Source organism: Amycolatopsis sp. lyj-112 (assembly GCF_046549055.1).
In the GTDB taxonomy this organism is placed as follows: domain Bacteria; phylum Actinomycetota; class Actinomycetes; order Mycobacteriales; family Pseudonocardiaceae; genus Amycolatopsis.
On record NZ_JAJPWS010000007.1, the window covers coordinates 1 to 111,373 of the forward strand.

Below are 111,373 nucleotides of genomic sequence, written 5' to 3' on the forward strand. Positions count from 1 at the left end.
TCGGCAACCGCCACCTCGAAGGCATGGCGTGGGACGCACTCGGGAGCGCACTGAAAGAATTGCGGAACTTCGACGAAGCCATCGCCGCCCACCAAACCGCCCGCAACATCTACCAACAACTCGGCGATCACCACGGCGAAGGCATGACATGGCACAATATCGGGACCTCCCTGCGGGACTTAGGACAAATCGAGGAAGCAAAGGCCTCAGGAGCAGAAGCACTCCGCGCGTATCGCATAGCGGGAGATCTACACGCCGAGGAATACGTAAAAGAGTGGTTGGATAAGCTGTCCTAGCTTTCAACCGGTGGTTGACCTACCAGACATAGGATGCACCACCGCAATGGCGCTACGTCAGGGTAATTATGGTCGAAGTCGACTCGGCTTTGCGTCAGCTACGATGGATCACCACCACCTCTTCGTCCATCTCGACTCTGCGGGCACGACTCCTTGTCCCAGCTGATGCGTGCACGGGTGTGGTGCCGCTGGCCCGGGTGCGCCGGTCCGGGCCCAGAACGCGATCGAGGTGGGGTCACGGTCGATCGGCAGGGTCGTCCACTGGTAGCGCGGACCTCGAGCGGCTGCCGCGGCGACGAGGACCGAACCCGCGCCCCGGCGGCGGTGTTTTTCCTCGATTTCGATGTGGACAAGGATCGCGCGTCGGTCGATCGGGCAGAGCGAGAGCTGGACTTCACCGAAGATCGTGTGCCCCAGCCGCAGCTGGATAGCACCAATCCCGGCGGGCGTCGGCGGGCGGAGCAGGACGAGGCGGAGCCCGTATTCGTCGACTTGGTCCTCGGTGACGTGCCGTGCGGGCGTGGGGTCGATCTGCGCCCATAGTCCACCACGGGCGGGGAGAGCGTGGCAGGCTTCGCACAGCCATTCGGGTGCGTGGTAGTCCTGTGACCAGCTCTGCCTGACGCCGCCGACCTCGAGGTTGTGTCCCCAAGGGCAATGGGTCGGTGTCCCGATGCCAGGACGGATGGGGATCTCGAGGGTGCGCCAGCCGTGGTTGGCGCCGGTCATCGGAAGTCCCGCGAAGGGCCGGTGGTCATGGACAGGTCGAGGCGTTCGAGTTTGTCGGCGACGAGGGTGACAACACCGTCGGTGGCTTGAACCTGACCGCGGACGAGCAACGCGACGCTCGCGCGTGCGATGACTTTGTGGCGGGCCCATAGCCCTGGGGAGACGAGGATGTTGGCCATGCCGGTTTCGTCTTCGAGGTTGAAGAAGGTGATGCCGCCGGCGGTGGCCGGGCGTTGCCGGTGGGTGACCGCTCCCCCGATCCACACCCGTGCGCCGTCCTCGGTCTGGAGGAGCTCGGCGACGGTGATCGCGCCTTGCCGGGTGAGCAGGTCGCGTAGGTACTCGACGGGGTGGGAGCCGGGTGAGATGCCTGTGGCCCACAGGTCCGCGGCGGTGACCTCGAACCTGGTCATCCCCGGTAGGGCGGGGGCGTCGAGGCCGGGCGCGAGCCCGGGGAGATGTTCCGGGCGTGTGGTTGCTGCGGCGCCCGCGGCCCACAGTGCCTGGCGTCGATCGGGTCCGAGGGTGGTGAACGCGCCCGCAGTAGCGAGGGCCTCGATCGCTGGCTTCTTCAACCGGACGCGTTCGGTCAGCTCACCGATACTGCCGAAAGGCCCGTGGCGTCGGCGTTCGGCGACGATCTCTTCGGCGGGGGTGTCGCCGACGTGTTTGATCGCGGCGAGCCCGAGGCGGATGGCGTGGCCGCCGGTGCTTTCGGGCTCGGATTCGAGGGTGGCGTGGGCGAGGCTGGCGTTGATGTCAGGTTCGCGAACGATGACGCCGTGGCGGCGGGCGTCGGCGACCAGCGATTGCGGGGAGTAGAACCCCATCGGCTGCGCCCGCAACAACCCCGCGCAGAACGCCGCCGGATAGTAGAGCTTCAGATACGCGGAGGCATACACGAGCAGGGCGAAGCTCATGGAGTGGGCTTCGGGGAAGCCGTAGCCGGAGAAGGCGTGGATCTGCTCGAACACCGACACGGCGGTATCCCGGTCGACGCCGTTCGCCGCCGCGCCCTCGAAGAACCGTTTCGCGAGCTTCCGCATTTTGGCACTGGAGCGTTTCGCACCCATCGCCCGCCGCAACAAGTCGGCTTCGGCCGGGGTGAAGGATGCGACGTCGACGGCCATCTGCATCACCTGCTCCTGGAACAACGGCACCCCAAGTGTCCTATCGAGACTCCGGGCCAGCAGAGGATGTTTGTGTTTCCAGGTTTCCTCGCCGCGGCGGCGCGCGATGTAGGGGTGGACGGAGCCGCCCTGGATCGGTCCGGGCCGGATAAGGGCGACTTCGACGACGAGGTCGTAGAACTTCCGCGGCCGCAACCGCGGCAGCGTCGCCAGCTGCGCCCGGGACTCGACCTGGAACACCCCGATCGCGTCCGCGGCGCACAGCATGTCGTACACGGCTGGGTCGGCGAGGTCGAGCTTGCCGATGTCGACCGTTTCGCCGTGGTGTTCGGCGATGAGGTCGATCATGTAGTGCAGGGCGGAGAGCATGCCGAGGCCGAGCAGGTCGAACTTCACCAGACCGACGGCGGCGCAGTCGTCCTTGTCCCACTGCAACACCGACCGTCCGGGCATGCGGGCCCACTCGACCGGCACCACCTCCGACACCGGCTCCTTCGAGATCACCATTCCGCCCGAGTGGATCCCGAGGTGCCGTGGGAAGTCTTCGAGGGCGTCGGCGAGTTCGAGGATCTCGGGCGGGATCTCGCCGACGGCCTCTTCGCCGGTCTTCTTCACGCCGGCCCACCGGTTGACGATCTTGCCGTAGGCGTCCTGCTGGCCTTGGCTGTAGCCGAGAGCTTTGGCGGCGTCCCGGATCGCCGACGGCGCCCGGTAGGTGATCACGTTGGCCACCTGTGCGGCATGGAAGCGGCCGTGTGTGTCGTAGACGTACTGGATCGCCTCTTCGCGGCGGTCGGACTCGATGTCGATGTCGATGTCCGGCGGCCCGTCCCGCTCCGGCGCCAGAAAGCGCTCAAACAACAAGCCCCAGCGAACGGGGTCGGCGTGGCAGATCTCCAGCGCGTAACAAACCGCGGAGTTCGCTGCGGATCCCCGGCCCTGGCACAGAATGTTGGCTTCGCGGCAGAACCGGACGATGTCCCACACCACCAGGAAATACCCCGGAAACCCCAGCTTCTCGATCACGTTCAGCTCGTGTTCGAGCTGGGCGTAGGCCTTCGGGTAGTCGCCGCGGTTGCCGTAGCGTTTCGCCGCGCCCGTCCAGGTCAGCTCCCGCAGGAACGACATCTCATCGTGTCCGGGTGGAACGGGGAAGGGAGGCAAGTCCGGGGCGACCAAGGAGAGGTCGAAGGCGCACTCCACGCCCAGCAAGGCGGCGCGGGTGACCGCACCGGGATAGCGGGCGAAAAGCTCAGCTTGCTCGGCACCGGAGCGGATGAACGCCATGTGAGCCGGCGGTAGCCAACCCTCCATGTCATCCAGCGACCGGCGTGCGCGAACGGCGGCGACCGCGTCTCCGAGTGGCCCTCGTCCGGGGTGTGCGTAATGGACGTTGTTCGTCGCCACCGTCACCACCCCCACCGCATCCGCCATTGACGCCAGCACGTCGTTGTAGGTCGAATCGAGGGGCTGGCTGTGATCGGTCAGCTCCACCGCCACGTGATCCCGCCCGAACCGGTCCACCAGCGACACCAGCTCCGACATCGCCCCGACCTTGTCCCCCACGGCCAGCGCACGGCGGACCCTGCCCTTGCGACAACCCGTCAGCACCAGCACATGCTCAGCCAGGTCGTCGACCAGTGCGGTCTCGTCGTAGACCGGGCGGCCTTTCTCACCGCCGGCGAGTTGAGCGCGGGAGATGACCCGGCACAGACGGCGGTAGCCTTCCAGGCCGCGGGCCAGCACCAGAAGATGCGCACCGCCCGGATCCGCGACCCCGTTCTGCGGCGCGGGCAGATCCAGCGACAGCTCGGCACCGAACCCGACCCGCACACCGAGCTCGCGGGCGGCCTCGTTGAACCTCACCGCCCCATACATGCCGTCGTGATCGGTAAGGAAGATCGCGTCCAGCCCCTGCCGGGCAGCCTCCTCGACCAGCTCCTCCGGGTGGCTGGCGCCGTCGAGGAAGCTGAAGTTCGAATGCGCGTGCAACTCCGCGTACGGCACCCGCGGCACCGCCCCGCCATCGTCGTCGCCCTCGCGGGCCCGCAGGTCCACCGGCGCCCCGGCGTAGCCCTCTCGCTTGCGCGACCAGGCGGGCGAATCATTCCCGTCACCCCGAACACGCGGCTGGCCGGAGGCCACACGGGCGACCTCCGACCACGGGACAGCAGGATTGTTGAACGCCACACCAGCTCCACACCACACACGCTCTGCCGTGGGGGGAAGCCAGCGACAAACACTCGAACATACGCACGAACTCTGTCGAAGATCCTGGGTCTGCCGAAGCCGCTTGTCAAGCCGAGTGGCTGACATAACACCAGGTAGCGACGTCGGTACACCCATACCAGCGACGAGAACCAGAAGGTACCTGTGCTTGACTCAAGCCGGTAACGAGCTAGGCCACAGGAGTGAATGGAGCATGCCGTGGATGAGCCCGACCTGACCGACGCCAAGGTGTACGAGGTCAGCGACAAGCCCACCCTCGGCGGCGGCCGGTGGTACGTCCTGCCGGACGACACCACCTTTTTCCGGCCTTTCGACGGGGATGTCCGCGCCGCTCTGGTTACAGCGTCGACACTCCGCAGCATGCTGACCTGGAGAGAGGTGGCTAGCTAGGCGGGACCTGGCTTAGCGCTACGCCGAGTACGCCCGACGCCCCGGGCACGTCGGATGCGCCGAACTGAGCTTGGGAAGCCAAGCTGATCGGGCAAGAGCATGGTCGCCCTCGCTAGCCTTCGAACGTTACTTCGAACGAGTGAAGCGAGGCGCACGGTAACGATTTTCGGCTTCGTGCTGATGTCAAGCTGGTAGTTCGGCATCATGATGGCATGGATGGGAGGTCGAGATGCGCGACGATCAGAGCCCGATCAAGGATGACGAGATCCAGGTCAAGCTCGAGGGTCCTCATGGCGCAATCGACCCACGTGCCGTCGCTGACGCGATCCTCGCCTTGGACAAGATCCTGCGAAACGTCGGTGTAGGCCAGCAACCAGTACTCGCCATAACGGACTTAGCGGTCGGCAGTGCGCAGGCATCGATCCGCAGCAATGAAGATCACGTGGCCACTGTTCGGACAGGGATCGAGTCACTGACCCAGGGGGCTGGTATCCCAACCGGCTGGGGACCCGAAAGTGTGACGGGGCTGGTCGAGCTCGAACACGTGTCGGCCCGCCGCGGCGTGCGCGAAGTCATCCTGAAGACATCGCGGACTGTGGCCAAGATCGACGCGGAGCTGGCCCGTAACGCCGAGGCCAGTATCGCGCCAAGTCAACCTGCGCTTGGGTCAGTGCGAGGTCGGCTGTATCGCTACAACAACAACGGGGGAAAGAGATCCGCCGGAATCCGGGATTACCGGGACGGCCACACGATCGACGTGACATTCGGCCCCAGCTTGACCTCTGCGGTGCGTTCGGCGCTTGATCTTGAAGTCGAAGCGTGGGGAGAGATACGTCGCGACATCCTCGACCAAGTCAAGTCCATCACGATCACAGGTCTCGAGGTCATCGAGTCATCACGTGCTCGCGTGATGCTGGACGACGTCGCCGGGATCTTCGGTACAGAGTGGCCGGAGGGCCTCGACCCCGTTCAGTGGGTGAGACAGCAGCGTGACTAAGCAGCTTCCACGGATCGCGGTCGACACCTGCATAGTTCTCGATCTCATTACAGGCGTAGACGAGAAGCGCCAGGCGGACGCGCGCTGGTTGTTCGCGCATCACGGAGACAAGCACACCATCGTCATGCCCGCCATCGTTCTGGCAGAAGTCGGCGGAGCCGGCTGCATCCGCGGTGACCACGGCGGCAAAGACGCTCGACAAGCACGTGTCGACAAAGCGATGGCATGGGTCCGAGACAGCGGCTACCAGGTCGCTGAGTTGTCTGAGCGGCTTGCCCGTCACGCTGCCCAGCTGGCCGTCGATCACAATCTCAAAGGCGCGGACGCCACCATTCTGGCGACAGCGCTCGCCTGGGATTGCCACAGCGTGTGCACACGAGACCACGACCTGCTCAAACTAGACGACGTGGTCGCTGGATTGAAAATTGCGCCACCTCAGCCTGATCTCGACGCCGAGCACCTGTTCAGCGTAGACAATCTGGACGTCACGCCGAACCTCTAGCAGCTCCGGCGAATCCGTTCGCATAGACGACACAACGCCATTGAATACGTTGCGTCTTGGTACGTCGATGACCAGGGACCTGCATGCCCCGTCGGTCGCCGAGCCAGGCGACGGACGGAGGTGCCATGCCAACCCTCGATTCAAGCAGGCTTTGATCTCATTCTTACGGGAGATCTCTCATCGCTTCCCTTTCGCGCACTGGGTCGCCAAGGCGAATTAGATCCTTTGCGCCAGTGCCCTCTCACCGTCCTCGCCGAAGTCCTCGGGCTGCACATCAACACTTCGGTCCACTGGACCGTCGTGGCCACCAAATTACCGATTGGAGCCCCTGGCTGACGCATTCTCCACACCCTCGGACTTTAAGGCTCAGGCTCTAGCAGATCAGGCCAAAGCGAGCAATTTGCTCGGCATCGCGTTTGCGACCAGGTTGCGCACCCAACCACTCGCCAAACTGTCTGAGCGCATCCCAGCAGCCAGCGGTAACTGCGTCGCGGTAAGCACTTTCAGTCTCCGCTTCGCGGCCGGGCTGCGTAGCCAGCCAGCCAGCAAACGAGAGCATCTGGGCGGAGCGACCGGCGTTGATGGCGTCCCGGTAGATCTGTTCGATCTCGGCCTCGCGGCCAGGCTGCGTCTCCAGCCAGTAAACGAACAAGCCCAACGCGTTGAAGCGACCGGCGTTGATGGCGTCCCGAAAGATCTGTTCGATCTCGACCTCGCGGCCAGGCTGCGTCCCCAGCCAGCCAGCGAACGCGCGCAGCACCATGAGGTCACCGGTGGCGTTGGCGTCCCGGTATACCTGCTCAGTGTCGGCCTCGCGGCCGGGCTGCGTCGCCAGCCAGCCAGCGAACGCGCGGGGCACTATGGGGTCACCGGTGGCGTTGGCGTCCCGGTATACCTGCTCAGTCTCGGCCTCGCGGCCGGGCTGCGTCGCCAACCAGTTCGCGAACGAGAGCTGGGCGTCGGCAGCGAGGTGGTCGTCGGCAGCGACGACAGCCCGATAGACCTGTTCAACCTCGACCTCGCGGCCACGCTGCGTCGCCAACCAGCCAGCGAACGAGAGCCGAGCGGCAGGTTGACCGGCAGCGATGGCACCTCGATAGACCTGTTCGATCTCGGCCTCGCGACCACGCTGCGTCGCCAACCACTCAGCAAACGAGAGCATCTCGGCGGAGCGACCGGCGTTGATTGCGTCCCGATAGATCTGTTCGATCTCGGCCTCGCGGCCAGGCTGCGTCCCCAGCCAGGTCACAAACATGGGCAACGCGGCGGGGTCACCGGCAGCGATGGCACCTCGATAGACCTGTTCAACCTCGGCCTCGCGGCCGGCCAGCATCGCCAGCTGGCCAGGAACTCCCAGCAGCCCGAGAGTGAGTTGGGCAGCAACGGCATCCAGGTGAGCCTGCAGAGCTTCGGCCTCCAGACCGGGTTGCCGCGCCGTCCAGTTACTGAACGAAAGCAACGCGGCACGGTCACCGGCGGCGATAGCGTCTCGGTACGCCTTTTCGGCCTCGGCGTCGCGGCCGGGCAGGCTCCCGAGCAATTGGGCCCACAAACCTAGTGCTTTAGGGGTGCTCACGGTCCGATAGAGAGCCTCACCGTGCTCGGAGCGGCCGCGATCTATCGCTGCTCTCGCGATGTTCAGAGCGTCGTGGGTCGATGTGTAGTGCTTGCGTAGCGCGACCCAGACAGCATCCGTGACGGGGTGGATTCGACGGGTGCGGCTGAGGTGCTGTTCAAGGTAGTCGGCCAGTTCGTAGGTGGCCTCAGTTCTAGCGTCGTGGGGTTCGGTGTCGTCGAGCGGGATGAGAGCTTGGACGCCTTGGGTGGAGCGCAGTGGCTGGGTGGCATGGACGATCGCGCTGTCGAACCAGCCTGGCCGGAGGCTGGCCTGGCCGCGTTCCTCCCGCCAGTGGGCTGCGGCGATTGCGTGTAACAGCGAGGCGGTCATGGGACTGGTGTGGCCAAGCCTGCGCGCGTCCCCCGCCGCATCGATTAACAGCTGATCCATAGGGTTCGGCGCGGTGAGGTAGTGCTGAAGAAGTTCGTGGCCCCCGGCAAGAGTCTGGGCAAAGCCGACCCGGTCAGGATTTTCGAGTGCGACGCCGAGACGGTCATCCGAGGTGCTGGCGGCGACGGCGCGGGCCCTGTCACGTTCACGCGCGGAGAAGTCCCGGGGAATGTCATGCCGGTACACCCACCGGTTAGAGCGGACGAGCAGGTCCCGGTTGTCGCTGAATTGGTCATCGGGTTCGGTGGCGTCGCGGAGCTTCTCCGGCCACAACGTCGCCACTATTACGAGAGGGCGCGAGCTTCGATTCTTCCCGTCGATGTGGTTGCCAGCGAACGCGAATAGGTCGCGCAGTACGTCCAGCGACAGCCCGGTCCCATTGGGACCGAGAAAGATTTGCAGCTCATTCAGCCATAGAACGCATCGTCGTCGGCGCAGCAGCCCGGACGTGACCAGGCCACGCAGCGCCGCCGCTGATCGAGGACGAACCACCGCCCACCCGGACCCGAGAGCGTGAACGGCCTCGAACAGCGACCGGGTCTTCCCAGTCGACGGCCCGCCACACAGCACAACCAGAGCACGCAGCTCGCCGCGGGCTGCGGCAGCTATGTCTGCATGGAGCGGCGTGTCGTGATCCCGCGGCACATATGCGGGCGGTGCCATGATCATGTTCTGGCCGCCGATGGGAATCGGACCACGGCGAATTGCGGGGTGGACAGTCGCTTCGGCCGGGGTGAACTCGTCCAGCTCCCACACCGTGCAGTCGGCCTCCGCCGCGGCGGCCCTCCAGCCAACGGTCGCCGGGGCAGGAGTCTCGGGTCTGCTGAGCCGGTGCAGGCGCAGCGCCTCAGCACGTTCATCATCGGTGACACCGAGTGCGGTCAACAACGAGTGGAGGATCTCCTCGCCGCGGGTGTGGGCAGGCTTGGTGATGTAGTTCTCGGCAGTACCCCGGCTGCACGAGGCCAGCTCTCCAAGTTTCTCGTAAGACAGACCGCGACGGTCCTTGAACCCTGCCAGGAGCGCGCAGAGCTGCTGAGCGGCGGCGAGGTCCAGCTGCACCATCACCACAGTTTCCCACCCGCCGTCATGGCCGAACTCCGCGCCTGGCAAACGAGGCGCGTCGACAGCTGCCGCTCAGTCCGACGGGCACATCCATCACCCACCTCGGCACCGTGTCCGATGGATGTGCTGACCAGCCCGGTGGACGGCGTCATCGTGGAACCACACCAGCCGATCGGCGGTGGCGATGACCTGAAAGGTGGTGACGATGGGCTCCAAACCGATCGCGCTGCTCACCTCCGCCGTCGGCGGCGCAGCTCTACTGACGACCCTGCCCGCGTGGTGCCTGGTCACCGTGGCGCTGGTCGCCCTGGCTCTCACCGCTGCCCGGGTGATCGTCACCCAAATCATCCGCCTCCGCGCCAGCAACAAGATCACCACCAGCGCACACGCCCTCCGGGTCCTCGAACTCGAAAACGGCACCCGACGCCACGCCAAGTAGCCAGGCGTGAACCAGTTCCCTCGGATATCTGCGAGCAGCTGCGGTCCCGTTCAAAATGCGCTGGCTGTCGAGGCCCTGCGAGCTCCATCCCGCTGTCTCGTCGTTGGCAGCAGGCCCGGCGCCTTCGTTTGAGCGCTAGCTGGTCCCCTTGGTTCTTCCGAATGTAGACGGCCAGTGCGATGAGCTCCTTGAGTAGCCAGGCCCCGATCGTCAGGTCGTCGGAGTACTCGTTCCGTATATGGCAGGTGTCGGCATAGCGGTGGGCAGGTGCGGGGCTTGGGTTCAGAGGGCCGGGTGGGAAGCTGTGGTGATGGTGCAGCCGGACCTCGCCGCCTCTCGGCAGCTACGCACGCTTCTCAAAGGGTTCAAGGACCGCTCCGGCCTGACCTATGAGCAGCTCGGAGAGGTCGCCTCGTGCAGCAAAGGAACGGCCGAGAACTACATCGCCAAGCACAGCCATCGGCGTGGCGAGGGTATCCTCATTTCGCTGCTGACCGCGCTCGGCGTCACCGACGCCGAGCGTGACGAGGCCCAGCGCCTGCATCGACTCACCAGGTCCTTCGCCTCCGATCCGGCGACGGCGGGGTGGGAGACCTCTGCCGCAGAGGCTAACTGCACGGTGTGGGAAATGGAGCAGTTCACCCCTGCCGAAGCAACTGTTCACCCCGCGATCCGCCGCGACCGTGTTCTCGCTGACATCCAGAGCACCATCACGTCGCCGCCCGCGTACGCGTCGCGAGATCATGATGCGCTGCTGGACGCGGATGTCGCGGACGCAGCTCGTGGCGACCTGTCGGCAATGATCATTCTGCGTGGTGGGCCATCGACCGGAAAGACTCGGTCACTGTTCGAGGCCGTCCAAGCGCTCGGGCCTGGGTGGGTGGTGATCCGTCCTCGATCGGCGGCCGCAGTTCGCGGTCTAGCGACATCCGGCTTACTGCACCGGCGGCGATGTGTGCTCTGGCTCAACGAACTGCAAACCTTCCTCGGTCCCAACGGGACCGGACTTTCTTTAGACGTACTGCGTGACCTGTTCGTGGCCCCAGGCAATCCCAGGACGAACCGAAACTCACAACCTCTCGTGATCGTGGCGACGTTGTGGCCGGAGAAGCTGCGCGACGCCACCACGTCCACCGATCACGTCAGCGACAACCGGGATCTGCTCGTCTCCGCGAACCAGTGGGTGCGATGGCACGACATTCCCCGTGACTTCTCCCCGAGCGAGCGCGACAGAGCCCGTGAGCTAGCTGTACGCACGGGCGATGAGCGCCTCAGGACGGCACTCGATAATCCCGATCGGATCGGATTTACCCAAACCCTCGCCGGCAGCCACGAACTCCTCCAGCACTATCTCACCGCGCCGAATCACATGGACCAGCTGCTGCTCGACGCCGCCGGCGAGGCACGCCGTCTCGGCCACACCAGCCCTCTGTCCGCGTCCTTGCTTCGCGCCATCGCCACGGCCCTATGGCGGGAAGAACGCGGCCCAGCCAGCCCGCCACCAGGCTGGTTCGACACCGCGGTCGCCCACGCCACAAAGCCCCTGCGCTCAACTCAAGGCGTCCAAGCTCTCATACCGCTCGACTGCGCCGACCACCACGACACCAGAACTGAGCAAGCGGCTTACGAACTGGCCGATTACATCGAGCAGTACCTCTGCCATGCCCGCCGGGCTCAGCCTGTCATCGACGCTGTCTGGAGTGCGCTCCGGCAGCACTGCACGTCCGCCGGCGATCTCCGCAGCCTCGCCAGCGCCGCGATGAACCGCGGACGTTTCCAACACGGCGAGGTTCTTTCCCGAGCCGCAGGGACCTCAGGTGCGCTCTACGAGCTCGCCCGAGTATTCGCTGAGCGGCCAGGATACGAACAGGAAGCGGAACAGGCCTACCGGGAGGCCGTTGCCGCCGGGGACTTCTACGCACTGTTCGAGGGCATTCGCTGGCTGAACAGTCAGTCCGGTCGCGAAGGGGACGCCGAGCAGCTTTGTCGGGACGCGATTGCTGGCGGCCACCCCCAGGGGCTGTTCGCGCTCGCTCGTTGGCTGGAGAGCCAACCGGGTCGCGAAGTCGAGACCGAACAGACCTTCCGGGACGCCATCGCCGACGGTGACCCCCACGGGCCCCGCGCGTTCGCTAGTTGGCTCGCGACACAACCCGGTCGCGGAGAACAGGCCGAGCAGGCCTTCCGGGACGCGATCGTCGCCGGTTCCCCTAACTCGTCCCGCACGTTCGCTGAATGGCTGGACGACCAGCCCGGTCGCAGAAGCGACACCGAGCAGGTCTATCGAGACAGCATTGCCCGCGGCAACCGTGACACGCTGTTCGAGTTCGCTCGCTGGCTCGCAGGACAGCCCGGTCGCGAAGTAGAGACCGAACAGGCTTACCGGGAGGCCATCACCGCCGGTTCTCCGTTTGCGCTCCGCGCATTCGCCACTTGGATAGCAGGACAGCCCGGTCGCGAAGAAGAGACCGAGCAGATCTACCGAGACGCGATCACCGTCGGCCACGGTCCGGCGCGAGCCGACTTTGCGGCCTGGCTGGTTGCCCAACCAGGCCGCAATCGCGATTCCGAGCAGATCTACCGGGACATGATCGCCGAAGGCGACCCGGAGGGGTTGTTCGCGCTCGCTCGTTGGTTACAGCGCCAGCCCGGCCGCGAAGAAGAGACTGAACAGGCCTATCGGGGGGCCATCACCACCGGCCCTATCTACGCGCTCCGCGAGTTCGCTCACTGGCTCGCGAGGCAGCCCGGTCGAGAAGACGACATCGAGCAGGTTTGCCGGACTGCCATCATCGCCGGTCACCCCGATGCGCACTGCGCGTTCGCTGGTTGGCTGGCAACACAACCCGGCCGTGAAAAAGAAACCGAACAAGTCTATCGGGCCGCGATCACAACTGGCCATCCCGCTGCGCTCGACGCGTTCACTGCTTGGCTGGCGGGACGACCCGGTCGCGAACGCGAAGCCGAGCAGATTACTCGCTTTGGACTAACCTGCTAAAGCACCTATGGATAACAGCCAAGGTCTGCGGAGAAGGCTGCCCCAGCCCTTTAGCTTCGGCTGGCTACTTGTCACGTGATCTTCAACAGGGGATCGTTCGCTGCGAGTTGACACAGCGCGACATGCTGCGCCACTACCGCGAATATCGGTCGTCTATAGTGCTCAACGAGGACTTTGTCTACCCTCAGGGGCCTGCCCGGGCGCAAACCCGGACAGGCCCCAAATTGTTCCCGCGCAACCTACGTTCCGAAGCGGCATGAGTTGCTTCTAGGCGGCAGGGGAAGCTTGCGCCGTGTCTGCCGGGGCACGAGTGATGCGGCAGCCTCTGCGGATTCGCGGGCGAGTTCTGGGAGTACATGGGTGTAGGTGTCGGCGGTTATGGCGATGCTGGAGTGTCCGAGGAGTTCTTGAACTTCCTTGAGGTCGGCGCCGCCGGCGAGCATGAGGGTGGCCGCTCCGTGGCGGAGGTCGTGCAGGCGTACGGGCGGCAGACCCGCCGCCTCGGCGATCGCTTGGAAGCTGTCGGTGAGTTTGGCTGGGTGTATCGGACTGCCGTCTGGTTCGGTGCAGACCAGGCCGTGTTCGACCCAGCGGATGCCTGCCGCGTCTCGCAGGTCGACCTGGTGTCGTTTCTGCGTGCGAAGAACGTCGACAGTGGCGTTATCCAGGGCGATGACGCGGCCGCTGGCTTCGCTCTTCGGTTCGCCGAACTCGATCTCCCAGCCGATTTGGACTAGGGCCGAGGTGATCGTGGCGCTCTGGTTCGCGAGGTCGATGTCCCACCAAGGCAGGCCGCACGCCTCGCCGCGGCGGAGGCCCCGGTAGGCGATGAGGTGCAGTAGTACGTAGTGGGGGTGGCCTTCGGCGTGGTCGAGGAAAGCGCCTGTCTGCTCGGGTGTCCACACCATCACCCGGGACGGTCTCTCTCCTGTGCGTTGCCATCGTTCGACCCGTTCCGGAGTCCACAGGAGCGCTTTGGGTCGGCGGCCTGACGGTAGTTCGATGTGGGAGGCAGGGTTGAACTGAAGTGGAATCTTGGGGTCGCGGATCGCGGCGTTGAGCGCGGCGCGCAGGGTCGCGCGGTAGCGCTGCATGGTGGCGGCGCTGATGATCCGCAGGCCGTGAACGGTTTTGCGGATGTCTGGGTCATCGCTGGCTTTCGCGGCAGTGATGAAGTCGTTGCGCTCGGCCATGGCGTCGAACATCGCGGCGACGTGTTCGACGGTGAGCGCGTCGATGCGGTAGAGCCCGAGGTGCGGAATAAGCCACAGTCTCATGTGTTGGCTGTAGGAGAGCCTGGTGCTTTTCCGTAGTTTCTTGCGGCTGGCCAGCCAAGTCTGCAGCCACTCTTCGACGGTCGGTACGCGGTTCGGCGTGTCACCTGACTCTAGTTGTTGGGTGATGCTTTCCGCTGCGGGGAAGGGTTTTCCGCTCATGAGGCAGGTGTCGATGAGGTCGCCGATGGCGACGACGGCGGCGTCGCCATGTGGTTGCGCTGCCTCGACCAGGGCGGCCATCTTGTCGAGCACGTCCTGTGCGTCGGTCTGTGTTGCGTATCCCCCGCGTCGCCGGGTCCGGCGGGTTCTGTCGCTACGGCGGGGAAGTTCGGCCTGGAAGTACCAGGTTCCGTGATCCGAGCTCCAGGACCCTTTGCGGCGTTTGAGTTTCTGGCATTTCGCCCCGAGCTGTTGCCCGGTTTCGGGGTGTTTGCAAGTGCAGCGTTTGAAGGTGTTGGCGGAGAATTCGTGCATCGGATTCGTTCCTCCCGAAATCCGCAGGCGTGGTTCGGATCACGGCTATGGACGCTCCAATGGGGACAGAGAGGAAGGACTAGCTACGAGGCTCTTCGTCCAGCCCGAGAAGCTCGACCAAGCGCGCGACGGGGACGCGGTAGTTGCGTCCGGCCCGTATGGCGGGCACGGGAAAGTCGCCTTGCCGTGCGAGGCGGTACGCCGTCGTCCGTCCGATGCCGAGGAGGCTGGCGGCGGTCATGAGAGTGGTGGTGACACCGAGGCCGCGGAGGCGTTCGCGTGACCAGGCAGGGCGATCCTCATCGAGGAATGCGGAGTTCTCGGTGTGGGTGTCGATGACGAGCTGTGGTTTGCGGTGCACGGTGGCCTCCTGAAACGAGGGCAGGGTGGAATAGTCGCTTCTCGTCGATGGCCTAGCTGGGCACTTCGACGGCTCTGGCCTGGTTGGGGCCGGGGCGGCCCGGTAGGCGCCGTCAGCGGGCTGTCGGGCCCGGTACGGCGATCTGAGTGGCCGCGCGGGCTTCAGGCGTGGTGGCGGGAGGACCGCTACGGCAGGAGAACGGGCTGCAGCCGTCCGGGTCGTCTTCCTCGGCGTTGGCGGTGCCACGTGTGACGTCGAGGTCGACTTGGTCGAGCGGCAGGAGCGAGCGGTGGATGAAGAACTGGCCACGCAGCGGTTTGCCGTTGGCGTTGGCGCGGGGGCTGCCGTGACGGATCGCCTTATCGAACTCGACCAGATCGGTCCACGCGTGAGGATCGGTGTCCCGGATGAACCGCAGCCGCGAGTTTCCCGAGTAAGGGCAACCGATGCACGAGCTTTTCACGACCGCGCCCATGCCACGTTCGCGCAGGAGCGTCAGGCAGTCCGTACGTGATAGTCCGAGGTCGAGGAGAGGGAAGATGTTGCGGGTGTAGTTGACGTCGGAGTCCTTCGCGCGGTGGAACTCGTCGGTGGAGATACCGATGGCCTGGTCTACGAATACCCCGCGGGGCACTCGCGTGGGATGCGGGTAGCCGAGGATCTGGCGGATGGCTTTCTTGAGCGGCTTGATCTTGTACTCGCCGGTGCATTGCCGGCGGGCCATCCCTCTCGTGCCGTCACGGTTCTTCACGAACAGCGGCATGGTGACGAACCGGGACTCTGGTTTGAGGGCGTCGTGGCGGATGTTGCCGTTCGACACGGTCAGGACGGGGATCCCTGCCCGCGCGCCGATGCGGCGCGCGGTGTCGAGCTGTGCGTAGACCTGTTTCGGTTCCCAGCCGGTGTCGGCGAAAAGGGCTGCGTCGAAGGGCGGAATCTCACCTTCGCAGGCAAGCAGAAACACGCACAGGCTTTGCACTCCGGCGCCGAGGCTCAGGTAACGGCCGCGTGGCTGGCCCGGGTACCGCTCGCGGCGGGACCCGCTCGTGCGTCGAGCACTGGGGCGGGGAGGGCGAGTCGCTGGGTGGGGCCGGGTGGCGCTGCGGGCGGATGTCGACGCGCGGGGTGCTCGGGTCTGGCCGGGGCGTTCTGGGTCAGGTCGGGTGGTGGTCATGGTGAGTGCTCCCAAGGGTGGTCAGGTGGAGAGGTCGTGCGGCTGGGCGAGCAGGCGGTGCCGCAGCGCGCGCCGGGTGTCGGTGGTGGGGTTCTGCGCGGCCCAGAACAGGGCTGTGGTGATCAGGGCGCGGTGAGCCGGCTGGTCGGAGAGCACCCACTGCTCGGCGGGACGGAGGCGGTTGCTCTCGTCGCGGGTGCGCAAAGCCTGATAGCCGGTGTATTTGAGGTTCGTCAGGATTCTGGTGACGGCCTTGTCGTGCCAGGTGCCGGTGGTGCCCGGTGGTGGGTAGCGGTCGGGATTGTTGTTCAGCCGCTGGGTGATCTGGTCGACGTCGAGGCCGGTGACCGCTCGCCAGTAGAAGATGTGCTGCACGACCGGGGCGCTCAGCGGGTCGGGGGTGAGCCGGGTCCGGGGCCTGCCGCTGCCCGAGCGGGTCCCGGCGACGTCCATGGTGCGGTAGCCGTAGGGGGCGCGGTGCACGTTCCAGCCTTGGCGGACCAGCGCGGCGGTCGCCTCGCTCGCCCGGTGCAGCACAGGATGCTCGGCAGTGACGTCCACCTCGGACGGGGCTTCCGGCAGCGGGCGCTCGGGTGGCGCGGGCAGGGCGCGTGGGACGTTCTGCCCGTGCCGGGTGCGCAGCCAGCGTCGAAGATGCTGGAGAAGCCTGTTGGGACGGTTGGTGGGCATGGCGGTACCTGCTTTCGATGTGCTGGAAGGGGCGAGGCACCCCGGACCTCCGGGGCCGCTGGAGCCGGGGTGCCTCACAGACCTGCTCAGCGGGCCGTGGTGCGTGCTCGTGCCGGGCACGCGCGGCCCGAGGAATGGGTGGTGGCGGGCAGGGCCTTACTCGTGCCCTGCCCGCACCGAGCCGAATTGGTGGCGCGGCGCTCGCGCGGATGGTGTGGCGGCGCGGTTAAGTGGCACCTGGCAGGGATGTGGGCGAGTGCGGCCAGGTCGTCCAACAGGTGGCGTAGAGCGCGTGCGGCTTGCTGGGGCATGACCCCGTTACCCAGGGCACGAAGTTGCGCGGTGCGGGGCAGGTCGAGGTGTGTGGTGGTGACCCAGCCTGGGGGCAGGCCCATGAGCCACTCGACGAACGGCGGCGCGAGGACGGGACGTCCGTGGCGACCCGGCTGAGTCGGGTACGGCGCTGCGCGGCCGGTGATGAGTTCCCAGCGGTGCACGGCGGCGGCGTACTCGCCCCAGTTGACCGGCCCGGGTTCACCGCGTGCTGTGCGGCGGGCGCGCGGTGCGCGGGCGGTTGTCACGGTCTTTCACCTCCTTCCGCGCTCGGGACTTCGGTGCGGGTGTGGTGACGGCGATGACGACCGAGGGCAGCATCAGGTCGCCCTTCGAGCCGCGCTGCGCGGGACAGCCTTTGGTGCCGTCGGTCGCGCGCGGGGTCGGCAGAAGTCGTGGAGTGTCCATGAGGACTGGGTCTCCTTGTCATGGGCGTGGCGGAGATGTCGGTGGACGAACCGTCGTGCGCGGTCGGGTACCGGAGGTAGCGCCCCACGCACCGGGGGAAAGGCAGCTATCGATCCCTTCGCTGTGGGCCGCGGCGCACCACGTTCCGTCAGTCGGTGTGGTCAGGCTCGGGCGCGGTCGGGAAGGGACGGTCCGCCGTCGTGCGTGTGGTGGGTGCAGTTCTTCGCGTCCGAGGCGGTCGGGGTCGGCAGCAGCCGTACCGAGTCGGTCAGCGTCACGCACCCGGCCGGGATCGGGCGGCCCGGTTTCCGCACGGTCTGGATCGCCGACGACCGCGAGTCCGCCGCCGTCGGTGTCGGCAGGAGTTGCGCCGGCTTGACGACCGAGTCGACCGCGTCGTTGAGGTTGACCTGGTGCCCGCCCGCGCGCCGCCGTGCCGGGTCGACCGGGCCGCGGGGTTCGCCGTCGCGGGCCTGCGGGGTCGGCATCATCCGCATCCCGTCCCGGGGCGGGGACGGCACACAGGAACACGCGTTCGCGGCGGTGGGCTGCGCCGACGTCGGCGGCTCGTACGCAACGCCAGACCGCGTCATACCCCGCTTCGGCCAGCCCCGCGAGTACACGGTCGAGGCCGCCGTTTTTCCAGCGGAGGGCGGCGACGTTCTCCACGACGACGAGGCTCGGTCGTAGTACGCGAATGGCGTCCAGGATGGTGTGCCACAGTCCACTGCGAGCGCCTTTCTCGATGCCCGCGCGCCGGCCGGCCGCGGAGATGTCCTGACAGGGGAAACCCGCCGTGAGCACCTCGACCGGTGTCACGGAGGCGAAGTCGACCGCGCACAGATCGCCCAGGTTCGGCACACCGGGCAGGCGCACGCCGAGGATCGCGGCCGCGTGCGAGTCGTTCTCGGCGTACCAGGCGATCCGGCCGCCGAGCACGGCGGCGACGCCGAGGTCGAGACCGGCCACGCCGGTGCACAGCGACCCGATCACCGGGCCCTCGGTCGCGACGAACCGCAGCGGATCCACAGCGTCGTTGTGGCGCTCAGGCATGGTGTGCCTCCCGCGTGACGGGTCGCCGGTCCGAGTCGTCACCCGGCGGCGGGCAGCGGTGCCGGGTGGCGGCCCGCCGGGCTGTGGCGGGATGCCGGAACTGCTCGTCCCAGCCGCAGTCCCGGCACTGCACCCGCGTGCTCACGACGCCCACCGCCCACGACTCGCGTCCCCGTCGCCTGACGAGACCGCAGCAGGTGTGAGGGGTTTGGCCAGGACGATGACGTCTTCGTGCGCGATCAGGTGTAAGGGCAGGCCTTGCTCGCGCTGTTTGCGGATGAAGTCGCGCTGGAAGAACGAGCCGCGGGCGATCAGCTCGCGGTCGGCGACGCGGGCCAGCAGGGCGACGCAGCGTTCGACCGGGACGAGCCCTGCGGCGTGGCCGCAGGCGATGATCTGCGACGGGAGGTCGATCAGTTCCGAGTGCTCGCGCCAGGGCCGGACGGTGATCGCGATGTGCCCGCCGGGGCGCAGCACGGCCGCGCAGCCGGTGAGGATGCGGGTGAAGCCGGCCAGCAGCCGGTGGTGGCCGACGTTAGCGAGGTTTCCCCGGTCCAGGGCGGAGCCGTAGCGGTGGTGGTACTTGTGCACCTTCCCGTCCTGCGAGCCCGTGCCGCTGGTGACGACCTGCCCGTGCGTGGACGGCCCGTAGGGCGGGGAGGTGATGATCAGCGCGACCTGTCCCCGGTATTTCTTGGGCAGCAGGAACGGCAGTTGCCGCGCGTCGCCGTGCACGATCTCGGCGTCGTGGTCGTGACCGCGTTCCCGGGCGAGCTCGAGGTTCGCCTGGGCGACGGTGGCCCAGTGCGGTTCGTATTCGACGCCGACCGCGCGGCGCCCGGCGTCGATCGCCTCCACGAGCGTGGTGCCGGATCCGGCCATCGGGTCGAAGACGAGGTCGCCGGGGCGGGTGTAGGCGCGGATGGCGTGCGCCGCGACGGCTGGGAGCATCTTCGCCGGGTGCGCGGTCGACTCGGGCACGTAGCGGCCTTTGCGCTGGGTGGCCGGGGAGGTCTGCGCGGTCGCCCACACCGACAGCGGCAACGCGCCGATGTCAGTCATGCCGGTCGCGATGGTCGGCCCGGCTGGGTCGTGTCCGGTCGTGGTGCCGGTAGGTGCGGGCCTGGTGTCGCTGGCGGTGTCGAGGGCGTCGATGAGCGTGCGGGAGATCGGCACGGTCGGGTCGTCGCTGCCGTGGGTGGTCGATGTCGCGGGGTGCTGGTGGGACATGAGGGCGCTGCCTTTCGCAGGTACGGGGGTGGCCGGGGAAGGCCCGGTGGGGCGTAGCGGGGGCGGGGTCACTGGCCACCTCCGGCACCGGGCGCGGCGGGCGCCGGACCGGCCGCCGAGGGCGGTGCGCCAGGATCGGCCGGTTGCGCAAACGCGAGGACATCACCGTGTACGCACAGGTGCGGTGCGGGCAGTCCCCGGACCGTCGCGCGGTGCCGGGCGCGGTCGTACTCGGCGGCCACCGCCGCGCTCGGCGCGGCCCGCAGGCGCCCGTTCTCCACGGGGGTGTGCAGCGTGACGATGTGCTGCAGGTAGAGCAGATCGGCGTGCTGGGCCGCGGCCACGATCACGCCAGTCGGATCGACAAGCCGACCCCGCGCCCAGTCACTGTGCGTGTACACCGCGAAGACGCCGCCATGGCGCAGACGGTTCGCCGCCAGTAGCGCGAGCCGGTCCAGCGACACCGCCTCGGCGGCGTGGGCGGGCAGGGACACGATCACGAGATCCGCCCGCGCGCCGCGCTCGGGCACCGGTCCCTCCGCGCCGTTGCGAGCACTGGTGCGCGCCGGGGCCAACGGTGCTCCGGCCGGCGCTGCGGACGGGTCGTTCGCGTCGGTGACGAGGTCGGCCCAGAACGGTCGCGACGACGCGACGGAGCCGCCGTCGCCGCTGTGGAAGGTGACGGTGTCGGCGGTGCGGTCGAGCGCGAACACCGCTTCTCGCGCGGCCGCCACCGAGGTCTCGCCGGTCGTCGCCGAACCGTCCACACCGGAGCGCGGGACGGTGGTCGGTGCGGGGCCGAGGTCGACCAGGACGACGTGCGCACCGGGGTCGGTGAACGCCGCCGTGATGGACTCCACGATCGGTACCGGCCACGCCGCGTGGGCGTCGACCGGGTCCGGCCCGCACGTCCACACCGTCGCCGGAGTCGGTGCCGCCGACGAAGACGCCGGACGCCGGCGCGACGGGGCCGACGTGCCCTCGGGACGCGAGGTGCTGCCGGTCCCGCCCGCGCCTGCCGTGGTGCTGTGAACGCGGGCGCCGGGGTAGGGAGCGCGGTCGCCACCGCGCCCGGTGCGCGGCGGGCGGTCCAAGTGTGTCCGGCGACCGGCGCTGTTGTCCGGCGACTGTGCGCGCTGGGTCATGAGAAGCCTCCTGAAGCGAGTGCCGCCGGTCCGAGGCCGGCGACGGGATGCCGTCACCGGCTAACTCCGGAAAAAAGGCAGTTTGGAGACACTCGATCCCGAAAAAACTCAAAAAAATTTCCGACCCCAGAACGACCAACGCATCCACGCGCGACCAGAGCGACAAAAAGCGCCGCGCGGCGGCCTCAATGCCGTTTCCCGTTGCCACCCGGGCACCCGATTCGGCAGTGGAATATTTCTGGAAGCTTCTTTTCGCGCACGCCGCAGGGCCTGGGCTCTCACGATCAGCTCTTGAGGCGCCACGATCGCTTACCGACAGCTTCGAGGCGTGTCAGCGCAGCTCAAGGCAACAATATGAGGCGCCTCAAGCGTTGCGCTCATGCCTCGCGGCCATGCTCGCCAGACCGCGCGCAACGTGCCCGTCGCTGCCCTTGAGACGCCCTTTGAGGCGCTTCTGAAGCGGTTGCGAGGCGCATTTGAGGCGCTTTTGAGGCGCCACTCCTGGCTTTCTGGTGGCCGCACTGATTCCGCCTTTATCAGGAGTTGCCGCCATGGATTTTCCGCTATCGAAAACCGGCCCCGAGCCAGACTTTTTCGCTCTTCGCCGCAACGATGAATACGCCCACGACGGCGGGGTGTTCGACGCCGCCATCGCGACCTTCGGCTGGCTGGTGACCGGCCCGCATCCCGTGTGCGTGGACGGTGCGGCGATCCACGGGCTGCCCGCACGCCCGGTACCGCTGGACGAGCTCGGCACGCTGCTGCTGCGCCAGGACTGCGCCCAGGCGACCCGGGACGCGGCGTGGACCTATCTGATCGCCCGGGCGCGCGCGGAGGGCGGCACCTGGACGATGGCGTGCGTCGGGCTGGCGATGCCGGTGCTGCTGCCGGTCGCCGCGCAGCTGACCAACCGGTTCCGCGGGGACAAGCACGACATCCATTCCGCCGTCCTGACCGGATTCCTCGCCGGGCTCGGCGAGGTCGCGCTGGACCGGCCGGCGATCCTCGTGCGGCTGCGGTGGGCGGCCTACCGCGCCGGTTACGCCGCGCTGCGCGAGACGCTCGACGCTCCGCCCCCAGTGGACGAGGAAGAAGGCGACGCGCCCCCCACAGTCGAGGACGCCGGCTTCCGTTCCGCACCGCCACCCAGCGCAAGCGGACACCACGACCTCGTGCTCGTGGCCGCTGTCCGAGCGGGCGTCATCACCACCGACGAGGCCGCGCTGATCTCGGCCACCCACTTCGGAGAACTGGCACTGACGGAGGCGGCGCAGGCGCGCGGGGAGCTGTACAAGACGACCCAGAAAGCCCGTCATCGCGCCGAGCAACGCCTGGCCCGCTTCCTCACCGAACCAGCCGACGGCACCTCCGGCGCCGCACCGACCGCCGGCCGGCGCGACCGCCCCAGCACGCCCCGCCACCTTGCCCTGCGCCTATCACAAACCCACCGTTTGCGGCTACGCAGCGTGACACGTCTGAGTCCGGAACTGGCGAGGAAATTCGTGCACCCGGCGCCTTCACGCGACCCGGAATCCGGAGTCAACGCACGCGGGACCCGATCGACGGCGCACCCGCGCCTCCACCACTCGCCCGGCCCCGGCCGCCGCACGGCGCTCACTCAGGAGGCCCCCTCATGCGACTGACACCATCGCACCGCCGCCGTCCGCACCCGACTCCCGCGCGACGGGGACACCATCGCCCTGTCGTGCTGATCGGGTGCCTGGTCGCCACCGTGATGCTGCTGACGTCCTCGGCCGCGCGGGCGGACACGACCCACTACGTCGCGCTCGCGGCGACCGTCGATCAGGTCCTCAACAACATCCGCAACTGGATCATGGGGATCCTGGCCGGGGTCGCGGTCGTGTTCATCACCATCGGCGGCCTGCGCTACCTGATGGCCTCGGGCGATCCCGGCGAGATCGAGAAAGCCAAGGGCGCGTTCAAAGCCGCCGGCATCGGCTTCGGGCTCGCCGCACTCGCCCCTCTCGTGGTCGAGATCCTCAAGGGCATCGTGGGCGGGGTGTGAGCGATGACCACCCCACGCCACACACCTGCCTCCCACCTACGCGACCCAGCCCGGCGCCGCCCGACGACGCCGACGGTGCGCGCCGCCCGAAGGTCCGAGTCCACTCCCCTCCATCACCGCACGGACGCCGAGCCAGGACGCGGCGACAGGCTCATGGTCAGCCCGCCGACAGGCCCGGCTCCGCGCTGTCGCCGACGCGACCGCTGGCTGCCCCAGCGGCGGTGGGTTCGCCTCCTCGCGGTGCTGGTGCCGCTGCTGGTGACTGTCACCGGAATCGCGCTGAACGCATCGGCAGCACCCGTCGCTACGCCCGCCCCCGTGGCTGCGGCAGCGCCTATGGCGCCCGCGCAACCACCGGCACTACCACTACCTCCCAACCCCAGCTGCACACCGGGTTCGACCGAACCCGGCTGCCTGCTACCGACGCCGTCGACCCAGCGTCCCGCGCCTCCGACAGGCCCGCCGAGCACGCCGCTGGTGCCCGGCCCGTCAGCGCCGCCGGTGTCGTGTTTCCCCGGTTCGGTGCTGCCCGAGTGCGGCAATCTCCCCACCCAGCCGCCGACGAGCCAGCCGTGCGACGGCCCCAACTGCATCCCCCAACCGGCACCCCGCGATCCGGACGAGGACAGCGACAGCGAGTGCGGGTTCACCGACCCGGTCGCGTGTGTCACCGAGGCCATCGACACCTTCTTCCGTGGCCTGGTTATCGGTGCGCTGAACCCGCTGCTGGAGTTGCTGGGCAAGACGGTGCTGTCCACACCGCACCCTGACCTGCTGCCCGGCATCGGACAGGCGTGGACCGACTCCTGGCATCTGATGCTCGCCTTCTACGGCAGCATCGTCATGATCGCGGGCCTGATCCTGATGGGCTACGAAACCCTGCAAACCCGCTACACGATCAAAGAGATCGCGCCCCGCCTCGTGGCCGGGTTTCTCGCCGGGACGCTGTCGCTGTTTCTCGCGACCCAGGGCATCGAGATCTCCAACGCCATCAGCGCGGCGCTGATGACCGACGCGGTCAACCCGAACACCGCCGCCAAGGCGATGACCGACATGATCCTCGGCTCGCTCAACGGCGGCGCGGGCTGGCTGCTGTTCATCGGGCTCGCGCTCGCAGTGATGCTCGTCGTCCTGCTGCTCACCTTCATCGTGCGGGTCATCGCGACGGTCCTGCTGATCGCGGCCGCGCCGATCGTGCTGATGTGGCACGCCCTCCCCCACACCGAGGGCGTCGCGCACACCTGGTGGAAGGCCTACGGTCTACTGCTCGTCATCCCGATCGGGCAAGCCGTGGCGCTGAGCATGGCCTTGCGGGTGTTCTTCACCCCGGGCGGGTTCACCGTCTTCGGACCGACACTGAACGGGCTGACCAACCTCCTGTTCTGCGTCGCGCTGATGTGGATCTTGGTCAAGATCCCGTTCTGGTGCCTGCAACCCCTGCGCGGCAGCGGCCGCCGCTCCATGCTCGGGTCGCTGGTGCGCGGCGCGATCGCCTACAAGACGATGGGCCTGCTCGGCGGCGCCACCTCGCTTTTCGGCGGCAAGGGCCGCAAGCGCGGCCGGGGACCTCGTGATCAGGTTCCGGCGGATCCGCCGTCCACGCGCTCGGGCCAGTACCTGCTGCCGTTGCGGGTGCGGCGCGTGGCGAAGCCGTTCCGCACACAGCGCCGGGGCTTCGACGAAAACCCCCGGCCCAGCCTGCCCACCGACCGCACCCCGGGACCCGGCCAGACGTCGCTGTTCACCGTGCGCCGCACCGGCGACGCCGTGACCGCCAGCCCGAATCCGCGAGCGATGCCGCTCAAAGATCTGCCCAACGCGCTCCCGTCCGACCAGCTCGGGTTGCCGATCACCGTGCGCCACAACCCCTCCCGGGTACCGCGCCGCACCCTGGCCGACGACCTCGCCGCCGGCCACCCCGCGCCACCACCGGTATCGCAGCCCGGCCTGTTGCTCCCGGACGGACAGGTCAACCGCCGGGCCCGGCCACCTGTACAACTGCGCGGCGCGCTGATCGCCCCGAGCACCGGGATGCTGCCGATCCACCTGCCACCGCAGACCCCGCGCCGGCCGCGACGCACACTCGCCGACGACCTGGCCGATCCCGCCCGCACCAACCGGGCACCGCAGACCGGGCACGCGCTGATCTCCAAATCCGGAGAGATCACCAAGACCGCCCGCGCGCACCGCCGCCCCGTCCGCGACGCCTACACCGGCAACCGGCCACTCAACTCAGGCCAGTACCCGCTCCCCCTCGGAGTCCACCGCCAGCCCAAGCCGACACCTCCCTCTGCCAGCAGCGCAAGCAATTCCCCGCCGCCGAAGCGGCGCGCCGGTACGCAACTGCGCCTGCCCCTGGACCTGCCCGCCCGGCGGGCACCGAAGACGAAGTGAGGACCGACTCGCCATGACTTCTCCCGTGCGTGTGCCCGCCGACGTCGACCGCCCGGACCGGGTGCTCGGCCCCTTAACGGCCCGGCAACTCGCGATTCTCGGCGGCGCCGGACTCGGGCTTTACGGCCTGTACTCGGTGACCCGTGCGTTCGTGCCGCTGCCCGTGTTCCTCATCGTCGCCATCCCGATCGGGATCACGGTCACCGCGCTGGCTCTCGGGCAGCGCGATGGCCTGCCCCTGGACAAACTCGCGCTCGCCGCGATCCGCCAGCACCTGTCCCCGCGGCACCGGGTCGCCGCCCCCGACGGCGTCCGCGCGGCCCCGACCTGGCTGACCGCGCAGCGTGCCGACAGCCGCACGGGAGGTCGCCGGGGACGGCGCCCGGTGACCTCGGCGGGTGCCGAGGCGGTGTCCCCGTCACCGCTAGAGCTGCCCGCTCATGGCGTGGCCGACACCGGCGCGCACGCCGGGGTCGTCGACCTCGGCGCCGACGGGCTCGCGGTCATCGCGGTGTGCGGCACGGTCAACTTCTCGCTGCGGACACCCGGGGAGCAGGAGGCGCTCGTCGCGTCTTTCGCCCGCTATCTGCACAGCCTGACCGCGCCGGTACAGATCCTCATCCGCGCCGAACGCCTCGACCTCGCCCCGCAGATCGCCGAACTCCGAGCACACGCCGGCGGGCTTCCGCACCCCGCCCTTGAGGCCGCCGCACGCGACCACGCGGACTACCTCGCCGAGCTCACCGCGCACGCGGACCTGCTCCGCCGCCAAGTGCTGCTCGTCCTGCGCGAACCGCTGCGCACCGGCCCAGGCCCCGTCGCCGCGTCGAGCGTGCTGCCATGGCGACACCACAGCCGCGACAACGAACGGCCGATGGATGACGGGGCGAGGCAGGCAGCCGAGCAACGTCTCGTGCGACGTCTCGGCGAGGCCATCGAACTGCTCACCCCGGCCGGGATCGTGGCCACCCCGCTCGACGCCGCCGCCGCGACCGGCGTGCTGGCTGCGGCCTGCAATCCCGACACCTTCCTCCCACCATCCGCTGGCCTGGCCGGCGCGGACGAGGTCATCACCGCCACCACCACTTTCACCGACCTCTACGGCTCCGATGTCGCCGACAACGATGCCGAATTCGCAACGGCCTCTCAGTCCGCCCGGCCAGCGGGTGCATCCGCCGCTGCAGCGACATCGCCCGCCCCCACCCGTCACGAGCCGGAACGACCCGGGCCGTCGCGTTCCAGCCGCTCGCAGGCGTCGGGCCCGTGGCTGTCCGAGGACGAGGACTGGGACTACGACGACGACGAGATCGAAAGCAGGTAAAGACCCCATGGCACGCAACAGAAATCCCAGCACGGCCGCCCGGTCCGGGTCGGCGGGAGCATTCACCCCGGACGCGTTGTCGGTGTCCGCCCGGCACCTCGAGATCGGCAACGAGTTCGTCGCGAGCTTCGGGGTCACGGGCTATCCGCAGGAGGTCTACCCTGGCTGGCTCGCGCCCCTGCTGACCTACCCCGCCCGGCTGGACGTGTCGGTCCATGTTCAGCCGGTCGACCCCGCCACGGCTGCCAGCGGCCTGCGCAAGCAACGAGCCAAACTGGAATCGAGCAGGCGGCACAACGCGCGGCATGACCGGCTCGACGACCCGGATCTCGACGCCGCCGCCGAGGACGCCGCCGACCTGTCGCGGAGCATCGCCCGCGGCGACGGGAAACTCTTCAAATTCGGGCTCTACCTGACCGTGCACGCCCCGGACGAAGCCTCCCTCGCCGAGGAGGTGTCGGCGCTGCGATCGCTGTGCGCGTCGTTGCTGCTGGACGCGAAACCGGCCACGTACCGGGCGTTGCAGGGCTGGGTGAGCACCCTGCCCCTCGGGCTGGACCCGCTCGGGCTGACGAGGACGTTCGACACCGCCGCGGTCAGCGCCGCGTATCCGTTCACCTCGCCGGACCTGCCCCCGACCGACCCGACCACCTCCGTCCCGTCCGGCGTGCTCTACGGCTACAACGTCGGTAGTTCGGGGCTGGTGCACTGGGACCGGTTCGCCTGCGACAACTACAACATGGTCGTGCTGGGCCGCTCCGGCTCGGGCAAGTCCTATCTCGTCAAACTCGAGACCCTGCGCAGCCTCTACCGCGTTCTCGGCGACACCGAGAACGGGTGGGCCGCGGACGGGGTACAGGCGTTCGTCGTCGACCCCGAGGACGAGTACGCCCGGCTGGCCTCCCAGGTCGGCGGCACCTACGTCCACCTCGGCGCGGGTGGGGTCCGGCTGAATCCGTTCGACCTGCCCGTGCACGTCGGCGCGAACGGACGCCGCACCGCGCCGCAGGACGCCCTCAAACGCCGCAGCCTGTTCCTGCACACCGTCCTGGCCGTGCTCTTCGGCACGGAGATCACCGCCGCCGAACGCGCCGTCCTCGACACCGCGATCACCACCACCTACGCCAGCGTGGGCATCACCGGCGACACCCGCACCTGGACCCGCCCGGCGCCGCTGCTACGCGACCTGCGCGACACCCTCGCCGACTCGGGCGGCCGCGGCGACACGGTGGCCGCAGACCTCGCCGCCCGGCTACACCCGTTCGTCGACGGCTCGTTCGCCGACCTCTTCGACGGGCCCACCACCGCCACCCCGGACGGGCACCTCGTCGTGTTCTCCCTGCGGGATCTGCCCGACGAACTGCGCGCGATCGGCACCCTGCTCGTGCTCGACGCGGTCTGGCGGCGGGTCTCCAACCCCGCCCACCGGCGGCCACGGCTGGTCGTGGTCGACGAGGCATGGCTGCTCATGCAACAGCCCGAAGGCGCACGTTTTCTGTTCCGCATGGCCAAAGCCGCCCGTAAACACTGGTGCGGGCTCACCGTGGCAACCCAGGACACCGCCGACGTGCTCAGCAGCGATCTGGGCAAAGCCATCGTGACCAACGCGGCCACCCAAGTGCTGCTGCGCCAGGCACCCCAGGCCATCGACGAGATCGCCGACGCCTTCGACCTCTCCGCCGGCGAGCGGCAGTTCCTGCTATCCGCCGACCGCGGCCAGGGCCTGTTGTCCTCGGGCACGCAGCGGGTGGCGTTCCAATCGCTGGCCTCGCCTACGGAGAACTTCCTGGTCACCACCGACCCCGCCGAACTCGCCACATTCGCCGACCAGGACCCCGATGCCACCGACAACGGCCTCGCCGACGCCTACATCGACCTCGGCCCCGTCGACGCGGCCGTCGACGCCGACGACGCGGGACCGGTCGACGTCGGCCCCGAGTAGTTCCGGCCTCGGGCCGCACTCGACTTTCCCTTATCTCACAAGAGTTTCCCGGAAGGAAGTTCCGTCATGCCCGTGCACACCGCTGCACCCCCGGTGACGCAGACCTGGGTGAGTGACTACCTGCGTGACCCCGGCGGCACCACCGGTCGCCTGCTCGCCGCCGCAGGCGACTGGGCACTGGCCTGGGGACCGGTCGCCGCCCCGGTCCTCATCCTCGCGGTTGTGGCCGTCGCCGTGACGCGGCGCTGGTGGCGCACTCGCCGCCACACCGCGCTGCTGGCCGATGCTCGCCGGATCACCGTGCTCGCCCCGCCGACCGTCGATCCCGCCGGTGGGGCCGCGGTCTGGTCCAACCTCGTCGGCCTGCTCCGCCCGGCCTGGCGGCGGCTCTGGGCCGGGCAGCCACACCTGGCGATGGAGTACGTGTTCGGCGAGCACGGCGTCACCATCCAGTTCTGGGTCCCCGGCGTCATCCCGCCGTCGCTGGTGGAACGGGCGGTCGAGGCTGCCTGGCCCGGCGCCCACACCCGCACCACACCGGCCACCTCGCCGTTCCCCGCGCTGGAGACAGGGCGCCGGCGGATCACCGTCGGCGGCCAGCTGCGCCTCGCCCGCACCGAGGCCCTCCCGATCCGCACGGCGTTCGACGCCGACCCGATCCGCGGGCTGCTCGGCGCGCCGGTCGGGCTCGGCCGGGACGAGCGGGCTTGCGTGCAGATCCTCGCCCGTCCGGTCACCGGCCGCCGCGTCGCCCAAGCCCGCCGCGCCGCCCGCCGGGTCCACCACGGCTCCTCAGGGCGCCTCGGGGCACGGATCCTCGACGCGATCACCCCAGGCGCGAACGCCACCCGCACTCGCCGGACCTCGGACTCGCGCAGGATCAGCCAGGACCCGCAGCTATCGCTCGAATATTCGACACAGAACAAGGCGATCGTGGGTAAACAGCGCGGTTCGCAATACGAGACGGTGATCCGGTACGCCGTGGCCACCGACCTTCCCGCCGACGCGGCCGACGACCTGGTCCGCCAGGCCCGCGACACCGCACGCGGGCGGGCGCACGCGCTGGCCGCCGCGTTCGCCGCCTACACCGACCACAACCACTACACCCGCACCCGCCTGCGCCACCCCGCCCGCGCGCTCGCCGACCGGCGCCTCGGCAGCGGCGACCTGCTCTCGGTGCCCGAACTCGCGGCGCTGGCGCACCTGCCGACCGACGCCGAGATCCCCGGCGTCGAACGCGCCGGAGCCAAAGCCGTCGCCCCACCACCCGGCATACCCGCCCCAGGCCCTGGTGTGATGCCGCTGGGACACTCCGACACCGGCCACGACCGGCCCGTCGGGCTACGGCTCGCCGACGCCCGCTACCACATGCACCTGATCGGACCGACCGGCTCCGGGAAGTCCACCCTGCTCGGCCAGATCATCCTCGACGACGTCGACAACCAGCGCGGTGTCGTCTTGATCGACCCGAAAGGCGACCTGGTCACCGACATCCTCAACCGGCTCCCGCGCAGCGCGGCGGACCGGGTGGTGCTGTTCGACGCCGACTCCCGACACCGCCCACCCATCCTGAACCCTCTGGAGGGCGGGGAAACCGACCGCGAGGTCGACAACCTCGTCTCCGTCTTCCGCCGCGTGTACTCGGCGTTCTGGGGACCGCGCACCGACGACCTCATGCGCGCCGCCTGCCTCACCCTGCGCGCCCAAGAGGCCGTGCCGACCCTCGCCGACCTGCCGAAACTCCTCACCAGTGAAGCGTTCCGGTCCCGCATCACTTCCGGGCTGACCGATCCGGTGCTGCGCGGGTTCTGGGAGTGGTACGACGAACTCACCGATAGCTCTCGTTCTCAGGTGATCTCGCCGCTGATGAACAAACTGCGCGCGTTCTTGCTGCGGCCCTTCGTGAAGGAAGCCATCGCCGGAGGTCGGTCCACTGTGGACATGTCGCAGGTGCTCGACGAGGGCGGGATCTGCCTCGTGCGCATCCCGAAAGGATCGCTGGGGGAAGAGACCACGCGGCTGGTCGGATCGCTGGTGGTGGCCCGCACCTGGCAGGCCACCACTGCCCGCGCCCGTGTCCCGCAGCGCCTGCGCCCCGACGCGCACACCGTGATCGACGAATGCCACAACTTCCTGCATCTCCCCTACCCCATGGAAGACATGCTCGCCGAAGCCCGCGCGTTCCGGAACGGATTCATCCTGGCCCACCAGCACCTCGGCCAGCTATCGAGAGAACTCAAGGAAGGCCTCTCCACCAACGCCCGCAACAAAATCATCTACTCCTCCTCCCCCGAGGACGCCCGCGAACTCGCCCGCCACACCACACCCCGGCTCTCCGAACACGACCTCTCCCACCTCGGCGTCTACCACGCCGCCGCACGCCTGGTCGTACACGGCGAGGAAACCGAACCCTTCACCATGACCACCGCGCCCCTGCCCGACCCGATCCCCGGACGCGCCCGGGAGATCCGGGCCGTGCTCCGCGCCCAGCGCCGCGCGCACAGCACCACCAGTAGCACCGCACCCCGCACCGGAAACCCAGCGGCCACCACCGCGACACAGGCCGGACACCGGCTTCCGCCGCCCCGGCCACCCAGGACCGACCCACGCCGCACCCGGCCCTAGACACCCGAACAATGCGCATTTTCCTTCGCATCACAAGGAAACAGCCACTCGCCCCCAGGCCCCGGCCGGGGCCTGCACCGGTCTGTCCACAGCACTTGTCCACAGCCTGTTGGCAACCACAGGAGTGCCCGTTGATCACGACCACTACCCGCCAGCACGCCTTGCGGGATCACCTGCCCGGACGTCACACCGCCCGAGCCGCCAGTTCCGTTGCGCACCAGGCCATGCTCGCCTCCCGCCTCACCACCCGCGACAAGTGGCTCCTGGCCTTGCTTCACGAACACCGGGTTCTGACCAGTTTTCAGATCCAGGACGCCGCCTTCCCGTCGGGCCGGTCGGCACGCCAGCGGGTCCGGGATCTCTATCTCTGGCGTGCGATGTCGCGGTTCCAGCCATTCCAGCAACTCGGGTCCGCCCCCATGCACTACGTCCTCGGCCCCGCCGGTGCCGCCGTGCTCGCCGCTGAACACGGCCTCGAGGTCAAGGAACTCGGCTACCGGCACGACCGCGCCATGGCCATCGCCCACAACCAGCGCCTCGCGCACACCGTCGGCGTGAACGACTTCTTCACCTCCCTGATCGCCCGCACCCGCCACACCAAGGCCGACGAGGCGGTGACGGCCTGGTGGTCGGAATCCCGCTGCGCCCGTCACTTCGGCGACCTCGTCATCCCCGACGGCTACGGCCGCTGGCGCACCCACCACCACGGCACCACGAAGGAGGTGGAGTGGTTCCTCGAATTCGACACCGGAACCGAGTCCCTCACCAAGGTCGGCCGCAAGCTGGCCGGCTACGCGCGGCTGGCCGAGTCGACCGGGATCGCGACGCCGGTGCTGATGTGGCTACCGACCACCCGCCGTGAAGCCGGTGCCCGCACCGCCCTGGCCCGCGTCCACGCCGGACTCGACGCCCCTCGCACGGTGCCGGTGGCCACTGCCGCGGCCGACCTGCTCGACCCCGCCTCGCCGCATCCGAGCCCGGCAGAGGCGGTCTGGCTACCACTGACCTCGGCCCGCACTGATCGCGCCGGCCCGCGCTACAGCCTCGCCGACCTTGCCGACGCCTGGCCCGGTCTGAAACCACCGGCCGGTCCCGGCACCGAGGACGGTGACGGCGAGGCCGCGGCGGCGGCCTCGCCGTACCGACTGCCACCACCGAGTCCGATCCCACCGCGGGCAACGCCGAACCGGATCGCGCGCGGCGAGAACTGACCTGGCAGCACCAGCTCGTCCGCAACGCGTCCCGTTGCCACCTGTCGCCGTGAAAGGAGCGCGATCCAGCCATGGGAAGCAAACTCGGGGCCGCCGTCGGCGCCGTGGTCCTCGCCATTCCGTTGCTCATCGGCGCCGGTGTCGCCGGCATCGTCAGCTCGTTGTCCGGCGGCAACGTCGCGAGTTCGCTGATCTGCACACCCGACGGGGCGATGACCGGCACGGTGGCGGGCCTGACCGCCGAGCAGATGGGCAACGCCGCCACCATCGTCGCGGTCGGCAGACAGATGGCGATACCCGAGCCGGGCTGGGTGGTCGCGATCGCCGCCGCGATGCAGGAGTCCAAGCTTCGTAACCTGCACTACGGCGATCGCGACTCCCTCGGACTCTTCCAGCAACGCCCCTCGATGGGCTGGGGCACCCCGCAACAGATCACCACCCCGACCTACGCGGCAACCAAGTTCTTCGAGCGCCTCAATGCCACACCGAACTGGCAGAGCATGAGCGTCAACGACGCCGCACAGACCGTGCAGGGCTCAGGGTTCCCCAATGCTTACGCACAGCACGAGGACAAGGCGCGTGCGGTCGTCGCGGCTGTGTCCGGGGTGCGCTGCCAGCCCGCGCCCACTACGGCCGGAACTGGTGACTGCAAAGACATCCAGGCGCCGAACGCTGCCGCGATGATCGCCATCAACTATGCGTGCGGGCAACGAGGGTTGCCGTATGTGTGGGGCGGCAACGGTCCGTTGAACGGCGACAGCGGATTCGACTGCTCAGGCTTGACCAAGGCCGCCTACAACGCGGCCGGAATCTCGCTTCCCCGCACCGCACACACTCAATACCACGCCGGGCCAGGAGTACCCGACGGGCAGCTCCTGCCGGGCGACCTCGTCTTCTACGGCACACCCTCGAAAATCCGGCACGTCGGACTCTATATCGGGGCAGGGAAGATGGTGAACGCCCCGGACTTCGGTCAAGTCGTGCGAATCGACGACTACCGCCATCCCGGCGACGACTACGCGGGCGCCACACGGCCCGCACAGTGATCTCGCTGCAAGCGAGCTCTGCTGCCCGCGCGGATCTTGTGTCTCAAGTCGCAGTACAAAGCAGCCTTCGAGGTCGGCGGATCGTACGCGTGGCTTTGCTTTCGACTGGTTTCATAACGCCATCCACGCTTGACCTGTCGCGAATGTCAAATGCCCGCCGTCGTTACCGTCGAGGCTATCGCCGAATTCCCGATCCCGTGATATTACACGGATGCGTCGAGTCAAAACCTATACCTGGCTTGACATCCCGACGTGTATGGAGCGTCCCTGGACATGTCATAGCGCGGATCGCGCACCGCATTGCCACAGGGATGTGTCTCTTATGGACGGACTACACGCTACCGTTCCCGGCCGTGCCGCGGCGCTACCGGCGTTGCCGGAAGGCGAGGTGTGGGTGGCGATGCCGTACAAACCGGCATTCCCCGGCATCATCCCCGCCGACGAGACACCACCGGGCGTCATCGAGGACCAGACCCGCTTCCCTGCCCTGCACAACCTAAACAACGACGCCGAGGTCGGACTGCGGTGCCGCCCCACCGTCGCGCGCTGGATCGGGACTCATCTGGAATCGTTTTACAGCAACGCCGACTACCGTTTCACCTGGTATGGGGACGCCCTGGAAATCCACGACGGCGGCCCCTGGGACGACGCCGACGGTTCGCCGCCGCGCGTGATCCGGCCTGGGGACGACGGCCGTTACGAGATCCGTGACCTGTGGTATCCCGTCGCCCCGGCGGCGGTCGGCGAGCTGTATCAGCGGCATCCTGACGCGCTGGTCACGCTGGCACGCGACGACGCCCCGTCCCCCGTCCCGCACATGGTGGCGTACCTGACCGATCATCCCGGTGCGCCGTCGTCGTTACGGCGCGGCATCGAGACCGCGCTGGCGAAACTCGCCACTGACCTGGACCGGTGACCACCGATGACAGCGGTGGTCACGGCCTACGACGTCCCCGAGATCCGGGCCCGCATGACCGAATGGACCCGGGACCCCGGCCTGGACGGCGCGGGCAACTGGTACCGGTTCTTCGTCGGCCCCCGGCCCGAGGACTCGGCGGGAGAGCCCGCGTTCCCGCCACTGGACGACGTCGGCGCCACGATCGCGGACACACTCCGCGCCCAGATCCCGGCCGCCGAGCTGTTCTACGTCTCCGCCAACCTGACCGACCTCGCCAGCCACGCCGCGACCACGCTGGCCGACTACCGCCTCCACCCCGAAGACCTGCCCGCCCCCGTGGGACTCATGGTCTACGAACACCCACCCGTCACCCAGACCGCCAACGCACTGCACAACGACGTCTCTCTCGTGTCGTGGGGTCCAGGGCGTGGCGGCCTGTGGGTGCAGACCTGGGGCGCTATCCCCGATCCCCTGCCAACAGCGGTCGATGTGGGCCGCAAGCTCGCCCGGCTACCCCGCGACTTCGCCCTGTCCCAGATGCGGAAAGCCGCCGCGCTGAACCTGCCGCTACCCGCCCTGGACAACAAACCCTCCAGCCACGACGACGCCGTCGACCAAGCCGCCAAACACCTCCTAGCCACATTCATGAGCAATACCGAACGCGCACCGATCCCGCCGAGCTTCTCCCCGCCACACGGCTACCAATGGTGCGGCATCACCCCCATGACGTTCACCGACATGAAGGGCTGGCCCAGCGCACTGACCGAAGGCACCTCCGCCGCCACGATCGACGCGCAGCTCGCCCTGCAGCGCACCATCCTCACCACCTGGCTCCTGATGGGTCAGACCCTCGTACGTTCCGAACGGACAGCCGCGCCCCGCGCCGCCCGCCGCCGCATCGAACGCTACGACCCCGCCCTCAATCAGGGCGTCCGGCTCGTCGACCTCCGGCGCGCCCGCACCACACCCGCCGACCGCCACAGCGACGCCTTCGGCCAAGGCACACGCGAATACCACCACAGCTGGATCGTTCGCGGCCACTGGCGCAACCAGTACTACCTCAGCCGAGACGACCACCGCCCCATCTGGATCGCCGACCACCTCGCCGGACCAGAAGACAAACCACTCATCGGCGGCGAACGCGTCAACGTCCTGCGCCGCTAACGCCCGGACACAGCCACCTGCCGTGACGCGAGCGGGCCGCGACTGTCCACAACAGACGACCTGCACCCGCAGGCGATTGAACAACAATGGGAAAGGAAACCCGCATCATGACCACCACAGAAAGCATCGACACCCCGGCGACCCCACCAGCTCCCGCCCCCGTGGCGATCGTGGGCGATTTCTACGACAACACCGCCGAACTGCCGCTTCGGGACATCGCCGCCCGCATCCGCGAAGACCTCGTCGCCATCCAGGACGACGACATGATCCACGCCGACGCCGAGTTCGCCGTCGCGGCGGATGAATCGGTTCCGCAGAACCAGATCCGCATCACGATCGCCGGGTTGCCCCACAGCGATCACGGCACCGCTGACGCACCGACCATGGACGTGACGCGAGAACTCTTCCGGTCGGCGTTCGCACTCGCCAGCCACTACAACCGGTTCGTCAGCAGCCCCTACCAGCTGCGGTACCTCGTGGTCATCCAAGCCGTCCACAACAGCGGCACCGTCTACGCCGAAGGCGTCGGCGGCATCGGTCTCTGGGGCACGCTGCCCCAGACCTGACCCGCCCCGAAACGACAACATGCCCATTACGGGGCGCGGCCATCACGAGCCGCGCCCCGTAATGGGTCGACAGCTACGGCACCGTCACCTACTCAGGGTGCCGCCCCGGTTGCGTAACACCCGGAGCGAACCGCGAAACGCCGAAACACCCGACGGCGGCCACCCATACGTGGGCCCGTTCGTATTGGACAACACGGAAAACACAACGTGTCCACATGAGACACGTGTCTTGTTTGACGGATCGCTTGACAATGGCGCGGTGACGAAGCGTCCATAGACGTGTAGCCCGAACAACCGGATGCGCACCGGCGGGCCAACGCCCCGGCCGGGGCATGACCATCCCCATTCCATACCTAACGCATGGAGTCCGTCATGTCCCGCAAGAACCACACCACCCCGATCCCTGACGCCACCGACAGCGACCGCCACCTGCATGCCGTGTCCGATGCGCCCGGCACGCAGAACGCGCCCACCACGGAAGACAAAGTGCGGGCGGCGCTGACCGCCAATCCCGCCTCCACGACCGCCGCACTGGCGATGACCGCCGGAGTCGGCCGTTCGACCGCCGCGAAGATCCTGGCCTGCTGGGGGCGCGACGGCACCGCGATCCGGACCGCCGGAGACGGCCCGCGCAATCCCGACACGTGGGCGCTCGCCCCGTCGGACCGTGATGCCACACCCGGCACCGAGGACACGCGACCGGACACCACAGCGAGCGACACCACCGACGGCGCCGAGGCGGCAGCGGAGACCACCTCCGACACCGACGGCGCGACCATCACGGACACGACGGCAGCGCAGGACACCACCACCGGTTCGGACGCCGATGACGACGCGGAGTCCCCCGCCACGGACACCACCAACGACGAGGTCGGTCCGGTAACTGCCGCCGACGTCGAGAACGACACCAGCCCGTTGCCCGACACCGCACCGGGGGATCCGGCCGACAGCACGACCGGGACCGAGCCGTCTGCGGCGGAACCGCCTGCGGTCGCCGACACCACCGACACCGCCCGCCCGGACAAGGACCGACTGCCCAAGGGCGGACTGCGAGCCATGGTGGAGGAATACCTGACCGAACACCCGGGCGAGGACTTCGGGCCCGCCAAAATCGGCAAGGACCTCGGCCGTTCGGGCGGCGCGGTCAACAACGCCCTGGAGAAGCTGGTCGCCGACGGGTACGCGATCAAAACATGCGAGGCACCGAAGCGGTTCGCCATCAACCCGGACAAGACCGACATCCCGAACACGAGCAACGACGCCGCCGAGCCCGCGCTGTAAGCCTGACGCCCGCCCGCCTGATCCGCGCGCGGGACCGCCACCCCTCCCCCAGGGGTAACCGGTCCTGCGCGCTGATCTTTCATGCCACTCCCGCCGCCGTAGGCCGCTTCGTGCCCGGCCCCGACGTAGGAAAGGGCGGTTGTTCCTTTTGTTGCCCTACAACGTCTCCTTGCCCTACAACGTCGATGGGCCATATCCCATAGACTGGTGACAGCGGCGGGGACTGTCGGCTACGCGTCGATCAGGTCGTGCAGCAGGGCGCGGGTTTCGGCGTCGGTGGAGTAGAGCACGGTGCCCGCCGTGGCGCGGGTGAGCAGCACGCGGTAGGTGCGGCGCACCCACAGGTCGACGTCGGCGGCTGCCGCGCCGTCGAGGGCGTCGTCGCGGGTGGCGGCGGGATCAGTGACCCACCGGTCCTCGCGCCACATAAGGTCGGGGCCGAGGATGACGCCGCCGTAGTCGTACTCGAAGCCTTGCGCGCTGTAGACGTTGCCGATCTGGCCGGCGCCCGCGGAATCGATCGCCCACAACGGCGAGGGCGGCATCCCGTTGACCGCGCGCTGGCCCTTCACACTCCACGGGCGACGCCAGTCACCGATCACGATGTCCTCGACCAACGGACTTCCCGGCCTGGCCTCGCTCCACGGCCAGCACAACCCGGCCGTGATCCGGGCGCTCGCCCCGACCTCCGTCTTCGCACGCAGCAGCCGCTCCAGCTCACCGGGACTGTCGGCCACCCGCAGCTCGAACCGTGGCGCGGGTTCTTCTTCCGCGGTCCATGAGGTCGGCGGGCCCGGTGCGCCGTCGAGGCCGAGCAGGCGGCGGGCCCAGCTGTCGTAGCGGACGCTGCGGTGGCGGTGCTGGCTCGTCAGCTCGGTGACGTGCATGGTCGCGCCGCAGACTCGGGCGGCGGTCACGAGGTAGTCGCGGGTGCCGATCTGGCCGGGGCGGACCGCCTGGTCCTCGTCGAGGAGGAACACCACGACGCGGGCGGACTCGATCAGCTGTGCGGCCTGGGTGCGGTCGCTGCGGCGCGAGGCGGGTGTGTAGCGGGTGTTCGAGGTTGCCCGCAGCTGGTGCGCGTCGTCGCACACCAGCAGATCCAGCTGATCGGGCTCGGTGTCGGCGGCGGTGCCGAAGTACTGGAAGAGCTTCTGGGTAGCGCGGGAGCCGTGGCCTGCGGTCTTGCGCAGCGCGGTGGTGAACGCCTGCGAGCCGGTGGCGTGCCGTGCCCGGTGGCCGGCGCGCATTGCCTCGCCGAGCAGAGTCAGCGCGAGGGCGCTCTTGCCCGTACCCGCAGCGCCGGCGACCACCACCACAGTCTTCGGGCCGTCCTCGTCGGCGAGGCACCGTCGCACGTGGCCGAGGACGGCCTGCTGATCGTCGGACAGGGCGAACACGTCGGCGTGGGTGAGCGAGCGTGCCGCGAGGTCGAACAGGATGGGCGCCGCGGAGCGCGAGGGTGATCCGGCGGTCGGCATGACGAGTAGGTCCTCCTCGTTGCGGCGTTGAACGTGTGCCAGGGTCTCAGGACTCGGCCTGGCCTGCCTGGAGGTGCGGCCTCGGGCGAGCGGCGCCGGGGCGGGAGGTGGTCGGCGGCTCGCCGGGCACGATGTCCGGTCGGTGCTCGCGCAACGTCGCTTCCAGCACGATGCCGCGACGCATCCGAGAACACGAACTGTGGTGCTCAAGGATTGCAGCCGGAGATGGCGTCCGACCAGTCCCGCGCGGGCCAGTGGCGCTCGCCGTTGGTGGCCGCCCGGTTCGCTGGATGAAACGTCACGCCGGGCTCCCCCACCAGGTCGGGCGCACCTCACCCTCGGATTTCTCCGAGACGGCTTGCAAGGTCCGCTCCTGGCCGCCGACCCCGTTCGTTGCCGTCCTGGTCAGGGTCGAATCCGATGGTGAGTGCGGTCAACGCGGCTCTCCTTCGACAGTCGTGGCCCGGTCGGTCGAGGCCTGGCGGCCGAGACGGATCCAGCGGTGCGCGACCGGATCCCAGGTGGCGTTCGTCATCAGGCGATTGAGGTCGGGCAGGCCAGGTCCGTACAGCCAGCCGAACTCGAGGCATTCGGCTTCCCCAGGCCATAGCCCGGACCACGTGTCCGGCGGGCACTGGCAGGTCTCGAAGTCGTGACCGAGACGCTGCAGCCCAGTGGCCAGACAGCGAGCTACATCGCACAGCTCGTGGTGGACGTGGCCGATCTCGGCATGACAGTCCGGGCATAGCGGCTCCAGCGGCCGGGTGCTCGAAGACGGCCTGGGCGGGGTGGTCATGCCGACCTCCCGGCCGTGTTGTTCTGGGCATCGATGAACTCGTTCCAGCGCTCGGTCTCGGCGCTGATGTAGGTGTTGTGCAGGCGCACGTCGGGGTTCGCGAGCACTTGGCGGTGCGCGAGGACCAGGCTGGCCCCGGCGGTGATGGCCTCGGCGAGGCGCAGGTGCATGCGCGCCCAGTCGAAACAGCGCCGGTACTCGTCCTGGTCGTACGCGCGGCTGCTGATCGTCGGGTAGATCTCTCGTGCGTGGGTGAACAGGGCCTCGGCGGCGGCGCAGTGCTCAGCGGCGCTGCGCGGATCACCCGCCTTTGTGGCGGCGGCCGGGTCGGCGGGTGCGGTGTTCGGCGACATAGTGTCTTCTCCTTCGGGTTAGTAGGCGCACGCCGAGGACCGCCGGAGGGGTCGGTCCAGCCGTAAAGGGCGGGCAGCATCGATAGGGCGCGGGGCGCGGGTTGGGCTTCGCCGGCCTCGTGGGTCTCAGCGGTGCGCATGAAGAGGGCGACGAGGCTGATGAACTCGTCCGCGGACCGGGCTCGCGTGATCTCGTCGAACCAGTGGCCATCCGGGATGCCGAGGCGGACCGATTCGAGCCAGTCGGCGTCCGGGCCGCGCCCGAGGTAGAAGTCATGTGTCGTCGCGCCACTCATGAGACGTCACCGCCGATGATGGGCATATCGGCGGGCTTCTCCCGCATCAAGGGCATCGGCACCGACGGTGGCGCGGCCGGATCGCGCAGCCACGCATACAGGTCCGGCGGGCCGAGCGGGTCGTCTCCCTCGGGAAACCACGGGTTGTGCGGGTCGATGCGGTGCCAGCGGACCCCGCCCCCGACAGTGGCGAACACCGCCACAGCCCCGGGGTCGAAGGTGATAATCCAGGTGCTGTTGTGGCTGGAGTACCACGGCCACGGCCAGCCGAGCTCGCGCCGGTAAGCGTGACCGAGACGTTCCTCCTCCCAGATATCGAAGCTGTCGGCCAGGGCCGCGCGGAACGTCGCCTCGTCGGTCGCGGTCATCGCCAGCCGCAAGGGTGGGACGGCGAGGAAGTTCTCGGGATAGCACTCCCCGTGCAGGGAGCCGATCCACTCGGCGTCCTCGCCGCGTCCGAGGTAGAAGTCGGTGGTGCTCGATATCGCCAGGCTCTCCTTAACGTGGCGGCGCATAGCGATTCCGGTCGACGGGTGCCGGGACACAGGCGTACGGGTCGGGCGGCGGGTACGGCGGGGCCTCGTCGTGGCGCGGGGCGTCCCGGTCGCGGTCGGCGGCGCGGTCGAGGACGTAGGCGAGCACGACCACCGGGGTCCACGGTCCCGGCAGGACCACGGCCAGCACGGTCCACACGAGACGCTTCTTCCTGTCTTGCATCAGTTCTCCTCGATTCGTTTGCGGTAACGGAAATGAGCTGTCTGCACGGGTGGCACTCAGGGCTGCTGCCAGTTAGGCAGAGGGTCGGGTACGCCGTGAGTGCGGTAGGTCGGGAGCTGGAGTGCGGGCGGCGCGGCCGGGTCGCGCAGCCATCTCGCGAAGTCCGGCGGGCCGCACCGCAACGGTGGGCGCGGGTCGTCGGGGTCCAGGCGATGCCAGCGTTCACCGCCGCCCCCGGTCATGTGCGCGGCGCTGTCGAGGTGGGTGATGATCCAGTCGTTGCTGTGGCTGGATTCCCAGTCCCACGGCCATCCGTTGTGGGGCTCGTGCGCGGCGCCGAGTCCCCTGTAGGCCCACGTCACCAGCAGGGCCCGCACAGCGTGCCGGTAGGCAATGGGTTCTAACGCCGTCAGCACGCAGCGGCCGTGGGGATACTTGAGGAGGTTGTCGGGGTGGCAGGCGAACTGCAGGGAACCGAGCCAGTGCGCCGTCAGCCCGGTGCCGAGGTAGATGTCGGTGCGTGTAGCCATCACGAGGTCCTCTCTTTAGGGCGGCGGGTGGTCTGGGTCAGAGGTCCTCGCGGACGGGGCAGGAGAGTGTGTGTCCGACGCCTGAGGTCAGTCCGGGCGGGCACGGCGCCGGGGTGCCCGTGGCCCGTGCGTCGAGGTAGCGGCCCAGCGCGGCAGGGTCGTTGGCCGTGAACAGCGGTACCTCGCCGCCGCACTCCGGGCACGGATCGAGGACGCGCAGGTCGTCCACCAATCCGTCGAAGGAGGTGAACCGATAGTCGGTGCCGTCGTCGGTGATGGTCACCCGAAACCAGCGCCAGCCGCCGTGCTCACGGTCAGGATCGTCGGTGACCGTCACCACCGTTCTCGCGACACCGAACACCTCGGTCACGTCGCGAACCAGGGCGCGGCGAAGGGCGGCGCGCTTGAGGTAGGCGGGATGGAGGACGGACTCCGGGTCGGGATTCTGCCGCCGGGCCCTCTCGAAGGCCTCGCGGGCACGTCCGGCGAGCGTGATGGCATCGTGCGCCGGGGGCTGTCCGGTGGCGAGAGTGACGCTGTGCCAATCGTTCTCGGCGTTGTCGATGCTGGGGCGGCCGTCGGGCAGGTACAAGACTCGCCCGTCGTCGAAGGTGTATGACCTTCCCGCATAGAGGTCCGTGCGCCACCGCTTATGCAGCGTCGCGAGTTCGTCGTGGTAGCCGGATTCCGCTTGCCCGAACCCGCATAGCGGCCACGCCTCGGCCAGATTGTCCAGCGCGGTCAGGAAGTCGGCCTTGGTGGTGGCGGTCAGGAATTCGCGTCCGACGGGAAGCGCCGCGACGGTCGCGGGGTCGGCAATCCTGTCCGGCCATGCGGATCCGAGGTAGCCGCAGAACTCGGCGGCCGGGCCCGTGCCGATGAAGACCTCGGCGCGGGAGGAGTCATAGGAGTCGCTGGGACACAAGCGCGGGACGGCGGTGGTCGTCGAGGTCATTTCTTCTCCCGGGTTTCCGTCGGTGTGGACGGTGCGGTGGTGGCGTCATCGGCACGGAGTGCCTGTGCGAGCGCGGGAACGCGGGCGAGCGCGGCGTCGATCGGCATTGTCAGGCTGATGTGCACGCTGTCGGCGTTCACGTAGATGTGGACGGGCTCGCACACCGATGGGAACGTGCTTTCCAGTTGTTCGGCGATCTGGCGGTAGGCTTCGTGCTGGCGTGCGTGGGCCTCGGCGCGTTCACGTTGGGCTTTCCGGGCGCGGTCGACCCACTGGTGGAATGCTGGGATGAGCTGCTGGTGGATGTGGGTCGCGACCTCGGTGGCCGGGGTGCCGACAGCGAACGTGGCGACAGGCACCTCGTCACGGCGGTACCACAGGAAGACGTCCCGGAGCTCTGGTGGCAGGTCCCCGGGAACGAGCCTGTAACGCCACGCGCCCGGTTCTTGCACCGGTAGAAAGCGGATGACGGTTCCGGTGGCCAAGCACAGAACATCGGCGGCTTCGTCGCGGTTGCGGCCACGGCCGACCGTCCACTTCCCTGGTAGCGCGTTCGCGACGTCGATCGCGGCGAGAGCGATCCGATCGTCTTTGGTGATGCGTGCGGGTGTCTCAGTCGGCGAGGTCGGGGGCGTTGTCATGGCCTGGGCTTCCTTTCGTTGTCCCGTCCGGAGTGCGGCGTGGGTGGCGGTGTAAGGGTCAATGCGGGTAGCGACCGGGGCCGCCGTGGAATTCAGCTCGCCCACGGTGGCGATGGTGGTGTCGGTCATCGGGAGTCATCTCCACGTTCTCGGTGTGGGCCCGGGCGGGGCGGAGGTGAGGGAGGAGGGTGTCCGCCCCGCCCGGGGTCTGGGGGTGGTTAGCGTGTGGCGCGTAGCGCGGCGGTAGCGGCTTGCCCGATAGCGCGGGCGGTGGTGGCGGGGTCGGTGAGGGTGTGCAGAGTGACGCCGTCCATCGGCCTATTGGAGGGATGGTCGTCGGGTAACAGCCATAGGACCGCGCAACCGGTGGCGCGCAACCGGTCGAGAAGCTTCTGCCCTGGCTGTCGGGTGGCGGGTTCGAAGATCCCGTCTGAGATGATCACTAGGAGGCGGGCGGCGTTCGGGCGTGAGAGGTCGAGGGCGCCGTCGAGGCTTTCGATGGCGTCGTCGATGGCGTGACCGCTTGCACCCGTCCTCAGGGTGCTGACCTGTGCGGGGATGGTTCCGGGGTGGGTGACCGGGGTGATGCGGGCACGTCCGAAGGTCACGGTGGCGGTGGTGGCTGGCACGTCGGTGTGGTGTGCGGCGTTGGCGAGAATCCATGCGGCCGAGGCGACGGGTTCCGTGTAGGCAGCCATGGATCCGGTGACGTCGCAGGCGATGCCGAGCCGCAATGGCGGTGCGGGCACGGTTTTGCGGGTGGTGCGGGTAAACGGTTCAGCGGTGGGGATAGCGCCCGCCGCGCGTTGTGCGGCGGCGGTCATGGCACCGCGCACCCGTAGCCGCCCGGGCGGGATGGGCGAGGTGATCGTGGTGGCGGTGCGGTCGCGGACTCCGGCGGTGGTCAGCGCACGGGCCAGTTGCCGCGCGGCGGTACGTTCGGCCGTGGTCGGTGGGCGGGTGCCCGCGACATGCGGGACGTTCGAACGGCCTCCGGTGCCGAAGGTTTTGTCCGCCGCTGTGACCGCGCGGGCGCGTGCGGCGTCGTCGGCGGCGCGGGCCTCCATGGCCTGGGTGACGGGGTCGGTGGGTGCGGGGTCGGCGGCGGCCGCGCCGTTGATGGCGGTGGCGGCGTCCGCGATCGCTTGCGCCAACGGCGATGGCGCACCGTTCCCGGTCCCGGGCAGGGCGTTGGGATCAGCGGTGCCACGCTCGGGCGGCGGCTGGTCGGGGTCGGTGCCGAGGACCGCGCACCAGCGGCGGCCCAGCTCGATCATGGCGGCGGTGTCGTCGTCAGCCACACGGTGCGCGGCACACCAAATCGCGCGCAGGTCGGCGAGGGTGTCATCGCCGAGAATGCCGCGCACCACACGATCAACCCGAGCGACTTCGCGTTGGTTCAGGATGCCGCCGTCCACGCGGGCCAGCAGTAGCGCGGCGGACTGCGCGGCGTCCTGTGTGGACATGGTCGGCGCGGCGGCGGGGTCATTGGCCTGGGTGTCGGCGAGGATGAGATGGGTGGCGCTCCCGCGCAGCCAGTACCGGTCCTGCGGGCGGCGGCGTAGGTGCGCCGCTTCGATACGGGACTCTTCCAGCAGGATCGCGGCGGCCACCGCCCCCGGTGGCGCGCCCGGAGGCTCCCGCCACACCGAGTGTTTCGCGTGGGCGCATTCGTGGGTGAGCAGCCCCCACGCGGTGCGGTAGCGCTTGCGGTCCCCGACCCGGTGCGGCTCGACGGTGGCGGGGTCGACACCGCTGGCGAGGTGGATTCCGTCGACTTCGATGGCGGCGAGGTCGGGGAAGAAACACGCGGGCGCGTCGTGTCCCGCCCCGGGGGCGACGGTGACCACGAGGTCGTCACGGTCGGCGATGGCGGGAACCTCGTCCCCGAACCGGGCCGACAGCGTCAGCCACCCCGGGGCGGCGGGAAACACGGCGGTAGGTGCGGCGGCGGGTGCGGCGATGTGCGCGGTCATCGTGTGTCCTTTCCGGACGGTCGCGGCTAGAACTGTTCGCCGACGGCGAGCGGGGTGATATGGGCGCCGAAGGTGTTGCGGACCACGTCGGCGACGATCTCCCGGTCTTCTTCCGGGGCGACCCCGATCAGGTTCCCGGCGGCGGTCATGGTGTCCAGCGCGGCGGCGGTGTCTTTGAACGCCAGCAGTTCGCGCATTTGTGGCGCCCACCCGATCTCGCCCTTCTTCTGCCGGGTGGCGAGGTTTTTCGCCACCCGAACCACTTTCGGGTCGACCCCGATCCGGGCGGCGAGGTCATAGTCGGTGGTCACCTGGATCTGGACCCGGAACCGGGACGACAGGGCGGGACTCAGTACCGCGCCGTGCACCCCGGGGTTGTGCCCACCCACCACATAGAAGCCCGGTGCGGCGTCGACACGTTCTCCGTTGTTGGCCTTGATGATGATGTGCCCGCGCCCGTCCATGACCGGGTACACCACCGCGAGCACAGGCGCGGGAATCAGAGTGAAGTCATCGATGAAGAACGCGCGCCCCTCACGCATCGCGGTCACCAGCGGCCCGTGCGCGAACGCGTAACTCCCGCCCGGGGCCGGGACGTAGCCACCCACGATGTCGTCCACCGTGGTGTCACTGTCGCCCGGCAACGTCACCGCGTCGGCGAACGCGGCCTCGACCAGCGACGTCTTGCCCGTCCCCGGGGGCCCGTACAGCAGCGAGGGCACCTTGCTTTGCCGCAACTGCCGCAACACCGTCACATCCGAACTTCCCGCCAGTTTGCGCGGGTAATACAACTGGCCATTCGGGCGCCGTACCGGGGTAGTCACCAGCGCGGGCGCAGTCACCTTTTTCGGCCCGGGGGCCCGTTTCGGCGTCGCGGGCGCGGGCGGCGTGGCGGCGGTGGCGGGTTCGGTGGCGCGTGCGCTGATCACGGCGGTCGCGGCGGCGGCGGAGGTGTTGGCGTTTGCGCGGTAGGCACGGGAAGGCTGCCCCAGGTAGTCCGCTTCCCCGCGCGTTACCAGGGTTTCCAGGGCGTTGCCCACCGCACCGGATGACCGGTTCAGGGCGCGGGCGGCGGCGCCCGCCGTCAGTCCTGCGTTGGCGGGTTGCTGGGTGAGCAGGTCGGCCACCATGCGGCGGAGTTCGCCGTTGCGCAACCGGTGTGCCGCGCCCGGGGCGGCGGGCGCGGTGCCCGTGGCCGGAGTCGTGGCGTTCGTGGTCATCGTGCTGGTTTCCCTTCACAGCAATGAGTTTCGGTGGTCATGGCGCGGCGGGGCCGGGGCGGGTGGCGCGGATGACTACGCGCGGCGCAACGTGGTGGTGAGTGCGAGCACGGCGTGGCCTTCGCTGGGGGCGGGGTATTCCGAGCCGTCGGCGGTCACCACCCGCCATTCCGACTGCCGCACGATGTCGGCGGGAAAGTAGCTACCGACAAACGCGCCGTCGGGTCCGGTTACGGTGCCGTACAAAAGTTGTTGCCGGTCGGCGGGGTCGATCACCACACCCGTGACGGTGCAACCGTTTTCGGCGTTGGTGCGGGTCACCACTTCGGGTTGCACGTCGTGGCTCATGGTCGGGTCGACCACGTACACCACGCGTTCCGGCTGGTTGTCGTCGTGGTTCATGGTGTTGCCCCTTTCGTTGCGGTGTCGCGGTTTCGCGGTCGGGTGATCAGTGGGCGCGGTGGGGAAGTCTGCCGACGACGGCGACGGTGTGGGTGGTGTCGTCGTAGGTCGCGGCGTCGATCACGTGCCCGCATCCGTCGCACTTGTACAAGGGTTCGACCCACCGTTTGGGGGCGTGGGCGGTGTCGTCGCCGTTGCTGTCGATCATGCAAAAGCCGCTACTGTGTGGCGTGTTCCCGCACACGCACACCCAGCGTTCGCAGTCGTGGGCGGTGATCGTGGCGACGGTGGCCGCGCGCATGGTCGGCACGTCCGGGTGCGGCGTGGCGGTGTTGTGGTTCATGGTGTTCGGCCCCTTTCGCGGTGGCACGGTGGGCGTGGTCAGTGGGTGGCGGCGAATTCGGCTTCCGCCGCTTCGGCGTCCCGGGTGTGGGATTCGGCGGCCACGTCGGCGGTGTCGTGGTCGGGGTAGGTGTTGGACCAACCGCAATAGCAGTGCGCGGCGGCGGTGCCGTCGGGGTTGTCGGTGGTGTCGGCGTAGCACATAGCAATCCCCAATCACGTGTTTGCCGGGTTTCCGCTTTCCGGGGGATATTCGCGCCCGGTGCGATGGTTGTCGTTGTTTCCGGTTTTCCCGGTGACACAACAAACGTAACTCGACCCCGGGCGCCGCGCAATAGTTTTCCGGGGTCAATTTCGGGGAATTTCGCCTATCTTTTCGCGTGAATGCACGCGATTTAGTGGAAATGTTTGTGCAGGTCAGGCGGTTGCGGCTTAACTGAGAAGAGAGCAGCCGGCCGCAGGTGAAACCGCGGATAAATGTAGCTTTTTTCAGTAAATAGAAAGAGAAGGGAGGAAAGAGAGAAGGTGAGTGAGATACGAGGGTGAGCACTGATGAAACGATGACGGAGCCGCGTGACAACGCCGCCGGGCCTGATGTGTTCACCTGCTTGGTGTCAAGCGAGTCTGGGATACCGGTGGATCCCCCTGGAGGGGGTGTGACCTGCGAGAACGGCTGACATGGGGGGATCCACCTTAGGCGGATACCGGAAGGCGAGGCTGATAGGCCGGGTCGGCGGCCCTGCGGTTGGCAGTCACGCTCCGCGTCGCCGGAGGCGACGGGGGCGGCACTGAGTGACCGCGCCGACGGTTCGGGCCCGGTATGCAAGGCGGTGTCCGCGCGCCGGATATGCGGGTCGCCACGGCGGCGCCAGGGTGTCTTTGCGGCGCGCAAGAGTCGCCGGTAAAACTCGGCGAGAGCCGATGTCAGACGTGCCAGGGAATGCGATTGTGCGCCCACGAAGTTCTTTTTCTTTGGCCTCGATGGTTGTGCTGCCGCGGTCGACGCTAGCATCGGCGCGGACGGAATCGCGGCGGGAAATCGAGGCATTTCGCTGTTCCGCACAAATACCTTTACCGCGCGGGAAACGTGCCTCGATCCCGAATGGGTGGGACGTGTTCGCGAACCGGCGGTGTGTTCATTCATGGCGCCGTGGATCGGGAGAAGTCCTCGACCAGTATCCCGGTGTCGCGGGCGCGTAGCCGCTGGGCGAGGTCGACGGTGTCCGCGCCGGGCGTGGTGTCGATTTCACCGAGCCGGATTCGCAGGAGGTCCAGGGTGCGGGAGATGGCGTCGTGCCGGCCGAGTGTGTGCTGCAGGCGCATGATGTCGCGGTAGATCAGTTCGTTGTGCGGATCGAATGCCCGCGCGGTTTCCAGCAGATCCAGGGTGTAGTCGGGATCGGCCTCGACGCGGGAGCGGGCGAGCGCGGCCACGGCGTCGAGCGCGTCGCGCCGGGTCGCTTCCCGCGCCGCGGTGAGCCAATCGGAATCCAGGCCGCCGGCCAGGGCTCCGCCGTAGTGGGCCACGATCGCCTCGTAGGCGTCAGCGCGGCGCTCGGCCGTGCCGGCGGTGCGGCGGCGGGTCACCGCGTCGGCGAAGGTCCAGTAGTCCACCTCCACCACGGCCGGGTCGAGCCGGTACTGGCCGTGCTCGGCTAGGACCAGCTCGCCGACGGTGCCGCGGGTGGCGATGTCGAGGGCGCGGCGGATGCGGGACAGGACGGTGCGCAGCACGCTGGCGGGATTGCGGGGCGGTTCGTTCGGCCACAGGGCGTCGACGATCGCGTCCCGGGACACTCCGCCGGGATGGACCGCGAGGAAGACCAGCAGTTCGAGCGGGCGGCTGCTCAGCTCCCCGGACAGGTCGCGCAGCTCCCCCTCGGCCTGGCGGGGGTCGGGGCGCCAATGCAGGGCCGGGGCACCAAATACCGTCAGTGCCAGCGGTGCGGGTGTCCTCGGCTCCGTGCCGGCCGCGTGCGGGCGGGGTTCCTCGCCGGGGTCGCTGGCCGGGGACGGTTCCGGCGCGGGTGGTCCCGCGGTGATCTCCAGTCGTCGCGGGTCGCCTGCGGCGTTCTGCGGCGGGGCCAGGGACGTCGTGTCCGGCGTTGTCGCTGTCTGCCGGGGCTCGGGGGCGTCGCGGGGCGGGTCGGCGTCGGCGGTGCCGCTGTCGGTGCTGTCGCGGGGTGCGGCGGTGCGGAGGAAGCCCAGGAGGTCTCGGGTCGCGGTCTCGGGCAGGGTGAAGGCACGGCTCCCGCGCAAAGGTTCGCCTAGGCCGGGATCGGTGGCCGAGATGATCCCGCCGGCGGTGACGTAGGCGGTTACCCCGGCGCGCCACTGGCCCAGCACCAGCGCGGTGAGCCCGTGCTGGCCGTGGTTGTCGAGCAGGTGCTGCAGCCGCGCCTGCTGGCCAGGGTCACCGGGTGGGGATGCGATCAGGACGACGGGCCGCGGCGGCACCGGGGCCTCGAGGGAGGCCAGGGCGGTGTCCAGGTCGGCCACCACGGTGATCGACGTCGGCAGGTCGGTGGTAGCTCCCGGCACACCGAGCAGGCGGGCCACGTCGGCGCTGGGCACGTAGACCCTGCACGTTGGCGCGTTCTCGAAGGAGTCGGCCAGGAGGGTGAGCAGCAGGGCGCGGGCCGCGGCGTAGCCGCCCGGCCCGACCAGGCCGAGCCCGTGGACACGGGCCAGGTCGAGGGCGACCTGGGTCCCCTCGCCTGCTGTGGCGGCCCCTCCACCCGCGTGAGAAGGCGTGGTGTCGAGCGCGATGTCGACCACTGATGGCAACGTCGCCGGTCCGGTGGCCCTGCCGGCGGGTGTAGCGGGGCCGATCACGCGGCGGAAACGAGGTACGAGCACCGTCAGCCGGGTCTCGTTGCCCGTCCCTTCCGGTGCGGTGCCCGAGCGCGGCGCCGGGTCTTCGCCGCCGGGTTCACGACGCTCGCGCCTGCCCGGATCGCCGGTCGCGATGTCGGTCTCGGCGTCCAGTTCGAGGTCTTCGTCATGATGCTGGGCGCGCAGATGAGCCAGGCGCAGCTGGTACACGACCGGGGCTACGGGCGGGTCGTCGTCGCGCCGGCCGCTGCCGGGCCGGTACCGAGCGTGGCGCCACCGTCGCGTGAGCACGAGCAGGGCGCTGACCGCGGCGGCCAGGCCCAGGCTGACAAACACCTCACCACTCCCCCAGCTCGCCGCGCCTCCAGCGGGCCTGGCTACGTCCGGGTCGGCGGCGGGTGTGGCGCTGGGCGTCGGGGCCGGAGCAGGCTCGGAAGGAGCTGGCGTGACCGTGCTCGGCGTCGGGGGCGCTGATTCGGTGTCGGGCGCAGAAGGCACAAATTCAGGCGGAGGCGGGGCGGGCGTCGGGCTGGTGGTGGGGAGGTGGAGGGTGTCGCCGGGGTGGATCAGGTTCGGGTTGGTCAGGGTCCGTCCGCCGGGCTGGGCGCTGCCGTGGTTGAGGGCCCAGATTTCCGGCCAGCGATCACCTTCCCCCAGGCAGCGGTGCGCGATCCGCCACAGCGAGTCGTGCACCCCGTTCTCCGGCGGGCGGACCCGTTCGATCCCGGGCTCGGCCGGAAGCCGGGGCTGTACATCGGTGACCGGTGCCGTGGACGTGGGAGCGGTGACGGCCACCTGGGCATTGCCGGCGGGGTGCGCGGCATCGGCGAGGGTGAGGGGTGCGGCGGTGGCGGTACGGCCCAGCACGGCCACGAGAAGGGCGCCGACGAGCACCGCCGCGACGCGCCGTACCGGGCCTGTCTGCCGTTTCAGGTCTGATACTCGGGCGCCGCGGGCGACGTCGGCCGCGCACGCGGCGAGGTCGAGGACGAACACCAGCCACAGCAGCCAGGCCAGGCAGGCGAGGGTGTTGAGCAGGAACCGTGGAGACATCTGCGTCATCAGCATCGTGCCGATCTCGTCCATGCCCGGCAGGTGATCCGGCAGCGGCCAGCCCACGCCGTAGATCAGCGCCCACGGCAAGCCGGCCACCAGCGCGGCCAGCACGACGGCGGCGAACAGCCCACGCATCACCCGGCCCAGCAGCCGCGCGGTGCGCGTGAGCGGCGCACGGGAGGGCATCAGCTACTCGCCGCGGCGAGGGCCACCCCGCCGTTGCTGCCGGCGGCCGGTGCGGCCGGTGCGGGCGCGGTGGGCCGGGTGGCGCGCGGTGCGGTGGCCTCAGGGGTGTCCTTGCCGGGGGTGCCGTTGTTCTTCGCGGTGCTGGGGCGTTTGCGTTTGCCGCCGCGGGCGGCCTTGGTCATCTGGTCGCGCCAGTGGGTGAGGTCAGTGGCGGGGACGTCGGTGACTGCGGCGAGCTCGGGCACGTCGATGACGTCGCCGGCCGCGGTGAGGACCTCGCCGAGCTCGCGTTCGAGGTCGGCGAGCTGCCCGGCCAGTTCGGTGTGCCGGCGGGCCAGCTCCCCGACGGTGGCCGCCGCTCGCTGGCGGCGGGCACTGCGCGCGGAGTCGGTTTCCTCCAGGCGGCGGGCGATCTCTTCGTCCGTGGTGACCATCCCGGTGTTCTCCCTTCCGTTGGCAGGCCGGTGATCAAGGCTCGATGCCGGTGACCCCGCGCTGCGGATGTGCTGCGCCCCGCCCGTGGGTGTGGATGTCGTCGATCCCGGCCAGCGACAGCAGCTGGGTCCGGTAAGTGGCGGTGACCTCGACGGTCACCGTGTCCCCGGCCACCGCCACGGTGCCGGTCGCGCCGACGCTGGACAGGTACCGCTGCGCGAGGTCACGCGCTCGCGCCGGATCGATCCGAATGGTGCCGTCGTCGCGATATGCGGCGAGGTCGAGCGCTTGGGCGCCGGCACGGGCGGCGGACTCGGCCTGCCCGCCGGCACGGACCTTGCTCGCCAGGGCGAGGCCGCCGTCCAGGCTCAGCCCGGTCAGAGCGAGCAGCCCGATCAGGAGAGCGAGCACGAACGCCGTGACCCGGCCCTCCTCCGCCCGCCACCACCGCAGATGTGCAGGCGTGCTGGACACGCGGGTGCGCAGCGAGCCCACGGGGTGAGCAGAATGTGCGGCGTGACCGCATCCGAGACCCTCGACTCTCCCGTCGCGGCCGAGGATCGTGTGACCGCATGGCACGAGGCCGCGCACGCGGTCGTCTACCTGTTGCAGGGCCGGTCGCTGCGCTACGTCACGCTGCGCCCCAGTGGCGCCGGGCGTGCTGGTTTCACCGCGGTCCGGCCCCGCCGGGCCGATCTGTCCTCGGTGGCGGTCGTCGCGCACGCCGGGCCGCTCGCTCAGGCTCGCTATGTCCTCGAGGCGATCAGCGCTGACGAATGGCTCGACGAGGGTGTGACCGTGGAAGACATCCGTCTCGGCGCCTACCTGCACGGCGGGCACGACGACCTCGCCCTGATCGCCCAAGCCCGCCAGGCCTACGGGTTCTCCGACCGCCAGCCCGATCTGTGGGCGGGGATCGCGCAGGACCTGGTCGACCGGCACTGGACCGACATCGGCCGTATCGCCGAAGCGTTGGTCGAGCGCCGGACGCTGACCGGCGCCCAGCTCCGCGCCTGCGTTCCCGGGCTCCCGCTCGCGCGCTGACAACGTCATCAGGCACCACCCGGCCGGGCCTGGGACCGGTAGGTGTCGACGACTTCGCTGGCGGACGAGACCAGGGTCTTCCCGCCGGGAACACCGAGCAGGACGGCCTGTCCGAAGTCCACGGTGCAGCGCACCTGCACGGTCACCGCACTGGCAGGAGCCAAGGTGCCGGACATCGTGGTCGTCACGTCGCGGCACACCACGCCCGCTTGGGCCAGCGCGGCGCCGGCGGTGTCGCGGGCGGCGGCGGCAGCGGCGGGTGTGGTGCGGTGCAGGGTGGCGGCGCGGGCGGCCTGGTGGGCAGCGCCGTCGAGCCGCAGCCGCGCGTCGACACCGCGGTGCACCACCACAGCGGTGAAGACCAACAGCATGACCAGCACCGGCGCCAGCAGGACAGCTTCGGCTGTCACCGAGCCGCGCTCGGCACTCCACCAGGCCCGTGCCCCTGCGACCTGTCGGTTTTCTTGCCGCGTCACGACTGCCCCTCCCCTGCCGGGCCGTCGGCACCGGGCGGACTGGTCGTCGCACGGTGAGGTGGCAGCAGCGTGAGCCGGGGCCACTCCACAGGTGGACGCTCCCAGGGGAATTCCCCTGCCTGGGCGAGGTCGCGGGCCGCGGTGACGTGAGCGAACACGTTCTGCGGCAACGCTTCCGCGGCGCCGGCCAGGCGGCGCAGCTCGTCGCGGCCGGGCAAAGCGGCCAGGACACGATCGGTGCGGCGGGTCAGGTCGGTGCGCCGTAGTTTCGCTTCCCACGCGCGGGTCAGCAGCAGGCAGCCGCGCAGATGCCGGGCGACCTCGGCCAGGTCGTGGTCGATCGTGCAGGCCACTTGGCGTACCGCGGCCACCAGGTCCTCGCCGGCGTCGGGATCGGTGGCGAGTTCCTCGGCGAGGACACGCGCGTCACGGCCGCGGTCCAGACAGCACAATGCCTCCCACACCACCCGGTGCGCCTCACCGGGCAGAGCGGGGTTGATCCAGGCGCGGGCCGGTGTGCGGTGCAGCTCGTCGACTCCGGCCAGCAACTCCCGCACCAGCCTCGCGGTATCGGCCCCGAGGTCGGCGAAATCCCTGCTGCGCCAACCCTCGCCGCGGCGCAACCGGGTACGGGAAGTATCACCGTGCGGCCCCCGTCCCTCGCGGGCCGCGCACGTAGCGCGCCATCCGGCGAGCACGACGATCAGGACCACGGCGGTGAAAATGAACTTCCCGGCGAATCCGTTTCCCGCCACCAGCGCGAATCCCACGACAGTCGCCCCGGCCAGTCCTTTCAGGACAGTGCCCGGTCGGACCGCGGCGAGGACCTGCCGGCGCTGCCAGTGGCGCGCGGTGACGGTGGGATGAAGCAGCACGGTGTCCGGCCCGTCCGGGAATACGCCGTCGAGCACCGGCGAATGGCTGAGGTTACCCATCAGGAGACTCCTGTCGATCTCGCACCAGAAGCTGGCTCTGGATAAGGAAAAGTCAGGGTGCTGTGTCCGTATCAGGCACGAAGCGCTCGACCTCGCCGGCGGTTTCGGCGTGCACGTGCAGCTGCACACCGGGCAGGACCGCGGCGGCCTCGCCACGGACACTCACCGCAACCGAGGTCGCGTCACGGACGACGGTGAGCCGTGGGTCGCGCAGCGGGCTGGCGGCGAGGTCGTCGAGCAGCCGCTGCCCCGCGGCGTGTCCGGCGCCGGCGGTGCCGTGCTGGACGCGGGCCGCGGCCAGGGCTTGCGAGGCGGCGGCCTGGGCGACATGAGTGGCGTGGGACCACACGGCGAACTGGATGATCGCCAGCAACGCCAGCAGCAGCAACGGTGTCGCGATGACCAGCTCGACCGTGACCTCGCCCCGGTCCCCGGACAACGCTCGCCGGACACGGCGAGCCAGCCGGCTGCGAGGCTGTCTCGGTGAGGGGTTTCGGGCCGGCATGGTCAGCCAATCCCGAGGTTGATCGACGTGGCCTTCGCGGTCAGTTTCGCCACGATGATCGCGATGATGGCGATCGCGGCGATGGCCATCAGGGCGGTGATGATGACGGTGGTGGTGATTTCACCGCGCTCGGGTTCGGCTCGCAGCACGGCGATCCTCGCCGAGACCACTGTCCATATCGTACGGACGTATTGCTTCATGGTTCCTTCTTTCGTTTCTGTGCAAGGCTTTTTCGCCGCGACTCCACGCGGACCTAAAGCCCGTTGAGGACCTGAATGACAGCGGGATAGGCGATGAATCCCAGGAAACCGAGGAACAGCAGCGTCACCGGCAGGGCCATGCGTTCGGTGGCGGCCTGGGCGTCGGTTTCGGCGTCGGTGACCTGATGGGTCCGCAGCGCTTGGGCTTTCGCCGCCAGGGACGCACGGACGCGAGCGCCTTCGGTCCCGGCCAGGGAGATCGACGCGGCGAGCTCGGCGAGCTCAGTGATGTCGAGTTCCTCGCCGAGCTGGCGCAGCGTGGCCCAGGGGGTGGTGCGGGTCAGCTGGGCGGCGTGCAGTGCGCGGCGGATCTTGTCGAACGCCGGCCCTGTCCCGACGGCCGCGGCGTCTCCGAGGGCCGCCTCGACCCCGGCTCCCCCGGCGAGGGTGATCCATACGAGGTCGAGGAAAGCGGACAGGGCGTCGCGGAACTCGCGCCGCAGTCGGGTGCCTTTGGTGCGGACGTCGAGATCCGGGGTCACGAACCCGAGTGCGGCGAGCCCGAGCCCGGCCAGCAGCGGCACCTCGATCCCCAGCGATAGCCCGCCCAGAGCCAACAGGGCTTGCAGCAGCCACGGGGCCAGCAGCCCGGCCACGGCGAGCACGGCTTTCGACGCCAGATGGGTATCGACACCGCGGCCGGTGACCCGCAGATCGGCTGTGGTCTTCGCGCTGGGCGGGCCGAGCATCCGAAGCCCGGGGGCGAAGACCCGGCCCCAGGTACGCACCCAGCCGGCATCTGCGGCCATCACGATCGGCGTGGGCGGCGGGCCCGAGCTGACCTGGGCGAGCTGGTCGCTCAGCGCGGGGTGCGGTGGCACAGCCCAGGTCAGCAGCAGCCACAGCCCGGTACCAGCACCGGCGCCGAACACCAGAGCGGGAATCATCAGCGCTCACCTCCGCCGACAGTCGCGTCACTGCGGTCTCGCGCTCCGGTGGGCTGCGGGGTGTCCAGGGCGAGCACCCTGCTCTGCCGGCCGCCGGTCGCGATCCGGGCGAGCCAGGCGAACCCGGCGGCGAACAAGCCCCCGATGAGCAGCAGGACGATTTGGCCGGTGGCGGTGTTGTAGACGTCGAGGTAGGCGCGGTTGAACACCACGACCCCGACAGCGAACGCGAGGGTGGTGGCGACGATGCCCCGCACTGAAGTGCGGGTCCGCGCGCGGCCGGTCTCGACGCGCATCCGCATCGCGGCCTGCTCGCGGGCGGTGACGGCCAGGGAGCCGAGCAGGTCCCCGAGCTGGCGTGCCTGGTGCTCGGCCGCGAGCACGAGGGCGGCGAGGACGAGGTCCGCGGTCGGGTCGTCCAGCTCGCGCGCCAGCGTGCGCAGGGCCGGCGCCAGGCGCTGCCCGCTTTCCAGCCTCGCGGTGAGAGCCGCGACCTCGCCGCGGATAGCCGCGGGCGCGAGCGGGGCGGTGGCGAGGATGGCTTGCTCAAGCCCCGCCGCGGCGGACAGGACGTCGCGCAGCATCTCCGTCCACGACGCGATCGCCTCGATCCGCGCGACCCGGCGGGCGTGGGCACGGTCCGGGCCCACCAGCCGGGGCAGGAACCACACCGCCGCCGCGGCCACCACCGCGCCCACCACCCACCCAGTCACAGCCCCGGTCAGCACGCCCGCGCCGACCGCCACGACCAGGCGCGGCAACGCCTGGCCGTGGCCTGCCCGGCCACGGACGGCACGACACAGCCCGCGAGTCCGCGAGAGTGCCGATGTCGCGGGGGTCCGGCGGCAGGCGGCGGCGATCAGCAGCACGCCGAGGGCAGCACCCAGCCCTAAGACGGCGGCGACGATCGTGGTGGTGTCGATGCTCATGGTGTCCACCACCCCTCCGGCCGGGCCAGCAGGTCCGGGTCGAATCCGGCGGCGATCAGGTCGTCGAGGGTGTCGGTGCGCAGTGCCCCGGCCACCGGCATGGCACGGCGGTCCGGGCCGCGGCGGTAGACCTCGTTGGAGATCACCGCACCGTCCTCGGCATCGACGACCTCGCGGACCGAGGCGATCACCCGCGTCGTCCGGTCGGCGGCACGGTCGAGGTGCACAACAAAATGCACCGCTGAGGCGACGAGCAGCGCGGTGGCCTCGAGTGGTAGCCGTTCCGGGCCTTGGGCGGCGTAGGAGGCGAGGCGGGTGAAGGCGATCTTCGAGCTGGAGGCGTGCAAGGTGGCCATGGAGCCGTCGTTGCCCTGGGACATGGCGTTGCACATCGGGATGACCTCGGCGCCGCGGATCTCGCCGACGATGACGCGGTCCGGGGACATGCGCAGACCCCAGCGGACGAGTTCGGCTTGGTCGATCGCGCCCTCGCCCTCGACGTTGGGTTCGCGCGATTGCAGGGCGGTGACGTCGGCGTGCAGCTCTGGATCCCGGTCGAGGCCGAGTTCGAAGGCGTCCTCGACGGTGACGATCCGCTCGAGCGGGTCCATTTCCGAGGCCAGGCCCCGCAGGAGGGTGGTTTTCCCGGCGCCGGTGCCGCCGGTGATCAGCACGTTCTTCCGCGCCCGGACCATCGCGCGTAGGAACCGCTCCAGACCGACATCGAGGGTGCCGCGGCGGCGCAACTGCGGGAGGGTGGCGGTGAGGTAGCCGTGCCGGCGGATCGTGCACGCCGTCACCCCGCCCGCCGTCAAGCCGAGGACGGCGAAGAGCCGTTCGCCGCCGGGTAGTTGCAGGTTGAGTGCGGGGCTGCCGCGGTCGAACCGGCGCTCCTCCGACGACGCACGGGCGGCGAGGGTGCGGATCAGGTCGGTGAGTTCCACGTTGGAGGAGGCCACGGGGGCGACCTGGGCGCGGCGACCGTCGGTGTACTGGACGAACACCCGGTCGTAGCGGTTGACCGCGATCGTCTCCACCGACGGATCCGCCAGCAGAGGCTGCAGCCCGCCCAGACCGAACACCTCGTCCAGCACCTGCTCGACGACGCGCTGCTCGGCCGCCGAGTCCACCAGGGCGCGTCCAGCGAGAAGTTCGGCCTCGCTGTGTGCGGCGACCGCGGTATCGAGGACCTCGCGGCCGATCTCGCGGCGCCGGGCCACGCTCAACCCACCGCCGCTGGTAAGGGACATGGTCTCGACCCGGCCGGGCAGGTCCGTGGTCAGCGCCTGCCGGAGCTGGGCGCGCAACCGTTGCTCGGCATCCTCCGGGCCGGTCTCGGCGAAAGGCGCTGCGGGGTGATCGGTCTGAGTCATGCGAGTGGTTCCTTCCCGGCAGTGCTGGGCTGATGACCGTTGCTCCGCAGATCACTGACCTGCGGCGGCGTGGACGCCGGCCGGAGCGTGGGCGGCCTGTGTCCGGGCGGGGCGATGAGCACGCCAGCGGGCTGGCGCACCTGCTGGGCAGGCACACCCGGCACGCCGGCGGGCATGGTCGCCGGTGGCGCGGCGGTGGGTCTGGCGGGTTCGGCCAGGGTGCGGGCGAGAGCGGCGGCGTGGCGGGCAAGGCCACCGCGATTGCCGCGACGGCGGACCGGTGGCGGCCGGTGCCCGGTCAGGGTGGCGGCAGCGACCGGGTCGTGCGGGAGACGCCCGATCGCGGGCACCCCCAGCTCGCGCTCCACATCCACGGTCGGATAGCCCTCGCCGGTCAGCAGCAAGCCGGGACGTGGCGTCCAGCGGGCCAGCTCGCCCAACCGGGCCGCGGCGTGGGCGAGGTCATCGCCCTGGGTTCTGGTCACCAAAATCAGCGCATCGGCGCAGCGTGCGATCGCCTCGGCCGGTGATCCGGGATCCACCCGGCCGCAATCGGCGAACACCACCACACCCGATTCGCTGGCCACGGCGGGCAGCAGCGGCCCGTCCGGGGCAGTGGCCAGGGTCGACAGCGCGGCGCGGGCGTGCGCGCTACCTGGCGGGGCCACCAGCGCGCGGGCGCCGCCGGGCAAGGCCTGGGTGTGGTTCCACACCACCGCGGGATCGCGGGTGCGACGCGCGGCGGCGGCGAGGCTGACCAGCCCCGGCGTGGCCGGCAGGCCGAACCGCATCGCCAGATCACCCCCTGCCGGGTCGACCTCCGCGACCAGACGGCGGGTGCTCTCGGCGTGCGGCCACGTCACGGCCAGCGCGACAGCCAGGGTGGTCACTCCCGGCGAACCTTTCACCGAGCACAAGGCGATCAGCATCACCGCTCACCGCCCGCGGGTTGCATCACCAGCGCGAGCTGCCCGGCCGGGACCTGCGCCAGCTGCGACGCCCCGCTCGTGTCGAGATCCAGCGACACCACCGAGGTCTGATCCGTTCCCGCGGGCGCGACGCCGACGACCGTGGCCCGCCAGGAGGTTCCCGGCGCCTGACCTCGTCCGGTGGTCGAGGTTCCGGTCGCGGCGGCGGTGACAACGACAGCTACCGGGGCACCGGCAGCGAGTTCCGGCGGGAACTGGCCGGGTTTGACCCCGACCGCGACCACCGCCCGGCCTGCCGCCGGGATCGCGGCAGCGCCCACCGCCTCCGGGATCAGCAGTGCTCCGGCGCCGAGGCTGGTCGCCATCGGCCGCCCCAGCACGCTCGCCGCCTGATCCGCCCGGATCAGGGCTACGCCCGGCGCGGCGGAAACATCGATGCCGCGCAAGTCCGCAGGCGTCAGCACATGGCCAAGCGGGACCGGCTGCGCCAGCGCCAGCACCGGGACTCGGTCCTGGGTGCTGGTGGTCCACCACACCGCGCCCCCGACGCACAGCACGACCAGCAGCACCCCTGCCACCAGGTGCGGCAACCGGCGCCGGCGACCTCGGTGCGGAGCCGACCTCGACGGCGAACCCGAGGAATCCAGCCACGACACCGGTCGTGCTTCACCGGTCGCGTTATGGCCACGTGCGGGACTATCGGTACTGGTCACGAGAAACCCCTCCAGGCATAGCTCAACCGCACCACGCATTCACCTGGCGAGAAACGCCGCCACGAATACACGGTCAGGAACGAAAGGAAACGAAATCGACTGATTCAGTGAGGAAAAGCCATTCCGGCTTAGCCAGTGCCCAACGCTTGGGCTTCGACGACCCGGAAAGACGCTGATCCGCTGGTGGTCATGTCCGGGAACGTGCCCGACGCCCCGGCACCAGACCACGTGATCCGCCACGACACGGTCGCCAGGGCGGGAAACCGCTCACCCGGCGCGCCAGCCGACGATCGCTGGTAGGTGTGGCCGCAGTCGGGCGACGCCGTCTGCGGATCCCTGTACGCGGGGAACGGCGTGCCCGGTCCGGTGCAGGTCACGGTGTTCCCGTCGCCCATCGCCCAGGACACCGAGATCGGGGTCGCGGTCGCGGTGACCGACACAGCAGGTACTGATGCCGTCGCGGATTTCGGCTGCCACATCGCGCGGTCCAGCCACAGCCACGTCGGCAGCTGCACCAGCTGCGTCCCAGCCGGGCTTGACGCAATCACCGGACTCGGCAACCGCAATTGCGACCGCGCCTGTTCAGCCAGCTCCGCCGGTGACGGCAGCGGCGCCGCTCCGGGAGCCTGGCCATTCGGAAACCACACCGGTGCCCGGTAGAGCGCGTCCCGCATACCCTGACCGGAACATTGGTAGACGTACCACCCGCCCCCCTGTCCCGGAACTTGTGCCAGCAACGGGCCTTCAAGCCGCGACCGAGAGAGCGATACGAACTGCGCACCACCAGAACCCGAGGGGCGAGGGTGATAGCTGACCGTCTGCACACCGTTCTCCGGTGGCTGGTAGTCGCTGCGCACGTACGAGCAATCCGCTTGGTTGCTCTCGCCGCCGACGATCCGGTCACCGGGCGGAGGAGCCGGAGTGCCCGGCCTGTCTCCTTGCGATTTCGGCTCGCCGGGGCGCGGTCCCGGATTCGGTGCGGGGGCACCGCGACCACGTTGTCCAGCGCCGAGCTCGCATCCGGCGTACGAGCTTCGACCGCAGTCGACCTCGCCATACCAGTCGCTTGCCAGGGCGGGCACGACGCTCGCGAAAATCGCAGCGGAGGTCAGTATGGCCAGGGTTCCCATCCGTCTGGCTGTCAACATGTTCCGTTCCCTTCCACAGCGAACCGGGTCACCCGCCAGGAGCTGTCGACGGCCAGCTTCACCTCGGCGTTGATCAGGTGCTTGCCGCCGGGCTCGCTATCGGCGAGCTGGCCGTTGTCCGCGCGGTATTTCAACCAGTTGCTGGCGTCCGAGCAGTCGCGGATCATGACGGTTTTCGGCGTGTCGTGGGGTTCGACGGACTGCACGACGGGGATGTTGACCGGCTTACCTTTGGTGATCAGGCCGTTGTAGTGATCGGCGTACATCTGGCGCGACAGCAACGACAGCGCGTCGCCGGTGGCGTGGTCGGCCAGCCGGGGTGACTGCCAATCGGACGTGGTCGCCACGGCGGCGACGTCCTCCCACATGCCCACGTAGGCGGTGGTGGCCTTCTGCTTGGCGATGTCGGCAGGCGAGCTAGCCGTGGTGCTGGGGGGTGGTGGCGGTGCCGGCGTCGAAGACGTCGGGGCTACGCCGTTGTCTGAGCTGCAGGCGCTCATGCTCAAGCCGAGTCCGGTCGCGATGGCAAGGGTGGTTAGGACGAGGCGGGTGCTGCGGTAGTGGGTCATCACGGTCCCCCGGTTCGTCGACGATCGCTGGTCAGGGTGGGCAAGCGACGCCGTGACACTTAACGGCGGTGAGCTCGTCTCAAGACCGACTTTCGTGGCGTCGGCTTTCTGGGCGACCTCGTCGGAATGAAGTTCACCCATTGGTTTGACAGCAGGTCGGTCTGGAAATCGGGCGGGCAGGATGGCGTAAAGGGTGATCACACGAGGGCTGGAGGAGTCGTGCAGCTGACGGCGAGCAGCTGGTGGTGGAGTGGCAGTGCTGCCGCCGCCGGCCTGGTGCTCGGTGCAGCAGCGAGCGGGCTCACGCGCCGATTCCTGCGACACGGGCGGACACTGGCCGGGGCGTGGTGGTTCGGCGCAGTGCTCACGGCCGCCGCCCTGGGGTTGCTGGGCTGGAGAGTGGGAGCCCACGGTGAGCTCGCTGTCTATGGATTCGTGGCCGTGTTGGGGGTTCCCTTGGCGGTGATCGACTGGCGCGAACACCGGCTGCCCCGCGTATTGATGTGGCCGCAGCTTGCCGGCGCCGTGCTGGGGTTCGCGATGTTGTGCTTGACCCGTCACGACCCCACCTCGGGTGTTCGAGCGCTTGCCGCACTCATCGCGGCGAGTGGGCTGTTCCTGATCCTCGCCGTCGCCACCGGCGGAGGTGTCGGGGCCGGCGACGTCAGCGCCGCCGCGGTAGTCGGTCTGGTGACCGGGTGGATCGGCTGGGCCCAGGTCGCCGGAGCACTGCTGACAGCCTCGCTGCTCGCGTTGGTCATGGCCGCTGCGCCCGGCGTCGCACGCCGTGATGACGACGGCGCCACGATGATGCCGTTCGGGCCGTGTCTCCTGGTGGGCGCGCTGGTCATGGTGCTGGCAAGCGGATAGAACGCCCTCGCCAGGCGCGGTCGCTGCGTGGGTATCTGGTGTGCCATCGTTCTTCCTCCCTGCTTGACGACACTGATAGCGGGTGAGGCCTTACCGGTTGATGGGGTCGCCGGGGTGGCGCTTGAGGGGGAGGAGCGCCACCCCGGCGGTACTTCCGCCATTCCCCGACACACCGACGGAATTGCTTGTAGTTGAGCGGTTAGTTAGAGCGGCGTGACGGGCCAAGCTGGGCGGCGAGCCTGGTCTCCCGCCACGCCGCGTCCGGGGCCGGATCCCCCGGAGCGCCAGAACTATCGCCGCCGATCAGCAAGTCCAGGGTCGACGATGACGATTCTGGCGAGTCTTGATCACACCGGGCCGTAGTAACCCGGAATGCAGCGGGTGCCTCCGTTCCACCAGGCGCCGATCACCCGCCATCTGATGACCGGTTGGAGGTTGGTAGTTCCGGGCCCGACGCAGTAGCGGAAAAGGTCGCCCCAGAAATCCTCGACGTCCAGCATCACGGTGGAACCTGTCCCGCCATCGCAGTGCCGATACTTCCCCCAGCCGAGATACCCGCATCCCTCGCTGACGGTGACGGGACCTCGAGACGCTGCTTCTACTGCTGTGGCAACGTTTGCCGTCGCGCCCGATCCTGCGACGGCGAGTGCGGCCACCGCTCCGGCGAGGCCATACCGAATTTTCCGAGTTCGCGAAATACTAATCATGTCCTCAACTCTCAGGCTTAGTGGTCGGCAACAATGGAACAACGAACCTCATGGCAGCCTGCAGATCGGCGAATTCCATGTAGAGAAGTTGAGTTGTTCTGCTATTGACTATCCACCACCGCGAGGTGAGCGGGAACCCGTCAAGTGAGCACAACGTTGTCCCGATTTTGTGTTGATCTTGTCCCGATCCTGTCAAGACCGACATGATTTTCATTAACCGTGGCTGCCGCGCGACACAGGATATGCATCGAAGCACCCAGCGATGGAAACACTTGAGCCCAGCCAGATCCATCCCGACGGTTCCCTCTGAAGATCAGGAATCATGACTTGTTCAGGCAGCGCAACAAAGCGCGCAATCGCGTTCAATCGCGATAATGACAGATTACCGTGCCCTCACTGATGGGCGCAGACCTGAATCAGGGGTCGAATTCTTTTCTATCCGGTCAGATTTCCGCGCAGCGCGGCGCGCGCACGGATTTCGTGTGCCCGCGAGTCGCGGACACTTTCCAGAATGTCAGCAGCTTGTTCGTAGGCGGCACTGGCCTGCGGACGAAACCCTAAAGCGGTCAAGGTGTCGGCTCGCGCGATCAGGGTGTCGGCGAGATTCCATCGCTGCCACGGACGCTGTCGAAGGGAGGCCGCGGTATCAAGGTGTGCAAGCGCCGCTCGGTGTTCGCCGCGGCGAAGCAGCAGGACGCCGAGGTTGTGGTTCGCGAGACTATGGATGCCGTCAGAGTCGATACTCCGAGACAGGCTAAGCGCGTCGCGCGCGGTGTCGAGAGCACGCTCGCGATCTCCGGCGTCATGTCGAGCGAGAGCTAGTGCTGCCCGGTTCATGGTGATGCCGATGCTGTGATGAAGTGCCTGGAACTGGTTGTCCGCCGCCTGGAAGTGGGCGATCGCGTCGCCGTGCTGTTGGCCGTCGGAGAGGGCGAGAGCTAGGCCATGCGCGGTCCATGCCGCTGGCAGCTCATCGCCGAGTTCGGCGAAGAGTTCGAGAGCTTGAGTGAGGTGCGAGATGGCTTCGGTTGTGCGGCCGAGGTCGCGCTCGGCCCAGCCGAGGACTTGCAGGCTACGAGCGATTCCTTGTGTGCTTTCCGCTGCGGTCGCGGCATCGAGTCCGTCGTTGGCAGCGATGAGCCAGTCTGTCCACCTTCGAGTGATTGCGAAGTATGGCAGGAAGGCTGTCGGCAGGATCCACAGAAGGTCCTTCGCGAGATGACTGCGCGTGTTCTTCCCAATCTGCAAGGCGGTCGCGACTTCCGTGTCGCACCAGGACATCGCCTCGTCAAAGCCGAGCTTGCCCTGCCCGACGTCCGCGAACAGACTGCTGATTGCCGAGTCACGCCAGTTCGGGATGAGCGAGTTGTTGGCGGAAAGCGCTCGTGCGGTGTACCACCTGAGAACCCGGTCTTGCGCCATCTCGACATCCCGAAGGTGTTCCTCGACCAGCGCGCGCTGAAATGCATACGCCCGCAAGAGGTAGTCGATGCTGTAGCGGCCTCCTGCGACGGGATTTACTAGGTTGGCCTGCCGAAGCAGCGTGAGAAGTGACTCCGCGAGGTCGGGTTCAATGTCGGCGAGTACAGCAGCGGAATCCGCGCTGACGGTGCAGCCGGGGCTGATCCCCAGCAGACGGAACAACCGGGCCGCTGCCGGCGGCAGCGCGAGGTAGGACAGGTCGATTACGCCATGAATGTTGACCGTGGGATCCGGCGATGTGAACAGGTCGAGCCGGTGGCGGTCGGTCGCAAGGCGGTCGGCCATCTTGCCCAGGGTGCAGTCGGGACGCTGCTGGAGGTGTTCCGCGGCGATCAGGACCGCCATGGGCAACCGCCCGCAACGCCGTACGATCGATTCCGCCGCCACGGGGTCCACGGCGAGCCGATGACGGCCGGCGCGGCTGGCGAGCAGAGCCAGTGCGTCGGCGACCGGCAAGGCGGGCAAGTCGATAGATAGGCCACCGGTCCGCAGCAGCAGGCTGGATTGGTGCTCGCGGCTGGTGACAACGACGACGCTGCCGCCTCCAGGTAGCAAGTGACGCACCTGGCTGTAGTCGGCGATGTTGTCGAGGACGACGACGGCGGGACGCTCGGCGAGGATCGATCGGAAGCGGGCGGTCCGCACTTCGAGCGTGCCGTTCAGGTCCGCCTGGCCGGCACCCAGGGCCTGCAAGAAGCCGTCCAGAACCTCCTCCGGCGATCTAGGCACACCAGGGCCGAGCCCGCGCATGTCAGCAAAAAGGCAGCCACCAGGGAATCGATCAAGGATGCCGGTGACCCAGTGCACGGCAAGGGCCGTTTTCCCAACCCAGAAACTTCCCTCGATCACGATCATGCGGGTGCCCCCGCTCGCCGGGTCCGCGAGTGCGGCGTCCATCGCCCGCAAGGTGTCGGCGCGCCCGACGAAGCCCGGGACATCAGCGGGCAGCTGCATCGGTTTGTCACCACCGACGGAACCTTCCGACCGCTGCTGCGCGGCGAGGCATTCGAGTTGCCCACTCGCGTCGAGGACAGCGTCGATCTGGCGAACGACCTCAGGCAGAAGAGGCCGGTGGCCGTGGAGCAGTTTGGATAAGTAGCTTGGGCTGTAGCGGGCTTTTGCGGCCACGTCACCCAGGCTCATTCCCCGCTCGCGACGCAACCGGTGCACCGCCTCGGCAAAGCCGTTGATGTGTCGCATCTGCGTCTCCCCATCCGCAGAGCAATCGACCGCGCTAGTCGCGGGCCGCTCTTGCCCCGCTGCGCCGGGATGAGCCCGGCCATTCCACGCGTACTGGCACCATTGAGGTCACCATCGGCCTCCGTCCGACCGTCAAGGTCTGCGTCTTCCTACTCCACCTGGGTGGCGAACTTTCTCCTCAGTTGAGGCGTCGTAGATCCGAGACTATTCTCAGCAGAAAGCTGATTTCAACTGACGAGAAAGTGATCACCCGATCGGGTGTCTCACCAGAGAAGACACAGTGGTCGTCTTGGAGGCCTAGGTGGAAGGGCAAGCGAAGCGAACGCTAGCCGCGAAGCTGAATGATCTCTTCGCCGCGACGAAGCGATCCGACGGCAGAGAGTGCACCAACGAGCAGGTCGCTGCCGCTCTTATCGCTGGTCAGCACGTAAAAAAGGCATCTCACAGCTATATCTGGGGGCTGCGTAACGGCACGAGAGACAACCCCACGCGGGGTTACTTGCAGGGGCTCGCCGCTTTCTTCGAGGTTCCAGTCGGATATTTCTTCGATGACGACGAAGTGGTACGGCAAGTCGATCAGCGGCTGGAAGCGCTGAAGGTCGAGCGCGCGAAGCTGGACAACCTCTCCGGGGACAAGGAGATACAGCTCCTGGCGATGCGCGCCGGCCAGCTGTCACCCGAACGACTGAAGCTGGTGAAGGACATGCTCGACCTCGTCTACCAGCAAGAACAGGCTGAGAGGCGTTCTCCACCCGATGGAGGGCATCCAGGCGGCTAACACGGACCGCCCCGGCGGGTTCTGCGATGCTGCCCGAAGCCAGAAGCGTGAAGGGAGGGTACGGGTGTCAGAACGGCGCATTCGCCGGCAGTGCCGCGAGATGCTGAGCAAGCTCGACGTTCGCCCGCCCCTGGACGTCGCGGAGCTATGCCGTCAGATGGGCGAGATCCGCGGCAAACCGATTCGTCTGGTTGCTCACCCCATTCCCGTTCCCGGACCCTTCGGCATGTGGATCTCCACCAGCGAGACGGACTACATCCTTTTCCAGAAGGAAACGTCCAAACGGCATCAGGACCATATCGTTCTGCACGAACTCGGGCACATCCTCGGCGGCCATCAAGGCGCCCTCGACAACGACGTCCTTCCCGACGGGTTCCCGACACCGGGCACGCATTCCCTGAGCGAGCAATATCCCGACATCGGCCACGACGCAGTGAAACGGGCGCTCCGCAGGACCGCCTATGACACCGACCACGAACGGGAGGCCGAAGCAGTCGCGACCATCATCCTCGAATGGGCTTCCATCCTGAACATCGCTGCTCCTCGGCCCTCTGACGGCGCCGCACGCGGCATGGACACCGCTCTCGGCGCTCGAATCGGCTGGCTATGAGCTGGGTCATCAGCATCGCACTGATCAGCTGTCTCCTCGGCGGCCTCGTCTGGAAGGGCTACCAGCTCAGCCGACAACCCTGGAATCTTCCCTTGCGAGGCATCGTCGGCTTCCTCGCCTTCGCCCTTGTCGGGCGCATATTGCGTGACGTCGTCGGCGACGCCTCGCTCGTGCGGGGAGGACCGGTGTGGTCCGCGGTCGCTTGGCACGTCCCCACGTCAGCCGCCGTGCTCTCGCTGCTGTTCTTCTTCGACGCGGCGACGCTGCCACGGCAGGTGGTCAAACGCCGCGCTCGCCGTAATGTGCTGGTTCTTCTCGCCACCGAAGTCATTATGATCGGTACGGCCGCCTTGGCACCGGGGTCGCGGTCTGTGCCGCATATGTCGGTCATCTACTTCGCCGCGAACCTCTTCATGGGCTGCGCGCTCGCCGCCTGTGCGATCTCGGCCCTGCGCTACGCCCGCCAGGCCGAGCGGCGGCTAGCCCTGGGACTTCGCGTCGCGGCTGTCGGCTTCGCGCTGACGGCTTTGACCAGCGGGATCTTTGCCGCGATCGACGTCGAATACTGGGTCACGAGAACCCTATTCGTGGACATCATCGGCGTAAACGGGACGCTGTCCTTCACCGGCATCGTCGCGATCGTGATAGGCCTCCTCTATCCGGCAGCCCGCATGCGACTGACCGCCATCCGTATCTGGTGGCGCCAACGCCGCGCATACCACGCACTCGGCCCACTGTGGACAGCCCTGCACCGCGCGTTCCCCGAAGACGAGTTCCTCCGCGCCTCCACCACACCGTGGGACTCTCTTCGCGTGTGGGACGTACACCGGCGCTACTACCGCCGCATGATCGAATGCCGCGATGGGCTCGTCCGGATCAGCCCCCGCGTAGCGGAACTCCGCGAGCGCCACCCGGCAACCACACCGCTGGCAGACCTCATCACCGAAGCTCTCCAGAACTCCCCTGCCGACCTTGGCGAGCAACGACAGGCGATCCCACTTGCGATTCCGGACATCGACTCTCCGCACGACGAGGTAGACGAACTCGTAGAGCTCTCCCGCGCCTTCGCACAAAGACACCTCACCGCAGCAGGAAGGACGTCGTGACCCACCACGCGATCATCGTCGGCGGCGGCATCGCGGGATCCGCGGCCGCCATAGCGCTGCGCAAGGCCGGAATCACTGCCGACCTCTACGAAGCTCGCCGCGACGGGGGCGACTACACCGGCGCCGCACTACGCCTTCCGCGTAACGGCCTTAACGCGCTGCGCGCCATCGACGCACACGACGTCGTCACCGACATCTCCTACCCCGTCGCCAACACCGAACTCAGCTCAGGAACCGGCCGCCACCTCGGCACGGTGTCCTTCACCGGCAACGGGCAAAGCGAGACCCCTCGCACGATGCCACGAGCTCGCCTCGCCCGTGCTCTACGCAATGCGGCGGCCGACCGCGGAGCGACCGTCTCCATGAACAAACGTCTGGTAGCCGTGGACACCCGCTCTGGCGGCGTCATAGCCACCTTCGACGACGGATCCACTGCCGAAGGCACCGTGCTCATCGGCGCAGATGGCCTCAACTCCACTACCCGGCGGCTGGCTTTCCCCGCCGCAGCAGAACCCCGCTATGCCGGCACCCACCTCGTCTACGGCTACGCCCCCGCGAACGCCACCGCTCCCCCTTCGCCGGACGCCTTTCACATCTACTGGGGGAAGAAGGGAACTTTCGGTTACACAACCGCAGCCGGCGACATCTACTGGTACGCCAACATCGCCTCACCAGAACCACTGCCAGCAGACGAACCGCGCGACACCGAAGTCTGGCGCAAACGCCTCACGAGGCTGTTTCGGCACGACCGCACGCCAGCTGCGAACATCATCCGAGCCGCGAACGTCATCTTGCCCTCCAACACGCGCACGCTCGACACCATGACGACGTGGCATACCGACCGCATCGTTCTCATCGGCGACGCGGCACACGCCGTCCCGCCGGCCACAGAGCAAGGTGCCGCGCTCGCTATCGAAGACGCCGTGGTCCTAGCCCAAAAACTCCGCGACAGCCAGGAAACAACACCAGCACTCGAAGTATTCGAAGCCACACGCCGCGAAAGAGTCACCCAGGCCGGAGCGAGCCGCCGCAGCCGCACAAAACACCGTCGCGGCACACCGCGCTGGATCGAGCAACGAAGCCGCGACCGCAGAATCGCCCAGGCAGTTCAAAGCGGCGCCATGAATCCAGCAGCATGGCTACACGACCACCAGATCGCCTGGCATGAGGTAACCAACCATAATTAACTGGCCGGTTTCTGCGCCGACCGAGACCTTACGGAGTCCGACCGAACTCAGCGTATTGCACTGGACCGTCGAGAAGTGCCCGATGAGCCAGTTCGACTCGGCGAGCCATTGACGGGCGAAGGCGTTTTTTGGCAGCGTCAGCGTGGAGAAATTCGAATCGACTAACCTCGTCGACTGCTGGCCGAATTGCCGCAGTTTGTTCTGCGCTAAGCACACCGCCGTCGAAGATGAGCTGAATGCTGTCACGCCAGACGCCGTGAGTCGGCATCCAGTCGATGAGTAGCAGTCGGCCGATCTGTAGGTCGATGCCAAGTTCTTCACGGACCTCGCGGTAGCAAGCAGCTAGCGGCGATTCCTCATCTTCAACCAGGCCTCCGGGAATGTCGAGGAACGGCTTGTAGGTCGGCGAGATGAAGAGCACACGTCCCGCATCGTCACGGATGAGAACACCTGCAGCCACATTCTTCCGAGGCAGCCGCCCGGCAATGCCGGGGTTGAACTCGGCCTCCGGGTCGCCTTCGTCTTCCAGGTCATGCAGGAAGGCTGCGCGATCACCGCAGTGGTTTGGCTGCTCATGCCTCAAGGTGCCTCACTTGGTAGGAGCGTGGCCACCGTCTCGGTCAACTCGCGTACAGGCCGCAGCTGCCGGTGCCCTTCAAGCTGGCTGAGCAAGTCGCGGACGACGTGATGCGAGCGCTTCGAGTTGGAGGCCGCAGCGGCTTCGGCCGCCATCGTGCCATAGTGAGCACATTGCTCTACGTCCTGTTCGAGCAACGCCGCCTTGGCGCGTTGCCCAGCGGCGAAGACCTGGCGACGAACCTGCCCATGGGTTTTGTCCCACAGGTCCCGGAGGTACGGTTCCGCCGCTCGGACATCTCCTAGCTCAAGCCATGCTGAGCTGGCGAAACTCGCGAACACGGCGTCATCCCAATGCGCCATCCAATAGGGAGTCTCATCTGCCGGAGCGTGCTGGTCGTATGACTTCTCAGCTCGGCGTAGGGCATCAGTGCTCCCCTTGTGATCCCCCAGGGCTGCACACGCTGCAGCCTCGAGCATGGCTGCCTCGGTCTTCACTGCTGCGATGGAGCCCGACGAAGCAGTCTCCTGCGCGGCCAGGGCAAGGGTCAACGCCTGATCAGGCCGATCGAGATACAACGCCTGGTGGCTCATGGTGGCGAACACAAACGATCCATACGCGGGGTTACCCGCCTCCTTGGCGAGCCGGAGGGACTGAATGAAGTAGTGCTGGGCGAGGCGGTGGAGCTGGGAGTCGTACGCCATGTAGCCGATGACCTCGCTCAGCACCGCTGAAGCCTGGAATAGCTCACGCCGCACCGAATCGGATGCAGGCCTGCGGAGTATGGGCAGCACGCGGCTCGTCAGGTACTTCACGGCTAGCCCGCGGCTATAGTCGCCACCGAACTGCCGGTCGAGCTGATCAAGCGCTGTTGTCGTCGTCGTAATCTCGTCGATGTCACGGACGCTTGCCGGGACACCGGCCGTCGGGATATCGACGTCTTCCGCCCCGAGACGCCAAGCACGAACAGCCTGAGCAGGCAGTCGACCCTCGAACATACGTATGCCGTGCCCCATGTCGGCTCCGTCGTCAGCACGGGCGACAGCTTCCAAACTGCTCAGGGCGTCATCGAGCGATTGGGCATAGCGTGGCGACGTCGTCGGCCCTGATGACAGTGACGCCAAAGGCCCCGCACCCGCCGATGGGGATGTTGCGAGGACCCCATCTAAGGCATTCTCCCGAACCCGCTGGAGCAGCTTTTCCAGTTCCACAAGGGATACATGAAGAAGTTTGGCCAGCTTCAGGCGCTTAGGCGGGAGCGGTTTGGTTAGGCCGTTCTCCCACCGACTGAGGGTGCTGACGCTGACATCCAACGCGAAGGCAAGGTTCTCCTGCGTGAGCCCGGCCGTCGCACGGGCCGCAGCCAAGGCGGACCCTTTGGTTGCCATAGGTGCACCTGCCAATACATTTCGTGACAGGATATACGTTACCGCAGGTCAGTGGGTTACGTGCGAGGTTCCTGCGCAGTTGCTGCGAGGTTTGCGCTCTGGTCATCAGCGATGGGGCAGCAGCGCCGACATCCTGAGCGTCGATGGCGACCCGACAGTCGACCTCAAGCCTTGAACCAAGCGTCGGCGAATATTAGCGCGCGGCGTACCAGCGACCGCTCAGCACGACACCTAGGCAAGAAGTCGACTGTTGAATCCTTCCTTTACCAGCAGGTCGAATGCTTCGCGAACCACCCGGGGAACAGTTTGCTCAATAGCGAAGCCTTGTTTGGGGTATTCCATAATTCGATGAAGATCGCCGACCATCATGTCTACTACCTCGGCTGCATCGCCGATGGTTTTGACGTACTCGTCGAGCGTAAGAGGTGATGACGCGCAGACCACCTCTACATCGGGCCAGAGCTTGCGACACGTTGCGTAAGCACGTCGCTCCATGTAAGGCATCGAGACAAGAAGGATTGAGTCCGGATTTTCCATTCCTGCACCGGCCAGTGCCAGCCGCGCAAGCGAGATGTTCGCTCCGGTGTTACGTGCTTCCGGCTCAAGAACGATGACTTGTTCCGGTACACCAAGTTCCAACGCATGCTCGCGGAAGTGGACAGCTTCCCCGCGAGGAAACACTGCCGCAGTGTCCCGACTGGTTGCGCCGGTGAAGACCACGATTGGAAAGAGGCCTCGACCGTAGAGATCTGCTGTGTACGAGGCAACGCCGATGTCGTTACATCCGAGAGCGATCGCAGCTGAACAAGATTTAAGTACGTGATGCATCTGGTGGTAGTCCCAGACCAGGCCCGCGGCCAGCCATTGCGACTCCGTTAGTCCAAGCTTCACGACGCGTAGTGCTCCTCGGTTGTGCACGGGTATCGCTCATGCCTGGTCTTCGAAGGCATGGCGGATACCCTTGATACTCAGCAGCTGGTGCATCATGCCGTACCGCGCTGACGTGGCCGCTGCCGCATCGAGCAGGGCTAGGCCGCTGTCGACCGTGGCCACATCTGAGAGCAGGATGTGAGCATGGGCGGTATCGAGCCGGACTCTTTGCATCGGCGCGTCACCAGCGCGGTTGTTCAAGGCGACCTCGATCGCGCCTGAGGCGCTTCTCAGATCGGCCGCTCCTCGGTGGGCAAGCGCCAGCTTCTGGTACGCGACTGACCAGTCCTGAGGCTCTTCCAGCTGCTCAAAACGCTGGATGGCCGGCCTGATGTACGAGACTGCCTCAGCGTTCAAACCGTGCTTGCTCAGAGCCGTGCCAACCCATAGCTGAGCCCTCGCACGATCCCGCTCAGCTAGTCGCCGGTCGATAGCCAGCCGCCTATACGCCTCCGCTGCCTCCACCAAGCGGCCATCCATCTCATCGAGAACTGCCAGCTGCAGTTCGAGCTGCGCGACACGCCGATCAGCACCTAATTCGCCATAGACCTGGATCGCCTTGAGATAGCTCTGCCGAGCCGATAGCGGCCCGCGCAGCAGGCCTTGATCCTGCCGTAGGTCACCTAACAACCGCAGTGATCGCCCGTACAGGTGCAGACCCAGCGTGTCGACTGCTTCCACCCGGAACTGCAGCACCCAGCGATCCAGGAGAAGCTTCGCAAGATCGAACTCCTGCCGCCCGAGACAGATCGCCGTCCGGTCTAGATCGTCTTCCCAAGAGTCGTAGTCCACCCTCACGCCGACGGGGCGTTCCGGCAATCGCCCAGGTGCCCGTTCGTCGAACTCTCGGAGCAGCACCTCAAGCTCCGAAAGCGAGACGTTAAGGAGGTTGGCCAGCTTCGGGCGCTTAGGTGGGAGCGGTTTGGTTAGGCCGTTCTCCCAACGGCTGAGGGTGCTGACGCTGACATCCAACGCGAAGGCAAGGTTCTCCTGCGTGAGCCCTACTGTCGCGCGGGCCGCGGCCAAGGCGGACTCTTTGGTTGCCATAGGTTCACCTGCCAATACGTATCGTGACGGAACACACGTTACCGCAGGTCAGTGGGCCGCGTGCGAGGTTCCTGCGTAGTTGCTGCGGGGCTAATGCTCTGGTCATCGGCGATGGGGCATACCAATGTCGTGGCATCACGCCCCAAGGAGCTGATGTCTGTGACTCCCGACTGCCTTCCTTTAGTTGACGGCGCACGCGGAAGCCGTGTTTCTGCTCGATTGCCTGTCCGCGACGATCCGCGCCGGACGCGTTTTGCATCTACTCGACCTGACGGCGTGGGCTGTTTTTCCATGTCCGCACCTCTGCCGCCAGTCGATCACCTCACCTGGACGTTGATGTCGCGCGTTTGCCGGGGTTTACACACACTGCCGGAGGCGTCACCTAATCCCTATCCTTCGGCAACGGGCACCGCCGATATCACATTCCTGAACGGCGAGTGACATGACGACGTCTGGGACAAATTCTTCGAGGTTCTCATGACTCTTGACAACGACCTTCAGAACCTTCGTGGCCACGGTTGGGAAGAATGGCGATTTGGGCCTGACTCTGCCCCGCTCGGCGAGGTCTTTCTCTACCGGCGGCCTGCTCACGCGGACATATTGGTTCTCCGTAGTCGCATCTCCGCAGTTGCCTACCGGACTCCACTCACTCAGGACATCGATCCCTTCTCGCCTGAGTTGATCCACTGGTCGTTCGGTGGCAGGTCACTCGATGCCTTGAGACGACTCCTTGCACTCCCCCATCCGGACGACAGCACCGCCCCGAACTGGGGGCAGCGGTTTCATGGAACGGCACGGGTTCCGTTGCCGTGGAGGCAAGCGTCAGGACGTCGCGTCTGGCCTGATGACGACTCGACCGTCCACCAACCACGCAGCCGCAAGACTCCGCCCAGACCTCGCCGTGGCGTTGCCCAACAGGCCACGTTTTCAGAGAGCAGCCGCCGCCCTCAACTTGTCACGGGCGGCAGGTGAAGGACGAAGCACCCGGTACCGGCCACGTCTCGCGCCGAGGCTCCCTCTGTCGGCCGCCTGCGGACAGCCACGTACTGACCCTCGCCTAGCTCCCCAATTCGCGACCGTTCCATCTCGGACCATCAATGGACGCCATCATGCTCGAGAAGCTTCGACCTTCCACTACGCGTGCCACGCGTTCGGTCACCTGTGCCGTCACCAAGATCGAGCACCAGATCTCCGGCGACGGGCACGCCGCGGACCGATCGAACGTCGGGGTGACCGCACTCTGCGGGGCAGTGATCCTTCCCCAGGTCGATGACCGGCCTTCAGGACGTTCCTGCCGAGAATGCGCCTGGGCACTCAAACATCCGCGTGGGCAGGAGGTCACGGGCCCGATTCCGCTTGATGTCCGAGATCTGTACGCGCGCGAAAGAAGGAAGCCACCGCAACGTGGACGGGCCGGGCACCGACGACGCTGCGCTCTTATCCGGCTTTTGCGCCGCAGCGGCACCACCGCACACCGGGAAGACATACCCAAGCAGAGGACCGGGGATTTCCTGGCTAGCGATGTGAACGAGGCCACGTGAACCCGGAACCGCTGCTTCACCTTGGGCACCCGTGGAGCGCTGCTGAACGACTGGTGCGTGATCGCGCCACGGCGGGCGGGTTCCATCCGCTGTACCCCGGCGCGGCGGACCCTGTAGCAGCTGCGTGGTACGTCCGCGTCGACAAGGAGCACACGGATGTCCTGTTCCTAGGTCCTGGCGAGCGTGCCTTCGCTCACCGCTATACCGGAGATCAAGTGATCCCGGAAACCCTGGGTTGCGCTCGGCGGGCCGTGGACGGGGTGTGCGGGTTCGGTCGTCGACGCGGTTCTGGGGTGGCCACGTGGGTAGGGCGATCGCGCCGCCGACACCAACGACGGGCCGTCCGCTGCTGCGCGGCCGGCCACCAGCTCAGGTATCGCAGGCTCACAGTGCCGGTAGCCGGGTGATGTTCCTCGATGAGACGGCCATGCAGCCGATCGCGGTGGTGCGCGGGATGACGCCACCACAGCTCCGGACCTTGCCCCAGCAGCATGCGCCTGACACCACGGCAAGGCAGCCCGATGACCGGCATCACGCGCTGGATCTCGATGAACCGGCCAGGTGAGCGGCCTGGCTGGCCAGGTGATCCACGGCCCCCTCGATGGGGTCTGGCCGGAGCTGGTCGAGTATTGGTTCTTCCGCCGCGTTGTCCTGCACCGCGTTCCTCCTCGCTATCTGCGCCGGCTGCGCCACGGCCGGATCACCGTGAGCGTGAGCCATTGCGGGAAGCTCTGCGGGCCGCCGTTCCCCACCGGCGAGCAGACAGTCACCTGGTGCGGCACCTGCTACCCACCACCATCTCGCACCTAGAAACCAGCGACTTCCCGTTTCACCCGAAGACGCCTGGAACTCCGTGCCGTCCAACTCACGCCCATGAAAGGAACAAACCCATGTCCCACCAGCACGCCGACAACACAGTTCTGCTCAAGACCGTCAGTGGCCGCGACTACGCCGAGGTGTTCGCGGCTGCGGCCGCGTGGTTCGCCGAACCTGCCCAGGCCGACGTGTCGGTGTGGGGTCTCAACCTTGACCAGCAAGGCCGGCTGTACATCGAGTCCGATGACCTGCTCTATCTGGAGTTTTTCTATCAACGCTTCGACAAGCCCCGGCTCGTGCGCGAGGTCATCGGATGAGCCCCGGCCGGGAATCCCTCCATTCCTGCACTTCGCCTCCCCGCGGAAACCGGAAGCCCGGGCCCCACGAGCGATACGAACACCTCAAACACTGAGTAGCACGAAGCGGCAAAACCTGTCGTTGCCGCGCGACAACGAGGAACCAATGCGAGCGAAAAAACATCAATACGTTGCCACCGTGAAAAGAAGGGAGCTGGGCGCCGAGCTCCGGCGAATTCGCGAACGCGCCGGATACCTCGCAGCCAACATGGCCTTCATACTGAATTGGTCCCACTCGTCAATTTCACGACTGGAGAACGGCCTATTGAAAGCCCGGGACGAAAGGGTTGCGCACTATCTCGCACGAGCGAAAGCGACTACCGACGAGTTCAATCGCCTTGTGGCATTGGACCGGTACCCTGACGACGGTTACCTAGCCAGGCCCCACCCCGCGGGGTTTCCCGACGGACTTCTCGTCGTCACCATGCTCGATACCGAAAGCGCCTCCTTCACCAGCTTCGCCCCCCGAGACATCCCCCGGCATCTCCACATCGAGCCGCACATTCGCACCGTCCTCAAAAAGCTTGGCTACGAGGACGGGCCAGCGCTTGATGCCGCGGTGCAGGACCGCCTCACCCGGCAACCGTCGACGATGCGCGAACACGGCCCTTTCACGTTCTACGTTCCCGAGACAGCGCTCCTCGCCGACCTCGCAGTCACACACGAGCAGCTGGTGCATCTATCGATCCTGTCCTCACTTCCCCGCTGTCACATCCGGCTCGTACCCGCAGGCGCCTCGATGGCCGATCTCTGCACCGGGTTCACTTTGTACCGGCACGACGAGCATCCGCCTGTTCTCCACCTTCAGCTGCCCACCGCCAGCCTCTTTCTCGAGAACGCACAGGACATCGCTTACTACGAGAGTCAACTGGAACGCTTGGCGGAACTGGCACTCAGCCGGCGAGAGACCCGGGAATGGTTCACCAGGAAGCTGGCGGATATCGAGCGGCGCCTGGAACACGACCGGGCGCTGATCCCGAGCTGTGATGACGCGCCGACGGAAGCTCGGGCATGAGGCTCCCCTACGCCGTCGACGATGCCCGTGCAGCCGTCGAAGCGGTCGGCCAGGACATCAACCGGCCAGACACGGCACGCTGGCGAGCGATGACCGCCGACGACGAGCGACTCCGGCAGACCTACCGCGCACTCGGGATGCTGATCAAACAGGTCGAGGTTTCCTTCCTCAAACGCAAGGCCGATCTGCGCGCCTTCGAGGGCAGCCGCAAGGACTATCGGCAAGCGGCAGCCGAGTATGAGGACTGGAAGTCACGAACGGTCCACTTCGCAAGCCGCGCACGTGAACGCCGAGTCGAACTAGAGCACCGAGTCCGCCTCCTCACGCAGAACCACGCGATCAACGAGATCCGGACCGCGCTGCAGACGCTCGCGCGGGCCGTGGCCGACCACCGCAACACGATCCGCAGTGGCAGCAGAGAAGAGACGACCGCCGACCGGATGCTGTGGGTCCGGCTCGATCTCCTACCACACGGCACCCTCGCAGACCACGTCTCCGGTCGCCCAGTCCCTTCAACTTCGTCCGGGAACAGGACGACGTGAGCACACTGGTCACCGGCCTCAGCGTGCCAACTTCTTACTCTGAAACAAAGAGAGCTACATGAGCAGCGACGACACCAAACGCGACCTCGAGAACGTACGGCAAACCGTCACCGACAACATCGACGCATCCCAGAAAGCAATCGAGTACAAATGGGACGAAGCGCAAACGTTCTTCACGGCAGCAGTCGCGGGATACAACAACCTGGACGGCGTCGATAACGCCTACCAGCTCTTCGCCAGAGGCAACGCAGTCCTGACCGAATTCATCGCGGTGCAGACGACGCTCAGCGTGACCTTGATGAGCATGCAAGGACGGCTCTGAGAACCCCGGTCGAACACGGTACCGTCGATGAGGAATGCCACCACCGTTCCTCGCCGGGCTCGCGCACTGGCGCAATCAGGCATCACCACGCGTTACTGGCGGCGCGTCCTTGCGAACACTCGCCCGCCAGTTCCACATACCCGGGAAACCCGTCCGCGCGCACCTGGTTACCGCAGGGATCGACGTCCGCCCGCGTGAGCGACCTCGAGGCGGCCGCCGGGGAGTTCCCATTCGTCGCGTTCGTTCTGGCCGTGGTCAGGATCTATGCGTCTTGTTCGATGCGTTCGAAGATGTCGATGTCGGTGGCCTGCTGCCATTCGGGCAGGTCGTCCCAATCCGCGACGTAGGACGGTTTCGGGTCGGGGAAGTGTTTGAAGATCTGACCGATCCAGCACAGGGCGACGAAGCGGCCCTTCTGGGCTGGGGCGAGCTTTGCCGTGGCACCGTTCGTAGCGGTGATGAAAGACAGCACTTGGTCGTAGACGGCTGTGGCGGCGTCGCGTTCCCAGTCCGGTGTCTCGTCCCAGGGCGTGATGTAGCCGGGTTTCGGTTCGCCGGGGTAGTGCTTGATGACGCCGGCGATCCAGGCTTCGCGGAACACACGGCCACGGTCGTTGGGCATGCTGTCTTCCTCCACTATGCGGCGTGGCCGCTGACAAGGTCGGCGATCTCGGCGTCGAGTCGCTGAATGTTCTGATCGGCTAGCAAGGGGGCCAGGTGTGGCTGGAGGCCGCGCAGTTTGCGAGCGACCACCCCGGATCCAGTCTGGCGAGCGGTGGCCAGGACGGCCTCGGCGTAGGTGATGACCTGGTCGGGATCGGCGCGGTGGACACCGATCATGGCCAGATCGGTCAGGACACCGGCCTTCCGTCGGGTGGTGAGCGGACCGGTGAGAGCATCAGCCAGGGCCGCTTCGGCCAGGTCGAGGCGGCCGAGAGTGACGTAGCAGGTGCCGCGTTCCTCGGCCAGGCGGGAGCCGTCAAAGCGGAGCCAGCCGCCGTTGTGCACTTGCCCTGTCAGGTGCTGGACTTCCGCCGCGGTGTCGAGTGCGCGTTGGCAGGCGTCGAGGTCGCCGAGGCCCGCGAAGGTTTCCGCTTGGACAGCGGCTACCCAGTGCCGGGTCGACAAATCGGCATCACCCCGGGACGCCAGGCTGGCGGCCAGCTCTAGCAGCGGGGCGGCGTCGGCGAACTTGCGTTCGTAGACGGCGATAAACGCGTGTCTGGTGAGCGCGCAGGCCCACAGGTCCGGTGCTCCGGCTTCCTTGCTCGCGTCCGCGGCCAACGTGTAGCAGTGAGCCGCGTCGGTGTAGCGGTCGCCATCGAAGTAGATCTCGCCGGCCAGCTGGAACAGGTCTGCGGCCAGCTGGCAGAGCCGCTGCCGGATCGCGGGCGCCTGAGACTGGCGCAGTGCGTCGGTGAGCACATCGAGCTGGGTCCGCACGAGCGGCAGCACCTGGCTCTTGTTCGACGCCAGCCCGTACACACGCCACAGATGCTTGACGAATTCCTCCGCTGCCGCAGCGTCGAGGGCGCCTCCGCTCGCCGCCGCAGCAGCCCGGGTGGCGTCCCCGGCTGCCGAGGGCAGCGCCAGCATTGCCCCTGTCGCGCTGAACAGGCGCAGCAGGTCGCGACGGTTCATGTCGTCGGCCTCCGCAAGATCGGGTGGGACTACGGCCACGGTCGCGGCGTACCGCGCCGAAGCCGGTGCCTGCTCTAGCAACGTACCTAGTTCGTGCAGGGTGACGCCGAGTGCCTTCGCGATCCGGGGCCTGCGAAAGGGCTGCGGGGCCACTTCTCCCCGTTCCCACCGGCTGACGGTGCAGGACTCCACCATCAGCTCTGCCGCGAAGGTCTCCTGGGTGTAGCCCATCGCCTCCCGCCGTGCGGCGAAGGCGGTCCGTCGGTCTCCCATGTACTACCACCCCCGCCACGTTGGTCACCGGTCACGATAGCCAGAAACCCGCTGGGACCGATCAGCGCTTAGCGAGCTGTACCCGTTCGGACCACCACTACACAAAGAGTTATTTATGCAGGTCAGAGGCTTCAATGCCTACTTTGTGCGTAGTTGGTGCGTAGTGCGCGCTCTGGTTGTCGGCAGCCACCGAGGATTGGCTGAGTTGGGCCGTGGCCGGGATGAACCACCGCCCGCCATTGGCCGTTCAGCAACCCGTTCTCGCAGGGACCTATCGCCCAGGAGGAACATCATGTCCACCAGCGCACCCTCCCACCCCGGACGCTCCCGGCATCTGTCCTACCTGCGCAGGCCGATTCTGGCCGCGCAGGCCATTTCGACGACGCGGCACATCGCGTGCTTACTGCCCGGCTTCGGCTTGGTGACTGGATACCGCTCGATTTGCACCCGCGTTTATGGCAGCAAACAGCGCGACCAACGCGGGAATCTCGCGAGTCGCCGACGAACCCGCTCGCTGCGGGTGGTGATCATGGATGGACATCAGCGATCCGATACGGGCGGCCTAGCCCATTCCCGCGCGGCAAGACCATGACCTCCTCATAGTGCGTGCGGCCGAGTCCGTATCGAGCCCCTTTCAAGTAACGATGCCACGGACAGTCACGACCTTGATTGCACTCGACGCCCACCCCAGCCTTTCGGGTGGACACCGGTCTCACAGATCGAGAGAGGGATTTATGACACCGCCCCGCGGAACACTCGTCTCGGACGGGCACATCACCATCTCGAAATCGTTCGGTTTCAGCGCCAGCCACGAACTGAGGCTGCTGCCCCCGACGCACAAGTGCACCCGCAATCACGGCCACAATTACGTCGTCACCGTGATCATCGGCGCCGAAAAGCTCGACGAGCACGGGTTCGTCACTGACTTCGGAGATCTCGCACCATTCGGCGACTTCCTGACTACGAGCTTCGATCACCGGCTCATTAACGACCTGGTTGACTTCCACCCAACCAGCGAGTTGCTGGCAGTGCATTTCGGCCATTGGATCATCGATAACCTCGAACCCCACTTACACGGTCGGCTGGTTTCGGTGCAGGTCTCCGAAACAGCCTCGTCCAGCGCGACCTGGACCAGGAGCGCAGCGGCATGACCACAGAACAACGCACGAGTGACAGCGATATCAGCGCCATCCTCGCCGAAAAGTTCGTGTCATTCCAAGGAGAGGGACCGCTGACCGGCCAGCGTTGCGCGTTCGTTCGCTTCTCCCGTTGCAACCTGACCTGCGGCTGGTGCGACACGAAGTACACCTGGGACTGGAGCCAGTACAAGTCAGTCGACGTCAGCGCCCGAGTCCCCGTCGCCGACATCGTCGACTGGATCCACGCTCTCAGCGTCGACTTGGTCGTCATCACCGGCGGAGAACCAATGCTTCAGCTACCTGCGATGACAGCGCTGACGACCGGCCTCGATACCAGCGTGCGGGTGCAGGTGGAGACCAACGGCACCAAGGCCCCGACCTTTAAGCTCGCCGAGCGGGTGGATCTATGGGTGGTCAGCCCCAAGCTCGCCAACTCCGGGGTTCCCTACTCCCGCCGGATCGCGCCCGCAGCCTTGGCTGCTCTGCGCTCCACCAGCCGCGCCATGTTCAAGTTCGTCGTCACCGATCTCGTCGACTTCGACGAGATCGGCAGGCTGGCGAACGAGTTCGATCTGGCTCCGGTCTGGGTGATGCCCGAAGGTGACACCCGCGAGAAGGTCCTGGCAGGTATGAACCTGATCCACGGGCCGGCCGCGGAGCGCGGCTGGAACGTCAGCACGCGGCTGCACACCCTGGTCGGCGCCCAATGACCCCGGCCACCAGCGCGGTCGCACTCGATCTGACCTGGACCGACACCGACGTCCACATCGCCGCCCTCGCCGAACGCATCCGGCGTGACGACGTCCCGGAGATCATCATCGGGGTTCTGCGTGGCGGCATGGTTCCGGCCATCATGCTCGCCCACCATCTCGGTGTCCGCGACGTCCGCGGTATCGAGGTGACCCACACGGTGACCGACGAACCCAACGGCGCGAAAACACCCCACCCGCTGGTCGTGAATCCGGCGTCGGTCGGTGCACTCAACGCCGCCGCTGACGTGCTCGTGGTCGACGACGTCGCTGGTTCGGGGCACACCCTCGACACCACCGTCGCTCTCCTCGACCCGCACGTGGCACGTGTTCGCCGAGCAGTGCTCGTGGTCAACACCCTCAACTGGGGCTGTAGCAACAAACTCGCCGCCCCGCACGACGTTCAGGACTACATCGGCACCACCTGCGCCGGCTGGGTCCGCTTTCCCTGGGAGGTCCGATGACCACCACATCTGACAACACTGAGGCACTCGGTGAGGAATACCGCACCCGGCCAGGCACCCCGATGATCGGTGAGTACTCGGTGCACCAGATGGACGACTTCTACACCGCGCTCGGTCGCGGCGAGGTGAAGCCGACCGGCATCATGAACTACCTGCAACGGCTCTACATCGCCGAACGCACCGGGCCCGGTGACCACGTGGTCGACGTGTGCTGTGGTCGTGGTCTGCAGCTCCCGGTGTTCTACCGCTACCAACCCGAACTCGGTAGCTACACCGGGCTCGACATCAGCCCAGACAACCTCGCTGAGGCCCGGATCCGCCTCGGCGATCTCAAGGCGCTCTACCCGGCGCGCTTCCCCATCGCCTTCCACGAGACCGATGTAGCCCGCCCCTGGCCGGCCCTCGATCCGGTCGACATCGCGGTCTACACCTCCGCATTGGAACACCTGCCTCGTGCGCAAGGGATCGCGAGCCTGCGACACACAGCCGAGGCGCTCGCTCCAGCCGGGCGGCTGTATCTGTCCACTCCGAACTCCCCCGGCCCTCCGCCACGCAAACTGCAGCACCGCGTCCACGTGTACGAGTGGGCGCACAAGGAACTGACCGCAGTGCTCGACGATGTTGGCCTGATAGTCGAAGAGATCGTCGGCATCCTGCCTCCGGTAACGCCCGAGGCCACCGAAGCCGCCGTCGCTCGCCGGTTCGGTCGTGACGGAGCCGCGCTGTACCGGCGGATGCGTAAGCACTCCCCGGACGCGCTATTGGGACCGGTGGTGGCGACCGCGCTAGCGGAGGACTCCACCGAAGTGCTGTACGTCTGCTCGCGGCGCCCGGAATGACACGGCCGTTCTGGGTGTCGATCGAGGGCCCGGAAGCCGCAGGGAAGACGCACCTCTCCCGCTGCCTGGTGGAGCGGCTGCCGTCGTGTCGCATCGTGGAGGAACTCACCGACGCCGAAGGCGAGCACGTCCCCGCCCAGGTGATCGCCGCGCTTGCCTCAGCTGGGGACCCGTTCCTACGCACGGGGCACCCACTGACCGAGACCTACGCCCTGCTGGCGCTCAAAACCCGCGAGCGCGAACGCGTAACCGCGATGCCGAACCCGCCACAGATCGTGTTGGAAGACCGCGGGATCGACACCGTCGCGATCTACCAGGCCGCGATTCTCACTGGCTCAGGTACCGACGACACCGCGTGGTCCACGGCCGGACGTATTTACGCCACCGCTGAGGTGTGGTGCCCGCTGCCGGACCTGACGATTCTGCTGGTCGACGACCTCGATATCTGCGCCGCGCGCTGGACCGTCCGCGAAGGCTCTCCGCTCACCGCAGACCAGCGGCAGCTGGTCGCGCGGGCCACCCGGCTCTACCACCGCCTCGCCGTGCACCAGCCCGACCGTGTCCGGGTAGTCGACCGCACTGGCCGCGGCGAGACCGACGTTCTCGACGAGCTCGACACGCTCATCCGCCAGTCCGCCGGCGAAAACGGGAGGAAGGCTCATGTCGCTACGTCGTGATGTGTCACTGCTGTGGGCCCTGCGCTCGCCCTGCAATCTCGGCTGCACCTACTGCTATTTCGGCACTCTGGAAGACCATCGCGTCGGCGCACCCACGCAACCAGGGCAGCTCAGCCACCTCCCGTACGGAGACCTGAACCTCGCCGACATCTCGCGATTCCTCGACACCGCCGCCGACAGCGGCATTGCGCGGGTCTTCCTGGCCGGAGGGGAACCGCTGATCTGGCCAGCGATCAGCACGGTCCTGGAGGCACTACACCAGGCCGGGATCGCGGTCACGGTATGCACGAACGGCATCCCGCTCAACCGAGGTGACACCCGGGAGATGCTGCGCAGCACCGGGGTCGATGCGGTGTCGGTGTCGCTGGACTCCGCCGATCCTGAGGTCAACGATTCCTACCGCCCGGCCCGCAACCGTAAGGATGGCTGGCACTCCGTGGTGTCTGGCATCCGTGCCCTGATCGCCGACCGCACCGCGATGAGCGTCGGGATCTATTCGGTCATCTCCCGGCACACCCTCGCGACCCTCCCCGCCACCGCAGCGTTCGCGGCCGAGCTCGGCGCGGACTACTTCGTGCCCCAGCCAATCTCGCTCGCCCCGGACCATCCGCTGCACCCTGAACTCAGCCTGCGTGAGGAGGACATCCCCGCGGTCACCGCCGCCCTCGACGCGATCTACACCACCGGGCATTCACTAGCCCTGCCCGAGCAGCGCTATCCAGGCCAGATCGTGTCCACGGTCCGCACGCACCTGCAGACGGTCCTTGGATGTTTCGGCGGAGACCGTCTCGCGTTCATCGAGCCCGACGGCAGCGTGTGGGACTGCCCATCGCAATACCGCATCGCCGACACCGCCGCCCGCAGTGCTCAGCGCAGCATCCGTACCGCGACCGCGGCCGAGCTGTTCCCCGCCAGCCGTGACTCCGGTGGGTGCGATTGCCCGTTCTACAGCCGTGACTGCGTGAGCATGTGGCCGCTGGTCGACTTCGCCCATCTCGTCCCGACCGCCGGAGGCGTTCGATGACCTTGAGCAGCGTCCTACCCGACACCGAGGTCGCGGCCTACGAGGCCGAGCTCGCCGATCGGCTTGCTGTCGACCATGTCGTCGCGGTATCCAGCGGCACCGCCGCACTGCAGTGCGCCCTCGACGCCGTCGGCGTGGGCCCCGGCGACGAAGTACTCATGCCCGCTCTTACCGTGGTCATGTCCGCCGCCCCGGTTCACCACCTGGGCGCGACCCCCGTGTTCGTGGACTGCGCCGCCGACGGCGCCGGCCTCGACTACGACGACCTCGCCGCCAAGATCACCAGCCGCACCCGGGCGATCATGCCGGTCCACCTCTGGGGCCGGGCCGACGGCGAAACCGTGATCCGCGCCGTCGCCGCTGAGCATGGCCTCGCCGTGATTGCCGACGCATGCCAAGCCCTCGGCACGACCGTCGACACCGGCGAGGGCGCCGTGCAAGCCGGGGTGCAAGCCGACATCGGCTGCTTCTCCACCCACCGGCTCAAGCTGCTCTCCACCGACGAAGGCGGCTTCCTCACCACCAACGACCCGGACCTCGCCGTGCGAGCGCGGGCGTATCGCTCGCACTGGCAGACCGCCGCCGGCGGTCATCGGCCGATGTCGCGGCTGGCGCACAACTTCCGACTTGCGGAACCCTTAGCCCAGATCGGGCGCCGCGAGCTGCGACGGCTAGACGACTTGGTCGCTCAGCGACAGGAACTGACCAGCATGATGCTGGACCTGCTGCGCGACGTTCCACGCGTAAGCGCGGTGCCGCAGTTGCCGGGACAACGCTGGAACCACTACGCGCCGCTGCTGCACCTGAACATCGAACACCCCCGCGCGTTCGCCGAACATCTCGCAGCGACCGGGGTGCCGAACTCGACCGGCACCTTCAGGTTGATCCCCATGGACCAGCGGCCCATGTTCACCCGCGACAGGCCCGACTGCGTCAATGCAGCAGCGTTCCTCGACGGCATACTGGCTCTCGTCCTGACCCGCGACGACGACATGCACCGGATCCGCGACTACGCCGAGACGATCACCCAGGAGGTGACCCGATGGGGCAACACCTGATCGGCCACCTCGCCGCCGTCACCCCGGTCGTGATCGACTTCGAGTACACGACACCGACCGGACGGCCCTACGTGCCGATCGAAGTCGCCGTCCAAGTCCTCCAGGTCACCGACGGCCGGCTGGAGCGGGCCGCGTCCTGGGAGTCGCTCATCCGGCCCGACGACCTCGCCGACGTCACCCAGTTCGACATCGACCAGACCGGGATCACTCCAGCGATGCTGGCCGACGAGTCCCCCGTCGGGGACGTCATGGCGCGGCTGGACGCCCGGTTCAGCGCTGGACCGTACCTGCTGATCGCCCACCACGCCCCGGCTGAAGCGGGCCTGCTCTACAGGCTGCGTGCGCATTGCCCTAACCTCGCCCGGCTCGATTTGGTCGACACCGTCCGCCTCGCCCGCAACCTCTATCCCGGTCTTCTCGGCGGGCACGGCCTGGACAACCTCATTCGTCACCTGCTGATCCCGATCCCGCCGAACCGGCACCGAGCGATGGCCGACGTGCAAGTAACAGCGGATCTCTTCTGCCGCATGGTCGCAGACGGCGACTGGGCCGATGTTCGGGAACTCCGAACAGTCGCCGGATATCCCGCCCAGGCTGCCCAGTCGGAACAGACCTCCCTGTTCGACTAACAGCGCTCGCCTTGGCTTTCTCGCTCGCGTCCGTAACGCCTGATCCGAGGGGTCTCCTCATGCTCAGCAACCATCGCGGCCGGCTCATTTCGATCGAAGGCATCAATGGCGTCGGCAAGTCCTACCTCACTGACGCCCTCATCGCCGCAGCAACTGAGCGCGGACAACGCCCACCTCACGTGATCGAGGAGTTCTCCCGTCGCACCGGCTCGACGACCGACCTGGGCCGCCGTCTCCTGCACATCCTGATCGACGCCGCCGACGGCGAGTACTTCCTGCGGGGCGGGTTCCCGCGCTCAGAAACGCTGCTGCTGCTCGCGATCAAGATGCACGACTACGAGGCCGCACTGCCAGCCCTGCTCGCCGGGCACACCGTCATCGAAGGCCGCAGCATCCACACCACCGCGGTCTACCAATCCCTGCTCCTGGAGCCCGACGACAACACCGCGGCGGCTCGGGTCGGGAAGATCCTCCACGACGCCAGCCGCTGGCGACCGCTACCCGATTTGACGATAGTGATCACCGACGACGTCCAAGCCGCAATCGAGCGGGCCGAAGCCCGCGACGGCCGCCGATTCACTGACGAACAGTGCGGCCTGCTCCGTCGAGCCGCACCGCTGTTCGAACGGCTGGCCACCACAGCCCCGGACCGGGTTCGGGTACTCGATCGGCGCGAGCACGACACCGCGGCGCTGGTCGACACCATCACCAGCTGGATCGCCGATACCCCGGCTCATCTGTTCGAAGGCCCCGCCACCACATCTGTTCGGTGACGGCGTGGTTAGCCCATTCCGCTGGCCGCCAGGACGCGCAGCAGGCCGACCGCGTCGCCACTGGCCTGCGTGATCGACCCGATGATCGGGAACAACGCACGGGCCAGCATCCGGGTGTCCTCGAACATGTTCAGATCGTCGAGCTCCTCCAGCGCGAACCAGCCGAAAGGATGCACCGCGTCACTCACCGGAACCGGTGAGTCGGCGATAGCCAGGTACTGGTGGTCGACGTGCACGTGAGGCTCGTCCAGATGGTTATCGGCGGGAACCATGATCTCGTTGATCCACCACGGTGATGGCACCTGCGCATGCGGATAGCCCGACGGTAACGGCGGCGTCGGGCAAGCCAGCAAACGCACCACCAGACCCGACTCCTCAGCCGCCTCACGGACCGCGGCCTGCGCCTCGGTCTCATCGTCCTCGACGTGGCCACCGACGATCATTTTCCGGCCCAGCCGCGGCTGATCGACCAGTCCCAACAGCCACCCCTCAGGGAAGCGATGGAACACGAAGGTGGATGCCGTCGAATGCTTGATCAAGAGAACTCCGCGATCACTGGTCGGTACAGGATCCCGACGAGGATGCCAGAGCCCTCCCCGGAAATCGCAGCGGCTCGCTCATACCCGGGTCGAACCCATCAACCTGGGGAATCTGAGGATCGACGCCCAGCTGGCCCAGCGACCGGCATAACACGCGCCCGGCCTTCAGCTCCAGCGGCCATCGACGTAGAGACGCCCTGGCAGCCGCTGAACGCCGGGTTGATCGTGATCCATTCCCCCGCCCGCAAAGAGCAACTGCACCAGATCGTCAGCGCCGGTTCCTTTATGCCGAATCGTCGATTTCCTCGCCGGGCACCGCGCGCTGGTGGTCAATCGAGGGCACCAGCGACAACCTCACACCGCACAACGGAAACGTTGTGACCGTCCCGCTGCCTAGACTGCATCCGATGGCACCCACCGGATCAAGCTCCACCCGCCTGGCGATCGTGCGAGGCAACTCGGGATCAGGCAAGAGCTCTGTCACGCTGTCGGTCCGTTCGCAACTCGGACGGACATGCGCTGTGGCAGCCCAGGATGTGATCCGCCGAACCATCCTCAAAGAACGTGACATCCCGGGCGGGGTGAATATCGGTCTCCTCTCGACCGTGGCTCGTTACGCCCTCGACGCGGGCTTGCACGTGATCGTAGAAGGCATTCTGCACTCCGAACGCTACAGCGGCATGATCGCCGACCTTCTCGCGGATCACCGAGGCCGCACCGGCATCTACTACCTCGACGTCTCGTTCGAGGAGTCGCTACGCCGACACGCAACCCGGCCGCAGGCACACGAGTTCGGCCCCGAGCACATGCGCGAGTGGTACCGCGAGCGGGACCTGCTCGGGCTGGCCGGCGAACAGCTCATCCCGCCAGCCTCCGACCTGCAGACCACGGTCGCCCACATCCTCACCAACCTGTTCGACCACCCGCGAGAGCACACCGCAGCTCCAGACTGCCCCGCCGCGTCGGGCAGCGGCGCCGACGAGTGAACCTCTGGGCTTCGGCCTCGCTAGGAACAACCGGCACCCGGGATTCGCGTGACGGCGTGACAGCAGCGGTCCACAGCATCGTGCGCCTGCCCCTCAAGAAGGCAGACCCCGGCAATCGCAACCGGACCATGGCGCCGTTTCTCCGAGATCGAGACCAACCCGCCGCGCCGACCCCCGAGGATGTCGATGACTGGTTCCCCGAGTAGCGACTGCACGCCGTTGACGCGCTCCACTTCCAGTGCTGGCGCAGACCAGGACGATATGCGGCCGTGCGATGCAGGCACAGATGACTCAACATATCGTCTGACGTCAGGGTCCGACGACTACCAGGGGGTTCCTGATCCATGGCCGGCGAGAGCACAGTCAGACTCGCGGTACTGATCGACGCGGACAACGCGCGACCGTCGATCACCGAAGGGTTGCTGGCCGAGGTCGCCAAGTACGGCACCGCGCACGTCAAACGCGCCTACGGCGACTGAACCGGCACGAACCTCAAAGGATGGAAGGACCACCTGCTGGCCCAGCCGATCCAGCCCATCCAGCAGTTCGCCTACACCACCGGCAAGAACGCCACCGACGCCGCCATGGTCATCGACGCGATGGACCTGCTCTACTCCGGACGCTTCGACGGATTCTGCATCGTCTCCAGCGACAGCGACTTCACCAGACTCGCCGCACGACTACGCGAATCCGGCCTCACCGTCTATGGCTTCGGCGAACGCAAAACACCCCAGCCCTTCGTAGCGGCCTGCGACAAGTTCATCTACACCGAGAACCGCACCTACCACCACAGCCCCACCACACTCGTGGAAGCCTCACCCAAGTCGAAAGTCGCTATGACCGCGGCAGAGCTGAAGGCAGACACGGCGCTGGTAAATCAGCTGCGCAACGCGGTCGAGGCAGCCTCCGACGACGACGGCTGGGCCGCACTCGCAGCCGTAGGCAGCATCATCACCAAACAGCGCCCGGACTTCGACTCCCGCAACTACGGCTATGCCAAGCTCGGCGGCCTGATTACCGCGACCACCCTCTTCGAGCCTGACCGCCGCAGCCCGGGCGACGGCAAGCCCGCGGTCATCTACATCCGCGACAAACGACGCCGACCCGCCGAGTAGCCCACGCCGTCCGGCGAAGCCAGATTTCCGGGACTTGCCGACGGTGCCGGGCTTGGGTATCCATCAGGGGCGCCGACCACCCGTTCAGTCAGCACGTGAACCTCGAAACGTCTGAGGTCGTAGCCACCGGCCTAATCAGCAATACCCGGCCACGGACGTCTCCCGTATGTGGCAGGCACTCGAGGTCACGCGTGCCCTGCGCAACGGCCAAATTTGCTCGAGCTCGCGTTGGTGCCTGGTGACAGCTTGCGGAGGATGAAAGGGCTTGTCATCCACCGATGCCGTACTGAACGTGGCATCACCGGTGAAAGTCGCTCTGCGAGACCATGCATCGCCGGCGAAAACCGCTTCGCGGAACCAGGCATCCCCGTTGAAGGTCGTATTACCGAACCAGGCGTTGCGCTCGAAGTACGCCTTGGCGAACCAGGCTTCGCTGGCGAAAGTCGCTTTTCCGAACACGGCTTCACCGGTGAAGGTTGCTCCGTTGAATACGGCGGTTCGAATGCGCACACCGGTCATGGTGAAGTCGATGAGTTGCGCACCAGCGAGGTCAAGGTCGGCCATCCCCAGTAGGTGGTACTGCACTCAGAGGCGAGATGCTTGGTGAACAAGCATTGGGCGGCGAATCGGACTTCGCGCTCCTGTACCCTCACACGGTAGATCTCGCTTTGATCGGCGCGGAAGCCGTTCTTGAGATCTCCTCGATTGTGAGGTCTTACGGCATTCGCAGGTAGGCGCAGAAGGCGTTAAGGATCGTCTGGCGCTGAGACTCGTTGTCCTGGACCAGGCGCCCGAGGGGGCGTTGAGGCCACCGAGCCTGACCGGCGCCTAGCGATACGCCGCGACAGCGGCGAAGAAGACGGTCAGGACAGTGAGCACCACCCCACCGCCGAACAGTGCGGCGGCGGCCACAGGCTTGCCGGACGCGCGGGAGAGAACCCCCGCGACCAGCCCGATGTTGAGCGCCCCGGACAGAGCGAGCAGGAGAACCAGAACTGCAATCGTCGTCATGGTCGCAAAGCTGCCCGCCCACCTCCGCGCCCTGGGAGTGTTCAGTGGTCAGTGCAGGTCCCGGTGGATGCTCGCCGCACCCGCTCACCCATAGGGTGGGCAGGTGACCCAGCCCAACTACTACGAGTTGATGGCCCGGCTCGACCGTGCGCGTAAGGACCTCGGAGGCCTGGCCTCGACACGAAGCCTGGGCAGGAAACTGGGGTTCTCCCCCACCACCGTAACTAAGTGGCTCGCCGGCCAGGCGTTCCCGCAGCACGTTGATTCCCTGGTTGCCCTGGTCGCGGCGATCCGCGACGCCGCACAGCGGAACAGCCGCCTCACACCGGAGTTGGATGCCCTGACCACTAGGCGCCCGTGGGATATCGCCTACCTCGCCGAAACCAGGGCACGGGCCACCGACACCGCGGACGCTGTCGCCCGTGGGGCCGCGCGGCAGACATTGGCCGCGACCCGGCCCGGCCTCCCGGTCGACCAGTGCGATCCGCTCCGGCTCGGGGTAAAACCGGCGATCGATGGCGGCGCGGACGGCCCCACCGGTCTTCCGCGCTACGTTCGCCGCGCGCACGACGTCCCGCTAGGTAAAGCCGTCGCCGACGGCCAGGTGATAACCCTGATCGGCGGGTCGTCCACCGGCAAGTCCCGATCGGCCTGGGAAGCGATCCAGACTTTGGACCCGAGCTGGCGGGTGTGGCGGCCCGGGGACTGGGGCGAGCTGGACCGGATCGAACCACACACCGTCGTCTGGCTAGACGAACCCCAAACCCAGCTGACGGAAGAGAACTCCCGGTACCTGGGCGCCGTGGTTTCGGACACGGCGCGGGCGCCGGTGACACTGATCGCGCAGATGTGGCACGAGGTCTGGCGCACTCTCGACGACGGCGAGCACCCCGAGGCCGCACGGCTCCTACTCGCCGGGCAAGTCATCCCCATCCCGGCCGAGTTCAACCCGTTGGACCCAGCCGAGTGGGCGGCCGCCGCGGCCGCGGATCCCCGGCTGGCTCGCGCGGCGTACGAGGCCGGCATGGAGGTCACCCAGTACCTCGCCGGCGTGCCCGCCCTGATCGACGTGTACCAGCACGGCCAGCCGATGACCCGAGCGTTGATTACGGCGGCCGTCGACGCCCGCCGACTGGGGCTGCCCGCTCCTCTACCGTTGGATTTCCTCGCAGAAGCCGCCACCGGCTACCCCACCGATGCTGAATGGCAGCAGGTCCACGACCAGGACTGGTTACCAGCTGCGCTCGCTGAGGCCAGCAAACCGGTCCGAGGTCTTCCCGGCCCGCTGCGCCCGGATATCCCGCGCACCCGCACCCGCAGCGTGTCCACCGATGTCCGGCTCGCCCTCTACTTGGAGGAGTACGGCAGTATCCAGCGCCGCACGGAGATCCCGAAAGCGGCCTTCTGGGACGCGGCGCACCGTTTTGGCACCCCGGAGCAGCAGGCGACACTGGCTACCCGCGCGGACGGCTTCGGTCTCTACCGCATCGGCGCGAGCCTGCGGAAAGCAGCGCTGTCAGCCGGTCATCCCGCGGGCCCGGCGGCCCTGCTGGAACACGTGCCGGACGCCGGTGACGACGTGATCGCATGGATCGTGGAACACACACCGGTCATCGACCTGCGTCAACTCGAGGACCTGGACCGCGAGCTGGCCCGGCGTGACGAACCGCAGGCACGCGCGGCCCTGCACCGGCGAGCCGCGCAAGCGGCTAGCCTGGCTGACCCGGAGATCGTCCGCCTGGTCCGGTGGCTCGCCACCTCCGACGATAATGCTGCGACTGCGGACTTCCTCGCCCGCCGCCCCGCCCTCGCTATGCCGACGAACGTCAACCTTTTGGGTCCCCTCGCCCAGGTAGATCATGCCGAGGCCGAGATCTTCGCTAAACGCATGCTCACCGAGAACTCGCGGCACCTCGCCTGGTTCGTGCACCCGATGGTCGCCGCCGGTTTCCGACACACGATCCGCGCACATCTCCTCGCACTGCCTGCGGGCGAGGAGCCTGATGAGATCGTCCGGGTGCTGGAGGTCCTGCACGACAACAACTTCCCGGACGAAGTCCGCTACCTCCTCGAGCGGACCGATCCGGCCGACCTGTCCTTCGACCACCTCAGGGATGCCGCGCGGGTTCTGCAGATGCTGGCCGACCTTGCCATGACCGACCAGCTCACCGCCGTCATCGCCATGGTCAACCAGGACAGCCGACTGCGCAGGTGGAGCCCCAACCGGGAGGCAATGCTGGCCAACCTTCCCCTGGATGTGAGCAGCCGGCTGCGACTCGATCCCGAGCCGCAGCCACCGGCCCCACGCCCACCCCGGTCATCGATCAACCTCAGCCCGTACACCAGAGCCGAGGACGTGGCCGAGGCCTTCGCGACGGAAATGGGCAACCTGACGCTCGCGGCCGCCGATAAGGCAGCACAGTCGGCGGATATGGCCAACCTCGAACGCCTGCTTGCCCTTCTGTGGCATCTACGCGCCGGCGGTCAACATGACGCCCGCGACACCTTGGTGGAACGGATCGAACCAAACCTGCTACCGAGCCGGACCGAGAAATTATGCGCACTGGCCCGCGAGCTGGGACCAAGCGCTGCGGCGAAAGCAGTAATGACCAAGGTCGTCGCCGAGTGCGATCCCTGGTACTCCAAGTCGATCCGGCGCGTCGTGCTATCCGCGCTGGAGGCGATCGGCGCAACCGACCTTATTGCCCGACTGGCATGGCGGATCGCCGACGCAGGGAACTTCGCCGCCTGCACCACCCTGCTCCCGCACGTAGTACGCCAATACCCGTACGGTCGCGATCCGAACCGAGAGCCTTCGTTCCGCTGGTCCTGGAGCGACCTGGCCTAGCTCGATGTGAGCGATGAACTGCGGCTGACTCCCAGACGACTGCTCATGCTGGGTTGTGATTAACCAGGTGTGCCGACCGCAGCCACCTTGACCTGTGGTTTCTGTGGTCAGCAGGCTGCGCAGTTCAAGGTCGAAGTCCCACGGCACGTAGACCGGCAACTGATCGTTCGCGATGTCTAGCCTCCACACGCGGGAACGGCGCCGAGACGTCGAGGGGCGCCGCGGAGCGCAGAGCGTCTCTGACGGGCTATCGCGCCTCGGCGGCGCGGAATCGCGCCGTGACGTCATGGCCGAGCTGGATGCCGGCGGTGATCGTGATCAGGCGCCCGTTGATGTGGGCGGAGTACCGCCCAGCGGCTTCAAGGTCGGCGACCGGCACCTCACAGGCCTGCCGCACCGCGTACGTGGCGCTGTCGAAGGTGATCAGCACGGCGATGTCGAAGTCGAAGGAGCGGAAGGCCGAGAAGGAGGCACTCGCCCGGGTATCCGGGGCTACGGCTCTGGCCTTCACCTGGACTCGACGGTCGTCGGCGGCGAGTAGATCGTAGGACTTGACCGAGTTCGCGGCCAGCTTCCCATCGTAGACCTGGGCGGCGAGGTACTCGGCGTAGTCACCCAGCGGGGCGTTGCGAGTCCGCACTACGCCCCGGTCTTGCAGCTCCTGCAGAATCGAGGCGTACCTGGTTAACAGGTCCGCATTGGATACACCGCTGAGATCGTCACTAGCCGCCATTCGTCCATCCTGCCGCCGTTTACAGCCGAAGCTTCTGCTGTGGAACTGGTGTCACGCGAGAATTCCAGGTGACCAGCAGTCCATGCACCCCCACGCCATCGCGCGGCCTTAGGCCCTCGCGTCGGCCACGTGCGAACCGCCTCCTCACGACAAAACACCACCGCAATGCCATCAGAACCGCGACCACGATCGCGGTTGACCACATCGCGGCTCGGGTCAGCTCGGGTTACCGCCTCACTGAGGAAGACGGCGATCTTTCCGGCGGAGGGGAATCGGCGGCTCCTGGCCGCGCATCGTCAGTCATTGCCCGGCTTCAGCACTCATGCCGAGCGGCCCATCGCGGCCGACGGGCAAACCATGCCGCAGTCCGGATCAGTGAAAAGTTCACGCAGGCTCAGCCCGGCTTCATCTGCCGCACCGAGTACTGGGTGCGAGCTGCGCGAATCAATCTTACGAAAGTTGATGGTGTCATCACGCGGGTATGACTACCGAGGCGACCTTCTTTGCTCGCCTTCAGAAAGCCTTTGTCGCTCGTAACGCAATAGACCTCTGCTAGCGGGTCGTCCCCCGCCAGCCATCGACAGGCACCGAAGACCATCCCGTCTTCGTGATCTAACGGCGGATTTCCATCCGGGAAGCTATCACCCAGCGTGCCACCGTTGGATTGCGCAATAAGGTTACCGATAAATTCGTCAATGAGCGCCTGGGCTTCAGGCTCCGCCCAACCTAGCCCGCTATATCCAGCCTCGTCGGCCACAATGGGATGGGTCGCCTTACCCCGGACAATCTTGTCAATATGGGCGTTCGTCCACACTTCGATTGTTTCGGGGCCAGCAAAGCGGCCCGACATACAGACAGCGATCGCTCGGAGCGCGTCATTCGCGCGATCCACAGGATGAGGGACAGGATCCTTAGCTACGCGTGCGACAGCTGCGTTGAAGCTAGTCCATGAAAATGGTGCACCGAGAGAGTCGGCAACATCGAGGTAGACGTTGCAATCGAATACGACGACGTGCCGTCGCGGCTCCTGTTCCCCAGTTGCCATCTACTACGAGTCCACATATGAGCGTTTGAGCTCGTGCGCGATGCCCGCTTCGTCGTAAAGATCGCCAGGATCAAGATTAGCGCTCCCCCAACGATCATCCCCATAGTCGTCGTCTGGAAGCGACGCGAGGAGAGCGTCAACATCCACAGGGCTACCGCCTTCATGCGAAGACGCGAAGAGGTGGATGCCGCCAGCAGCGAGGTCGGCAGCAGTGCGGCCTCCAAGCTTGCGACTAGCTCGGTAATACTGGGCTATAGCCTGTGTATTTATCGGCGTCCGGCATTCAGCATCCTCGGGCAGGTCGCCTCGGGCTTCTTGCCATGGCTGCTCAACGTGCGTCAGAGCGCTCAGCTCTTCCCCGGACATGGAGCCATAGCTGCGGATGACAAGGTCGACAAGGTCGGAGGTCATGTCGTCCAGCTCTATGCCGTCAACGACCTGGTCAGCAGCGCGCCGGGTAGTTTGATCTTTTCGCGAGTGCCAAACTTGGGGGACGACAGGGCCATCCTTCCAAGCTTTGATCTGTTCAGGAAACAGCGGCTGGTCCGTGATTGCCAGATGCCATGCCTGGGCGTAGTACAGCAGCTTCTGCAGACGCATGGAGTCAACCCAGGAGCCTGAGCGAGCAATGATCACCGAGGCGACTTCGTCGGCCGACAGCATCCCACTCACCTCAATCCGTCAAAGCTACCCTCAGTGACGACTAGTCACTCAGCGTGTCGCACCTGCCGCACATCTCAATACACGACTTCAACACCCGAGTGTATGTCCATCGGACATCTGACACTTCTCCTAGGGCGTGATTTGCATCACTAAGTGTAGTTTGGTCATCCACCTTCGATTACCGGCTACCGCCGCTCGATCCGCGCAGAACCCCAGACGCGACGTCCGCAAGTCATCGAACACAAGTTCGATTATACGCGATAGCCCGCAGCTTCGGGCCAGCTTCACTCGGTCAGCCTACTGCAATCTGACTCGCACTTGCGCGTGATCGCTGCCTTGCTGAGGTCTTGCGTGACGGGGCCTCTTACTTCGCCTGAGCAGGATTTTGAGGACAGCAAAGGATCGAATCTTGCGTAAGTGCAGGTGATCATCCGATGCCAGCTGCCTTCCTCCGGACATCTCTGTATTGCGAGCACACCGACACCAGCCTGCCGCTGGCGGCGCTCTCGGCGCCGACGCCGATGACGTGCTTGCCGTGCTCGCGCAGCTTCGCCACCGGCGGGATGAAGTCGCTGTCGCCGAACACAGGACGAACGCGCGTCGACACCGGGGTGGATGAGCAGAGTTTCCATAGCGTCGACGGCGTTGTCGACGACGAGCAGCGGTTGGAGTGGGGACTGTGGGGCGTTGTAGTCGGGATAGTGCTCGTTGCGGCGGCCGAGATCGCACTGGCTGTCCTGCTGAAGGGATGAGGGACATACCCCCCGTGGCCCCGATGTATTGACGCGTTCGCAACTGTTGCGAGTTCCACGCGCCCCACGTCGCTGCCGTCTCCCAACTGATCGTTTTCCGAGCAGGTCGATCAGCCAGGTTGGCCTGAATCGGTACTGTTGCTGGAGACGGATGATGGGTGGAAAGGTCGGCTGTCCCCACCTCTCGTTGCCTCGTCAAATAGGGCCTCGCCAGCGAAGGTCGCCCCTATGAACCAAGCCTCGCCGGTGAAGCGCGCACTGCCGAATCTCGCTTCACCTGTGAAAGTAACGTCGCCGAACCAGGCGTCATCGAGGAAGGTCACATGCTCGAACCAGGCCTCGCTGGCAAAGGTCGCCTGGTGGAACGCGGTGTCGTCGGTGAAGGTCGCCCCTAAGAAGATGGCGTCGCCGATGAAGGCCGCCTTACCGAATCTGGCGTAGCCAGCAAAAGTGGAACTGCTGAACACGACGTAGTCGCTGAAGGTCGTACGTTCGAACCAGGTGTCGCCTGCGAAGGTGGCTTCGTAGAAGTTGCCGGTTCTCATCCGAACGTCGTTGAAGTTGAAGTTGATGAGCTGGGCGCCAGTGAGGTCGAGGTCGAGATCGCCCCAGTAGACAGGGCCGCGGTTGGGCTTGAGATGCTCGCTGAGCAGGCGTTGAGCAGTGAGCCGGACTTCGCGTTCCTGCGCTCGCGCACGATAGATCTCGAATTGCTCGGCGCTGGCACCCTCTTCGTGGTCCTGTTCGTCAGGGAGGTCATAAGGCATACGGAGGTAGGCACAGAAGACGTTGACGATGGTCTGGCGCTGGGTCTCGTTGCCCTGGGCGAGGCGTTCGAGGGCGTAGAGGCCGCCGAGCCGGACCGGGGCCTTGTCGGAGCCGAGCTGTTCGACGGCCTTCGTGTACAGCTCGGTGATCCGCCGCTCGACCGCGTCCGCGCGGGCGTCGTCGGCGACGCGTTCCTGATGTGCCTGGGTGGCCGCGGCGACGTCCTGCTGGTGGGCGAGGGCGCGTTCGCGGTTGTCGAGGTCGGCTTCGGTGGAGTGCTGGCGGCGCCAGGCGAGGTAGAGGGCGACCACGCCGCCGCTACCGACTCCGATGCTTAGCCCGATCTTCAGCGCGTCCAGCCGTGCCTTCACCAGATCCGCGCCGGTGAGCCCGGCGGTGGCCGGCCACCACAGCACGATCACCGCGGCCGCGGTCAGGACCGCGATCAGGATTGCGGTCCACCACATCGCGGCCCGGGTCAGCTCGGTCAGCCGCTTCGACAACACCGACGCCGAGCTCGGTCCTGACGAGGTGCTCGGTCCTGACGAGGTGCTCGCGGCCCTCGGCCGTGCGTGGTCGGTCATGCCCCTCATCGTCGCGGAAAAAACGAAGGCATTGCAGACCAACGCGCTAGAGAAGGCCGGGGCCGTGGAGGCGGATCGCGGTCAGCCCGTCGGCACCTGTGGCGCCCCAGATCAGCCTGAGCACGCGGAAGGCGTCCGCGCGGTGCTGTTGTCGGGCTGGGATGTCGCGGGAATTGACAGCGGTGTTGCAGCGCCCAGCACGCCGGACCCGCTCACGTGAAGGGGAGAGCATCAGCCTTCCGTGGGGCCACTGGACACGAACTTCGGCACAGCAGAGCGAACGGAGACGAAACGGAGCCCAATCGTGGTCGACGTCAAGGCAAACACGAGCCAGAAAAGACAACGTCCCCGCAGGTCAGCGGGGATGTTGAGGTGGTGGGCCGCCTGGGGCTCGAACCCAGAACCTACGGATTAAAAGTCCGCAGCTCTACCAATTGAGCTAACGGCCCGTGCGGCCAAGTCTAGTAGACCGCCGCCGACCCCCAGGATGGCGGGGCCGCCGCCCGCGCGCCACGGATTTTGTCGGGGGTCTCTGCCAATGTCGGGGCCATGGACACGATCCCCGAGGAGAACTACTCCCCCAAGTGGTCCGGCGACCGGCCGGAGCCACCCCGCGTGGCGAGCGAGCGCGAGATCTTGACGTCCACGCTCGACTGGCATCGCCGCACCTTCGAGCTGAAGTGCCAGGGCCTGACGCCGGAGCAGCTGGCCGAGCGGTCGATCGGGCCTTCGACGATGTCGCTGCACGGGCTGCTCAGGCATCTCACGGGTGTGGAGCGCTGGTGGTTCCGCATCCAGTTCGCGGGCGAGGACGTCCCGATGCTCTATTACTCCGACGAGCGGCCCGAGCAGGACTTCGAGGACACCGACGGCGACGTCGGGGCGGCTTGGGCGGCTTGGCATGAGGAGTGCGAGCGGTCCCGGGCGATCGTCGCGACGGCGTCGCTCGACGCCACGGGCAGGACGTACGGCAGCGGTGAGCCGTTCTCGCTGCGCTGGCTGTTGACCCACCACATCGCTGAGTACGCCCGCCATGACGGCCACGCAGACCTGCTGAGGGAGCGCATCGACGGCAAGACCGGCCACTGACGAAGGGGAGTGCGATGCTGGGCCGATGAACGCCGATCCCGACTCCGGCCTCCTCTCCCCCGTGCGCGCCGGCACGCCCGCCGAGGCGGAGACGGGTGATCTCGCCTGGCTGCGGGCCCTGCTCGACACCGAGGCCGCGCTCGCCAGGGCGCAGGCCCGCACGGGGCTGATCCCGCGAGCGGCGGCCGACGCGATCACCGAGGCGGCGGCATCGGCCGACATCGACGTGGTCGCGCTGGCACGGGCGGCGCGCGAGACGGCGAATCCGGTCGTCGGGCTGGTCAAGCAGCTCACCGAGGCTGCCGCGTCCGAGTACGTCCACCGCGGCTCGACCAGCCAGGACATCCTCGACACCGCGATGATGCTGGTCGCCGCGCGGACGCTCGACATCCTCACGGCCGACCTCGAGAGCACGGCGAGCGCTCTCGAGGGCCTCGCCCGCGCGCACCGCGACACGACCATGCCCGGCCGCACCCTCACCGCGCACGCCGTCCCGACCACGTTCGGGCTCAAGGCGGCGGGCTGGCGGCAGCTCGTCCTCGACGCCCTTGAGCGACTGAACCGCGTCGTCCTTCCCGTCTCTCTCGGCGGCGCGGCCGGCACGCAAGCCGCGTACGGCGAGTACGCGCGCCTCGCGAAGCTGCCCGCTGGCTATCCGCGGCGGCTGCTGTCGGCGTTCGCCGAGGAGACCGGCCTCGCCGAGACCACACTTCCGTGGCACACCCTCCGCACCCCGACGGCCGATCTCGCGGCCGCTCTGGCCTTCACCGCCGCCGCGCTCGGCAAGATCGCGGGCGACGTCCAGTTCCTCACGCGTACCGAGGTCGGCGAGGTCACCGAACCCACTGGCGAGGGTCGCGGCGGCTCCTCGGCGATGCCGCACAAGCGCAACCCGGTGCTCGCGACGCTGATCCGCTCGGCGGCGCTCCAGGTACCGGTGCTGGCCACCGGCGTCACGCAGGCCCTCGTCTCCGAGGACGAGCGGTCCGCGGGCGCGTGGCACGCCGAGTGGCAGTTGCTGCGTGAGTGCCTCCGCCTGACCGGCGGCGCCGCGCACACCGCCGCCGAACTCGCCCGCGGCCTAGTCGTCAACGACGGCCGGATGCACGAGAACCTCGGCCTCACGCACGGCCAGATCGTCTCGGAGCGGATTTCGACCGTCCTGGCCCCGCTGCTGGGCAAGGCGCGGGCGAAGGAGGTCCTCGGCCGGGCGTCCGCGCTCGCGCTGGAGCAGGGGCGGGCACTGGGTGAGGTTCTTTCCGACCTGCCGGAGATAACCGGAGTCCTCACCGCGGATTCCCTGGCCGACCTGCTGGATCCCGCTCACTACACAGGCTCGGCCGGTGCGCTGACGGACGCCTCGCTGGAAGCCCGCTGAGAAAATCCGGGATTTCCTTGAACCGCTCCCTCAGGGGGCCCGTGTTGGGGGTACAAGCTCACCGCGACAAACCGCGGAACCCCTACGGACAAGGAGAAATCCCATGCTTCGCAAGCGTTTCGTCGTCGCAACGGCGTCTGCGGCAGCGGGCCTGGCGCTGCTGTCGGCCTGCTCCGGGGGCACCGAAGCCGCCGCACCCGCCGTCGCGCCGGCCGCAGCAGTCGCCGGGGCAGGCGGAAACGCCCCCGCGGCCAAGGGTGAGACCAAGGTGGCCGTGGCCGAAGCCGGGGATCTCGGCCAGGTGCTCGTCGACAAGGACGGGTTCACCTTGTACCGCTTCGACAAGGACACCCCGAAGCCGGCGAAGTCCAATTGCGACGGTGACTGCGCCAAGACCTGGCCGCCGGTGCTCGCCGACGGCGACGTCCAGCTCGAAGGTGTGGACCAGGCGCTGGTCGGCGAGCTGACCCGCGCCGACGGCCGCAAGCAGGTCACCGTCGGCGGCTGGGCGCTCTACCGCTACGCCAAGGACGCGAAGGCGGGCGAGACGAAGGGCCAGGGCGTCGGCAGCACCTGGTACGCCGCGAACGCCAAGGGTGCCAAGGCGGGCCAGGCGGCCAAGGCCGAAGAGGCGCCCGCCGGTGAGAAGGCCGAGGGCGCGACGAAGCTGGTCGCCAGCAACGTCGACGGCATCGGACCGGCCATTGTGGACAAGGAGGGCTTCACCCTCTACATGTTCACCAAGGACAAGAAGAACAAGCAGCCGACCTGCAACGGTGACTGCGCCAAGACCTGGCCGCCGGTGCTCGCCGAGGGCGACGTCCAGCTCGAAGGCATCGACTCGAAGCTGCTCGGCACCGTGAAGCGTGCGGACGGCACCACCCAGGTCACCGTCGGTGGCTGGGCCGTCTACCGCTACATCAAGGACGCCAACGCCGGTGAAGCCAACGGCCACGGCGTCGGCGGCACCTGGTTCGTCATCGAGCCCGCCGGCTGCAAGAGCACCGCGCCGGTGAAGGACAAGGCCGCCCAGAGCGGGAACGCCGCCCCCAAGAAGGAGGAAGGCGCCCCCGCCGAGGCCGGCGGTACCGAATACGGTTACTGATCACCTAGTGGGCAAGGCCCGGCGGTCGCTCTTCACGAGCGACGGCCGGGCCTTTTTCATGCCGCGGCCGGTGAGCGGAATCCGGGGTGGTGTCGACGACGGTCTTGTCGGCCCGTTCGGTGTCCACGGCGCCGATGCCGGACTGTTCCTCGTCTTCCGGCAGCAGCACCTTGTGCCGCGCGGGAAGGAACGCGATCAGCAGACCGAGCGCGGCCAGCCCGAGGTGCAGCCAGTTGTCCGGGCCGTTGAGGTTGAACGGGTTACCGGCCTGGGAAACGGGATTCGTCGAAACGGTCCCGGTGATCATCAGGCCCCAGACGAACAACGCGCCGAAGGCGGCGAACGTCAGCAGGCCGAATACCCGGGACCGGCCCGAACCGAACGTCAGCAGGAGGCCGACCACTCCGATCAGGACGAATCCGAGGTTGTAGAACGGGTTGACCGAGAACCCGAGGACGGTCGCCGAGTTATAGCCGACGAAATCGGCGAACCCGGTCTTGGTGAAGCCCACGATCCCGAACACCAGGAACGCCAGGCTGGCCAGCCCGGCGAGAACCTGAGCGGGCTGGAGTCCCGCCGTTCGGATACGAGCCCGTTGTGCACGTGCCATTGCTCCGCCTTCCAGAGTTGGCCACCTAAAGTCACGCCCCGGTCAGATACCCCGCGGACCAGGCGGACAAACCGGAAGCCCGTTCCAGGTCCACGCTGCGCACACAAGGCGTTACAAATCCGCGCTCAAACGAGACTTGCGCCACACGAATGGCCTAGACCGCGAACACTTTTGAGTGATCCGGCCAACAAGTCATGTGGGCAAGGTGAGCGGAGTTTTCCTCCTGGTGGGGCTGTGTCTCGGTGCCATCGGCGCGATGCTGATGGTTCCCTCCGCGCGGTCCACCGCGCCGCTGGTCGCCGACGCCGCGTCGGGAACGGCGACGATGAGCGTCGAAGCGAAGACGGGCGAGTCTCTGCCGTCCGAGGGACCGGCCCCCTCGCCTCAGCCATCGCCGCCGCCGTCTGAGCCGGGCAAGTCCGATCCGGGCAAGCCCGTCGCCGTCGAACTGAAGGCCATCACCGAGCTCGTTCCCGGCGGGCAGGTGAGCGTGGTCGTCTACGACCGCACCGCCAAGAAGAACCTGATTTCCCTGCAGCCGGACCGTTCCTACACCTCGGCGTCGCTGGTCAAGATCCTCATCGCCCTCGACGCGCTCCAAGCCGGGACATCGACGGCCAGCGTGCAGCGGATGTTGTCGATGAGCGACGACAACCTGGCGAGCGCGCTGTGGTCGACCCATGGCGGGGCGAGCATCGTGACGCGCTGGGCGACCAAGATCGGCCTCACCGGCACCCGGCCACCCGAGGATCCCGGCCGGTGGGGCGACACCCGGATCACCGCCGCCGACATCGGGCGGATCTACCGTTACGTGATGGACCAGGTCGGCCCGGGAACGCGGTCGATCATCATGCGGGCGCTGAGCGGGGCGACGGAGAGCGGCGCCGACGGGATCCGCCAGTACTTCGGCATCCCGGACGCGACAGGCGCCATTCCCTGGTCGGTGAAACAGGGCTGGTCGTGCTGCCGCGGCGCCCGGATCCTGCACACCTCCGGCGTCGTCGGCAAGGACGACCGCTACATCGTGGTGGTGCTGACCTCGCAGCCGACGTCGACCACCTACGCCAGCGGCGGCAGGCAGGTGACCGCGGCCGTGAGGGCACTGCTCCCGGCGTTGACCGGAGCCTGAACCACTATTGACGACCCGTAAACAAGGTGGGACAGTGACTGCACGCCACTCTTCCGGGAGGTCGTCATGAGCACCGAAGCCCGCACCTCCAAGCCGGCCCCGCTCGGCCCGGATTCCGTTGCCTGGCAGGTGGTCGGCGACCGGCGGCTGCTGCTCGGCGCGGGTACCGCCCTGCTGCTGCAGGTCGCGCATCCGGTGATCGGCGCCGGAGTCCACGACCATTCGAACTACACCGAAGACCCGTGGGGCCGCCTCGACCGGACCATCGATTCGTTGCTGTCACAGGTTTTCGGCGGCCAGGAGTCGATCGCCGAAGCCGAACGGCTCCGCGAGATGCACAAGGCGTTCAAAGGCATCGATCACCACGGCGAGCGCTACCACGCACTGAACCCCGAGGCCTACTGGTGGGTGCACGGCTCAACGTTCTGGACGACCGTCCGCATGCACGAAGTCTTCGTACATGCCTTGTCCCGTGAGGAAAAGCGCCGCTTCTACACGGAATGGCGACGGCTCGGCCTGATCCTCGGCCTCCGCGAACACCACATGCCTTCGGACCTCGAAGGTTTCGAGGTGTACTTCGACGACGCTGTCGCGAACAGGCTCGAAGACAACCACACCGTGCGAGAACTGCTCGACTCGATCACCATGCGGGACACACCCGCGCCGCCGTGGTGGTTCCTGCCGGAAACCCTGTGGCGCCCGGTGCGGCCGGCGGGCGGGAACGTCCTCACGCTCTGCGCGATCGGTCTGCTGCCGACGGTGTTGCGCGAGCGTCTTGGTCTCAAGTGGACGGACGTCGACGAGCGTCGCCTACGACGGCTCGGCGCCGTCACGCGCAAGGCCGGTGCGCGAACACCGGCCCGGCTTCGCCTGTACCCCCAGGCTTATCGCGCCCAGCGCGGCTAGCCCACTCGGCTGGCTCACTCGACAATGTCGACGAGTGCGCCCTTCGCTCCGGTGTTGGGCAACGGCCACGGCGTCACCCCGCCGTTGGTGACGAGCTTCTTTTCCTGCGGCGCCGACGGCGGCACGGTCCGCGCGCCGATCCAGGCCAGCACGTCGGGGATCTGCGTCTTGAAGGTGTTCATGTTGTGCCCGGCGTCCGGGATCCGCCACGACGAAAGTGTTGCGGGCGGCCGGATCGCGGCCTGGATCTGGTCGAGCGCGGAAGACTCGAAGTTCTCCTTCTCCCCGGCGATCGCGAGGATGTCGACCGGCGAAGGATGCCGTTGCAGGTTCAGGGAGACCGAGTTCGCGTCGATGATGTCCTGCCTGCCCTTGAACAGGTTCTCGGTCTCCGCGTCCACCGAGGCCTTGTCATATCCGCTGACGCTCGCGGCCTGGCCGTACCACTGCGGATGCCGCGTCACCAGGTTCATGGCGCAGTACCCGCCGGACGACCAGCCGGCGATGGTCCACGCCTTCCGCTGGTCGCTGGCGCCGAGGGTGCCGATCGCCCAGTCGCGGATGTCCGCGGTGAGGAAGGTGTCGTTGGCGTCGCCGCCGACCTCGTCGACGCATTCGGTGTCGTGGCCGAGTTTGGGCTTCCCGGTCGGATCCGGGATGACCACCAGTGCGGGCGGGAGCTTGTGCGACGCGATCGCCTCGTCGAGCCTCGACGGCAACTCGTATCCGACGGTGACCACTTCGGGGCCGGACGGGTAGTTCGGGATCCATTCGATGACCGGGAATTTGAACGACCGGTACGCGGGATCGTAGTACTGGGGCGGAAAATAGACCGTGACATCGCGGGTGAGGCCGGTTCGCTTGCCCTTCACCGGCATGAGCACGACGGTGCCCTTGCCCTCTTTCGCCCGCACTGTGCCGCCGGTGCGCAGTTTGTCGAGATCCGCGCCGTTCTCTCCGGCGACGGCGTCGACGTTCCCACCGGCGTACACCCCGGTGCCGAACAGCGCGCCGACCGTCGGGAAGAACCCGCCGATCATGTTCCCGCCCATCCCGGTGCTGACCACGATGAGCACCACCGCGACGAGGATCGTCGAACTACGGCCGATCATCTTGCGGCGCCAGCGTTCCCAGAACCACGGCACCGCGACGATCGCGAGCAGGGTGAGCACCAGGACGATGACGAGGTTCAGCGGCGAATCCAGCCGGATGGCACTCAATCCCAGTCCCATGGTGTTCGCGTCCCCTCCCGGCCGGGAACGCGCGCCGCACGTCCCACATCTGGATCAAGAGACGCCTCACCACCACAAAGTGTTGTCCAGGGTGACGCGTGTCACCCTGGACAGGAATGCGTTCCGCTTACTCAGCCTTCGAGAGCCGCACGCAACACCGCGATCGCCTGCTTGATCGCCGCGTCCGCGGCGTGGGTTTCGCGCAGCGTGTTGAGCATGACGAAGTCGTGGACGATGCCTTGGTACCGCACGGCTGTCACCGATACTCCGGCCTGACGCAGTTTCGCCGCGTACGCCTCACCTTCGTCGCGCAGGACGTCGGCTTCACCGGTGATCACCAGCGCCGGCGGCAGACCGGAAAGCTCGTCGAGGCTCGCTCGCAACGGCGAAACGGTGATCTCCGCGCGCTGTGCGGGATCGGTCGTGTACTGGTCCCAGAACCACTTCATGCCTTCGAGGGCAAGGAAATAGCCGTCGGCGAACTTCTGGTACGACTCGGTTTCGAACGACGCGTCGGTGACCGGGTAGAAGAGAACCTGCTGCCGGAAGGTGACATCGCCACGCTGCTTCGCGAGCAAAGTGAGCGCTGCCGCCATGTTCCCGCCGACGGAGTCCCCGGCGATCGCGATCTTCGTGCTGTCGAGCCCGTTCTCGGCGCCGTGTTCGGCGACCCACTTCGCGACGGCGTAGTTCTGCTCGATGGCGACCGGATAGCGCGCTTCCGGCGAGCGGTCGTATTCGGGGAAGACGACGGCCGCGCCGGTGCCGACGGCCAGTTCGCGGACCAGGCGCTCGTGGGTGTGGAAGTTTCCGAAGACCCAGCCGGCGCCGTGGATGTAGACGATCACGGGCAGCGGCCCGGTCGCGCCCGGCGGGCGGACGATGCGGACCTCGGTGCCGTCGACGTGCGTGGTCTCGACGTCCGCGGCGGGCAGTTCGACGTCGCCGGCCTGGACCTCGTCGACGGCCTTGCGTCCTTCCTCGGGCGGCAGCTGGAAGAGGAACGGCGGGGTGGCGGTGGCCTCCACGAACGCCTGCGCGGCCGGTTCGAGGGCCAGGTTGTGCGGGTTGGCGGTCATCTCTGCCTCCTGAGTGAGCGGCTGATGTGCTGAAGGTAGCCCGCAACTCAGTTGTGCACAACTAAAATGTCCTCAAGGAGATTTACCCCACTCGAGTAGCGTGCCGTGCGATCATCGACGCACCATGAAGCGTTGGGGGCGACAAAGAAGGAAGGGCGTATGCGAACGGACGACGCCGGGTCACTGCGCCTGGACGACCAGCTTTGCTTCGGCCTGTACGCGGCATCGCGGGCCGTGACCGCGCTCTACCGCGTGGTGCTCGACGACCTGGGCCTGACCTACCCGCAGTATCTGGTGATGCTCGCGCTCTGGGAGGACGACCGGCGACAGGTCAAGGAACTCGGCACGGTGCTGAACCTCGACTCCGGCACGCTGTCACCGCTGCTCAAGCGGCTGGAGAAGATCGGACTGGTCCGGCGTGAACGCCAAGCCGACGATGAGCGGTCCGTTCGCGTCAGCCTGACCGAGGACGGCGCCGCGCTCAAGGACCGCGCGGCCAGCGTCCCGGCGATCATCGGCGACGCGATGGGACTCGACGCGGCCGGACTCGCCCGCACGCGCGCGGAACTCGATCGGCTGACCGAATCCGTGAACGCCTACCGCGAGACCTACGTTCCCGCCGGTTAGCATGGGATTACCGGTGCGGACAAAGGGATGGCGATGATCGATCACGACGCGGCGCTCAAGGCCGTCGAGAGCAGCTTGGACCGGCCGTCCGCGGCCCGGGTCTACGACTATTTCATCGGCGGCGACACCCACTACGCCATCGACCGCGAGTTCGCCGAGAAGGTGCGCAAGCGTTTGCCGCTCATGGGCGACTACTGCACCACCAGCAGGCAGTTCCTCGGCCGTGCGGTGCGACGCTGCTCGGAACTGGGCATCCGCCAGTTCGTCGACATCGGCTCCGGCCTGCCGACGGCGGGCAACGTGCACGAGGTCGCCGACGAGGCGCGGCCGGAGGAGGACACGCACGTCCTCTACATCGACAACGAGCCGATCGCGCTCGCGCACTCGACGCTCCTGCTCGCCGACACCGCCGACCCGGACCGGCACCACGCGATCGCCGCCGACCTGTTCGACCCCGAGGACCTCTGGGACCGGGTCGAGGACTCCGGCATCATCGACCTCGATGAGCCGATCGCGCTGGTGATCAACGCGGTCATGCACTTCATCAAGGACGAGCAGGACCCGGACTCGCTGCTCGACTACTACCGCGACCGGCTCGTGCCCGGGTCGCTGCTGGTGCTCTCGCAGATGACCAACGAGAACCCGGCCAACGACGAGGAACGGCAAGCGCTGCTCGACATCCTCGAGTACTACGAGACCACCACGAACCCCGGCTTCCTGCGCACGATGGACGAGTTCCGGCGGTTCTTCGGCGGCTGGCCGCTGGTGGAGCCGGGCCTGGTCTACGCGCCGGCGTGGCACCCGGACGAGAAGACCGTCTTCGCCGCCACACCCTCCGAGTCGCGCGTCATCGGCGGTATCGCCCGCAAGCCGTAACTTTGCGCGTGAAGGCCCCCTTCCCTCGGCTGAACCGAGGGAAGGGGGCCTTCACGCGCTTGTGACGCAGGTCGCCTTGCAGTGCAACTAGGTGCATATGAAACTAGGTGCATGGCATTGGAGCACGCGATCCTGGTTTCACTGTCCGAGCGGTCCGGCTCGGGCTACGAGCTGACGCGCCGCTTCGAGAAGTCCATCGGGCTGTGGTGGAACGCCACCCACCAGCAGATCTACCGCGTTCTCAAGCGCATGGAGGACGCCGGCTGGGTCGCCGTCGACCACGTCGCGCAGTCCGGGAAACCCGATAAAAAGGTCTACACCGTCGGCGACGAAGGCCGGGCCGAGCTGGTCCGCTGGCTCGCCGAACCCGATCCGACGGCCACCGCGAGGGAGCTCGCCGTCAAGATCCGCGGCGCGACGCTCGGTGACGCGGCCGCGGTCGCCGCCGAGGTCTCCCGGCACCGCGACGCGCACGCGGCGGCGCTCGACGCCTACCTCCTGATCGAGAAGCGCGACTTCCCCGACTCCAGCGTCCTCAGTGGACAGTCGTTGCACCAGTTCCTCGTGCTGCGCGGAGGGATCCGAACCGAACAGGGCCACGTCGAGTGGCTCGAGGAAGTCCTCCAGGCATTCCACCACAATGCGTAAGGACCAGCGATGACCCAGTACCCGAACCTGCTGTCCCCGCTCGATCTCGGCTTCACCACCCTGCGCAACAGGGTGATCATGGGCTCGATGCACACCGGCCTCGAGGACAAGGAAGCCCATTTCCCCGAGCTGGCCGAGTATTACGCCGAACGTGCCCGCGGCGGGGTCGGGCTGATCGTCACCGGCGGGTTCGCGCCGAACCGGACCGGCTGGCTCCTGCCGCTCGCCTCGAAGCTTTCGACACGCGCGGAAGCGCGGGCACATAGGCAGCTCACCGATCCCGTCCACGAGGCGGGCGGCAAGATCGCCCTGCAGATCCTGCACGCGGGCCGGTATTCGTATCACCCGCTGAGCGTTTCGGCCTCGGGTATCAAGGCGCCGATCAACCCGTTCAAGCCGCGGACGCTGTCCGGCTACGGGGTGCTGCGCCAGATCCGCGCGTTCGCCGATTGTGCTTTCCTGGCCAAGGAAGCGGGCTACGACGGCGTCGAGATCATGGGGTCCGAGGGCTACTTCATCAACCAGTTCCTCGCCGAGCGGACCAACAAGCGCACCGACAAATGGGGCGGCAGCGCGGAAAACCGGCGCCGGATCGCCGTCGAGATCGTGCGCCGGGCGCGTGAGGCGGTCGGCGAGGACTTCATCATCATCTATCGACTGTCCATGTTGGACTTGGTCGAAGGCGGCCAAAGCTGGGAAGACGTCGTCACTCTGGCCAAGGAGGTCGAAGAGGCGGGCGCCACGATCATCAATACCGGTATCGGCTGGCACGAGGCCCGGGTGCCGACGATCGTGACGTCGGTGCCGCGCGCGGCCTTCACCTGGGTGACCGGGAAACTCAAGCCGCACGTGGGCATTCCGGTCGTCACCTCCAACCGGATCAACATGCCCGAGGTCGCCGAGGAGGCGCTGGCCGGCGGCGACGCGGACCTGGTTTCGATGGCGCGGCCGTTCCTCGCCGACCCGGAGTGGATCCGCAAGGCCGAGACCGGGCGTGAGGACGAGATCAACACCTGCATCGCCTGCAACCAGGCGTGCCTCGACCACGCGTTCAAGCGGAAACTGGTGTCCTGCATGGTGAATCCCCGTGCCGGGCACGAGACCACGCTGACCCTCGCGCCGACCCGGAAGGTCAAACGCGTCGCCGTCGTCGGCGCCGGGCCGGCCGGGCTCGCGGCCGCGACCAGCCTTGCCGATCGGGGTCACGCCGTCGAACTCTTCGAGGCCGACGACGAGATCGGCGGCCAGTTCGGTATCGCGCGGAAGATCCCGGGCAAGGAAGAGTTCGCGGAGACCATCCGGTACTACACGCGACGGCTCGAAGTCACCGGCGTCAAGGTGCACCTCGGCACCCGCGCGACCGCCGCCGCGCTGGTCGACGCGGGGTTCGACGAGGTCGTGCTGGCCACCGGCGTGACGCCTCGCGTGCCCTCGCTGCCCGGGATCGACCACCCCAAGGTTCTGTCCTATGTGGACGTCGTCAAACGCGGGAAGCCGGTGGGCGAGAAGGTCGCGGTGATCGGCGCGGGCGGGATCGGGGTGGACGTCAGTGAATTCCTGACGCACACCACCTCCCCCACGCTCGACCTGGACGCGTGGATGGCCGAGTGGGGCGTCACCGATCCGGAGAACGCGGCGGGCGGGCTGACCGAACGGAAGCCCGAGCCCTCGCCGCGGCAGGTCTTCCTACTGCAGCGCAAGAAGTCCGGGATCGGCGCGGGACTGGGCAAGACCAGCGGCTGGGTGCACCGGGCGTCGCTGAAGGCCAAACGCGTCGAGCAGGTCACCGGGGTCACCTACGACCGGATCGACGACGACGGCCTGCACATCACCGTCGGTGACAAGCCCCGTGTGCTCGACGTCGACACCGTCGTCGTCTGCGCCGGCCAGGAGCCGGTGCGCGACCTCGCCGACGACCTGCGGGCCGCCGGGGTGTCGGTGCACTTGATCGGCGGCGCCGACGTCGCGGCCGAACTGGACGCCAAACGAGCGATCGATCAGGGAACTCGCCTCGCCGCCGTTCTCTGACGAGTGGGCTCGCAGATGGCAGGATGAGCACTTGTGCGAGACGTATGCGTGATCGGGCTCGGGTTGATCGGTGGTTCGCTGCTGCGCGCGGCGCATTCGATCGGCCGCACCACGTTCGGGGCGGCGATCTCCGAAGCTGACGCGGACGCCGCCAGCAGAGCGGGATTCGACGTGACCGCGCAGGTCGAGGCGGCGCTGAGCAAGGCCGCCGAGCGGGACGCGCTGATCGTGCTCGCGGTGCCGCTGCCCGCTGTCGAAGAGGTGCTGAGGACCGTTTCGCGGGTCGCCGGGCACTGCGTGCTCACCGACGTCACCAGCGTGAAGGGCCCGGTGCTGGACTCCGTCCGCCGTCGCGCGCCCTACGTGCGGTTCGTCGGCGGGCACCCGATGGCCGGGACCGCCGAGTCCGGGTGGAACGCGAGCAATCCGGCGCTGTTCGGCGGCGCGGCGTGGGTGCTGGGCGTCGAGCACGACACCGACCTGGTGGCCTG

General features: G+C 67.6%; 112 protein-coding genes, 1 tRNA gene and 1 pseudogene (1 of these 114 cut by a window edge). 53 read left to right on the plus strand and 61 right to left on the minus strand.

Annotated features, from left to right (window positions below):
* On the plus strand, positions 1 to 296 hold a 296-nt coding region (locus ACLJRL_RS22950; protein ID WP_410658310.1), incomplete at its 5' end, for a tetratricopeptide repeat protein.
* A gap of 108 nt (positions 297 to 404) precedes the next feature.
* Here ACLJRL_RS22950 and ACLJRL_RS22955 read toward each other — a convergent pair.
* Together ACLJRL_RS22955 and ACLJRL_RS22960 are read right to left on the minus strand one after the other, a co-directional pair.
* Positions 405 to 1,025, minus strand: a complete 621-nt coding sequence (locus tag ACLJRL_RS22955) for a hypothetical protein (protein ID WP_410658311.1) — start codon at positions 1,023 to 1,025, stop codon at positions 405 to 407.
* Entirely contained in the window at positions 1,022 to 4,345 is a 3,324-nt protein-coding gene (locus ACLJRL_RS22960) for an error-prone DNA polymerase (RefSeq protein WP_410658312.1), read from the minus strand. The genes ACLJRL_RS22955 and ACLJRL_RS22960 overlap by 4 nt, the downstream gene beginning before the upstream one ends.
* A 237-nt stretch (positions 4,346 to 4,582) precedes the next feature.
* Between ACLJRL_RS22960 and ACLJRL_RS22965 the strand changes: the two genes are divergently transcribed.
* From ACLJRL_RS22965 to ACLJRL_RS22975, 3 genes are all read left to right on the plus strand, one after another.
* Positions 4,583 to 4,774, plus strand: a complete 192-nt coding sequence (locus ACLJRL_RS22965; RefSeq protein ID WP_410658313.1) for a hypothetical protein — start codon at positions 4,583 to 4,585, stop codon at positions 4,772 to 4,774.
* A gap of 229 nt (positions 4,775 to 5,003) precedes the next feature.
* Positions 5,004 to 5,771 (plus strand): hypothetical protein, encoded by a 768-nt coding sequence (locus tag ACLJRL_RS22970; protein WP_410658314.1) that lies wholly within the window; start codon positions 5,004 to 5,006, stop codon positions 5,769 to 5,771.
* Complete coding sequence (locus ACLJRL_RS22975; protein ID WP_410658315.1) at positions 5,764 to 6,273, plus strand: type II toxin-antitoxin system VapC family toxin; 510 nt, start codon at positions 5,764 to 5,766, stop codon at positions 6,271 to 6,273. The genes ACLJRL_RS22970 and ACLJRL_RS22975 overlap by 8 nt, the downstream gene beginning before the upstream one ends.
* A 373-nt stretch (positions 6,274 to 6,646) precedes the next feature.
* Here the strand turns inward: ACLJRL_RS22975 and ACLJRL_RS22980 are convergent, their stop codons facing one another.
* Entirely contained in the window at positions 6,647 to 9,346 is a 2,700-nt protein-coding gene (locus ACLJRL_RS22980) for a helix-turn-helix domain-containing protein (protein WP_410658316.1), read from the minus strand.
* Positions 9,347 to 9,551: 205 nt separating this feature from the next.
* Between ACLJRL_RS22980 and ACLJRL_RS22985 the strand changes: the two genes are divergently transcribed.
* Entirely contained in the window at positions 9,552 to 9,785 is a 234-nt protein-coding gene (locus ACLJRL_RS22985; protein WP_410658317.1) for a hypothetical protein, read from the plus strand.
* 310 nt (positions 9,786 to 10,095) lie between these two features.
* Positions 10,096 to 12,783 (plus strand): helix-turn-helix domain-containing protein, encoded by a 2,688-nt coding sequence (locus ACLJRL_RS22990; RefSeq protein ID WP_410658318.1) that lies wholly within the window; start codon positions 10,096 to 10,098, stop codon positions 12,781 to 12,783.
* A 239-nt stretch (positions 12,784 to 13,022) separates the two neighbouring features.
* Here the strand turns inward: ACLJRL_RS22990 and ACLJRL_RS22995 are convergent, their stop codons facing one another.
* From ACLJRL_RS22995 to ACLJRL_RS23040, 10 genes are all read right to left on the minus strand, one after another.
* Complete coding sequence (locus ACLJRL_RS22995) at positions 13,023 to 14,534, minus strand: tyrosine-type recombinase/integrase (RefSeq protein ID WP_410658319.1); 1,512 nt, start codon at positions 14,532 to 14,534, stop codon at positions 13,023 to 13,025.
* A 79-nt stretch (positions 14,535 to 14,613) separates the two neighbouring features.
* Entirely contained in the window at positions 14,614 to 14,895 is a 282-nt protein-coding gene (locus ACLJRL_RS23000) for a helix-turn-helix domain-containing protein (RefSeq protein ID WP_410658320.1), read from the minus strand.
* Between the two features lie 112 nt (positions 14,896 to 15,007).
* Entirely contained in the window at positions 15,008 to 15,874 is an 867-nt protein-coding gene (locus ACLJRL_RS23005; RefSeq protein WP_410658321.1) for a hypothetical protein, read from the minus strand.
* Between the two features lie 216 nt (positions 15,875 to 16,090).
* A complete protein-coding gene (locus tag ACLJRL_RS23010) occupies positions 16,091 to 16,759 on the minus strand; it encodes a recombinase family protein (RefSeq protein ID WP_410658322.1) in 669 nt (222 codons plus the stop codon).
* Positions 16,760 to 16,845: 86 nt separating this feature from the next.
* On the minus strand, positions 16,846 to 17,340 hold the full coding sequence (locus ACLJRL_RS23015) for a hypothetical protein (protein ID WP_410658323.1): 495 nt from the start codon (positions 17,338 to 17,340) through the stop codon (positions 16,846 to 16,848).
* Complete coding sequence (locus tag ACLJRL_RS23020; RefSeq protein ID WP_410658324.1) at positions 17,294 to 17,500, minus strand: hypothetical protein; 207 nt, start codon at positions 17,498 to 17,500, stop codon at positions 17,294 to 17,296. Before ACLJRL_RS23020 ends, ACLJRL_RS23015 begins: the two co-directional genes overlap by 47 nt.
* 18 nt (positions 17,501 to 17,518) lie before the next feature.
* On the minus strand, positions 17,519 to 18,553 hold the full coding sequence (locus tag ACLJRL_RS23025; RefSeq protein ID WP_410658325.1) for a DNA cytosine methyltransferase: 1,035 nt from the start codon (positions 18,551 to 18,553) through the stop codon (positions 17,519 to 17,521).
* Positions 18,546 to 18,698: a hypothetical protein gene (locus ACLJRL_RS23030; protein ID WP_410658326.1), complete on the minus strand. Its 153-nt coding sequence runs from the start codon at positions 18,696 to 18,698 to the stop codon at positions 18,546 to 18,548. Before ACLJRL_RS23030 ends, ACLJRL_RS23025 begins: the two co-directional genes overlap by 8 nt.
* Entirely contained in the window at positions 18,695 to 19,783 is a 1,089-nt protein-coding gene (locus ACLJRL_RS23035) for a TRM11 family SAM-dependent methyltransferase (RefSeq protein WP_410658327.1), read from the minus strand. Before ACLJRL_RS23035 ends, ACLJRL_RS23030 begins: the two co-directional genes overlap by 4 nt.
* A 68-nt stretch (positions 19,784 to 19,851) precedes the next feature.
* Positions 19,852 to 20,643 (minus strand): hypothetical protein, encoded by a 792-nt coding sequence (locus ACLJRL_RS23040; protein WP_410658328.1) that lies wholly within the window; start codon positions 20,641 to 20,643, stop codon positions 19,852 to 19,854.
* On the opposite strand from ACLJRL_RS23040, the gene ACLJRL_RS23045 reads away from it, so the two are divergent.
* The 13 genes from ACLJRL_RS23045 (at position 20,633) to ACLJRL_RS23105 (ending at position 37,402) form a co-directional block, all read left to right on the plus strand.
* Complete coding sequence (locus ACLJRL_RS23045) at positions 20,633 to 20,815, plus strand: hypothetical protein (RefSeq protein WP_410658329.1); 183 nt, start codon at positions 20,633 to 20,635, stop codon at positions 20,813 to 20,815. The two genes, ACLJRL_RS23040 and ACLJRL_RS23045, sit on opposite strands and share 11 nt — an antisense overlap.
* Positions 20,816 to 21,479: 664 nt before the next feature.
* The gene (locus ACLJRL_RS23050; protein ID WP_410658330.1) at positions 21,480 to 22,571 is read left to right on the plus strand and encodes a sigma-70 family RNA polymerase sigma factor; all 1,092 of its coding nucleotides are present in this window, start codon (positions 21,480 to 21,482) and stop codon (positions 22,569 to 22,571) included.
* Between the two features lie 92 nt (positions 22,572 to 22,663).
* A complete protein-coding gene (locus tag ACLJRL_RS23055; RefSeq protein WP_410658691.1) occupies positions 22,664 to 22,954 on the plus strand; it encodes an Mbov_0395 family pilin-like conjugal transfer protein in 291 nt (96 codons plus the stop codon).
* A 477-nt stretch (positions 22,955 to 23,431) separates the two neighbouring features.
* Entirely contained in the window at positions 23,432 to 25,348 is a 1,917-nt protein-coding gene (locus ACLJRL_RS23060) for a hypothetical protein (RefSeq protein WP_410658331.1), read from the plus strand.
* A gap of 13 nt (positions 25,349 to 25,361) precedes the next feature.
* Entirely contained in the window at positions 25,362 to 26,669 is a 1,308-nt protein-coding gene (locus tag ACLJRL_RS23065; protein WP_410658332.1) for a PrgI family protein, read from the plus strand.
* 7 nt (positions 26,670 to 26,676) lie between these two features.
* Complete coding sequence (locus tag ACLJRL_RS23070) at positions 26,677 to 28,611, plus strand: VirB4 family type IV secretion system protein (RefSeq protein ID WP_410658333.1); 1,935 nt, start codon at positions 26,677 to 26,679, stop codon at positions 28,609 to 28,611.
* A gap of 66 nt (positions 28,612 to 28,677) precedes the next feature.
* Complete coding sequence (locus tag ACLJRL_RS23075) at positions 28,678 to 31,236, plus strand: type IV secretory system conjugative DNA transfer family protein (RefSeq protein ID WP_410658334.1); 2,559 nt, start codon at positions 28,678 to 28,680, stop codon at positions 31,234 to 31,236.
* A 131-nt stretch (positions 31,237 to 31,367) separates the two neighbouring features.
* Entirely contained in the window at positions 31,368 to 32,447 is a 1,080-nt protein-coding gene (locus tag ACLJRL_RS23080) for a replication-relaxation family protein (RefSeq protein ID WP_410658335.1), read from the plus strand.
* Between the two features lie 71 nt (positions 32,448 to 32,518).
* Entirely contained in the window at positions 32,519 to 33,493 is a 975-nt protein-coding gene (locus tag ACLJRL_RS23085) for a C40 family peptidase (RefSeq protein ID WP_410658336.1), read from the plus strand.
* Between the two features lie 322 nt (positions 33,494 to 33,815).
* Positions 33,816 to 34,409: a hypothetical protein gene (locus tag ACLJRL_RS23090; protein WP_410658337.1), complete on the plus strand. Its 594-nt coding sequence runs from the start codon at positions 33,816 to 33,818 to the stop codon at positions 34,407 to 34,409.
* 6 nt (positions 34,410 to 34,415) lie between these two features.
* A complete protein-coding gene (locus ACLJRL_RS23095; RefSeq protein WP_410658338.1) occupies positions 34,416 to 35,555 on the plus strand; it encodes a hypothetical protein in 1,140 nt (379 codons plus the stop codon).
* Between the two features lie 107 nt (positions 35,556 to 35,662).
* Positions 35,663 to 36,121 (plus strand): hypothetical protein, encoded by a 459-nt coding sequence (locus ACLJRL_RS23100; RefSeq protein WP_410658339.1) that lies wholly within the window; start codon positions 35,663 to 35,665, stop codon positions 36,119 to 36,121.
* A 372-nt stretch (positions 36,122 to 36,493) separates the two neighbouring features.
* Positions 36,494 to 37,402, plus strand: coding sequence for a hypothetical protein (locus tag ACLJRL_RS23105; protein ID WP_410658340.1), 909 nt, complete (start codon positions 36,494 to 36,496; stop codon positions 37,400 to 37,402).
* Between the two features lie 230 nt (positions 37,403 to 37,632).
* On the opposite strand, the gene ACLJRL_RS23110 is transcribed toward ACLJRL_RS23105, so the two are convergent.
* The 17 genes from ACLJRL_RS23110 to ACLJRL_RS23190 form a co-directional block, all read right to left on the minus strand.
* On the minus strand, positions 37,633 to 38,883 hold the full coding sequence (locus ACLJRL_RS23110) for a DNA/RNA helicase domain-containing protein (protein ID WP_410658341.1): 1,251 nt from the start codon (positions 38,881 to 38,883) through the stop codon (positions 37,633 to 37,635).
* A 46-nt stretch (positions 38,884 to 38,929) separates the two neighbouring features.
* On the minus strand, positions 38,930 to 39,067 hold the full coding sequence (locus ACLJRL_RS23115) for a hypothetical protein (RefSeq protein ID WP_410658342.1): 138 nt from the start codon (positions 39,065 to 39,067) through the stop codon (positions 38,930 to 38,932).
* Positions 39,068 to 39,316: 249 nt separating this feature from the next.
* The gene (locus tag ACLJRL_RS23120; protein ID WP_410658343.1) at positions 39,317 to 39,679 is read right to left on the minus strand and encodes a hypothetical protein; all 363 of its coding nucleotides are present in this window, start codon (positions 39,677 to 39,679) and stop codon (positions 39,317 to 39,319) included.
* Positions 39,676 to 40,032, minus strand: coding sequence for a hypothetical protein (locus ACLJRL_RS23125; protein ID WP_410658344.1), 357 nt, complete (start codon positions 40,030 to 40,032; stop codon positions 39,676 to 39,678). The genes ACLJRL_RS23120 and ACLJRL_RS23125 overlap by 4 nt, the downstream gene beginning before the upstream one ends.
* A gap of 292 nt (positions 40,033 to 40,324) precedes the next feature.
* Positions 40,325 to 40,843, minus strand: coding sequence for a hypothetical protein (locus tag ACLJRL_RS23130; protein ID WP_410658345.1), 519 nt, complete (start codon positions 40,841 to 40,843; stop codon positions 40,325 to 40,327).
* Positions 40,827 to 41,045: a hypothetical protein gene (locus tag ACLJRL_RS23135; protein WP_410658346.1), complete on the minus strand. Its 219-nt coding sequence runs from the start codon at positions 41,043 to 41,045 to the stop codon at positions 40,827 to 40,829. The genes ACLJRL_RS23130 and ACLJRL_RS23135 overlap by 17 nt, the downstream gene beginning before the upstream one ends.
* 56 nt (positions 41,046 to 41,101) lie before the next feature.
* On the minus strand, positions 41,102 to 41,575 hold the full coding sequence (locus ACLJRL_RS23140) for a hypothetical protein (RefSeq protein WP_410658347.1): 474 nt from the start codon (positions 41,573 to 41,575) through the stop codon (positions 41,102 to 41,104).
* A gap of 37 nt (positions 41,576 to 41,612) precedes the next feature.
* Positions 41,613 to 42,530 (minus strand): hypothetical protein, encoded by a 918-nt coding sequence (locus tag ACLJRL_RS23145; protein WP_410658348.1) that lies wholly within the window; start codon positions 42,528 to 42,530, stop codon positions 41,613 to 41,615.
* On the minus strand, positions 42,527 to 43,300 hold the full coding sequence (locus tag ACLJRL_RS23150) for a hypothetical protein (RefSeq protein WP_410658349.1): 774 nt from the start codon (positions 43,298 to 43,300) through the stop codon (positions 42,527 to 42,529). Before ACLJRL_RS23150 ends, ACLJRL_RS23145 begins: the two co-directional genes overlap by 4 nt.
* Before the next feature lie 89 nt (positions 43,301 to 43,389).
* The gene (locus ACLJRL_RS23155) at positions 43,390 to 45,147 is read right to left on the minus strand and encodes a hypothetical protein (protein ID WP_410658350.1); all 1,758 of its coding nucleotides are present in this window, start codon (positions 45,145 to 45,147) and stop codon (positions 43,390 to 43,392) included.
* Between the two features lie 26 nt (positions 45,148 to 45,173).
* Positions 45,174 to 46,367 (minus strand): AAA family ATPase, encoded by a 1,194-nt coding sequence (locus ACLJRL_RS23160; protein WP_410658351.1) that lies wholly within the window; start codon positions 46,365 to 46,367, stop codon positions 45,174 to 45,176.
* Between the two features lie 75 nt (positions 46,368 to 46,442).
* Complete coding sequence (locus ACLJRL_RS23165; protein WP_410658352.1) at positions 46,443 to 46,769, minus strand: hypothetical protein; 327 nt, start codon at positions 46,767 to 46,769, stop codon at positions 46,443 to 46,445.
* A 46-nt stretch (positions 46,770 to 46,815) separates the two neighbouring features.
* The gene (locus ACLJRL_RS23170) at positions 46,816 to 47,112 is read right to left on the minus strand and encodes a hypothetical protein (RefSeq protein ID WP_410658353.1); all 297 of its coding nucleotides are present in this window, start codon (positions 47,110 to 47,112) and stop codon (positions 46,816 to 46,818) included.
* A gap of 38 nt (positions 47,113 to 47,150) precedes the next feature.
* Positions 47,151 to 47,315 (minus strand): hypothetical protein, encoded by a 165-nt coding sequence (locus tag ACLJRL_RS23175; protein ID WP_410658354.1) that lies wholly within the window; start codon positions 47,313 to 47,315, stop codon positions 47,151 to 47,153.
* 936 nt (positions 47,316 to 48,251) lie between these two features.
* On the minus strand, positions 48,252 to 51,188 hold the full coding sequence (locus tag ACLJRL_RS23180) for a BTAD domain-containing putative transcriptional regulator (protein WP_410658355.1): 2,937 nt from the start codon (positions 51,186 to 51,188) through the stop codon (positions 48,252 to 48,254).
* Positions 51,188 to 51,622 carry a hypothetical protein gene (locus ACLJRL_RS23185; protein WP_410658356.1) on the minus strand — a complete coding sequence of 145 codons (435 nt, stop codon included), beginning with the start codon at positions 51,620 to 51,622 and terminating at the stop codon, positions 51,188 to 51,190. Before ACLJRL_RS23185 ends, ACLJRL_RS23180 begins: the two co-directional genes overlap by 1 nt.
* A 34-nt stretch (positions 51,623 to 51,656) precedes the next feature.
* Positions 51,657 to 52,118 (minus strand): pilus assembly protein TadG-related protein, encoded by a 462-nt coding sequence (locus tag ACLJRL_RS23190; RefSeq protein WP_410658357.1) that lies wholly within the window; start codon positions 52,116 to 52,118, stop codon positions 51,657 to 51,659.
* Positions 52,119 to 52,139: 21 nt separating this feature from the next.
* On the opposite strand from ACLJRL_RS23190, the gene ACLJRL_RS23195 reads away from it, so the two are divergent.
* Positions 52,140 to 52,667, plus strand: a complete 528-nt coding sequence (locus ACLJRL_RS23195) for a hypothetical protein (RefSeq protein WP_410658358.1) — start codon at positions 52,140 to 52,142, stop codon at positions 52,665 to 52,667.
* A gap of 8 nt (positions 52,668 to 52,675) precedes the next feature.
* Here the strand turns inward: ACLJRL_RS23195 and ACLJRL_RS23200 are convergent, their stop codons facing one another.
* The 11 genes from ACLJRL_RS23200 to ACLJRL_RS23250 form a co-directional block, all read right to left on the minus strand.
* Positions 52,676 to 53,143 (minus strand): TadE/TadG family type IV pilus assembly protein, encoded by a 468-nt coding sequence (locus ACLJRL_RS23200; protein ID WP_410658359.1) that lies wholly within the window; start codon positions 53,141 to 53,143, stop codon positions 52,676 to 52,678.
* Positions 53,140 to 54,078 carry a hypothetical protein gene (locus tag ACLJRL_RS23205; protein ID WP_410658360.1) on the minus strand — a complete coding sequence of 313 codons (939 nt, stop codon included), beginning with the start codon at positions 54,076 to 54,078 and terminating at the stop codon, positions 53,140 to 53,142. Before ACLJRL_RS23205 ends, ACLJRL_RS23200 begins: the two co-directional genes overlap by 4 nt.
* Positions 54,079 to 54,130: 52 nt before the next feature.
* Positions 54,131 to 54,583, minus strand: coding sequence for a TadE/TadG family type IV pilus assembly protein (locus ACLJRL_RS23210; RefSeq protein WP_410658361.1), 453 nt, complete (start codon positions 54,581 to 54,583; stop codon positions 54,131 to 54,133).
* A gap of 2 nt (positions 54,584 to 54,585) precedes the next feature.
* On the minus strand, positions 54,586 to 54,783 hold the full coding sequence (locus ACLJRL_RS23215) for a hypothetical protein (protein ID WP_410658362.1): 198 nt from the start codon (positions 54,781 to 54,783) through the stop codon (positions 54,586 to 54,588).
* 53 nt (positions 54,784 to 54,836) lie between these two features.
* Complete coding sequence (locus ACLJRL_RS23220) at positions 54,837 to 55,730, minus strand: type II secretion system F family protein (protein ID WP_410658363.1); 894 nt, start codon at positions 55,728 to 55,730, stop codon at positions 54,837 to 54,839.
* Entirely contained in the window at positions 55,730 to 56,659 is a 930-nt protein-coding gene (locus ACLJRL_RS23225; protein ID WP_410658364.1) for a type II secretion system F family protein, read from the minus strand. The genes ACLJRL_RS23220 and ACLJRL_RS23225 overlap by 1 nt, the downstream gene beginning before the upstream one ends.
* On the minus strand, positions 56,656 to 58,032 hold the full coding sequence (locus ACLJRL_RS23230; RefSeq protein ID WP_410658365.1) for a CpaF family protein: 1,377 nt from the start codon (positions 58,030 to 58,032) through the stop codon (positions 56,656 to 56,658). Before ACLJRL_RS23230 ends, ACLJRL_RS23225 begins: the two co-directional genes overlap by 4 nt.
* Positions 58,029 to 58,922: a MinD/ParA family protein gene (locus ACLJRL_RS23235; protein WP_410658366.1), complete on the minus strand. Its 894-nt coding sequence runs from the start codon at positions 58,920 to 58,922 to the stop codon at positions 58,029 to 58,031. Before ACLJRL_RS23235 ends, ACLJRL_RS23230 begins: the two co-directional genes overlap by 4 nt.
* A gap of 38 nt (positions 58,923 to 58,960) precedes the next feature.
* Positions 58,961 to 59,674 carry an SAF domain-containing protein gene (locus tag ACLJRL_RS23240; protein WP_410658367.1) on the minus strand — a complete coding sequence of 238 codons (714 nt, stop codon included), beginning with the start codon at positions 59,672 to 59,674 and terminating at the stop codon, positions 58,961 to 58,963.
* 128 nt (positions 59,675 to 59,802) lie between these two features.
* On the minus strand, positions 59,803 to 60,189 hold the full coding sequence (locus ACLJRL_RS23245; RefSeq protein WP_410658368.1) for a hypothetical protein: 387 nt from the start codon (positions 60,187 to 60,189) through the stop codon (positions 59,803 to 59,805).
* Positions 60,190 to 60,815: 626 nt separating this feature from the next.
* Positions 60,816 to 61,715 carry a hypothetical protein gene (locus ACLJRL_RS23250; protein ID WP_410658369.1) on the minus strand — a complete coding sequence of 300 codons (900 nt, stop codon included), beginning with the start codon at positions 61,713 to 61,715 and terminating at the stop codon, positions 60,816 to 60,818.
* A gap of 111 nt (positions 61,716 to 61,826) precedes the next feature.
* Here ACLJRL_RS23250 and ACLJRL_RS23255 point away from each other — a divergent pair, with 111 nt between their 5' ends.
* Complete coding sequence (locus ACLJRL_RS23255) at positions 61,827 to 62,261, plus strand: prepilin peptidase (RefSeq protein ID WP_410658370.1); 435 nt, start codon at positions 61,827 to 61,829, stop codon at positions 62,259 to 62,261.
* Positions 62,262 to 62,608: 347 nt separating this feature from the next.
* On the opposite strand, the gene ACLJRL_RS23260 is transcribed toward ACLJRL_RS23255, so the two are convergent.
* Positions 62,609 to 62,968, minus strand: coding sequence for a DUF6355 family natural product biosynthesis protein (locus tag ACLJRL_RS23260; protein ID WP_410658371.1), 360 nt, complete (start codon positions 62,966 to 62,968; stop codon positions 62,609 to 62,611).
* A 435-nt stretch (positions 62,969 to 63,403) separates the two neighbouring features.
* Positions 63,404 to 65,650 (minus strand): helix-turn-helix domain-containing protein, encoded by a 2,247-nt coding sequence (locus ACLJRL_RS23265; RefSeq protein ID WP_410658372.1) that lies wholly within the window; start codon positions 65,648 to 65,650, stop codon positions 63,404 to 63,406.
* Positions 65,651 to 65,951: 301 nt separating this feature from the next.
* Between ACLJRL_RS23265 and ACLJRL_RS23270 the strand changes: the two genes are divergently transcribed.
* From ACLJRL_RS23270 to ACLJRL_RS23285, 4 genes are all read left to right on the plus strand, one after another.
* Positions 65,952 to 66,428: an XRE family transcriptional regulator gene (locus ACLJRL_RS23270; protein ID WP_410658373.1), complete on the plus strand. Its 477-nt coding sequence runs from the start codon at positions 65,952 to 65,954 to the stop codon at positions 66,426 to 66,428.
* A gap of 64 nt (positions 66,429 to 66,492) precedes the next feature.
* Complete coding sequence (locus ACLJRL_RS23275) at positions 66,493 to 67,038, plus strand: hypothetical protein (protein ID WP_410658374.1); 546 nt, start codon at positions 66,493 to 66,495, stop codon at positions 67,036 to 67,038.
* Positions 67,035 to 68,144, plus strand: coding sequence for an MAB_1171c family putative transporter (locus tag ACLJRL_RS23280; protein ID WP_410658375.1), 1,110 nt, complete (start codon positions 67,035 to 67,037; stop codon positions 68,142 to 68,144). The genes ACLJRL_RS23275 and ACLJRL_RS23280 overlap by 4 nt, the downstream gene beginning before the upstream one ends.
* Positions 68,141 to 69,331 (plus strand): FAD-dependent monooxygenase, encoded by a 1,191-nt coding sequence (locus tag ACLJRL_RS23285; protein ID WP_410658376.1) that lies wholly within the window; start codon positions 68,141 to 68,143, stop codon positions 69,329 to 69,331. Before ACLJRL_RS23280 ends, ACLJRL_RS23285 begins: the two co-directional genes overlap by 4 nt.
* A 28-nt stretch (positions 69,332 to 69,359) precedes the next feature.
* Here the strand turns inward: ACLJRL_RS23285 and ACLJRL_RS23290 are convergent, their stop codons facing one another.
* The 4 genes from ACLJRL_RS23290 to ACLJRL_RS23305 form a co-directional block, all read right to left on the minus strand.
* Complete coding sequence (locus tag ACLJRL_RS23290) at positions 69,360 to 69,914, minus strand: NUDIX domain-containing protein (protein ID WP_410658377.1); 555 nt, start codon at positions 69,912 to 69,914, stop codon at positions 69,360 to 69,362.
* Complete coding sequence (locus ACLJRL_RS23295; RefSeq protein WP_410658378.1) at positions 69,911 to 71,296, minus strand: helix-turn-helix domain-containing protein; 1,386 nt, start codon at positions 71,294 to 71,296, stop codon at positions 69,911 to 69,913. Before ACLJRL_RS23295 ends, ACLJRL_RS23290 begins: the two co-directional genes overlap by 4 nt.
* Before the next feature lie 231 nt (positions 71,297 to 71,527).
* Positions 71,528 to 72,187: a YdcF family protein gene (locus ACLJRL_RS23300; protein WP_410658379.1), complete on the minus strand. Its 660-nt coding sequence runs from the start codon at positions 72,185 to 72,187 to the stop codon at positions 71,528 to 71,530.
* Positions 72,188 to 72,223: 36 nt separating this feature from the next.
* Positions 72,224 to 73,273, minus strand: coding sequence for a helix-turn-helix domain-containing protein (locus tag ACLJRL_RS23305; protein ID WP_410658380.1), 1,050 nt, complete (start codon positions 73,271 to 73,273; stop codon positions 72,224 to 72,226).
* Positions 73,274 to 75,704: 2,431 nt separating this feature from the next.
* Between ACLJRL_RS23305 and ACLJRL_RS23310 the strand changes: the two genes are divergently transcribed.
* From ACLJRL_RS23310 to ACLJRL_RS23325, 4 genes are all read left to right on the plus strand, one after another.
* On the plus strand, positions 75,705 to 75,947 hold the full coding sequence (locus ACLJRL_RS23310) for a hypothetical protein (protein ID WP_410658381.1): 243 nt from the start codon (positions 75,705 to 75,707) through the stop codon (positions 75,945 to 75,947).
* Between the two features lie 145 nt (positions 75,948 to 76,092).
* Positions 76,093 to 77,001, plus strand: coding sequence for a helix-turn-helix domain-containing protein (locus tag ACLJRL_RS23315; protein WP_410658382.1), 909 nt, complete (start codon positions 76,093 to 76,095; stop codon positions 76,999 to 77,001).
* A complete protein-coding gene (locus ACLJRL_RS23320; protein WP_410658383.1) occupies positions 76,998 to 77,543 on the plus strand; it encodes a hypothetical protein in 546 nt (181 codons plus the stop codon). Before ACLJRL_RS23315 ends, ACLJRL_RS23320 begins: the two co-directional genes overlap by 4 nt.
* Positions 77,544 to 77,601: 58 nt before the next feature.
* A complete protein-coding gene (locus ACLJRL_RS23325) occupies positions 77,602 to 77,865 on the plus strand; it encodes a hypothetical protein (RefSeq protein WP_410658384.1) in 264 nt (87 codons plus the stop codon).
* A gap of 262 nt (positions 77,866 to 78,127) precedes the next feature.
* Here ACLJRL_RS23325 and ACLJRL_RS23330 read toward each other — a convergent pair whose 3' ends face one another.
* Positions 78,128 to 78,487 carry a hypothetical protein gene (locus ACLJRL_RS23330; RefSeq protein ID WP_410658385.1) on the minus strand — a complete coding sequence of 120 codons (360 nt, stop codon included), beginning with the start codon at positions 78,485 to 78,487 and terminating at the stop codon, positions 78,128 to 78,130.
* A gap of 14 nt (positions 78,488 to 78,501) precedes the next feature.
* Positions 78,502 to 79,779: a helix-turn-helix domain-containing protein gene (locus ACLJRL_RS23335; protein ID WP_410658386.1), complete on the minus strand. Its 1,278-nt coding sequence runs from the start codon at positions 79,777 to 79,779 to the stop codon at positions 78,502 to 78,504.
* Between the two features lie 734 nt (positions 79,780 to 80,513).
* Between ACLJRL_RS23335 and ACLJRL_RS23340 the strand changes: the two genes are divergently transcribed.
* The 9 genes from ACLJRL_RS23340 to ACLJRL_RS23380 are packed head-to-tail and all read left to right on the plus strand — an operon-like array spanning position 80,514 to position 87,131.
* Positions 80,514 to 80,930, plus strand: a complete 417-nt coding sequence (locus ACLJRL_RS23340) for a 6-pyruvoyl trahydropterin synthase family protein (RefSeq protein ID WP_410658387.1) — start codon at positions 80,514 to 80,516, stop codon at positions 80,928 to 80,930.
* Positions 80,927 to 81,628, plus strand: a complete 702-nt coding sequence (locus ACLJRL_RS23345) for a 7-carboxy-7-deazaguanine synthase QueE (RefSeq protein ID WP_410658388.1) — start codon at positions 80,927 to 80,929, stop codon at positions 81,626 to 81,628. The genes ACLJRL_RS23340 and ACLJRL_RS23345 overlap by 4 nt, the downstream gene beginning before the upstream one ends.
* Positions 81,625 to 82,131, plus strand: a complete 507-nt coding sequence (locus tag ACLJRL_RS23350) for a phosphoribosyltransferase (protein ID WP_410658389.1) — start codon at positions 81,625 to 81,627, stop codon at positions 82,129 to 82,131. The genes ACLJRL_RS23345 and ACLJRL_RS23350 overlap by 4 nt, the downstream gene beginning before the upstream one ends.
* Positions 82,128 to 82,970: a class I SAM-dependent methyltransferase gene (locus tag ACLJRL_RS23355; protein WP_410658390.1), complete on the plus strand. Its 843-nt coding sequence runs from the start codon at positions 82,128 to 82,130 to the stop codon at positions 82,968 to 82,970. The genes ACLJRL_RS23350 and ACLJRL_RS23355 overlap by 4 nt, the downstream gene beginning before the upstream one ends.
* Entirely contained in the window at positions 82,967 to 83,647 is a 681-nt protein-coding gene (locus tag ACLJRL_RS23360; RefSeq protein WP_410658391.1) for a hypothetical protein, read from the plus strand. The genes ACLJRL_RS23355 and ACLJRL_RS23360 overlap by 4 nt, the downstream gene beginning before the upstream one ends.
* A complete protein-coding gene (locus ACLJRL_RS23365; protein ID WP_410658392.1) occupies positions 83,631 to 84,671 on the plus strand; it encodes a radical SAM protein in 1,041 nt (346 codons plus the stop codon). Before ACLJRL_RS23360 ends, ACLJRL_RS23365 begins: the two co-directional genes overlap by 17 nt.
* The gene (locus ACLJRL_RS23370; RefSeq protein WP_410658393.1) at positions 84,668 to 85,729 is read left to right on the plus strand and encodes a DegT/DnrJ/EryC1/StrS family aminotransferase; all 1,062 of its coding nucleotides are present in this window, start codon (positions 84,668 to 84,670) and stop codon (positions 85,727 to 85,729) included. Before ACLJRL_RS23365 ends, ACLJRL_RS23370 begins: the two co-directional genes overlap by 4 nt.
* Entirely contained in the window at positions 85,714 to 86,358 is a 645-nt protein-coding gene (locus ACLJRL_RS23375) for an exonuclease domain-containing protein (RefSeq protein WP_410658394.1), read from the plus strand. Before ACLJRL_RS23370 ends, ACLJRL_RS23375 begins: the two co-directional genes overlap by 16 nt.
* A 59-nt stretch (positions 86,359 to 86,417) precedes the next feature.
* On the plus strand, positions 86,418 to 87,131 hold the full coding sequence (locus ACLJRL_RS23380) for a dTMP kinase (protein WP_410658395.1): 714 nt from the start codon (positions 86,418 to 86,420) through the stop codon (positions 87,129 to 87,131).
* 8 nt (positions 87,132 to 87,139) lie between these two features.
* Here ACLJRL_RS23380 and ACLJRL_RS23385 read toward each other — a convergent pair.
* A pseudogene (locus ACLJRL_RS23385) lies at positions 87,140 to 87,676 on the minus strand (NUDIX hydrolase); the annotation flags it as partial.
* A 401-nt stretch (positions 87,677 to 88,077) separates the two neighbouring features.
* On the opposite strand from ACLJRL_RS23385, the gene ACLJRL_RS23390 reads away from it, so the two are divergent.
* The 3 genes from ACLJRL_RS23390 to ACLJRL_RS23400 all read left to right on the plus strand — a co-directional run bounded on the left by ACLJRL_RS23390 (position 88,078) and on the right by ACLJRL_RS23400 (position 89,771).
* A complete protein-coding gene (locus tag ACLJRL_RS23390) occupies positions 88,078 to 88,656 on the plus strand; it encodes an AAA family ATPase (RefSeq protein ID WP_410658396.1) in 579 nt (192 codons plus the stop codon).
* 344 nt (positions 88,657 to 89,000) lie between these two features.
* The gene (locus tag ACLJRL_RS23395) at positions 89,001 to 89,135 is read left to right on the plus strand and encodes a hypothetical protein (RefSeq protein ID WP_410658397.1); all 135 of its coding nucleotides are present in this window, start codon (positions 89,001 to 89,003) and stop codon (positions 89,133 to 89,135) included.
* A 57-nt stretch (positions 89,136 to 89,192) separates the two neighbouring features.
* Positions 89,193 to 89,771 (plus strand): NYN domain-containing protein, encoded by a 579-nt coding sequence (locus tag ACLJRL_RS23400; protein WP_410658692.1) that lies wholly within the window; start codon positions 89,193 to 89,195, stop codon positions 89,769 to 89,771.
* Between the two features lie 135 nt (positions 89,772 to 89,906).
* Here the strand turns inward: ACLJRL_RS23400 and ACLJRL_RS23405 are convergent, their stop codons facing one another.
* Positions 89,907 to 90,335, minus strand: a complete 429-nt coding sequence (locus ACLJRL_RS23405) for a pentapeptide repeat-containing protein (protein WP_410658398.1) — start codon at positions 90,333 to 90,335, stop codon at positions 89,907 to 89,909.
* A gap of 264 nt (positions 90,336 to 90,599) precedes the next feature.
* Entirely contained in the window at positions 90,600 to 90,782 is a 183-nt protein-coding gene (locus ACLJRL_RS23410; protein ID WP_276367664.1) for a hypothetical protein, read from the minus strand.
* Positions 90,783 to 90,885: 103 nt separating this feature from the next.
* Here ACLJRL_RS23410 and ACLJRL_RS23415 point away from each other — a divergent pair, with 103 nt between their 5' ends.
* Positions 90,886 to 93,630 (plus strand): hypothetical protein, encoded by a 2,745-nt coding sequence (locus ACLJRL_RS23415; protein ID WP_410658399.1) that lies wholly within the window; start codon positions 90,886 to 90,888, stop codon positions 93,628 to 93,630.
* Between the two features lie 247 nt (positions 93,631 to 93,877).
* On the opposite strand, the gene ACLJRL_RS23420 is transcribed toward ACLJRL_RS23415, so the two are convergent.
* The 5 genes from ACLJRL_RS23420 to ACLJRL_RS23440 all read right to left on the minus strand — a co-directional run bounded on the left by ACLJRL_RS23420 (position 93,878) and on the right by ACLJRL_RS23440 (position 98,013).
* A complete protein-coding gene (locus ACLJRL_RS23420; protein ID WP_410658400.1) occupies positions 93,878 to 94,270 on the minus strand; it encodes a DUF6998 domain-containing protein in 393 nt (130 codons plus the stop codon).
* Between the two features lie 487 nt (positions 94,271 to 94,757).
* On the minus strand, positions 94,758 to 95,408 hold the full coding sequence (locus tag ACLJRL_RS23425) for a hypothetical protein (RefSeq protein ID WP_410658401.1): 651 nt from the start codon (positions 95,406 to 95,408) through the stop codon (positions 94,758 to 94,760).
* A 3-nt stretch (positions 95,409 to 95,411) separates the two neighbouring features.
* Positions 95,412 to 96,071 (minus strand): Panacea domain-containing protein, encoded by a 660-nt coding sequence (locus ACLJRL_RS23430; RefSeq protein WP_410658402.1) that lies wholly within the window; start codon positions 96,069 to 96,071, stop codon positions 95,412 to 95,414.
* A gap of 427 nt (positions 96,072 to 96,498) precedes the next feature.
* Positions 96,499 to 96,891, minus strand: coding sequence for an NYN domain-containing protein (locus tag ACLJRL_RS23435; protein WP_410658403.1), 393 nt, complete (start codon positions 96,889 to 96,891; stop codon positions 96,499 to 96,501).
* Between the two features lie 42 nt (positions 96,892 to 96,933).
* Entirely contained in the window at positions 96,934 to 98,013 is a 1,080-nt protein-coding gene (locus ACLJRL_RS23440) for a pentapeptide repeat-containing protein (protein WP_410658404.1), read from the minus strand.
* On the opposite strand from ACLJRL_RS23440, the gene ACLJRL_RS23445 reads away from it, so the two are divergent.
* Positions 97,988 to 98,395 carry a hypothetical protein gene (locus ACLJRL_RS23445; RefSeq protein WP_410658405.1) on the plus strand — a complete coding sequence of 136 codons (408 nt, stop codon included), beginning with the start codon at positions 97,988 to 97,990 and terminating at the stop codon, positions 98,393 to 98,395. The two genes, ACLJRL_RS23440 and ACLJRL_RS23445, sit on opposite strands and share 26 nt — an antisense overlap.
* Positions 98,396 to 98,548: 153 nt before the next feature.
* On the opposite strand, the gene ACLJRL_RS23450 is transcribed toward ACLJRL_RS23445, so the two are convergent.
* A tRNA-Lys gene (locus ACLJRL_RS23450) sits at positions 98,549 to 98,624 on the minus strand.
* Positions 98,625 to 98,724: 100 nt separating this feature from the next.
* On the opposite strand from ACLJRL_RS23450, the gene ACLJRL_RS23455 reads away from it, so the two are divergent.
* The 3 genes from ACLJRL_RS23455 to ACLJRL_RS23465 all read left to right on the plus strand — a co-directional run bounded on the left by ACLJRL_RS23455 (position 98,725) and on the right by ACLJRL_RS23465 (position 101,747).
* The gene (locus ACLJRL_RS23455; protein WP_410658406.1) at positions 98,725 to 99,264 is read left to right on the plus strand and encodes a DinB family protein; all 540 of its coding nucleotides are present in this window, start codon (positions 98,725 to 98,727) and stop codon (positions 99,262 to 99,264) included.
* Positions 99,265 to 99,289: 25 nt separating this feature from the next.
* Entirely contained in the window at positions 99,290 to 100,642 is a 1,353-nt protein-coding gene (pcaB, locus tag ACLJRL_RS23460) for a 3-carboxy-cis,cis-muconate cycloisomerase (protein ID WP_410658407.1), read from the plus strand.
* 103 nt (positions 100,643 to 100,745) lie between these two features.
* On the plus strand, positions 100,746 to 101,747 hold the full coding sequence (locus ACLJRL_RS23465) for an SCO0930 family lipoprotein (protein WP_410658408.1): 1,002 nt from the start codon (positions 100,746 to 100,748) through the stop codon (positions 101,745 to 101,747).
* 4 nt (positions 101,748 to 101,751) lie between these two features.
* Here ACLJRL_RS23465 and ACLJRL_RS23470 read toward each other — a convergent pair whose 3' ends face one another.
* Positions 101,752 to 102,357: a DUF4383 domain-containing protein gene (locus tag ACLJRL_RS23470; protein WP_410658409.1), complete on the minus strand. Its 606-nt coding sequence runs from the start codon at positions 102,355 to 102,357 to the stop codon at positions 101,752 to 101,754.
* Between the two features lie 205 nt (positions 102,358 to 102,562).
* Here ACLJRL_RS23470 and ACLJRL_RS23475 point away from each other — a divergent pair, with 205 nt between their 5' ends.
* Together ACLJRL_RS23475 and ACLJRL_RS23480 are read left to right on the plus strand one after the other, a co-directional pair.
* A complete protein-coding gene (locus tag ACLJRL_RS23475; protein WP_410658410.1) occupies positions 102,563 to 103,486 on the plus strand; it encodes a serine hydrolase in 924 nt (307 codons plus the stop codon).
* A 66-nt stretch (positions 103,487 to 103,552) separates the two neighbouring features.
* Positions 103,553 to 104,392: an oxygenase MpaB family protein gene (locus ACLJRL_RS23480; RefSeq protein WP_410658411.1), complete on the plus strand. Its 840-nt coding sequence runs from the start codon at positions 103,553 to 103,555 to the stop codon at positions 104,390 to 104,392.
* Between the two features lie 14 nt (positions 104,393 to 104,406).
* On the opposite strand, the gene ACLJRL_RS23485 is transcribed toward ACLJRL_RS23480, so the two are convergent.
* Positions 104,407 to 105,624 (minus strand): alpha/beta hydrolase, encoded by a 1,218-nt coding sequence (locus tag ACLJRL_RS23485; RefSeq protein ID WP_410658412.1) that lies wholly within the window; start codon positions 105,622 to 105,624, stop codon positions 104,407 to 104,409.
* 131 nt (positions 105,625 to 105,755) lie between these two features.
* Positions 105,756 to 106,703 carry an alpha/beta hydrolase gene (locus tag ACLJRL_RS23490; protein ID WP_410658413.1) on the minus strand — a complete coding sequence of 316 codons (948 nt, stop codon included), beginning with the start codon at positions 106,701 to 106,703 and terminating at the stop codon, positions 105,756 to 105,758.
* A gap of 159 nt (positions 106,704 to 106,862) precedes the next feature.
* Here ACLJRL_RS23490 and ACLJRL_RS23495 point away from each other — a divergent pair, with 159 nt between their 5' ends.
* From ACLJRL_RS23495 to ACLJRL_RS23515, 5 genes are all read left to right on the plus strand, one after another.
* Positions 106,863 to 107,330: a MarR family winged helix-turn-helix transcriptional regulator gene (locus ACLJRL_RS23495; RefSeq protein WP_410658414.1), complete on the plus strand. Its 468-nt coding sequence runs from the start codon at positions 106,863 to 106,865 to the stop codon at positions 107,328 to 107,330.
* 27 nt (positions 107,331 to 107,357) lie between these two features.
* The gene (locus ACLJRL_RS23500; protein WP_410658415.1) at positions 107,358 to 108,206 is read left to right on the plus strand and encodes an SAM-dependent methyltransferase; all 849 of its coding nucleotides are present in this window, start codon (positions 107,358 to 107,360) and stop codon (positions 108,204 to 108,206) included.
* A gap of 111 nt (positions 108,207 to 108,317) precedes the next feature.
* Positions 108,318 to 108,854, plus strand: coding sequence for a PadR family transcriptional regulator (locus ACLJRL_RS23505; RefSeq protein ID WP_410658416.1), 537 nt, complete (start codon positions 108,318 to 108,320; stop codon positions 108,852 to 108,854).
* A gap of 9 nt (positions 108,855 to 108,863) precedes the next feature.
* On the plus strand, positions 108,864 to 110,882 hold the full coding sequence (locus tag ACLJRL_RS23510) for an FAD-dependent oxidoreductase (protein ID WP_410658417.1): 2,019 nt from the start codon (positions 108,864 to 108,866) through the stop codon (positions 110,880 to 110,882).
* A gap of 48 nt (positions 110,883 to 110,930) precedes the next feature.
* On the plus strand, positions 110,931 to 111,373 hold the beginning of the coding sequence (locus ACLJRL_RS23515; RefSeq protein WP_410658693.1) for a prephenate dehydrogenase. The gene runs 511 nt beyond the window's last position; 443 of the gene's 954 nt are visible here — the first part of the coding sequence; it begins with the start codon at positions 110,931 to 110,933; its stop codon lies off the right edge, out of view.

What these genes read in the sequence shown, in the direction of transcription:
- ACLJRL_RS23155 (WP_410658350.1), bottom strand. Translation starts at nt 45,147, where the DNA reads ATGACCGCGCACATCGCCGCACCCGCCGCCGCACCTACCGCCGTGTTT.
- ACLJRL_RS23150 (WP_410658349.1), bottom strand. Translation starts at nt 43,300, where the DNA reads ATGACCGACACCACCATCGCCACCGTGGGCGAGCTGAATTCCACGGCG.
- ACLJRL_RS23090 (WP_410658337.1), top strand. Translation starts at nt 33,816, where the DNA reads ATGGACGGACTACACGCTACCGTTCCCGGCCGTGCCGCGGCGCTACCG.
- ACLJRL_RS23320 (WP_410658383.1), top strand. Translation starts at nt 76,998, where the DNA reads ATGAGGCTCCCCTACGCCGTCGACGATGCCCGTGCAGCCGTCGAAGCG.
- ACLJRL_RS23180 (WP_410658355.1), bottom strand. Translation starts at nt 51,188, where the DNA reads ATGCCCTCCCGTGCGCCGCTCACGCGCACCGCGCGGCTGCTGGGCCGG.
- ACLJRL_RS23165 (WP_410658352.1), bottom strand. Translation starts at nt 46,769, where the DNA reads ATGAACCACGACGACAACCAGCCGGAACGCGTGGTGTACGTGGTCGAC.
- ACLJRL_RS23215 (WP_410658362.1), bottom strand. Translation starts at nt 54,783, where the DNA reads ATGAAGCAATACGTCCGTACGATATGGACAGTGGTCTCGGCGAGGATC.
- ACLJRL_RS23105 (WP_410658340.1), top strand. Translation starts at nt 36,494, where the DNA reads ATGTCCCGCAAGAACCACACCACCCCGATCCCTGACGCCACCGACAGC.
- ACLJRL_RS23225 (WP_410658364.1), bottom strand. Translation starts at nt 56,659, where the DNA reads ATGAGCATCGACACCACCACGATCGTCGCCGCCGTCTTAGGGCTGGGT.
- ACLJRL_RS23310 (WP_410658381.1), top strand. Translation starts at nt 75,705, where the DNA reads ATGTCCCACCAGCACGCCGACAACACAGTTCTGCTCAAGACCGTCAGT.
- ACLJRL_RS22970 (WP_410658314.1), top strand. Translation starts at nt 5,004, where the DNA reads ATGCGCGACGATCAGAGCCCGATCAAGGATGACGAGATCCAGGTCAAG.
- ACLJRL_RS23375 (WP_410658394.1), top strand. Translation starts at nt 85,714, where the DNA reads ATGGGGCAACACCTGATCGGCCACCTCGCCGCCGTCACCCCGGTCGTG.
- ACLJRL_RS23135 (WP_410658346.1), bottom strand. Translation starts at nt 41,045, where the DNA reads ATGCAAGACAGGAAGAAGCGTCTCGTGTGGACCGTGCTGGCCGTGGTC.
- ACLJRL_RS23170 (WP_410658353.1), bottom strand. Translation starts at nt 47,112, where the DNA reads ATGAACCACAACACCGCCACGCCGCACCCGGACGTGCCGACCATGCGC.
- ACLJRL_RS23210 (WP_410658361.1), bottom strand. Translation starts at nt 54,583, where the DNA reads ATGCCGGCCCGAAACCCCTCACCGAGACAGCCTCGCAGCCGGCTGGCT.
- ACLJRL_RS23340 (WP_410658387.1), top strand. Translation starts at nt 80,514, where the DNA reads ATGACACCGCCCCGCGGAACACTCGTCTCGGACGGGCACATCACCATC.
- ACLJRL_RS23495 (WP_410658414.1), top strand. Translation starts at nt 106,863, where the DNA reads ATGCGAACGGACGACGCCGGGTCACTGCGCCTGGACGACCAGCTTTGC.
- ACLJRL_RS22985 (WP_410658317.1), top strand. Translation starts at nt 9,552, where the DNA reads ATGGGCTCCAAACCGATCGCGCTGCTCACCTCCGCCGTCGGCGGCGCA.
- ACLJRL_RS23220 (WP_410658363.1), bottom strand. Translation starts at nt 55,730, where the DNA reads ATGATTCCCGCTCTGGTGTTCGGCGCCGGTGCTGGTACCGGGCTGTGG.
- ACLJRL_RS23430 (WP_410658402.1), bottom strand. Translation starts at nt 96,071, where the DNA reads ATGCTGTCGGCCGACGAAGTCGCCTCGGTGATCATTGCTCGCTCAGGC.
- ACLJRL_RS22955 (WP_410658311.1), bottom strand. Translation starts at nt 1,025, where the DNA reads ATGACCGGCGCCAACCACGGCTGGCGCACCCTCGAGATCCCCATCCGT.
- ACLJRL_RS23315 (WP_410658382.1), top strand. Translation starts at nt 76,093, where the DNA reads ATGCGAGCGAAAAAACATCAATACGTTGCCACCGTGAAAAGAAGGGAG.
- ACLJRL_RS23380 (WP_410658395.1), top strand. Translation starts at nt 86,418, where the DNA reads ATGCTCAGCAACCATCGCGGCCGGCTCATTTCGATCGAAGGCATCAAT.
- ACLJRL_RS23115 (WP_410658342.1), bottom strand. Translation starts at nt 39,067, where the DNA reads ATGCGTCGCGGCATCGTGCTGGAAGCGACGTTGCGCGAGCACCGACCG.
- ACLJRL_RS23390 (WP_410658396.1), top strand. Translation starts at nt 88,078, where the DNA reads ATGGCACCCACCGGATCAAGCTCCACCCGCCTGGCGATCGTGCGAGGC.
- ACLJRL_RS23260 (WP_410658371.1), bottom strand. Translation starts at nt 62,968, where the DNA reads ATGATTAGTATTTCGCGAACTCGGAAAATTCGGTATGGCCTCGCCGGA.
- ACLJRL_RS23085 (WP_410658336.1), top strand. Translation starts at nt 32,519, where the DNA reads ATGGGAAGCAAACTCGGGGCCGCCGTCGGCGCCGTGGTCCTCGCCATT.
- ACLJRL_RS23205 (WP_410658360.1), bottom strand. Translation starts at nt 54,078, where the DNA reads ATGGGTAACCTCAGCCATTCGCCGGTGCTCGACGGCGTATTCCCGGAC.
- ACLJRL_RS23100 (WP_410658339.1), top strand. Translation starts at nt 35,663, where the DNA reads ATGACCACCACAGAAAGCATCGACACCCCGGCGACCCCACCAGCTCCC.
- ACLJRL_RS23175 (WP_410658354.1), bottom strand. Translation starts at nt 47,315, where the DNA reads ATGTGCTACGCCGACACCACCGACAACCCCGACGGCACCGCCGCCGCG.
- ACLJRL_RS23230 (WP_410658365.1), bottom strand. Translation starts at nt 58,032, where the DNA reads ATGACTCAGACCGATCACCCCGCAGCGCCTTTCGCCGAGACCGGCCCG.
- ACLJRL_RS23055 (WP_410658691.1), top strand. Translation starts at nt 22,664, where the DNA reads ATGCTGCTGACGTCCTCGGCCGCGCGGGCGGACACGACCCACTACGTC.
- ACLJRL_RS23455 (WP_410658406.1), top strand. Translation starts at nt 98,725, where the DNA reads ATGGACACGATCCCCGAGGAGAACTACTCCCCCAAGTGGTCCGGCGAC.
- ACLJRL_RS23265 (WP_410658372.1), bottom strand. Translation starts at nt 65,650, where the DNA reads ATGCGACACATCAACGGCTTTGCCGAGGCGGTGCACCGGTTGCGTCGC.
- ACLJRL_RS23490 (WP_410658413.1), bottom strand. Translation starts at nt 106,703, where the DNA reads ATGACCGCCAACCCGCACAACCTGGCCCTCGAACCGGCCGCGCAGGCG.
- ACLJRL_RS23130 (WP_410658345.1), bottom strand. Translation starts at nt 40,843, where the DNA reads ATGCGCCGCCACGTTAAGGAGAGCCTGGCGATATCGAGCACCACCGAC.
- ACLJRL_RS23120 (WP_410658343.1), bottom strand. Translation starts at nt 39,679, where the DNA reads ATGACCACCCCGCCCAGGCCGTCTTCGAGCACCCGGCCGCTGGAGCCG.
- ACLJRL_RS23140 (WP_410658347.1), bottom strand. Translation starts at nt 41,575, where the DNA reads ATGGCTACACGCACCGACATCTACCTCGGCACCGGGCTGACGGCGCAC.
- ACLJRL_RS23020 (WP_410658324.1), bottom strand. Translation starts at nt 17,500, where the DNA reads ATGGACACTCCACGACTTCTGCCGACCCCGCGCGCGACCGACGGCACC.
- ACLJRL_RS23065 (WP_410658332.1), top strand. Translation starts at nt 25,362, where the DNA reads ATGACTTCTCCCGTGCGTGTGCCCGCCGACGTCGACCGCCCGGACCGG.
- ACLJRL_RS23510 (WP_410658417.1), top strand. Translation starts at nt 108,864, where the DNA reads ATGACCCAGTACCCGAACCTGCTGTCCCCGCTCGATCTCGGCTTCACC.
- ACLJRL_RS23360 (WP_410658391.1), top strand. Translation starts at nt 82,967, where the DNA reads ATGACACGGCCGTTCTGGGTGTCGATCGAGGGCCCGGAAGCCGCAGGG.
- ACLJRL_RS23350 (WP_410658389.1), top strand. Translation starts at nt 81,625, where the DNA reads ATGACCCCGGCCACCAGCGCGGTCGCACTCGATCTGACCTGGACCGAC.
- ACLJRL_RS22995 (WP_410658319.1), bottom strand. Translation starts at nt 14,534, where the DNA reads ATGCACGAATTCTCCGCCAACACCTTCAAACGCTGCACTTGCAAACAC.
- ACLJRL_RS23500 (WP_410658415.1), top strand. Translation starts at nt 107,358, where the DNA reads ATGGCGATGATCGATCACGACGCGGCGCTCAAGGCCGTCGAGAGCAGC.
- ACLJRL_RS23470 (WP_410658409.1), bottom strand. Translation starts at nt 102,357, where the DNA reads ATGGCACGTGCACAACGGGCTCGTATCCGAACGGCGGGACTCCAGCCC.
- ACLJRL_RS23480 (WP_410658411.1), top strand. Translation starts at nt 103,553, where the DNA reads ATGAGCACCGAAGCCCGCACCTCCAAGCCGGCCCCGCTCGGCCCGGAT.
- ACLJRL_RS23125 (WP_410658344.1), bottom strand. Translation starts at nt 40,032, where the DNA reads ATGTCGCCGAACACCGCACCCGCCGACCCGGCCGCCGCCACAAAGGCG.
- pcaB (WP_410658407.1), top strand. Translation starts at nt 99,290, where the DNA reads ATGAACGCCGATCCCGACTCCGGCCTCCTCTCCCCCGTGCGCGCCGGC.
- ACLJRL_RS23355 (WP_410658390.1), top strand. Translation starts at nt 82,128, where the DNA reads ATGACCACCACATCTGACAACACTGAGGCACTCGGTGAGGAATACCGC.
- ACLJRL_RS23070 (WP_410658333.1), top strand. Translation starts at nt 26,677, where the DNA reads ATGGCACGCAACAGAAATCCCAGCACGGCCGCCCGGTCCGGGTCGGCG.
- ACLJRL_RS23330 (WP_410658385.1), bottom strand. Translation starts at nt 78,487, where the DNA reads ATGCCCAACGACCGTGGCCGTGTGTTCCGCGAAGCCTGGATCGCCGGC.
- ACLJRL_RS23295 (WP_410658378.1), bottom strand. Translation starts at nt 71,296, where the DNA reads ATGGCAACCAAAGGGTCCGCCTTGGCTGCGGCCCGTGCGACGGCCGGG.
- ACLJRL_RS23035 (WP_410658327.1), bottom strand. Translation starts at nt 19,783, where the DNA reads ATGTCCCACCAGCACCCCGCGACATCGACCACCCACGGCAGCGACGAC.
- ACLJRL_RS23185 (WP_410658356.1), bottom strand. Translation starts at nt 51,622, where the DNA reads ATGGTCACCACGGACGAAGAGATCGCCCGCCGCCTGGAGGAAACCGAC.
- ACLJRL_RS23050 (WP_410658330.1), top strand. Translation starts at nt 21,480, where the DNA reads ATGGATTTTCCGCTATCGAAAACCGGCCCCGAGCCAGACTTTTTCGCT.
- ACLJRL_RS23095 (WP_410658338.1), top strand. Translation starts at nt 34,416, where the DNA reads ATGACAGCGGTGGTCACGGCCTACGACGTCCCCGAGATCCGGGCCCGC.
- ACLJRL_RS23075 (WP_410658334.1), top strand. Translation starts at nt 28,678, where the DNA reads ATGCCCGTGCACACCGCTGCACCCCCGGTGACGCAGACCTGGGTGAGT.
- ACLJRL_RS23305 (WP_410658380.1), bottom strand. Translation starts at nt 73,273, where the DNA reads ATGGCAACCAAAGAGTCCGCCTTGGCCGCGGCCCGCGCGACAGTAGGG.
- ACLJRL_RS23335 (WP_410658386.1), bottom strand. Translation starts at nt 79,779, where the DNA reads ATGGGAGACCGACGGACCGCCTTCGCCGCACGGCGGGAGGCGATGGGC.
- ACLJRL_RS23345 (WP_410658388.1), top strand. Translation starts at nt 80,927, where the DNA reads ATGACCACAGAACAACGCACGAGTGACAGCGATATCAGCGCCATCCTC.
- ACLJRL_RS23025 (WP_410658325.1), bottom strand. Translation starts at nt 18,553, where the DNA reads ATGCCTGAGCGCCACAACGACGCTGTGGATCCGCTGCGGTTCGTCGCG.
- ACLJRL_RS23045 (WP_410658329.1), top strand. Translation starts at nt 20,633, where the DNA reads ATGGACTCCACGATCGGTACCGGCCACGCCGCGTGGGCGTCGACCGGG.
- ACLJRL_RS22980 (WP_410658316.1), bottom strand. Translation starts at nt 9,346, where the DNA reads ATGGTGCAGCTGGACCTCGCCGCCGCTCAGCAGCTCTGCGCGCTCCTG.
- ACLJRL_RS23325 (WP_410658384.1), top strand. Translation starts at nt 77,602, where the DNA reads ATGAGCAGCGACGACACCAAACGCGACCTCGAGAACGTACGGCAAACC.
- ACLJRL_RS23280 (WP_410658375.1), top strand. Translation starts at nt 67,035, where the DNA reads ATGAGCTGGGTCATCAGCATCGCACTGATCAGCTGTCTCCTCGGCGGC.
- ACLJRL_RS23485 (WP_410658412.1), bottom strand. Translation starts at nt 105,624, where the DNA reads ATGGGACTGGGATTGAGTGCCATCCGGCTGGATTCGCCGCTGAACCTC.
- ACLJRL_RS23465 (WP_410658408.1), top strand. Translation starts at nt 100,746, where the DNA reads ATGCTTCGCAAGCGTTTCGTCGTCGCAACGGCGTCTGCGGCAGCGGGC.
- ACLJRL_RS23370 (WP_410658393.1), top strand. Translation starts at nt 84,668, where the DNA reads ATGACCTTGAGCAGCGTCCTACCCGACACCGAGGTCGCGGCCTACGAG.
- ACLJRL_RS23365 (WP_410658392.1), top strand. Translation starts at nt 83,631, where the DNA reads ATGTCGCTACGTCGTGATGTGTCACTGCTGTGGGCCCTGCGCTCGCCC.
- ACLJRL_RS23110 (WP_410658341.1), bottom strand. Translation starts at nt 38,883, where the DNA reads ATGCCGACCGCCGGATCACCCTCGCGCTCCGCGGCGCCCATCCTGTTC.
- ACLJRL_RS23405 (WP_410658398.1), bottom strand. Translation starts at nt 90,335, where the DNA reads ATGGCCGACCTTGACCTCGCTGGTGCGCAACTCATCGACTTCACCATG.
- ACLJRL_RS22990 (WP_410658318.1), top strand. Translation starts at nt 10,096, where the DNA reads ATGGTGCAGCCGGACCTCGCCGCCTCTCGGCAGCTACGCACGCTTCTC.
- ACLJRL_RS23010 (WP_410658322.1), bottom strand. Translation starts at nt 16,759, where the DNA reads ATGCCCACCAACCGTCCCAACAGGCTTCTCCAGCATCTTCGACGCTGG.
- ACLJRL_RS23505 (WP_410658416.1), top strand. Translation starts at nt 108,318, where the DNA reads ATGGCATTGGAGCACGCGATCCTGGTTTCACTGTCCGAGCGGTCCGGC.
- ACLJRL_RS23410 (WP_276367664.1), bottom strand. Translation starts at nt 90,782, where the DNA reads ATGACGACGATTGCAGTTCTGGTTCTCCTGCTCGCTCTGTCCGGGGCG.
- ACLJRL_RS23395 (WP_410658397.1), top strand. Translation starts at nt 89,001, where the DNA reads ATGGCCGGCGAGAGCACAGTCAGACTCGCGGTACTGATCGACGCGGAC.
- ACLJRL_RS23160 (WP_410658351.1), bottom strand. Translation starts at nt 46,367, where the DNA reads ATGACCACGAACGCCACGACTCCGGCCACGGGCACCGCGCCCGCCGCC.
- ACLJRL_RS23425 (WP_410658401.1), bottom strand. Translation starts at nt 95,408, where the DNA reads ATGGCAACTGGGGAACAGGAGCCGCGACGGCACGTCGTCGTATTCGAT.
- ACLJRL_RS23145 (WP_410658348.1), bottom strand. Translation starts at nt 42,530, where the DNA reads ATGACCTCGACGACCACCGCCGTCCCGCGCTTGTGTCCCAGCGACTCC.